Genomic DNA, 115,343 nt, shown 5'->3' on the forward strand with positions numbered 1-115,343 from the left:
AATGACAGGATGGTGATGGTGGCATCCATGCTGGAGGCAGCCGTCGCTGACAAGCGCATCCCGGAGAATCCCGCCTGCGGCGTCCGGATATCCCGGGCGGCTCCGTGCGCGGTGGACGAGGACGAGATTCCCATGCTGGGCGAAGTCGATCTGATCGCGGCGCACATCGCCCCGCAGTACCGTCTCGCGGTCTACCTGCAATCGGGTACCGGCCAGCGCACCAGCGAGGTCCTGGCCTTCTCCGCCGAGTGCCGCCGGTCCGGCTTCGTCAGGATCCGCTGGCAGGTCAGTGCCAAGGCTCACCGCAGCGACTGCCGCACGGTCTTCGTGCCGCTCAAGCACCGGACGGAGGGTGAGTACCGGGACGTCCCGGCCGCCCCGTTCGTCGAGCAGGAGATCGACGCCCACCTGTCGCGATGGGAGCCGGTTCCTGTCACCTTCCCCGGCCGGCGGGGCAAGCGACGCCGGTTGGAGGTCTTCTTCGCCCCGCGCTGGCGCGGCAAGGGCGCGATGCCCACCGCCTCCACCTACGGCTACCACTTCAGGAAGGCATGCGTGTCGGCCGGCCTGGTCGATGCGGACGGCAAGGCCAAGTACACGCCCGGCAGTCTCCGGCACTTCTTCGCCTCGACCGCGTTGGCGAACGGCGTTCCGATCCGCGAGGTCTCACGCTGGCTCGGCCACAAGTCGATCAAGACCACCGTGGACATCTACGGTCACCTCGTCCCCGAGGCATGGGACCGCTGCCGTGACATCATGCAGAAGGCCATGCGCCCGGAGGCACCGGAGGACCCCTCGGGGTACGACGCTGCGGCCTGACGTGCTGGATGTGCTGGATGAACGCCTACCGTGCTGGATCGGTGCTGGATACGATCTTCCAGAGAGACGTTTCCGCAGGTGAGAGCCCTGTGTGTGACATTCCGCTTCAATGTGTGACGTATCGTCAAGAATTGTGCCCGACCCGCCTGTTGGCAGGTCGGGCACAGGCGTCTGTCCGCGTGGAGTCCTTGCCCCGTGGCGTGGGGCGGCAGCGGCAGGTCTGGTCGGCGTCAGGTTGCCTCAGACCTTGACGACTTCCACGGAAGGGCCGCACAGGAGTGTCAGGTCCTCGGGGTCGGACGTGAGGACGGTGACCGGCCGGGGTGCGTTGCGGGCGATGGCAGCGAAGGCGGCATCAATGGCGTACTTGTGGCCGTGGAGGTGATGGGCGCGCAGAAGCGCGGCGGCCTGGTCGGTGATCTCCTTGGTGACGTCGTGAACGTCGACGCGGGAGAGGACCCACTTGATGCGGGCGGGGTGGATGCGCTTGTAGTCGGCCTCGAGGGTGGTCATGGCGCTGGTGGCGACGCGGATACCCTCTTCCGATGCCGCCTGGACCAGAGCCACGACGGTGCGGTCCTTACGGTAGAGCTTCGAGAGTCCTTCGCTGTCGAGCAGGAGCGTGCCGGGCATCAGGCGGCGGCCCCGCCGGCCTGTCGGTGGTCGTGGCGCAGCAGCGCCCGGGCGGCCTCGACCTCTTCGCGGGTGAGGGCTTCGTTGTCGGTCTCGAAGTCGGCGACGATCTCCCGGAGCTTGTCCATGGCGACTCTCTGTTCGAGAGCCTCGGCGACGTAGGCGGAGAAACCGCCAGGCCCGACATGGGCGCGTACGGCCTCGGCGAGATCCTCGGGCAGGCTGATCGAGTACTTCCTGCTACCACTCATGACGCCAATCCTACCGGCGGTGGTAAGTCTTCGCGAGGTGGACGGCCTCACGGACAGACCGGTCGCAGTGGGCCGGCGGGGAGATGCGATCGAGGTTCCACGGGCTGGGCTGGTCCGTGGCGAAGTCCACCCGGCTCAGCAAGAAGCCATCCCCTTCAGGGTCGGAAGAGTCACCAGGGATCGCAGGCGCCGCCGAATCAGGCGGCGCACACTGAGGTGAGTGCGATCCGCTCCGCGAGGTGATCCGATGCGCCGCATCCTGTCTGCCGGTTGCTCCTCTCTCCTGGCGCTGGCGCTCGCAGGGGCGGGTGGCTGTGGCTCCTCCGGTGAGAGGAAGGTGGAAACGGGTCCGACGGTCACGAGGGCCCAGACCGTCACAGCGGAGCCGACGCCCACTCCCACGCCGCCTTCCACCCCGCCGAAGCCGACTGCAGCTCCCACTGCTGACGCGGCCTCCACTGTCGAGGCGTATTTCGCTGCCATCAATGCGCGCGACTACCGACGAGCGTGGGACCTCGGGGGCAAGAACCTTGGCGGCTCCTACGAGTCCTTCCAGGCAGGCTTTGCCGACACCGTTCAGGACACCGTCCGCATCGTCGATGTCCAGGACGGCGCGGTCACGGTCACGCTCGACGCCCTGCAGGCGGATGGGACCGTGCGTTCCTTCGAGGGCACGTACGAGGTCAGGAACGGGGTGATTGTCGACGCCGACGTACGGCTGGTGAGCCCGACGCCGGAGAGCGCAGCACCGACAGTGCCGGAGGACACCATCCGCTCATATCCCCCGGGTCCTCCTGCGGGCGTTCCCGGCGTCGACTGCTCAGACCTTCCTGGTCCCGTTTGGGTAGGCCCCTCAGACCCTCACCGCCTCGACCGCGACGGTGACGGCATCGGCTGCGAACTCGACTGAAGCCCCCGACACCGGCAGCGTCTGGGCGCATGGCATGGGTACGACGCGGCCCAGCATCTCGGGCTACGGAAGTGACCAGCTGTCGGCGAACGCACTGGAGGCCGGTCCAGCGGCGCTTTCTCGCTCTCGGAGCCCCGGCCTCCGCAGCCAGTCCGCAGGACACCCGTAAACGGCCGTCGGGAGCCAACGCATGCCAACCGGGAAAGACAGGTCAGAGCCCTGGAGGGGGCTCCGTTGCAGGTCAGCATCAGACCGCAGACATTCCGCTTCAACGTGTGACGGGCGGAGCACCGCCGGATCGTTGACCTCGCAGAATCGCAGGTCAGAAAGGGTCCGACTCTTCGGGGCCGGGCCCTTGGTTTTTCCGTGCCGGGAGGGTGGTCGGCCTTCGTGGCGGGGGATCGGGTGGGTGGGTCAGGCGGGTCGGGCGGGGGCTTGGAGTTCGATCGTGTAGCCGCCTTGGGGGGTGGGGTGGGCGGTGAGGGTGCCGTGGAGGAGTTCGGCGCGTTCTTTCAGACCGATGAGGCCGTGTCGGGCGCTGGGGAGGGCGACGGACGGGCGGGTGGGGGCGGTGTTGGTGACGGTGACGCCGAAGTGGTGGGCGTCGTGCCAGAGGCGTACGTCGGCGCGGGCTCCGGGGGCGTGTTTGCGTACGTTGGTGAGGGCTTCCTGGACCGTGCGGTAGACGGTGCGCTGGGCGGTGGTGCTGATGTCGGGGGGAAGGTCGCCGGCCAAGGTCGCCTCGATGCCGCTGTTGGCGATCAGCTGTTGGAGATCGGCGAGGGTGGGTTGAGGGGCGAGTTCGGTCTCCTTGCCGCCGGAGGCGCGGAGCAGGGTGACCATGTGGCGGAGTTCGTCGAGGGTGTTCGCGCTCAGGGTGCGGATGGTGCGGGCGGCCTCGCGGGCGTCGGGGTCCTTGGCCGCGACCTGGAGGGCGCCGGCCTGGACGGCGATGAGGCTGACCTGGTGGGAGACGACGTCGTGCATCTCGCGGGCCAGCTGGGCGCGTTCGCGGGCGAGGACGGTCTGGGCGTGCAGGGCGCGTTCGTGTTCCCGGGCCTCCTTGACCTCGACGAGCCGGCGGGCCACGTCGTGCCTGGCCTGGACTAGTTGGCCGAAGAGGATGGGGGCGGTGGCCGTGGCCAGTGTGTAGACGAACTGGACCAGCGTCCAGGTCCGGTCGTCGCCGGTGAACCCGTCGGACAGCGGCCAGGCGAGGGTGCCCGCCGCCGCGTTCAGCAGGGCGCAGCCGGCCAGCAGCGGGCGGTTGCGGGTGGACGCCGCCAGTGTGTACAGGGCGGCGATCGGGGCGACCGCCACGTCCATGAACAGGCTCATGGGCAGGGTCAGCAGGAAGACGGTCAGCGGGAAGCGCCTGCGCAGGAACAGCGCCGCGCTGCCGAGGGCGGCGCAGGCCCACATCAGGGATGTGCCCTCGCCGAAGAGGTTGATCCACGCGTCGAGCGCGGCCAGTACCACGAGACCCGCGTCGACGGCCCAGGGCGGTACCCGCCGCCACAGCGCCCGGCCCCTGCTCATCGTCCGTCGTCCCGTGCCGTGTCGTCGTCGTGGTGGGTGAGCAGCCCGGCCCGCTCGGCGAGGAGCGCGGCCTGGACGCGGCTGCTGACCCGCAGTTTGGTCAGGATCGAGCTGACGTGGTCCTTGACGGTGCCCGCGCTCAGGTGGACGCGGGTGCCGATGTCGGCGTTGGAGAGTCCTTCGGCGACCAGGACGAGGACGTCGCGTTCCCGGTCGCTGAGCAGGCCCACGCGTGCCACGTCCGCGTCCTGGGGCGCTCCCGCCCCCGGGTGACCGCGCAGCAGCGCGCGTGACGCCTTCGGGGACATCACCACCCCGCCCGCGGCCAGGGTGCGGACCAGCTGGGCGAGCTGCTCGGGTTCGGTGTCCTTGAGCAGGAAGCCGGCGGCTCCCGAGCGCAGCGCGGTGAGGACGTACTCGTCGGTGTCGAAGGTGGTCAGCATGGCCACCTGCGGTGGCTCGGGCAGTTCCCGGATCTGCCGCAGCACGGTCAGGCCGTCCACGTCCGGCATGCGGATGTCGAGGAGCACGACGTCCGGCGCCTCGCGCCGGATGACGTCGGCCGCCTGGGCGCCTTCGGCGGTCGCCACGACCTCGATGCCGTCGGAGGCGTTCAGGATCATCCGGAAACCGGACCGCACCAGGGCCTCGTCGTCCACCACCACTACCCGGATCACCGGCGTCCCGCCTCACACTCTCGTCTGCTCTGTCCAGCTGCTCGGCGACCCGCACCCCGCATCGAGGCGGCCACGTTCTTCTCGTTCTTCTCGTACGGTGATCGCCTGCCGCCGACCATACGTCCGGCACGGTACGCGGTGGCGCGACCACCGCGGACTGTGGACACCCGGCGGGTGGGCTCCAGCCGTTCGGGGGGTGCGATCCGGTCCGTCGGCGGACCGGCGGGCGAGGCTCGGAGGACGGTGGCCGGGGTGCTCGTCCGATGGGGGCGGTACGGGGGTCCGCCGGTCGGCGGGGCCGTTCCGGCCGGTCGGCGGGGGTGTCACCGAAGCCTGTCGGATGGTCCGCCCCCTGGCGGCACCGGGAGGTTGTCCGTATGACACAGATACAGTCGCCGCAGGAGACATCGGCCCTACGGTCCACGGCCTCGCCCGGGTCCGCCGGGAAGGTCTCGGGCGGTCCCTCGACGGCACGCCTGGTCGGGGTGGATCTGGCCCGCGCGCTGGCGGTGTTCGGCATGTACATCGTGCACATCGGCCCGGCGCTGTCGGCCACGGACGGCGTCGGCACCTGGGTCCGGTACCTGGCCGACGGCCACTCGTCGGTCCTGTTCGCCACCCTTGCCGGGTTCTCGCTGATGCTGATCGCCGGCCGCCGTGCGCCGAAGACCGGCCTGGCGGGCCGGCAGGCGAAGGCCCGGATCGTGATCCGCGCCGTGGTCCTGCTGGCGCTCGGCACCGTGCTGGCGATGGAGTACGGGGGCGTGATCATCCTCGGCTTCTACGGCGTGTACTTCCTCCTCGCCCTGCCCCTGCTGCGGCTGTCCGCCAAGACGCTGGCGATCGTCGCGGCGGGGCTCGCGCTCGTCACGCCGCAGCTGGCGTTCTTCCTGAACTCGCTGCTGAGCGAGTCCGTCCGGCAGACCATCGACGCCTACGACCCGCTCAAGAAGCTCAGCGAAGTGGGCGTGCTCGATCTGCTGCTCACCGGCTTCTACCCGACGATCACCTGGATGTCGTTCGTGGTCGCCGGGATGGCGCTGGCCCGCCTCGACCTGTCGGCCGTCTCCGTCCAGCGGCGCCTGGCCGCGCTCGGTGCCGCCCTGACGGCGGGCGCGTACGGCCTGTCGCTGCTCCTTGCGGGCCCGAACGCGCTGCGCAGCATGGCGGAGGACGGGAAGTCGTCGTCCGCCGGGTTCGAGAAGGCGTCGTCGTTCGGCGGATCCTTCGAGGCCTCCCAGCGGGCGGCCTCGGAACTGCTGTCCGCCGGGCCGCACAGCGGCACCACGTTCGACATCATCGGCAGCGTCGGCGTCGCCATCCTCGTGATCGTGGGCGCGACGGTGCTCATGGACCGCCTGCCGCGCCTGCGCCGCCTGGCGAAACCCGTCATCGCCGTGGGCACCATGTCCCTGACGGCCTACGTCGGCCACTTCCTCGCCCAGTCCGTGCTCGGCGTATCGGCCGGCGAGAGCACCCAGACGTCCTGGATCCCCGTGCTCACGTTCATCCTCGGGGCGATCGTGTTCGCCGCGGCCTGGTCCCGCTTCTTCCGCCGCGGACCGCTGGAGTCGCTGCTCAACACCGCCACCAGGCCCGCCAAGTACATCCGGTGAGGTCCGGCCGGGACGACTCGGCTTTCCTGCCCCCGGCCTGAATGACCCACCTCAACCCGCCCGGCCCGCAAGGGGATCGCCCTTGCGGGCTTCGGCTGTGGTCCTGGCCGGCTGGACGACGGGGTTCGCGGCGGCCGCGTCGGCGAAGCCCGAGGGCGTCCAGCGGTCGGGGAACGGAACGGGCTGCCGGCCGTTACGGATACGGGCACCGGGACTCCGGGACTCCGGGACTCCGGGGCGAGGCGGCAGGCCGAGTCGGGTGAGCGAACCGCCTGGTGACGCGGGCGCCGTCCTCAGCCCCATGCGCGTGGGGCGCGCCGGTGTCCGCCGGCTGCCCCCCGCCGCACGGCGGGGGGCAGCCGGCGTGGGGGCACCCGTCTCACCCTTCGAGGCGCCCCACAGGAACCGTCAGGAGCTGGGTGGCCGCGAGCTGCGCGTACAGCTCGTCCTCGACCACCAGCTCCTCATGGGTGCCGATCGCGCGGACCGTGCCGGCGTCCATGACGACGATGCGGTCCGCGTCCGTGACCGTCGACAGGCGGTGCGCCACCACCAGGACGGTGGTCTCGCGCGCCGTCTCGGCGATGACGTCCCGCAGCGCCAGCTCGTTGACGGCGTCGAGCTGCGAGGTCGCCTCGTCCAGGAGCAGCAGCCGGGGTTTACGCAGCAGCGCGCGGGCGATCGCGACGCGCTGGCGCTCGCCGCCGGACAGCTTCGAGCCGCGGTGCCCGACCAGGGTGTCCAGGCCGTGCGGGAGGCGCTCGACGAGGGCGTCGAGTCTGGTGCGGGCGAGGACGGCGCGGATGTCGTCGTCCGTCGCGCCGGGTGCCCCGAAGACCAGGTTCTCCCGCAGGGTACCGGCCAGGACCGGCGCGTCCTGCTCGACGTACCCGATGACGGACCGCAGCTCGGACAGCGGCCACCGGCGTACGTCCTTGCCGTCGACCAGGATCCGGCCGGCACTCGTCTCGTGGAACCGCTCGATGAGCGAGAAGACCGTCGACTTGCCCGCGCCCGAAGGCCCGACGAAGGCCGTCATCCCGGCGCCGGGCACCTCGAAGTCCACCTGCTGGTGGATGTACGGCAGACCGGGGCCGTAGCGGAAGGACACGCCCTCGAAGCGGACCGAAGCCGGACGCACCTCGGTCCGCACCGGCTTGTACGTGGCCGGCGGCTCCGCCGCCAGGCGGTCCACCTCCTCGATCCGGGAGATCGCGGCCGCGCCCTCCTGGTACGCGGAGGCGGCCTCGACCAGCTTGTACACCGGCTCCATCAGGTAGAACAGGTACAGCAGGAAGGCGATGAGCGTGGAGACGGGGATGTCCCCGGACGCGACCCGCGCCCCGCCGACCGTGAGCACCGCGAGGAACGCCAGCTCGACGGCGAGGTTGTCCGCCGTTCCCAGCAGGGCCTCCCACTTCGCGCCGCGCACGCCGTGGCGCCATGCCCGCCGGGCCGACGCCTCGACGCGGGCGGCCTCCCGCTCCTCGGCGCCGGCCGCCTTCACCGTGCGGAACGCGCCGAAGACCCGCTCCAGGCCGGTGGACATCTCCCCGACCGCGGCCTGCGCGCGCTCGGCGGCCTGCCCGATCCTCGGCATCACCAGGGCGGCGCCCGCGCCGACGACCACGACCACACCGAGCGTGACGCCGAGCAGGACGGCGTCCAGGAAGGCCATCACCACGACCGCCGCGATCAGCGTCAGCGTCCCGGTCGCGGCGTTGACCACCGCCTGGGTGCTGACGGCCCGCAGCAGCGTGGTGTCGGAGGTCACCCGGGACATCAGATCGCCCGGCTGCATCCGGTCCACCGCCGAGAGCCGCAGCCGCAGCAGCCGGCCGATCAGGCTGCGGCGAGCGGCCAGCACCACCGACTCCGCCGTCCGCTCCAGCACATAGGCGCCGAACGCCTCGGCCACCGTGCTCAGCAGCACCAGCCCGGTCAGCATCAGCAGAACGGTGGTGAGCGTGCCACCGGACGAGAGCCGGTCGACCAGCGCCTTCGTGGCCAGCGGCTGCAGCAGCCCTCCGGCGGCCCCCGCCAGCGCCAGCAGCAGCCCGACGACGACGGCCCACCGGTGCGGGCGGACGTACCCGTACAGCGCCTTGAGCGTCTCACGGACGCGCGGAGACTCGGCACCCGTCGCCTCCGGGGCGGATGCGGTGTTCACAAGATCCCTTCCCAACGTGCTCTGCCGTGCCCCTCATCGGAGGCAGGCGTACGGCACCGTCCCGCACGAGGCCCCGGGGCTCGGCCCGGGGGACCGGCGGTCGGCATCAGGGGCCCGCTCGTGCGCACGGTGTGTCACGCCACCAGACTTGAGCGCCGGACAGCTCTCCGGCCATCCGGCGATCGTCGGGTGCACCCCCGCCATGTGGCTGGAGAAGATCGCCTGTCGGCCGGCCGAGGTGATCCTGAGGGGGGAGACGTTCGGGGGAGCGTGTGGACTTTCCGGCTCCCGCAGCGCGCTACCGCGCCGGGACGGTGCTGGGATGCTTCTCTGTTTCCACGGGCCAGAGGCTTGCAACGGAGTTCCGCTTCCATTCCCGTTGCCCGGGGCTCACCCGCAGGCCGTGTCGGGCGCGGCGGGCCGACCCTTCTTGCGGTGCTTCTGTCCACGCCTCCTCGGGCCCTTGGAGGGCGGGACAGCGGGAACGGTCGGACCGGACCAGGGGCTGGTGGCGCAGGCGCGTGACCGCCGCGCAAGCATCGTCCGGTCGACTCTTCCGGCCGTCTGCCGGGTCAGCCCGCGCCCTCGTGGTCCTCGTCCCCTGCGCGAGGCGCGGACGGGCGGTGCGGGCTGTGCGAGGTGTCCCAGAAGTACGGAGACGCCATGCCGTCCTCGGCCGTCCCCCACCGGCCTTGGTTCTGTTCACCCGTACCGTTCTCCGCAGCCTCCGGCGTGAACGCACCCGTGCCTGTGCCGGTGAACGGCGGGCCCTCAGGGGCGGGGAAGCCCGGTGACCAGGGCCCCGTGGCGTTCCCCTCGTCCGAAGGCCCGCCCTCCGGCCCTCCGCCCTCGCTCTCGTCGGAGGACGGGAAGAAGGTCCTCCTGATCTCCTCGGCGGCCTCGTCCAGCCCCTCCGCTTCCAGGCTTCGCATCACCCGGTGCGCGAGCACCGTGTAGCCGTCCATGTCCGGCTTCAGGCCCGCCGCAGCCAGCAACAGAAGCAGCCGGTCCGAGACCCCTACTTCCTCCTCGGGGGCGAAGGCCCCGCCTCCCTGGCCGTCCCCGCCCCACAGCGGGCCCCCGACGGTCGCCTCGCTCCGCGCGGCCACGGGCGGGACGAGCAGGTGGCGGAAGAGTTCGGGCACCTCCTCGTCCTTGGCCGCCGCCGCGATCCGGGCGAGCGGGCCGATCATGTCGACCGCCTTCTCGATCTCGTTCTCGTGACGGGCCAGCCACCACACCACCGCGCTGCCCGCGCTCTTGAGCACGTCGTCACCGAGGTAGCGCCGCTTGTTGCGCTCGTGCTGACGCTCGTACTCCCAGATCTCCTCGTCCTTGCGAAGGTCGTTCAGCTTCCGCAGACGATCGCGGTCGGCGGGGGCGAGGCTCAGCGTCACATCGGCCGCCATGGCCTCCACCCGTCCGCTCCGGTCCGTCAGCGGGACGCCCAGCTCCCCTTCCAGGAGATACCGCGCGAAGCTCGCCCGGCCGGGATCCTCGTGGCGGACGACCTCCAGGGCCCGGCTGACGACCGAGGACACGGCGAGGGCCGAGGAGGCGCCGTCGGCCCGGTCGGTGTGGCCGGGGGTCGGCCTCCACCACACGGTGGCGGAGAAAAGGAAGTCGTAACCGTCCGTCGCGCTCGACAGCGCTGCGTCGATCACCCGCGTCTCCTGGTACGGCTGCTCCGCCGGCGCGGCGGTCGGCTCGGGCTCCCCGGGCTCGTACGGATCAACCGAGGAACGGCCATTGCTGAGGAGCGCCATCACCAGCAGCAGGGAGCCCGAGGCCGTGACCATGGACATGAAGCCCCACAGCCAGGACGACCAGTGCAGGAGGTTGCCCAGCACGGCCGGTGTGAGGCCGCAGAGAACGACGAACAGCAGGCTGGGAAAACGGTGTTTCATCGTGCCTCTTCCGTGGTCCGTGGTCCGGCGCCCGTACGATCCGCACTCTCCGCGCGGGCGTACTGCGCGTGGTCGATGTGCTGCCAGAAGCGGGCGGCGACGGCCGCCCGGGACGGGTGGCGCGTGGACCCCGCCCAGCCGCAGGCGATGGCGTAGAGGCGGCGAAGAGCAGCCGTGCGGCCGTGCGTCGCCCTGACCATCGCGTCCAGCGCCGTCTCCCGCGTACCGTCGTCCGCCACGGCGTCCAGCCAGCTGCTCACCAGCGGGTTCCAGAGCTCCGTCGGCGGTTGCGAGAAGACCATCTCCCAGCCTCGGAACAGGTTCTGCCACGGGGGTGGGTCCGGTGTTCGGCGGCTCATCAACATCTCGGTGAGCAGCTGGAGTTGAGGTGCCATGCCGTACGGATCCCGGTGGGTCCGGTTCAGTAGCCGGTCGATCAGCAGCCGGTGGAGTCGGTGGTCGCGGCCGACGAGGCCGAGGAGTTCCTCCCGGGCCTCGCCCGCCGCTTCCCCCTTCCGTACGGCGAGGTGGTGGAGCCGTACCACCGCCTGATGCGGGTGCGTGGCGCCGAGGCTCTGGAGGGAGGCGGCGGTCAGGACGCGGACGAGACCGTCCGACAGAGGACTGGATCTCGCGCACTCGTACATGCGCCTGCGGAACCATCCTCCGAACTCCTCGTGGCGGAGGCCGAGTTCGAGAGCCGCCACGGCTCGCCGGTCGCAGGACTTCCCGGTTGCGTCGTCCGCCCAGCGGACCACGAGGTCGAAGAGGTCATCGGGTCGCCCGATGGCCAGGGATCGCTCGCCGAAGCGGGCAATGACGTTCATCCGGTCGCCCGTGGTCAGGCCGCGCAGTCCGGCGGCATGGCCGATCCACTCCTTGAGATCGTCGCGTATGCCGGGGAAGTTCGCCCAGAAGTACGCCCGTACCGCATCGGCGTAGGCCAGCCGTCCGAAGCGGAGCCGACCGTCCGGGGCCCGCTCGATCCCGAGGGCTGCCAATCGCTCCCCGAAGTCCGCCCGCGCGAGTTCGGTCGTCGCCTCTTCCGTGTGCCCCACTGCCCTCATCAAGCCGTGCCATGCCTCGTGGACGGGGTCGGCGTGGGCTTCTTCGAACACCGCCGTCGCGAGCAGCAGGGCCCGTTCGGGCGCGGTGCGGACCGTGGTCACCTGCCGGCCCACCTCGTAGGCACGGTCGGTCACCGCGTGTATCGCCTGGTCGAGCCATCCCGCGAAGTCGACGCCGAACCGGCCGCTGTCGCGTGCGGTCCTCACCAGCCCCGCGAGCCGTGCCAGCTCCCGCATGGGGGAGCGGTCGCACAGGCGCTGGAGGCCGGGACCCCTCAGGTCCGAGGAGCGGAAGGGCATCCGGTCCATGCGGAGGTGCCGGGTGACGACGGCGAGGCCCCGGGGGCGCTCCAGCGTCACCGTGTGCGGTTCGAGGTCCGGCGCCTGGACGTGTTCCATGCCCCACGGCAGGACGACGACCATGTGGGCCCCCGCCTCCTGGACCTGCGACCGGCGCACGGCCAGGCGGCGCTGGGCCGCGGCGTACGCCTCCTCTTCGGCGATCCCGGAGAGATCGAGGAGGAAGCGGTCCCTCTCACCAGGGGCAAGAGGGCCTTCGTCCTTGTCCGTGACGGGAAGCTCCTCGAACCGGACTCCCGCCTCGTCGCCGTCCCCGCTCTCACCGAGCCCGTGCAGCAGCATGACCGCCGCGGCGCGGCGGCCGCTGCCGGGCGGAGCCTTCAGCAGCACCACCGATCCGGGCTTCTCCAGACGGTCGGCGGCGACGCGGTATTTCACCGGCGGAACGAAGCGGTCGGCCAGCCGCACCCGGTCCTCGCGGGCGATGCGGAGGGATTCGACCCCGTTGCGGATCATCCAGTCCGCGCCGACGCCGTAGAAGACGTACTGGGCTCCCGCACCGCTGTTCACCGGGCCGCGCGCATCGCTGACGGTGACGTGATCCTGATCGGTCATCGTCCGTCGTCCGAGCGCCGGTGCTCGCGCTCGAAGCGCTGGTGGACCGTGCCGCTGTTGTCGCCCGCGGTGAACTGGACGCCGGTGTTGTCGCCCTGGAAGTGGGGGGCGTTGTACTGGTGGCCCAGGCCGGTGTTCACGGGACCCTGCGGCTCGTTGACGAAGGTGCCGGACAGGTCGCCGTTGAAATTTCCGATGCCACCGCGCACCCGCTGCTCGACATCGCGCGTCCGCATCCTGGTGTGCTCGGCCTTCTGGGCGGACTTCTCGCGGGACTTCGCCTCGGCCCGCTCCCGCGCCGCACCGGCGTCGCTGTCCGTCTCGCTCAGCTCGGGAAGCAGCCGGGCCAGGGCGTCACCGAGCGCCGTCAGGTCCGATTCGGCGTTGCGGTGGTCGAACCGCCTGTACTGGCAGTCCGCCAGCTCTCGCAGGTCCTCCGGGAGGACGGCGCGGTCGATCCGCGTGGCCTTTCCGACGAGCACGGGGATCACCAGGATCCCGCGCTCGAGTGCGGTCTGGATCTCACGACGGGTCCAGTCCTGTTCGGCTTCGAGCGCGGGGCGGCCGTCGGCCCCCAGCACCTCCGCCCAGCGGGGGCCGATCACGGCGAGGAGCGCCTCGCACTCCTCCACCGCCCTGACCAGTTCCGCCGGGAAGCGGCGTCCGAGCTCGATCGAGCTGCTGGCGAAGAAGATCCGCTCGCCGCCGAAGCGCCGGGCGAGCTCACGGGCGATCATGGTCGCCGCGGATTCCTCGTCGCCTGTGCGGTAGTTGACAAAGACGTCGGGCATGAAGGTTCCCTTCGTGAGAGGAGGACGGGGCGAACGGGTACGAGCGCGGAGCTGCGGTCCGCCTGTGCCGTGAGAGGTCCCGACCGTGTGACGGCATGGCGCATCCCCGGAGGACGTACGGATGGAGGCGCACCGCCCGGCGCGCCACCGGTCGCGGGCAGCCCGAGGAAGCCGGGGCGCGGTGCGACACATCGGGCGGAGACAGAGAGGGCCGCCAGGGCGCCGTAGGGCTGGAAGAAGCGGGCGGTCCGGCGAGCCGGCCGGGCTTGGGCCTGTGCCGGGAGGGAAGGCGGTGTCAGTCGTGCGTAGGAGCGAGCACCCGCGCCAGCGCCGGTTGCAGGTCGCGTACGGCCCGGCTGTTCCGGAACCGGGAGAGTTCCCGCGAGAGACGCCGGATGTCGCTGTTCACCGTCGCCGAGGGCACAGCCGGCATCACCCCCAGGAGCTCCCCCGCGATCGCGCACGCGTGCTCGACCTCTCCGGAGGCGGCGTGGGCCAAGGACCTGCGAAAGCCGTACCGGGCGCGGGTTCGCAGCGCATGCGGCGGAAGGCGGCGGCACTCCCGGTCGAGGACTTCGGCGGCGGCCTTGGGGCGGCCGAGGTCGTACAGACACCAGCCGGTCGTCATCGCCGCCGGATCGTCCACATGGGCGGTGCCGATCACGGGCTCGGCACCGCTGCGGGCGTCGTCGCTGCCGAGCAGCTCCCGTGCCCTGTCGAGACTGCGGAGGCAGTCGCGTTCGTCGCCGACGAGAGCGTGTCCCTGCGCCTCTCGCTGGGCCGCGAGCCCCCGGATGCGTGGCGGAAGCGCGTCGCTCTGGGCCCGCCGTGCCAGGGCGACGGTGCCTGCGGCGTCCCCGTCGTAGAGCGTGACCAGAGCGCGTCGCACAAGTGCGTAGGAACTGAGATGCGCGTCGCCGCCGGCGCGCGCCAGTTCGGCGGCCTCAGCGGTCCAGCCGAGCGCCGCGCCGCTGTCTCCGGCCTCCTGGGCCATCCAGCCGGTGAACTCCGCGAACCGCGACGCGAGCAGAAGTGCGGAGGCCCGAGAGGCGGACGAGGCGTCGGCGGCCAACCCGGCGACCATGCGGGTCTGCGTCTCCAGCAGGGGAAGCAGGACCTTCGGCGCGGTGGACTGACCGAGCTCTCGTAACTGGTCGAACTGCGCGCGCATGGAGGGAAGGAGGGGGTCGGCGACCGAGGGCGCCTGACCACCGAACTTCAGACCGAGGTCGATCAGCGCCCCCGTCCCCGCAGAGAGGACCGCCCGGCGCCCGACGAGCCAGGGGCTCGGGGCGGCGGGGGGTTCGGTGGTGTCTGGGCCGGTCCCCGGGCGGACGGCGAGCCGCTGCAGCGCGCCGTCGGCGCCGAGGAAGGCGTCGCACCGACGGGCCAGCTCGGGGGAGGCGGAACGCTCTCCGCGCTCGACCTTGCTGAGGTGTCCCTTGTCGTAGTTGAGGGCCACGGAGAACTCGGTCAGGGTGAGCCCTGCTTCCTGTCGTAATCGGCGAAGTTCCGGTCCGAGCCGCTGAGTTGCACTCATCGTCAACCTCCCCCTTGAACAGCGACCGTGAGAGTCGGGCACCCCCACGGGGCTTTCGTCCGACGCTCACAGGCCGGCATGAAGAGCCTGGCGAACACTCATCGTGACGAAGTCGTCGCGTTTCGCGCCCGAAAGGGAGTTTGGCACGAGGCACGCTTCAAGAATCGGAGTTCGACAGGGTTGCCCGTTGCCTCTTCTGCGAGTCGGTCGGTCAGCCGACCGTGTCCGGGCCGGGGCGGGATCGACGGTTTTGGCCGAATACCGGGCCGACGGCGGGATCGGTGCAGGTGGCAGGGGGCGCGTATTCTCGGCTGCCGGGGGGAGGTGGGGAAGCGGAGGTACGGGTGGAGTTCCGGCTGCTCGGAGCCGCCGCCGAGCCGGGCTCGCAGCCCTGCTACGCGCTGCCCGCCGACGTCCGCCGACGTCCGCCGACGTCCGCCGGCCCGCCGCGGTCCCCGAGTGCGACGGCCGTACGGCCGCGCTCGACCGGTACGCGGCCGAACGCCCCGCCCTGGAAGGGGCCGTCGCCGCCGCCCTCGGTCTGCGCGACCGGGCCTGGCGGCTCGCCCTCGCTCCGTGGCCCCTGATGCCCATGCGGCCCCAGGACGGCTGGACCCCGTTCCTGGAGGCGGGCCTCGCCTCGGCCGAGGCGGTCGGCGACCCCGACGCGCAGTCCCGGACGCGGGCGCTGCTCGGCCGGATCCTCCACGAGGAGGGGCGGCACGCGGAGGCGCTCGTCCACCTGGAGAAGGCGCCCGGCCTCGCCGCCCTGGCCGGCGACCTGACCAGCGAGGCCATCGCCGTCGTGAACCGCGCCGTCGTCCTCGACGCCACGGGGGAGTGCGCCCGGGCCCGCGCCCTCATGGCGGAGGCGGTCGCGCTCGCCGACCGGACCGGGCATCCGTCCACGCAGGTGCCGACCCTCCAGCACTTGGCCGAGCCTCGCCCGCGACCCCCGATACGGCCGCGCCGCCACCCCGCCCACGACAGCCCCGTCCCCGTGTGACGCTCATGTGAATTCACGGACCGAATTCGCGGGCGCCGCCGAGAGGACCGGTCCGGCGCCCGGGACGCGCCTCCGCAGGTGAGGGGTGCCGCGGGGCGCGATCAAAGCTACCGATCAGTCAGATCGAGTTCACCTGAAGGGAGTTGATGGCTCGCAGGGGCTCTTGTGCGATTCCTATGGATCGGCCAATCTTTCGGTCGACGGCAGGGTGGTCGGGAGTCGCGGGGTTCCGCGTCGAACCGTACGCACTATTGTCATGTCCCTGTCGAGAGTGAAGGTCACTCGGGCTCCATCCCCACTGGAGCACCCCCCCACGAGGAGGACACCTCACATGGCAGTGATGCGCGCATCGCGTCGCCGTATCTCCACCGTCGCGGCCACGGCCGTCGCGGCGCTCGCCCTCGGCTCGTTCGCCGCCCTTCCCGCCACCGCCGCCCCGGCGGCCGCGGAGGGCGTCATCGAGAACGCCGGAGCCGAAGGCACCGTCCCGGGCAGCTACATCGTCACCCTCCACGAGTCCACGCAGGCGGAGACCGCCCGGGGCCGGGCGGTCGCCTCCAAGTTCGGCGCGAAGATCGAGCGGACGTACACCTCGGCGCTCAACGGCTACGCGGTCGAGCTCTCCGAGGCGCAGGCGAAGAAGCTCGCCGCCGACCCCGCCGTGAAGTCCGTCGTGCAGAACCGCGTCTTCCACGTCGACGGCACCCAGCCCTCCCCGCCGTCCTGGGGCCTCGACCGGATCGACCAGAAGGCCCTTCCGCTGAACCAGAGTTACACCTACCCCGACAGCGCGGGCCAGGGCGTCACCGCGTACATCATCGACACCGGCGTACGCATCAGCCACAGCGACTTCGGCGGCCGCGCCTTCAACGGCTACGACGCCATCGACAACGACAACACCGCCCAGGACGGCCACGGCCACGGCACCCACGTCGCCGGTACGGTCGCGGGCTCCTCCTACGGCGTCGCCAAGAAGGCGAAGATCGTCGGCGTCCGCGTCCTCAACAACCAGGGCTCCGGCACCACCGCGCAGGTCGTCGCGGGCATCGACTGGGTGACGCGGAACGCCGTCAAGCCGGCCGTCGCCAACATGAGCCTCGGCGGCGGCATCGACTCCGCCCTCGACCAGGCGGTCCGCAACTCCATCGCCTCCGGCGTCACCTACGCGGTCGCGGCCGGCAACGACAACTCCAACGCCTCCAACTACTCGCCGGCGCGGGTGGGCGAGGCCATCACCGTCGGCTCCACCACCTCCACCGACGCCCGCTCCAGCTTCTCCAACTACGGCAGCGTCCTGGACCTCTTCGCCCCCGGCTCCTCCATCAAGTCGGCCTGGAACAGCAGCGACACCGCCACCAACACCATCTCCGGTACGTCGATGGCGACCCCGCACGTCGCCGGCGCCGCCGCCCTCTACCTGGCGGACAACCCCTCGGCGACCCCGGCGCAGGTCTCCACGGCCCTCGTGAACGCCGCCACCCCGAACGTCGTCACCAGCCCCGGCAGCGGCTCCCCGAACCGGCTGCTGTACGTCGGCGGCGGCTCCACCACCCCGCCGCCCACCGGCCCGAAGTTCGAGAACACCGCCGACTACGCGATCAACGACCACGCGACCGTCGAGTCCCCGGTCACCGTCAGCGGCGTCTCCGGCAACGCCCCCTCGAACCTCCAGGTCCAGGTGAACATCCTCCACACCTACATCGGTGACCTCCAGGTCCAGCTGATCGCCCCCGACGGCACGGCGTACACGCTGAAGGGCTTCGGTACCGGCGGCAGCTCGGACAACATCAACACCACCTACACCGTGGACGCCTCCTCGGAGGTCGCCAACGGCACGTGGAAGCTCCGCGTGACGGACAACGCGAGCTGGGACACCGGGAAGATCGACTCCTGGGCGCTCCAGTTCTGACCCCGTGAGTCACTGAACCCCTGAGGGGCGGCCGTCGGCGGACGGCCGCCCCTCAGCCGTGCCCCCGTTCGCCGCAGGCCCCGCGTCGACGCCGGCCGCGCCCCACCGCGTACGATGCGCGCCCGATCGTCCGTTCGTCCCGCCCCAACAGGAGCACGCACCCGTGGAGCCGACCCAGCCGCCCCAGCCGTCCGAGCCGGGGGCACCCGCCGCGTACCCGAGCCCCGGTCCGTACGCGGCCCCGGGGCCGTACACCTCGCCGGGGATGCCCTACACGGGCGCGCCCGGCCCGTACGGCCCCTACGGGCCGTACGGGCAGCCGCGGAAGACCACCAACGGTCTCGCCGTCGGCTCCCTCGTCAGCGGCATCGTCTGCTGCCTGCCGCCGCTCGGGCTCGTCCTCGGGATCTTCGCGCTGCGGCAGATCAAGAAGCGGCAGCAGGGCGGCAAGGGGATGGCGATCGCCGGCACCGTGCTCTCCACCCTCAGCACCCTGCTCGTCGTCCTGGGGCTGATCACCGGCCAGGTGCAGGAAGGGATACGGGGGTTCAGGGAGGGCGTGCGCGAGGCCGCCGCCACCCGCCTGCCGATGGAGCTGCGCACCGGCGAGTGCTTCCTCGACGACACCGGGCAGGGCGAGTACACCCTCGGCGTCCGGGTCGTCGACTGCGCCGTGCCCCACGACGGCGAGATCACCGGCCGGTTCGAGGTCACCGGCCACGACAAGTGGCCCGGCGAGAAGACGCTCGAGCAGCTCGGGGAAGAACGCTGCGAGACCATGGGCGCCGCCTACGCGCTGGACACCTGGAAGCTGGGTGCCGACGCCGGGAGCGGGCACTACTTCCCGGACCGGCGGTCGTGGCGCGACGGCGAGCACCGCATCGCCTGCTTCGTCGACGCCGGGAAGAAGACCAGGGGTTCGCTGCGCGGCGACCGGACCACGCTCACCGCCGACCAGCTGGCCTTCCTCACGCACGTGAACCCCATCGAGGACGCCGTCTACGGGGAGCCGGAGGACGGTCCCGACGACGACATCGAGGCCAACCAGGTCTGGGCCGCCGACGTGCGCGCCGCGATCGACTCGGCGCGCGTCTCGCTGCGCGGGCGCGTCTGGGAGAAGCCCGCGCAGGCGCCGATGAAGGCGTACCTGGCGCGTCTGGACGCGGCGTCGAAGCAGTGGGGGAAGCTGGCGAAGGCCGCCGACGAGGAGGCCTTCTGGGACGCGTACGACCGCGCCTGGGAGCTGCTGCCGGAGGACGGCGGCAAGGACGTCCGCAAGGCTTTGGGGCTCACGCACACGCCTCCGGAGGCCGACGGCGAGCGCGGTTCCGCCTGAGCGGATCCGCGGGCGGGCGGCCAGGAGGCATTCATCACTTCGAGTGAAACTCTGGCCCATGCTTGCGGCTCGCCACGGTCGGTTGTCAGGCTGTAGCTGTCCGTCAACCTGAGGGGAGTGTCCAGTGACGTTCGGTGAGCAGCCCGCCTATCTGCGCGTGGCGAGCGATCTGCGGGAGAAGATCGCGAACGGCTCGCTCCCGCCGCATACCCGCCTTCCCTCGCAGGCACGCATCCGCGAGGAGTACGGGGTGTCGGACACCGTCGCGCTGGAGGCCCGCAAGGTGCTCATGGCCGAGGGGCTCGTCGAGGGCCGCTCCGGTTCGGGGACGTACGTGCGGGAGCGGCCGGTGCCCCGCCGGGTCGTCCGCTCCGGGTACCGGCCCGGCGCCGGGGCCTCCCCCTTCCGGCAGGAGCAGGCCGCCGAGGGTGCGCGCGGCACCTGGGACGCCGGCAGCGAGCAGGAGGAGGCGAGCGGGGAGGTCGCCGCCCGGCTCGGCATCCTGCCGGGCGCCCGCGTGATGCGTACGCGGTACGTCTACCGGGACGGCGGCGAGGCCATGATGATCGCCACCTCCTGGGAGCCGCTCGCCGTCACCGGCCGCACCCCCGTGATGCTTCCCGAGGAGGGGCCGCTCGGCGGCTGCGGCGTGGTCGAGCGGATGGCGGCGATCGACGTCGTCGTGGACAACGTGGTGGAGGAGGTCGGCGCCCGCCCCGGCCTCGCGGAGGAGCTGCTCGTCCTCGGCGGCGTCCCCGGGCACGTGGTCGTGGTCGTCGAGCGCACCTTCTACGCCTCGGGTCTGGCCGTCGAGACCGCCGACATCGTCGTCCCCGCCGACCGCTACCGCCTCTCGTACCACCTCCCGGTCCGCTGATCCGCCGACCTCCGCCCGGAGCCGACCGGGCGTCAGGAGGGGGTGCGGACGGTCCGGCATGCGGGGTTCGGCCTCTTTCCGTCGGTAACCGGCCGATCCGTATCTCTTGGTGAAAATGCGTATCCGCTGCGTGAAGGTCAGGCGTAAGCTCGGGCATATGCGGATCGCGGTTTCCCGGAGATCCATGGTGACGCCTGGCGCGGCGGAGGGAGAAGCCTGATGACCGACAGCGGCCCCGTCCATCCGTGGCTCGTGATACGGCAGGACGACAACGGCAACCGCTACCGGGTGGGGCGGTACGCGACCCAGGACGAAGCCCAGAGGATCGCGGACACGCTCGACGAGCGCGGCCACAAGCAGCTCTACTGGGTCGAGCGCATCACCCCCACCGCCTGACGGCCCGGATACCCTCGCGGGCATGACCGACAGCACTCTCCACCACGGCACCGGACCCGACCGCGGGACCGGTGCCGTGGTCGTCGTCGCGGCCGCCCTCCTCGACGGCGGCCGGCTGCTCGCCGCCCGCCGCAGCGCCCCCGCCGACCTCGCGGGACGCTGGGAACTCCCCGGCGGCAAGGTCGAACCCGGCGAGCGCCCCGAGGACGCCCTCGTCCGCGAACTGCGCGAGGAGCTCGGCGTCGAGGCCGAGCCCGGCGAGCGGATCCCGGGCGAATGGCCCCTCAAGCCCGGCTACGTCCTGCGGGTGTGGACCGCCCGCCTGCTCTCCGGCGAACCCCGCCCGCTGGAGGACCACGACGAACTGCGCTGGCTCGCCCGCCACGAACTGGACGCCGTGGACTGGCTCGACCAGGACCGCCCCGCCGTCGCGGAGGCGGCGCTCAGACTCCCCGGCGCGCGCCCCTAGGGCGGGCGCACGGCCGGTGCCCTACGCCGTCCGTGCCACCGTGCGCCCGCGGTCGCACCCGAAGGGGTATTTCGCCCTTCTTTTCGGGTATGTCCCCATTGGCCCCTCGGGAGAGGGTGACCCTCTTCCTGCTGAGCCACGGTTGGGGAAGTGATCGCGTGTGATCGACACCGACGGCGCTCGCGCCGAATGGAACTTCCCGGCGGAGGCCGACGCGGTGCGCACCGCACGCCACGCCGTCCGTGAGACGCTCCGCGACTGGAAGGTCGACGCGGCCGTCGGAGACGTGGCCGTGCTGCTGGTCAGCGAGCTGGTCACCAACTCCCTGCGGTACGCCTCCGGGCCCATCGGCGTGCGGATCCTGCGCGCCGAGGGCACCGCCACCGACCCGCCCCGCCACTCCGCGCTCCTGGTGGAGGTCTCCGATCCGCTTCCGGATCCTCCCACCGAGCGGCCCGCGGGACCCGACGACGAAGGGGGCCGCGGGCTCGCTCTCGTGGCCTGCTCCGCCCGCCGCTGGGGGACCCGGCAGGGCGGCACCGGGAAAACCGTATGGTTCGAGCTGGCTCTCCCTGGTGAGTAAAGAGGGAGGGACGACGATCACCGGAGCGGGTCAGGAGCCGACCGAGACCACCCTGTGATCGTGGACGTCGTGCCGCCGGGGCCCGTCGTGCTGAATACTGCGGGCATGGCCGGTCCGGTGCGGTGAGCTGGAGGGGACGGTCGCGTGAGCGAGATATCCGAGACGACGAGCGGCGTCGTGTGGCAGAGCAGCCAGCCCGGTTCGATCTACGACTACATCCGGGTCGCCTCCTTCTCCCTCGGGCCCGACGGGCGCGTCGAGCAGTGGAGCAACCGGGCCGCCGACCTCTTCGGGGTGTCCGCCCAGGAGGCCCGCGGCAAGGACCCCGTCGAGGCGTTCATGCCCGCCGAGCTGCGCGATCGCGGCCACCAGCGGGTCAAGGAGATCCTCGACGGACGCGAGTGGACCGGCCTCGTCCCCTTCCGCCTCCCCGCCCCTCCCGGCTCTCCCGCCCAGGACCGGACGCACGGCGTCGCCGAGATGTACGTCATGCCGAGCGAGACCGAGACGGGCGAGCGGGCCGCGCTCTGCATCGTGGTCGACGTCCGGGCGCTGCGGCGGATCGAGACCGACCTCGCCGCCTCCCAGGCGATTTTCGGCCAATCGCCCTTCGGCTTCCTCCTCTTCGGCACCGACCTCACCGTCAAGCGGGCCAACCAGCGCTTCGCCGCGGTCTTCGGCGGCGACGCCGACGACCACCGCGGCCGCAGCGTCCACGACTACCTCGCCAAGCCCGAGGCCGACCGGATGACCGAGGCGCTCCGCCGCGTCCTGGAGACCGGGGAGGCCGTCACCGACCTCCGGATCACCGGCGCCGCCCCCGGCGCCCGGATCCGCCGCCACTGGTCCATCAACCTCTACCGGGTGCACAGCGGCTCCGGCCGCCCCATCGGCGTCGCCGGCCTCGGCGTCGACGTCACCCGCCGGCAGAACGCCGCCCGCGAGGCCGCCAGCGCCCGCCGCAACCTCGCCCTCCTCAACGAGGCCGGAGCCCGCATAGGGAACTCCCTCGACCTGGAGGCCACCGCCCGCGAACTCCTCGACGTCGCCGTCCCCGGCTTCTGCGACCTCGCCTCCGTCGACCTCTACCAGGGGCTCCTCACCGGCGACGAGGCCCCGCCCGGCCGCTGGGGCAGCTCCCACGACATCGGCTACGGCGCGGGCAGCGCCGAACTGCGCCGGGTCGCCTTCTCCAGCGCCGTCTCCGACACCCCCCTCAGAACCGACGAGGGCCACGGACCGGCCGGCGGCGGACCCGCCCCCATCGAGGTCGGCGCCGTCCACCGCTACCCCTTCAACTCGCCCTGCGCCGGAGCCCTGCGCACCGGCCGCGTCCACACCGTGCCCGGCGGCGACGGCGACCTCGTCCACTCCACCCTCGTCGTCCCGATGGCCGCCCACGACACCGTCGTCGGCCTCGTGCAGTTCTCCCGCACCAAGGGCAGCGAACCCTTCGGCGACCGCGACCGGGCCCTCGCCGTGGAACTCGCCGCCCGCGCCGCCGTCTGCATCGACAACGCCCGCCTCTACCGGCGCGAGCACGAGCGGGCCCTCATCCTCCAGCGCAGCCTGCTCCCGCCCGGCGACCCCGAGGCCGCCGGACTCGACATCGCCTGCCGCTACCTCCCCGGCACCGACGCCACCGAGGTCGGCGGCGACTGGTTCGACGTCATCGAACTCCCCGGACACCGCACCGCCCTCGTCATCGGCGACGTCATGGGCCGCGGCCTGCGCGCCGCCGTCGCCATGGGCGAACTGCGCACCGCCGTCCGCACCCTCGCCCAGCTCGACCTCGAACCCGCCGAGGTCCTCTCCCACCTCGACGAGATCGCCCGCGGCCTCGGCGCCCCCATCGGCGCCCAGCAGTCCCGCGCCCACAAGAACAGAGGCCCCGAACTCTCCGAGGTCTACCTCGCCACCTGCGTCTACGCCGTCTACGACCCGGTGACCCGGCGCTGCACCTTCGCCAACGCGGGCCACCTCCCGCCCGTCCTCGTCGAACCCGGCGAGGAGGCACTCCTCCTCGACGTGCCCCCCGGGATGCCGCTGGGCGTCGGCGGCGAACCCTTCGAGGAGGTCGAGGTCGAAGTCCCCGAGGGCTCCCTCCTCGCCCTCTACACCGACGGACTCGTCGAATCCCGCGACCACCCCCTCGACGAGGGCCTCAGCGCCTTCCGGAGGGCCCTCGCCGACCAGGCCCGCCCCCTGGAGGACGTCTGCGACGGGGTCCTCAGCAGCCTCGACACCGGACACGGCGAGGACGACATCGCCCTCCTGATGGCCCGTATCAGAGGACTGCCCGCCGAGGCCGTGGGGGACTGGCTGCTGCCCCGCGAGCCCCGCTCCGTCGGCCGGGCCCGCGAACTCGCCCGCGACAGGCTCACCGCCTGGGGGCTCGACCCGCTCGTCGACACCGTCGAACTCCTCGTCAGCGAGCTCGTCACCAACGCCCTGCGGTACGGCGAGGGCGAGATACGGCTCCGGCTGCTGCGCGACCGCACCCTCGTCTGCGAGGTCTGGGACGCCGGTCTGGTCCAGCCGCGCCGCCGCCGCGCCAAGGACACCGACGAGGGCGGCCGCGGCCTCCAGCTCGTCGGCCTGCTCTCCGCCTCCTGGGGCTCGCGCCGCACCCCGCGCGGCAAAACGGTCTGGTTCGAACTGGCCCTCCCCGACGGCGGGTCCACGGCGGAACCCACCGTGGACCAGCTCCTCAGCATGTTCTGAGCAGCCAGCTGGTCACGCCGCCCTGAGAGCGGCGAGCCGGGCGGCGGTCTCAGCCCCGTCGCCCCGCGCGTCCGGCTGCCCGAACCGACCTCGTACGGGGTGCGACGGAACCATCACGGGGCAGGGGGGCGGTTCCCCCGCCGGCCGCGCGTGCCCCCGCCGCCGAAGCTGCCGGGCCCGCCGCCGAAACCTCCGCCCCCGTAGCCGCCCGCTTTCCCGGCGATGACGTCCCGGGCCGTCTCGGTGAGCGTCCGGCCCTCGGCGAAGGCGTGCGCCCTGAGCGCGGCCAGCGCGTGCTCGGAGTCGACGCCGAGCCGGACCATGAGCATGCCGGTGGCCTGGTGGACCTCCCCGTGGTCGTTCTCCGCCGTCCCGAGCCACGCCGCGCCTTCGCTCTCGGCGTGCAGGGAGAGCAGGGCCGTCGTGATCGCGTCGGCGGCGAGGAAGGTGAAGGAGCGGTCGCGTTCGGCGAGGGGCCCCGGCTCGTCACGGTGGAGGTCCAGGGTGCCGATGGCCAGGCGGGAGGAGCCGAGAGGGAGGGAGAAGACGGCTCGCACGCCCAGGGCGACGGCCTGCCGGGCGAAGACGGGCCAGCGGCGCGCGTCCGGACCGTCGGCGAGGTCGGCGGCCAGGACGGGGGCGGCCAGGGTCAGGGCGTTCCGGCAGGGCCCCTCGCCCAGGCTGTACTGGATCTCGGCCAGCCGCTCGGCCACCGGGTCGCTGGACCACCACAGGACCTGCGCCTCCGCCTCCCCGGCGAGGGACGCCGAGGCGCCGGTCACGTCCAGCAGGTCGACGCAGGCCCGGCAGAGGGCGGCGGGCAGCTCGGCGGGTTCGGTGCCGGAGGCGGAGGCCGCCAGGTGCTCCGCGACACGGTGGAGCCTGTCCGCGCGGAAGCCGGGGGGTTCCTCGTAGGGCGGGAACGTGCTCACGTACGGTCACCTCCTCGACCGCGCTGTTCCCTCGCCCCTTCTCCTGGCCCCTGGGCGGGCGCGCGGGCAAGGGGACATGGAGGCGGCTGCCCGGGCGGACGGAGCCGTATGCGTCAGGCGCAGGGGGGCTCGCCGGCGCGGGCCCGCCTGATGCCCTCCGCCGTCCCGAGCAGGGCCCGGACGCCCAGCGCGGTGCGGACGGCCCGCAGGGCGCCGGCCCGGTCCTCCGGCAGCCGCCCCGTCACGGCGTGGGCCGTGCGGTGGTACGGCGGGAGGCCGGCCGGGCCGAAGCTGATGACCGTGACGTCGCACAGCTCGCCCCACACGTCGATCGCGGCCAGGACCGTGCCGGAGACCGGGTAGGGCCCGGCGTCCAGGTCCACGACGACGGTCCGCGTCTCGTCGGGGAGCAGGGCCAGGGCGGCGCGCAGCAGGATCAGGGAGGCGGGGCGGGCGGGGTCCGCCGGCCGGTCGTCGGGGCACAGCGTCACCACCGCGACGGTTCCGTACCGCCGCACGTCGACGGTGAACGGTTTCATGGCCCCTTTCCGTGCCGCACGACCACTTTCCGCGCTCCCCGGCCCTCACCCGCGCGAGGAGCGACGGGGGCGGGCGGCGCACATCGGCGTCTTCCCGCTTCCCACCCACACACACGTCGCCCGGGGCGTGGGGAGGTACGCGAGGGGCTGCCGTCACGGGAGGGGCGTTGGGCCGCACGAGTGGGGTTCGCGGGGTCCGCCGTCGTGTCGTCGCGGCGGGGTCCGCCGGGTGCCCTTCAGTGGGATGACCAAGCGATCTGATCATCTCCAAATGGCATAAAAACGGACGAAGGGGTAAAAGCATGTCCCAGGTCGGCGCCCCCCAGGGGAGGACATGGGCCGGTCCGGCCAGGAGTCCCCGCTCCCGGACCCTCCGCTCCGTCGCCACCCTCACCAGCGCGGTCCTCACCGTCACCGTCCTCGCCGGATGCAGCTCCGACGGGGACGAGTCCGCCCCGGTCGCCGCCCAGGACAACGCGCCCACCGCACGCGCCCTGGTCGACGACGGCGGCACCCTCCGCTGGGCGGTGGACGCGCTCCCCGCCACCTTCAACGCCTTCCAGGCCGACGCCGACGCCGCCACCAGCCGGGTCGCGGGCGCCGTCCTGCCCGCCCTGCACACCCTGGACGAGCGCGGCAGACCCCGGCTCAACCCCGACTACCTGGAGTCCGCCGAGGTCGTCGAGACCGAGCCCCGGCAGGTCGTCCTCTACAAGCTCCACCAGCAGGCCGTGTGGAGCGACGGCCGCGAGATCGCCGCCGCCGACTTCGTCGCCCAGTGGCGCGCCCTCAGCGGCCGCGACACCGCCTACTGGACGGCCCGCAACGCCGGCTACGAGCGGATCGAGAAGATCGAGAAGGGCAAGAACGACCTGGAGGTACGGGTCACCTTCGCCAAGCCCTACGCCGACTGGCGGTCCCTCTTCACCCCCCTCTACCCGAAGGAGGTGATGGGGTCCCCGAACTCCTTCAACGACGGGGCGCGCACCACGCTCAAGTCCACCGCAGGACCGTTCCTGCTGAGCAAGGTGGACCGGAAGTCCGGCGACCTCACCCTCGTCCGCAACCCCCGCTGGTGGGGGCAGCCCGCCAAGCTCGACAGCCTCGTCCTGCGCGCCGTCCCCCGCGCCGACCGCGAGGCCGCCCTCGCCGCGGGCCGGCTCGACCTGGCCGAGATCGACCGCTCCACCGCCGAGCGGATCGCCCTCGCCCTCAAGGACGCCGGTGCCGGCCGCAGCGGCGCCCAGGCCGCCGCGCTGCACGGACCCGGCGCCTCGATCACCCCCGGCAAGGCCCTCAAGTCCTGGGCGCTCGCCCACGGCGAGGACGAGGAGCTGGCCGAGGAGGTCAGGGCCGCCCGCGCCGAGAACAAGGCCGCCGTGGCCCGCTACGCCGCGGCCCAGGACACCCTCGCCCGCTACGTCGTCCGCAAGTCCCTGGAGCCCGCCTACACCCAGCTCTCCCTCAACGGCGAGTCCGGGCCGCTCGCCGACGAGCGGGTCCGCCGCGCGGTCGCCCGCGCCATCGACCGCAAGGAGCTGGCCGAGTCCGTGCTGAAGCCGCTCGGCCTCCCCGCCGAGCCGCCCGGCAGCCACCTCGCCCTCGCCGGGCAGGCCGTGTACGCCGACAGCAGCGACGCCCTCGGCGGCCAGGACACCCAGGAGGCCCGCGCGCTCCTCGCCGACGCGGGCTGGGTCCCCGGCGGGGCCCAGAAGAAGCCGGCCGGTACCGAGGCAGGCGCCGAGGCGGAGAAGGCCGAGAAGGCCGAGAAGGCCGAGGCCGGGAAGAAGAAGGAGGAGGAAGCCGACAAGGAGGAGAGCGACTCCAAGAAGAAGAGCGACACCGCCTCCGACGACGGCATGTACATCGTCGGCGACGACAAGCCCGGCGAGCTCCGCGCCGCCCCCCGGATCGGCCCCGGCGGCCCGGAGAACGCCCCCGTCCTCGCCCCGGCCCCCGCCGCCGCCCGTGAGAGCGCCGCCCTCCTTGCCCGCGCCGAGGCCCTCGACACCGGCGCCCGCGCCGCCGTCCTGCCCGGAGACGTCCTGCCCGCCAACGCCAAGCCCGACAAGGGCGTCGCCGGGGCCTACGCCCCGATGGGCAGCGCCGCCCCGGCCGCCCCCGCCGCCGCCTCCCAGGCCCTCGGCAAGGACGGCAAGGCCCTCAGCCTCCGCTTCGTCCTGCCCTCGGGCCCCGGCTCGGAGACGCTGCGCGCGGTCGGCGACCGGATCGTCCGGATGCTCGACGCCGTCGGCATCCGCACCGAGATCACCAAGGTCTCCGACGAGAGCTTCTTCAAGGACCACATCGCCTCCGGCGAGTACGACCTGGCCCTCTACTCCTGGCCCGCCTCCGCCTTCCCCGCGACCGACGCCCGGCCGATCTTCGCCAAGCCCGAGGCCGCCTCGGACGGCTCCCTGCTGGTCGAGCAGAACTACTCGCGCGTCGGGACGGACCGTATCGACCAGCTCTTCGACCAGGCGGCCGGCACCCTCGACGAGGAGGAGGCCGGTGAGCTGATCAGGCAGGCCGACGCCCGCATCTGGGCCGCCGCCGGCTCCATCCCGCTCTACCAGCGCCCCCAGCTGGTGGCCGCCCGGCAGGACGTGGTGAACGCCGGGGCCTGGGGCTTCGCCGCCCCCCAGTACCAGGACATGGGCTTCAAGAAGAGCGAGAAGACCGGGAACAACGGGAACAACGGGAACAGCGGGAACGGCGAGAACAGCGACAAGAAGAGCGAAACGACCAAGAATAGCCCGTCGAAGGACTGAGAACCCACGTCGCAACCTCAGAAGCAGCTCAAGTTCCTTGCCCGCCGGTGACCCCGGCGGGCAGGATCGCGTCGGCCCCTTGACCCGGACCGCATGACTTTCCCCACACCCTGAGACCCGCCCTCAAACGTCCCAGTAGACCCTCTCGGATCCCTCCGGGGAAGCCCCTTACGTGTCAGCCCCGTACCATAGGACGTAGCCGTGGCGCGTCCGCCCGGCGGGCGTAAGAGGAACTGACGCCGATTCCCACGATCCGAGAGAAGCGCAAGCCACCCATGCCCACGCGCCACGACATCCGTAACGTCGCCATCGTCGCCCACGTCGACCACGGCAAGACGACCATCGTCGACGCCATGCTCAAGCAGGCCGGTGCCTTCGCCGCCCACCAGCAGCTCGACGACCGCATGATGGACTCGAACGACCTGGAGCGTGAGAAGGGCATCACGATCCTCGCCAAGAACACGGCGGTGAAGTACCACCCCAAGGACGGCGGGGCCCCGATCACGATCAACATCATCGACACCCCCGGCCACGCCGACTTCGGTGGCGAGGTCGAGCGCGGTCTGTCGATGGTCGACGCCGTCGTCCTCCTGGTGGACGCCTCCGAGGGTCCGCTCCCGCAGACCCGCTTCGTGCTGCGCAAGGCCCTCCAGCAGCGCAAGCCCGTCATCCTCTGCATCAACAAGACGGACCGCCCGGACTCCCGCATCGACGAGGTCGTCAACGAGACCTACGACCTCTTCCTCGACCTGGACGCCGACGAGGACCAGATCGAGTTCCCGATCGTCTACGCCTGCGGCCGCGACGGCATCGCCTCGCTGACCAAGCCGGAGGACGGCACGGTCCCGGCGGACTCCACCAACCTGGAGCCGTTCTTCTCCACGATCCTGGAGCACGTCCCGGCCCCGACGTACGAGGAGGACGCGCCGCTCCAGGCCCACGTCACCAACCTCGACGCCGACAACTTCCTCGGCCGCATCGCGCTGCTCCGCGTCGAGCAGGGCGAGCTGCGCAAGGGCCAGACGGTCGCGTGGATCAAGCGCGACGGCTCGATCCAGAACGTCCGCATCACCGAGCTGATGATGACCGAGGCGCTCACCCGCAAGCCGGCCGAGGTGGCGGGCCCCGGTGACATCTGCGCCGTCGCCGGCATCCCGGACATCATGATCGGCGAGACCCTCGCCGACACCGAGAACCCGGTCGCCCTCCCGCTCATCACGGTCGACGAGCCCGCGATCTCCATGGTGATCGGCACCAACACCTCCCCGCTGGTCGGCCGCGGCGGCACCGGCAAGGGCGCGGACGCCAAGGCCGCGGTCAAGGACCGCAAGGTGACGGCCCGTCAGGTGAAGGACCGTCTGGACCGCGAGCTCATCGGCAACGTCTCGCTCCGCGTCCTCGACACCGAGCGCCCCGACGCCTGGGAGGTGCAGGGCCGCGGCGAGCTGGCGCTGGCCATCCTGGTCGAGCAGATGCGCCGCGAGGGCTTCGAGCTCACCATCGGCAAGCCGCAGGTCGTCACCAAGGAGGTGGACGGCAAGGTCCACGAGCCGGTCGAGCGCATGACGATCGACGTGCCCGAGGAGCACATGGGCGCCGTCACCCAGCTCATGGGCGTCCGCAAGGGCCGCATGGACAACATGTCGAACCACGGCTCCGGCTGGGTCCGCATGGAGTTCGTCGTCCCGTCCCGCGGCCTCATCGGCTTCCGTACGGAGTTCCTGACCCAGACCCGCGGCACCGGCATCGCGCACTCGATCCACGAGGGCCACGAGCCCTGGTTCGGCCCGCTCCAGACCCGCAACAACGGCTCCCTGGTGGCCGACCGGGCCGGCGCGGTCACCGCCTTCGCGATGACCAACCTCCAGGAGCGCGGCGTCCTCTTCGTGGACCCGGGCACCGAGGTGTACGAGGGCATGATCGTCGGCGAGAACTCGCGCTCCGACGACATGGACGTGAACATCACCAAGGAGAAGAAGCTCACCAACATGCGCTCCTCCTCGGCCGATTCGTTCGAGGCGATCGTCCCGCCGCGCAAGCTCTCCCTGGAGCAGTCCCTGGAGTTCTGCCGTGACGACGAGTGCGTCGAGGTGACCCCGGAGGCCGTCCGCATCCGCAAGGTCAACCTGGACCAGCGCGAGCGCGCCCGCGCCGCCTCGCGCGCCAAGAACGGCTGAGCCGACGGCCGGCACGGGGAACGGCCGGCACCGGGAACGCCTGACACCGGGAACGGCTGAGCCGTATCTCACACGAAGGGTCTGGCCACTCGCATCATGTGCGAGTGGCCAGACCTTTTTCGTCAAACCGATTGCCTCGCCCCGGTGTCCGGATAACGGTCATCGCTCTCCGGTACGTGTGTTAACGGTCCGTTTCGGGGGTGTCTGTCTGTGATCAGTTTGTCCGGATTTCGGTCTCTGGGGCCTTGGTGATGTTGTCAAAACGAGACCGCTCAGGTGTGGTTTACGGCCCGGGCGTACTTAATAGTTGGCTCCATTGAGCTCGGGTCAATGGGTCACGCACTGTGGGGAGTGCCGACTCACGAGCACACTCGGGGTACCGGGGGATCAACGCCGTCAGGGGTGTCGGCAGGTCTCGAAGTGCCCCTCTTGTAGTGACAAGTGGACTCATGAGGAGGAAACCCATGCGCGGTGCCAAGAGCGCCAAGTGGGTAACGGGCGCGATCATCGTCGCCCTGGCTGCGACCGCCTGTGGCGGAGGCAAGAGCGAGAACAAGGGCGCCGGTGGCGCCATCGACCCGAACGGCATCTTCTCCGTCGAGCTCGGTGAGCCGGAGAAGCCGCTGCACACCGGCGACACGATGGAGTCCAACGGACACGCCGTCATGAAGGGCCTGTTCTCGAACCTGGTCGACTACAAGGCCGACGGCTCGCTCGAGATGATCAACGCCGAGTCGCTCACCACCACCGACTCGAAGCTGTGGACCGTCAAGCTCAAGCCGGGCTGGACCTTCCACGACGGCACCCCGGTGACCTCGAAGTCCTACGTGGACGCGTGGAACTGGAACGCCAACGTCGACAACGCCATGGGTCTCGCCTCGTGGTTCTCCGACATCAAGGGCTCCGAGGCCCTGCTGCCGGAGAAGGAGGGCGCCAAGCCCACCGCCGACAAGCTCGAGGGTCTGAAGATCGTCGACGACACCACCTTCACCATCGAGCTGAAGGGGTCGGTGCCGGCCTTCGGCCACAAGCTCGCCTACACCCCCTTCGCGCCGCTGCCGGAGTCCTTCTACAAGGACCCCAAGGCCGCGGGTGAGAAGCCGATCGGCAACGGTCCCTACAAGTTCAAGAGCTGGGACCACAAGAAGCAGATCGAGATCGTCCGTTACGACGACTACAAGGGCCCGAACAAGGCGAAGAACGGTGGTGTGATCTTCAAGAACTACACCACCCTCGAGGCCGCGTACGAGGACCTGAAGTCCGGCAACGTCGACGTTCTGCGCCAGATCGGCCCGAAGGACCTCCCGGTCTACCACCAGGACCTCGGCGACCGCGCCGTGGACGCCGACCACTCCGCCATCCAGTCCATCTCGGTCGCGTTCTACGCCGACCAGTGGTCGAAGCCGAAGCCGGTCGACGTCCGCGTCATCCAGGGCCTCTCCATGGCGATCGACCGCGCCACCATCACCAAGACGGTGCTGCAGGGCACGCGTGAGCCCGCGACCGGCTGGGTCGCCAAGGGCGTCCTGGGCTACCAGGAGAACGCGGCGGGCGACGTCACCAAGTTCGACCCGGCCAAGGCCAAGGAGCTCATCAAGGCCGGTGGCGGTGTCCCCGGCAACAAGATCTCCATCCAGTTCAACGCGGACGGCGGCCACAAGGAGTGGGTCGAGGCCGTCTGCAACAGCATCGCCCAGTCCACCGGCGTCGAGTGCACCGGTGACAGCAAGCCGGACTTCCAGGCCGACCTCGCCGCTCGCAAGAGCAAGCAGGTCAAGTCCATGTACCGCTCGGCCTGGTCGCTGGACTACCCGATCAACGGCAACTTCCTGAGCGACCTGTTCAAGACGGGCGCCGCGGGCAACCAGGGTGGCTTCTCCAACAAGGAGCTGGACGCCAAGCTCACCGCCGCCGAGAGCGCCAAGACGCTCGAGGAGTCGGTGAAGCTGTTCCAGGAGGCCGAGAAGGACCTGGTCAAGTACATGCCGTCGATCCCGCTCTGGTACTACAAGGTCAACGCGGGCCACTCGGAGAAGGTCTCGGGCGTGGCGTACGGCCAGGACGGCGACCCGATCCTGACCGGCGTCGAGGTCAAGAAGTAATCACCCGAGCGTAGTCCGCACGCCGTGACGGGGCTGATGGATCGTCAGCCCCGGCGCGGTCTTACGCAGTGGCTGGGGGGCCCTTCCGGGGCATCGCGCTGTCCGAAACCGGGCAGCCGTGCCGGGGAGGGCCCGTCGGCTGCGGCCGTCACATCTCAACGGAGGCATGATGGGGCGCTATGTCGCACGACGACTGCTCCAGATGATCCCGGTTTTCCTCGGGACGACCTTTCTCATCTTCTTCATGGTCTACAGCCTGCCCGGCGATCCCGTTCTCGGGCTGTTCGGTGACAAGGGCGCGGACCCGGCCACCCTGGCGGCGAAGAGGCATGAACTGGGACTGGACCTGCCGATCTGGCAGCAGTACTGGAACTACATGACCGACATCATTCTGCACTTCGACTTCGGGACCCAGATCCGCAATGGGCGCCCGGTCACCGAGGTGCTGGGTGACGCGTTCCCCGTCACGCTCCAACTCGCGGCGCTGGCCTTCGCGTTCGAGCTCGTCTTCGGTATCACCCTCGGCATCGTCGCCGGTCTCCGGGCGGGTCGTCTGGCCGACAACGCCGTCCTGATCTTCACCCTGCTGATCATCTCGATCCCGGTCTTCGTGCTCGGCTTCATCATCAAGATGGTGTTCGCCTTCCAGCTCGGCTGGATCCAGCCGAACGTCAGCAACGAGCAGCTGCTCTCCGAGATGATCGCCCCCGCCATCGTCCTCGGTGGCCTCTCTCTCGCCTATGTGGCGCGGCTCACCCGTACGTCGATGGCCGAGAACCTGCGCGCCGACTACATGCGCACGGCCGTCGCCAAGGGCCTGCCGAAGCGCCGTGTCATCGGCGTCCACCTCATGCGCAACTCGATGATCCCGGTCGTCACCTTCCTCGGTACCGACATCGGCGCCCTCATGGGCGGTGCCGTCGTCACCGAAGGCATCTTCAACGTCAAGGGTGTCGGTGGTCTGATCTACGAGTCGATCACCCGGCGCGAGGGCAGCACGCTCGTCGGCCTCGTCACCGTCCTGGTGATCGTCTACCTCTTCACCAGCCTGCTCATCGACCTGCTGTACGCGGTCCTGGACCCGAGGATCCGGTATGCCTGACGTGACCAAGACCGCCGCCGCGACCGCGGCCGAGGACGCCGTCACCGCCCCCTCGGTGGACGGATCCGCTCCGCAGGCCAAGGAGGAGAAGGCGCGCAGCCTCTGGGGCGACGCCTGGCGGGACCTGCGCCGCAACCCGTACTTCCTCGTGTCGTCGGTGCTGATCTTCTTCCTGCTGCTGATCGCCGCCTTCCCGACCCTGTTCACCAGCGCCTCTCCGACCGCCGGTGACCTCGTCAACCACTACGTGGGCAAGCCCGAGCTGAGCAAGATAGCTTCCGAGGGCTGGCTGGGATACGACATCCAGGGCCGCTCCGTCTACGCCCGCCTCATCTACGGCACCCGCGCCTCGGTGATCGTCGGCATCTGCGTGACCCTCATCGTCACCCTCGTCGGCGGCACCATGGGCATGCTCGCCGGCTACTTCGGCGGCTGGATCGACGCGGTCCTCTCCCGGGTCACCGACATCTTCTTCGGCATCCCGTTCCTGCTCGGCGCCATGGTCGTCCTCCAGGCGTTCACCGACCGCACCATCCTGGTCGTCGTCTTCGCCCTCGCCTTCCTCGGCTGGACGCAGATGGCCCGCGTCATGCGCGGTGCCGTGATCACGGTCAAGCAGGCCGACTACGTCCACGCCGCCAAGGCCCTCGGCGCCGGCACCGGCCGGATCCTCTTCCGGCACATCCTGCCCAACGCCATGGCCCCCGTGATCGTCGTCGCCACCATCGCGCTCGGCGGCTACATCTCGGCCGAGGCGACGCTGTCCTACCTGGGTCTCGGCTTCGCCGCCCCGACCGTCTCGTGGGGCCTCGACATCTCCGCCGGTGTTCAGGCGATCCGCACGTCGCAGCACATCCTGCTGTACCCGTCGATCATGCTGAGCATCACCGTTCTGGCGTTCATCATGCTCGGCGAAGCCGTTCGCAACGCCCTCGACCCCAAGCTGCGCTGAGGAGGGCGTAAAAGTGAGCACCACCGACAAGCTCGACAAGACCGCGACCGTCCCGGCGCCGCGCGAGAGCGGCGACCACAACGGGCCGCTGCTCGAAGTCAAGGACCTGCACGTCGAGTTCCACACCCGTGACGGTGTGGCCAAGGCCGTCAACGGCGTCAACTACTCCGTGGACTCGGGCGAGACCCTCGCCGTCCTCGGCGAGTCCGGCTCCGGCAAGTCCGTCACCGCCCAGGCCATCATGGGCATCCTCGACATGCCTCCCGGCAAGATCCCGCAGGGCGAGATCCTGTTCCGCGGCGAGGACATGCTGAAGATGTCCGACGAGGAGCGCCGGAAGATCCGCGGCCGCAAGATCGCGATGATCTTCCAGGACGCGCTCTCCTCGCTGAACCCGGTCCTCTCCGTCGGCTACCAGCTCGGCGAGATGTTCCGCGTCCACCAGGGCCTGTCCAAGAAGGACGCGAAGCTCAAGGCCATCGAGCTGATGGACAAGGTCAAGATCCCCGCCGCCAAGGCGCGGGTCAGCGACTACCCCCACCAGTTCTCCGGTGGTATGCGCCAGCGCATCATGATCGCCATGGCGCTCGCCCTGGAGCCGGACCTGATCATCGCCGACGAGCCGACCACGGCCCTCGACGTGACGGTCCAGGCCCAGGTCATGGACCTCCTCGCCGAGCTCCAGCGCGAGTACAACATGGGCCTGATCCTGATCACCCACGACCTCGGCGTCGTCGCCGACGTCGCGGACAAGATCGCCGTGATGTACGCGGGCCGGATCGTCGAGCAGGCGCCCGTGCACGAGCTGTACGCGCGCCCGGCCCACCCGTACACCCGGGGTCTGCTCGACTCGATCCCGCGCCTGGACCAGAAGGGCCAGGAGCTGTACGCGATCAAGGGCCTGCCGCCCAACCTGCTCAAGGTGCCCACGGGCTGCGCCTTCAACCCGCGCTGCCCGAAGGCCACCGACCTCTGCCGTACGGAGATCCCGGCCCTGGTGCCGGTGACCGAGCAGGACGGCGCGGATCTGCCGGGCCGCAAGAGCGCCTGCCACTTCTGGAAGGAGACGATCCATGGCTGAGCTCAGCAAGAACGACGAGGCCGTGGCCACCGCTCTCGACGTCCCCGTCCAGCGCGGCGAGCCGATCCTCCAGGTGCGCAACCTGCAGAAGCACTTCCCGCTGACGCAGGGCATCCTCTTCAAGAAGCAGGTCGGCGCGGTCAAGGCCGTGGACGGGGTCTCCTTCGACCTCTACCAGGGCGAGACCCTCGGCATCGTGGGCGAGTCCGGCTGCGGCAAGTCCACGGTCGCCAAGCTCCTGATGAACCTGGAGCGGGCCACCGCGGGTGAGGTCTTCTACAAGGGCCAGGACATCACCAAGCTGTCCGGCCGCGCCCTGAAGGCCGTCCGCCGCAACATCCAGATGGTGTTCCAGGACCCGTACACCTCGCTGAACCCGCGCATGACGGTCGGCGACATCATCGGCGAGACCTTCGAGATCCACCCCGAGGTGGCCCCGAAGGGCGACCGGCGCCGCAAGGTGCAGGAGCTCCTCGACGTCGTCGGTCTGAACCCGGAGTACATCAACCGGTACCCGCACCAGTTCTCCGGCGGTCAGCGCCAGCGCATCGGCATCGCCCGCGGCCTCGCGCTCAACCCGGAGATCATCATCTGCGACGAGCCGGTCTCGGCCCTGGACGTCTCCGTCCAGGCGCAGGTCATCAACCTGATGGAGAAGCTCCAGGACGAGTTCAACCTGTCCTACATCTTCATCGCGCACGACCTGTCGATCGTCCGGCACATCTCGGACCGCGTGGGCGTCATGTACCTCGGCAAGCTCGCCGAGATCGGTACGGACGAGGAGATCTACGAGCACCCCACGCACCCGTACACCCAGGCACTGCTCTCCGCCGTGCCGGTGCCGGACCCCCAGGCCCGCGCCCACCGCGACCGGATCATCCTCACGGGCGACGTGCCCTCGCCGGCGAACCCGCCGTCGGGCTGCCGCTTCCGCACCCGTTGCTGGAAGGCGCAGGACAAGTGCGCCACCGAGATGCCGCTCCTCGCGATCCCGGAGCACTTCCGTGGCCAGGACACCCTCGCGGCCCACGAGTCGGCGTGCCACTTCGCCGAGGAGCGGGACGTCGTCCACGCCAGATGACCTGACGGCCCCGCAGGACCAAGGCCCCTCGCACCCCCGCCGGGTGCGGGGGGCCTTTCCGCGTACGGGGCGGCCGGAGGCGTACGAGACGTACGGAGGTGTACGAGGCTTCCGCCGGTGCCGCGGCCCGCGCGGCCGTGACGGTCCGCCAGACGGCCGCCCCCCGGACAGCGGTCGCCGAGATGCGGCCCCGTCCGGCTTGCGGTGATATGGGGGCCTAAGTCTCGGAAGAACCAACGGGAGGCACTCCATGCGCGGAGCCACGCTCGCCAAGTGGGCCGCACTGGCCACCGCCGTCGCCCTCACGGCGACCGCCTGCGGCGACGGTGACGACAGCGGTGGCGGCGGAGGGGCCGACGGCATCGTGAGCTCCTCCTGGGGCGACCCGCAGAACCCGCTGGAACCGGCGAACACCAACGAGGTCCAGGGCGGCAAGGTCCTGGACATGATCTTCCGCGGCCTCAAGCGGTACAACCCGAAGACCGGCGCGGCCGAGGACATGCTCGCCGAGAAGATCGAGACCACCGACTCGATCAACTTCACCATCACCGTCAAGGACGGCTGGACCTTCTCCAACGGCGAGCAGGTCACCGCCCAGTCCTTCGTCGACGCCTGGAACTACGGCGCCGCCCTGAAGAACAACCAGAAGAACGCCTTCTTCTTCGGCCAGATCGAGGGCTACGACCAGGTCCACCCCGAGGAGGGCGAGCCCACCGCCGAGACCATGTCGGGCCTCAAGGTCACCGGCCCGCAGACCTTCACGGTCAAGCTCACCCAGAAGTTCTCGACCTGGCCCGACACCCTCGGCTACGCGGCCTTCGCCCCGCTCCCGAAGTCCTTCTTCGACGACCGCTCCGGCTGGCTGGCGAAGCCCGTCGGCAACGGCCCGTACACCATCGAGTCGTACGCCAAGGGCTCCCAGATGCAGCTCAAGCGCTGGGACGACTACCCCGGCGAGGACAAGGCCAAGAACGGCGGCATCACCCTCAAGGTCTACACGGACAACAACACCGCCTACACCGACCTGATCGCCGGCAACCTCGACCTCGTCGACGACGTCCCGGCCTCCCAGCTCAAGAACGTCTCCAACGACCTGGGCGACCGGTACATCAACACCCCGGCCGGCATCATCCAGACCCTCTCCTTCCCGTTCTACGACCCCGCGTGGAACAAGCCCGGCCAGGAGAAGCTCCGCCAGGGCCTGTCGATGGCCATCGACCGGAACCAGATCACCGAGACGATCTTCCAGAAGACCCGTACCCCCGCCGTCGACTGGACCTCCCCGGTCCTCGGCGAGGAGGGCGGCTACAAGAACGTCTGCGGCGACTTCTGCACGTACGACGCCGACGAGGCGAAGAAGCTCGTCGCGGAGGGCGGCGGCATCCCCGGCGGCACGATGAGGATCTCGTACAACGCCGACACCGGCTCCCACAAGGAGTGGGTGGACGCCGTCTGCAACTCCATCAACCGCGCCCTCGGCAACAACACGGCCTGCGTCGGCAACCCCATCGGCACCTTCGCCGACTACCGCAACCAGGTCACCACCCAGAAGATGACCGGACCCTTCCGGGCCGGCTGGCAGATGGACTACCCGCTCATCCAGAACTTCCTCCAGCCGCTGTACTACACCAACGCCTCCTCCAACGACGGCAAGTACAGCAGCCCGGAGTTCGACAAGCTCGTCAACGACGCCAACGCCGAGACGGACATCGGCAAGGCCGTCGGCATCTTCCAGCAGGCCGAGGAAGTCCTCCGCGACGACATGGCCGCCATCCCGCTCTGGTACCAGAACGGCAGCGCCGGCTACTCCACCCGGGTCGGGAACGTCTCCCTCAACCCCTTCAGCGTCCCGGTCTACAACGAGATCACGGTCAACTGACCGCTGAGCAGGCCGTAGCACATCGGCGCCGTACGGCCCGGCCCGCGGACCCCCGCCCGCGCCGGGCCGTACGCCTTCCCCAACCCCCGGAGCCCCCTCATGGGTCGATACGTGATCCGGCGGCTGCTGCAGATGATCCCGGTCTTCTTCGGCGCCACGCTGTTGATCTTCCTGATGGTGAACGTGATGGGCGACCCCATCGCCGGACTCTGCGGCGACCGAGCCTGCGACCCGGCGACCGCCGCCCAGCTGAGGAAGGAGTTCGGCCTCGACAAACCGGTCTGGCAGCAATACCTGACCTACATGGGCAACGTCTTCACCGGCGACTTCGGCACCGCCTTCAACGGGCAGCCCGTCACCGAGCTGATGGCCAGCGCCTTCCCGGTCACCATCCGGCTCACCATCGTCGCCATCCTCTTCGAGATCGTCATCGGCATCAGCCTCGGCGTGCTCACCGGCCTCAAGCGCGGCCGGCCCGTCGACACCTCCGTCCTGCTGCTGACCCTGGTCGTCCTCTCCGTCCCGACCTTCGTCACCGGCCTCCTCGTCCAGCTGCTCCTCGGCGTGAAGTGGGGCTGGATCAACCCGGCCGTCTCGCCCGAGGCGCCCTTCGACGAACTGATCGTCCCCGGCCTGGTCCTCGCCTCCGTCTCCCTCGCGTACGTCACCCGGCTCACCCGCACCTCGATCGCCGAGAACAAGCGCGCCGACTACGTCCGCACCGCCATCGCCAAGGGACTCCCGCGCCGCCGGGTCATCAGCCGCCACCTGCTGCGCAACAGCCTCATCCCGGTGGTGACCTTCATCGGCGCCGACATCGGCGCCCTCATGGGCGGAGCCATCGTCACCGAACGGATCTTCAACATCCACGGTGTCGGCTACCAGCTCTACCAGGGCATCGTCCGGCAGAACACCCAGACCGTGGTCGGCTTCGTGACGATCCTCGTCCTGGTCTTCCTGCTGGCCAACCTCCTGGTGGACCTCCTGTACGCCGTTCTCGACCCGAGGATTCGCTATGCCTGAGCCGTCAGAACCCGTCGAGGAGGGCCGCGCCATCGCCGCGACCGGCGCCGGGGGACCGACCGACCTCGCCATGGACGAGGCCGAGACCCTGGAGAAGACCCCGGGTGGCCCCAAGGGCACCGGAGCCGAGAAGAAACCCCGCTCCCTGTGGTCCGACGCCTGGCACGACCTGCGCCGCAACCCGGTCTTCATCATCTCCGGCCTGATCATCCTCTTCCTGGTGATCATCGCCATCTGGCCGTCCCTGATCGCCTCCGGCGACCCCCTCGACTGCGACCTCTCCAAGGCGCAGGAGGGCTCCCAGCCCGGCCACCCCTTCGGCTTCAACGGACAGGGCTGCGACGTCTACACCCGTACGGTCTACGGAGCCAGGGCCTCCATCCAGGTCGGCGTCCTCGCCACCCTCGGCGTCACGCTCCTCGGCTCCCTCCTCGGCGGCCTCGCCGGCTTCTACGGCGGCGGCTGGGACGCGATCCTCTCCCGGACCACGGACATCTTCTTCGCCATCCCCGTCATCCTCGGCGGCCTCGTCCTGCTCTCCGTCATCAGCAACAACACCATCTGGCCCGTGATCGGCTTCATCGTGCTGCTCGGCTGGCCACAGATCTCCCGCATCGCCCGCGGCTCGGTCATCACCGCCAAACAGAACGACTACGTGCAGGCCGCCCGCGCGCTCGGCGCCTCCAACTCCCGGATGCTGCTCCGGCACATCACGCCCAACGCCGTCGCGCCCGTCATCGTCGTCGCCACCATCGCGCTCGGCACCTACATCTCCCTGGAGGCGACGCTCTCCTTCCTCGGCGTCGGCCTGAAGCCCCCCACCGTCTCCTGGGGCATCGACATCTCCTCCGCGTCGCAGTACATCCGCAACGCCCCGCACATGCTGCTCTGGCCGGCCGGCGCGCTCGCGATCACCGTGCTCGCCTTCATCATGCTCGGCGACGCCGTCCGCGACGCCCTCGACCCCAAGCTGAGGTAGGGACCCATGCTGCTCGAAGTGCGCGACCTGCACGTGGAGTTCCACACCCGCGACGGTGTGGCCAAGGCCGTCAACGGCGTCAACTACTCCGTGGAGGCGGGGGAGACCCTCGCCGTCCTCGGCGAGTCCGGCTCCGGCAAGTCCGTCACCGCCCAGGCCGTCATGGGCATCCTCGACATGCCCCCCGGCAGGATCCCGAAGGGCGAGATCCTCTTCAAGGGACAGGACCTCCTCAAGCTGAAGGAGGACGAGCGGCGGCAGATCCGCGGCGCCAAGATGGCGATGATCTTCCAGGACGCGCTGTCCTCCCTCAACCCCGTGCTCAGCGTCGGCGAACAGCTCGGCGAGATGTTCGTCGTCCACCAGGGGATGAGCAAGAAGGACGCCCGCGCCAAGGCCGTCGAGCTGATGGACCGGGTCCGCATCCCCGCCGCCAGGGAACGCGTCGGCCAGTACCCCCACCAGTTCTCCGGCGGCATGCGCCAGCGCATCATGATCGCCATGGCGCTCGCCCTCGAACCCGAGCTGATCATCGCCGACGAGCCGACCACCGCCCTCGACGTCACCGTCCAGGCCCAGGTCATGGACCTCCTCGCCGAGCTCCAGCGCGAGTACAACATGGGTCTGATCCTCATCACCCACGACCTCGGCGTCGTCGCCGACGTCGCCGACAAGATCGCCGTGATGTACGCGGGACGGATCGTCGAGCAGTCCCCCGTCCACGAGATCTACAAGGCGCCCGCCCACCCCTACACCCGCGGCCTCCTCGACTCGATCCCGCGCCTGGACCAGAAGGGCCAGGAGCTGTACGCGATCAAGGGGCTCCCGCCCAACCTGCTCGCCATCCCGCCCGGCTGCGCCTTCCACCCGCGCTGCCCGATGGCCCAGGACGTCTGCCGCACCGACGTGCCCCCGCTGTACGAGGTCACCGAGTCACCCGTCCCGCGCACGAGCGCCTGCCACTTCTGGAAGGAGTGCCTCCATGGCTGAGGCGATTCTCCGGGTCCGGGACCTGCACAAGCACTACCCGCTCACCCAGGGCATCCTCTTCAAGAAGCAGGTCGGCGCGGTCCGGGCGGTCGACGGCGTCGACTTCGACCTCGCCGCCGGCGAGACCCTCGGCATCGTCGGCGAGTCCGGCTGCGGCAAGTCGACCGTCGCGAAGATGCTGGTCAACCTGGAGCGGCCGACCTCCGGCTCCATCCTGTACAAGGGCGAGGACATCGCCAAGCTCTCCCCGCGCGCCCTCAAGGCGGTCCGCCGCAACATCCAGATGGTCTTCCAGGACCCGTACACCTCGCTCAACCCCCGGATGACGGTCGGCGACATCATCGGCGAGCCGTACGAGATCCACCCCGAGGTCGCGCCCAAGGGCGACCGGCGCCGCAAGGTCCAGGACCTCCTCGACGTCGTCGGCCTCAACCCCGAGTACATCAACCGCTACCCGCACCAGTTCTCCGGCGGCCAGCGCCAGCGCATCGGCATCGCCCGCGGCCTCGCCCTCCAGCCCGAGATCATCGTCGCCGACGAGCCGGTCTCCGCCCTCGACGTCTCCGTCCAGGCCCAGGTCGTCAACCTGCTCGACCGCCTCCAGGCCGAGTTCTCCCTCTCGTACGTCTTCATCGCCCACGACCTGTCCATCGTGCGCCACATCTCCGACCGCGTCGGCGTCATGTACCTCGGCCGGATCGTGGAGATCGGCACCGACACCCAGATCTACGACCACCCCACCCACCCCTACACCCAGGCGCTGCTCTCCGCCGTGCCCGTGCCGGACCCCGAGGCCCGCGCCCACCGCGAGCGGATCCTCCTCGCCGGCGACGTGCCCTCCCCGGCCAACATCCCCTCCGGCTGCCGCTTCCGCACCCGCTGCTGGAAGGCGCAGGAGCGGTGCGCGCTGGAGGTCCCGCTGCTCGCCGTCCCGGCCGTCTTCCGTCTCACCGACAGCCCGGCCAAGCACGACTCCGCCTGCCACTTCGCCGAGGAGAAGCGGGTCGTCCCGCCGGAGGAGACCCTTCCCCACCCGGACCCGCTGCCGGAGGGCCCGGCCCCGGAGGCGGCGGCCCGCGAGGCGGAGCGGGAGAGGCGGGAGGAGGGGGGCGAGGGTCCGGAGGGGCCCGAGGACTCGGGGGGCACGAAGTCACTCTGACGGCCCCGGCCGCTTAACGCCCCGGCAACTCCCGGGAATTGGATCCGATATACGAATATTGGATCCGATGCGGCCGCGGGTGCCGTCGGCCGGCGAGGGCCCCTCGGGCCCCCGCCGGCCGTTACCCCCTCCACCCCGGCCCACCCGTTCCGCGGAACCGCTTGTCCCGGTCGCCCCCGACCGTGAGGATCGGGCCCGTGACTGTGACACGACCGGCACGTCTCACCGGCGCCGCGCTCGCCGCCGTACTCGCGCTCGTCCCCTTCGTCTGGATCCTGTGCGACCTCGCCGCCCTCGGCTCGCCCGGGGACCTGCTCCGGTACTGGGCGGGCGACCGGTTCAGGCTCACCCGCGTCCGGGCGTCCACCACCCTGCTCGACCCGCTCCTCTGCCTCGCCGCCGCCGTCACCGCCCTCGCGGCCCTCCGCTCCCGGCACGCCGCCGCCGCGCTCGCCGCCACCGGCGCCGTCACCCTCGCCGTACGCCTCCCCGGCCTCTGGACCCACGGCACAGGACCCCTCGTCACCGCCCTGACCGAACTCGCCCTCGCCGCCGGCCTCCTCGTCACCGCCCTCGCGGGCCGCCGCCCCCCCACCGAGCCGGACGAGCGGACCCCGACCCGGCCGCGCACCGGACCCGCCGTCACCGCAGGGGTCCTGCTGGCCGTCGCCGCCCTCGTCCTGCTCGCCCGGGAGGCGGAGCTGGCCGGCCGGGCCGCCCCCGGGACCGCCGTCGACCGCTTCACCGGCGGCCGGTCCGTGCCCGGCGCCGCGCTCGGCGTGCCGCCCGGCTGGCTCGCCGCCGTCCTCGCCGGCCTCTGCCTGGCCGCCGCCGTCTCCGCCTTCGCCACCGCCCGGCACACCCGCCCCCTCGGCCTCCTCGCCGGCGGCCTCCTGTGTGCCACGGGCCTCGCCGAGACCGTCCGGACGGCCCGTCTCCACCTCCACCACGACGTTTGGTACGTCACCGCCCCGCAGCTGGACCGTCCCGGCCTCGCCGCCGCGCTCTACGGCGTGCTCGCCGGGGCCGCCGTCCTCGCCCTCCTCGCCGGGCGCGGCGCCCCCGACGCCGCGCCCGCCCCCAAGGCCCCGGCGGCGACCCCGCCGCCGCCCTACCCGCGGCCGCCCGGCTGGTGACCGGGGAAGCCGCCGAGCGACCGCTTCAGGAAGTCGACCTGGAGCAGCAGCAGGTTCTCCGCCACCTGTTCCTGCGGGGTCATGTGGGTCACCCCCGACAGCGGCAGCACCTCGTGCGGCCGGCCCGCCGCGAGCAGCGCCGACGACAGCCGCAGCGCGTGCGCCACCACCACGTTGTCGTCCGCGAGCCCGTGCACGACCATCATCGGCCGGGCCGGCTCCTCCGGCGCCGACAGACCGTCGTCGGTGAGCAGCGACTGCGCCGCGTACACCTCGGGCTCCGCCTCCGGGGTGCCGAGGTACCGCTCGGTGTAGTGGGTGTCGTACAGCCGCCAGTCCGTCACCGGCGCCCCCACCACCGCCGCGTGGAAGACGTCCGGCCGCCGCAGCACCGCGAGCCCCGCCAGATAGCCGCCGAACGACCAGCCCCGCACCGCCACCCGGCCCAGGTCGAGCGGGAACCGCTCCGAGAGCGCCCGCACCGCCTCCACCTGGTCCTCCAGCGTCACCGTGAAGTCCCGCAGCACCGCCTTCTCCCAGGCGGGCGAGCGCCACGGCGTCCCCCGGCCGTCCGCCACCACCACCGCGAAGCCCTGCTCGGCGAACCACTGCGAGGTCAGGTGCGCGTTGTGCGCGGCGACCACCCGGGGCCCGTGCGGGCCGCCGTACGGATCCATCAGCACCGGCAGCGGCCCGTGCCCCTCCTCGTACCAGGACGGCAGCAGCACCGCGCAGGGGATCCGCCGCCCGCCCGCCTCCGTGAACACCGGCCGGGCCCGCAGCGGCGGTTCGACCGCGTACGAGCCCACCACCGCCACCCGCTTCCCGTCGCGCAGCACCCGCGCCACCGCGCCCGGCGCGTCCGGCCGCGAGGAGACGAGCACGGTCACCGCCCCCGAACGGACCGCCCCGTGCCAGCCCGCGCCCTCCGAGACCCGCTCCACGCCGCCCGCCGACACCCGGTAGACGTGCGCCTCGCCGGTCTCCGGGGCCTCGGCCGCCTCGCCCGCCGACGCCGACACCAGGACGTCGTCCTCGCCCACGTCGAGCACCGCCCGCACGTGCAGCCGGGCGTCCGTCAGCGTCTCGTCACCGACCGAAAGCGCCCGCGCCCCGGTCCTGTCGCCGATGTGTACGAGGCGCCCCTCCGGCGACCACGCGGGCACCCCCGGCAGCAGCTCCAGCCAGGCGGGGTCCTCCTCGGCCCGCACCGTCTCCGTCGCGCCCGAGGCCGTGTCCACCGCGAGCACCCGCTGGCTCCGCTGGCCCCTGGCCTGCACGAGCAGCAGCGGCGCACCAGCCGACGACCAGTGCACGCGCGCGAGGTAAGGGAATTCCTCCCGGTCCCACACCACTTCGGTACGGGAGCCGTCGAGGTCGTACAGGAACAGCCGCACCTCCGCGTCGGGCGTCCCCGCCGCCGGGTACGCCACCCGCTGCGGCTCGCGCTCCGGATGCGCCGGGTCCGCGATGAACCAGCGGCGCACCGCCCGGTCGTCCACGCGGGCCACCAGGAGCCGGTCCGAGCCGGGGGACCACCAGAAACCGCGGTCCCGGCCCATCTCCTCCGATGCGATGAATTCGGCCAATCCGTAGGTGCTGTGCCCGTCCTCCGGAACCGCCAGTTCCACATCACCGGAACCGTCCGCTCCGACCACCCGGAGCGCGCCCTCCGACACGTACGCCACCCGCCGCCCGTCCGGCGAGGGACGCGGGTCGATCACCGGCCCCGGCACCGGCAGCTCCCGCGCGGTCCCGGCCCGCAGCTCCGCCGTGAACAGCCGCCCGGACAGGGCGAACGCCGCGAGCTCCACCGCCGCGTCCACCGCGTACCCGACGATCCCCGCCGACCCCTCCCGGCTGCGCTCGCGCCGGGCCCGCTCCTCCGGGGACAGCTCCTCCTCGGCCCCCGCGAGCAGCGCCGACGGCTCCGCGACGACCCGCTCCACCGGCTCCCCGCCGTCCGCCGGCAGGTCGAGCACCCACAGCGCGTGCGTCCGGTCCGTGCCCGAACCGGAGCGCACGAAGACGATCCGCTCCCCGTCCGGGGAGACCGAGAAACCGCGCGGCACCCCCAGGCCGAACCGCTGGGTCCGGGCGTGCAGGCGCGGGAAGGAAAGCCCCACGGGTGGGGCGGACGAGTGCTGCTGAGACATGGTCATACGGCTGAAAGTAGCGCTGTACGCCCCCTCTGTGCGCCCGTACGCCGATCGATGCGAGGGCACGGATAGTTATGATCCGTAGCGCTTGGTGGGTGCCCCTCCGTGGGTATGCACGTGGGGATGCACACGTGGGCGACCGCCGGGCACCTGCCCGAGGGCTCGACCGCGCCCGCACCGACCGCACGCACCGCCCGCACGAACAACTGCCCGACCCATGCTCGAAAATCCGACCGAAGGTGGAGGTGAACCGCCGTGGCACTCTCGCTCCAGATCTCCGTGGTGGTGCTGCTGGCGATCGTCGTCTTCCTGCTGATCCGGAAATCCGGACTCAAAGCCGGACACGCCGTGGTCTGCGCGCTCCTGGGCTTCTACCTGGCCAGCTCCTCCCTCGCCGACTCCATCACCACCCTCACCACCAACGTGGCGAGCATGATCGCCGGGCTCAAGTTCTGACCCGGGCGGTCACCGGCGGCCCCGCCTCGTAGGGTGGGGCCATGACCGATCTCCCCGCCCGTCGTCTGCTCCTCGTGCACGCGCACCCCGACGACGAGTCGATCAACAACGGCGCCACCATGGCCCGGTACGCGGCCGAAGGCGCCCTTGTCACCCTGGTCACCTGCACCCTCGGCGAGGAGGGCGAGGTCATCCCGCCCGGCCTCGCCCACCTGGCCCCCGACCGCGAGGACCGCCTCGGCCCCCACCGCGCCGGCGAACTCGCCGCCGCCATGGCCGCCCTCGGCGTCACCGACCACCGCTTCCTCGGCGGTGCGGGCCGCTTCCGTGACTCCGGCATGATGGGCGTCCCCCAGAACGAGCGCGAGAACGCCTTCTGGAACACGGACGTGGACACCGCCGCCGACCACCTCGTCGAGGTCATCCGCGAGACCCGCCCCCAGGTCCTCGTCACCTACGACCCCGACGGCGGCTACGGCCACCCCGACCACATCCAGGCCCACCGCGTCGCCATGCGCGCCGCCGACCTCGCCGCGGACCCCGGCCACCGCCCCGAGCTCGGCCCCGCCCACACCATCGCCAAGATCTACTGGAACCGGGTCCCCCGCCCCGTCGCCGAGGCCGGCTTCGCCCGCCTGGCCGCCGAGGGCTCCGCCTTCCCGAAGGACGCCGTGATCGACGACGTCCCCGGCGTCGTCGACGAGGAGCGCGTCACCGCCGAGATCGACGGCGGCGACCTCGCGGCGGCGGACTCGTACGCGGCCCGCAAGAGCGCCGCCATGGCCGCCCACGCCACCCAGGTCGCCGTCGACGGCCCCTGGTTCGCCCTCTCCAACGACCTCGGCCAGCCCCTCTTCACCACCGAGTACTACGAACTCGTCCGCGGCACCTCCGGCGCCCCCGAAGGCCGGCGCGAGACCGACCTCTTCGCGGGCCTCCCCGACGGCGGGGGGACGACCGGCGCCGGGAAGACGGCCGACGGTGGGAAGACGGCCGACGGTGGAGAGGCGACCGCCGACGGGGAGGCGACCGGCCGATGACCACCTCCGCCGCCCCCCGGTACGCCGCCTACGCCGGCCTTCTCGTCCTCGGCTTCCTCGTCGGCACCGCCGGAGCCCTCGTCCAGGCCGCCTGGTTCCCCCTCGGCCTGCTCCTCGCCCTCCTCGCCACCGCCGCCCTCTTCTACGGCGGCATGCGCGCCACCGGCACCCAGATCGGCCTCGCCGCGGCCGGCGGCGGCTGGCTGCTCGCCGTCGTCCTGCTGAGCTTCGGCCGACCCGAGGGGGACGGGATCTTCGGCGGCGGCCTCGGCGAGCTGCTCTTCCTCTTCGGGGGCATGGCCGCTGCTGTGATCTGCGCCACTGTCGGCAGGCCGCCGCAGAACCTTCCGTAGGGTCCCTTCGAGCGGCCGGACTTCCCACCGGGCGGATAACCGGCGGCGCCGGACAGTATGGTGGTGCGCGCCGCCGAACCGCCCGGGACAGTACGAGCATCAGCAAGAGCGGGCGGCGGAGCCAACCGGGAGATCCTGCTTTGAGTCGTGAAACTGGTCGAGAGACCGACACTTCGTCCTCCGGCGCCCAGGGACGCGGCGGGGCCGCCTACCCGTCGGGCACCCAGCCGTACGGATCCCGCCAGTATCCGTCGCTCCACCCGGCGCAGGACGCGCCGGAGGCCGCCTCCGCCGCGCCCGCGCCGCCGGAGGAGCCGAAGACCGAGACCACCCTGACCACCCGGATCCGCATCAACATTCCGGGTTCGCGGCCGATCCCGCCGGTCGTGGTCCGCAAGCCGGTCGCGGGGGCGTCCGACGACGCCGCCCCGGCCGAGCCGGAGCAGTCCGCCCCGGCCCCCGAGCCCGAGCCGGAACCGGCGGCCCCCGCCCCGGCCGCGCCCGAGCCGCAGGCCGCCGCCGAGGCCCCCAAGGCCAAGGAGACCAGCGACTGGTTCGCGCCGCGCAAGAGCACCGGCGCGACCCCCGCGGGCGGCACCCCCGCCGCCCCGGCGGCCCCTGCTCCCGCGCCCGGCCCCGGTCCCGGTCCCAAGGCTCCCGCCCCCGGCCCCAAGGCCCCCGCACCCAAGGCCCCCGGCGGCCCGCAGACCCCCGGCACCGGCTTCGCGGGCTCCGCGACCGCCGGCGTGCCCACGGTCGGCAGCACGCCCTCCAGCCGCCCCGTCAGCAACCCGCTGTACGACACCGGCACCCTCCCCGGCTACGACGGCACCCCGGCGGCCGGCACGCCGATGTACGACGGCCCTCAGCCCGGCCCCACGCCGCCGTACGACGGCACGCCCCCGGCCGGCACCCCCCGCTACGACGGCCAGCCCACGGGACCCACCACGGGCCCGGCCAGTGGCCTCGCCGACCTCGGCGGCGGCGCGCCCGCACGGCCCGCCGCGCCCCAGCGCCCGGCCGGCCCCGCACAGGGCGCCCCCGCCCCGGGCGCTCCCATGCCGGGCGGCCCCGGACCGTACGGAGCGGCCGGTGCGCCGCGCATGTCCGACGACACCGCGATCCTGACGCCCCAGCAGCCCGCCCCCGCCCCCGCCCCCGTGCCCGGCCCGGGCGCGGGCGTTCCGGGTGCCGGCGGCCCCGGCGGTCAGGTCTCCGGCGACACCCTCACGAGCGGCATCCCGGTCGTGCCCCCGGCGGACGGCCGCCCCGACCCGGCGCCGCGCGTCGACGGGCACCGGAACCCGCCGCCCGGCATGCAGACCCCCGCGCCGAGGCCCGCACCGGCTCCCAAGCCGGCCCCCAGGCCCGCACCGGCCAAGAAGGGCCGCTCCAAACTGGTCCTCGCCGCCGTCGCGGTCGTCGGCATCGCCGGCGTCGCCTACGGCGCCGGACTCCTCCTCAACCACTCCGACGTCCCCAAGGGCACCACCGTCCTCGGCGTCGACATCGGCGGCGGCACGAAGGAGGAGGCCGTCAACAAGCTGGAGAAGACCCTCGGCAAGCGCGCCGCGACCCCGCTCCAGCTCAGCGTCGACGGCAAGAAGATCCAGCTCGCGCCCGACAAGGCCGGACTCTCCCTGGACAGCCAGGAGACCGTCAGGGGCGCCGCGGGCAGCGACTACAACCCGGTCTCGGTGATCGGCTCCCTCTTCGGCGGCGAGCGCGTCGCCAAGCCGGTCTTCCCGGTGGACGACGAGAAGCTCGCCGTCGCCCTGCGGGACCTCGCCGGCACCTCCTCCTCGGCGACCGAGGCGACGATCCTGTTCGCCCCGAACAAGGTCACCGCCGTCGAGGGCAAGCCCGGAAAGGGCCTCGACATCCAGCGCTCGATGATCTCCGTCAAGGACGCCTTCCGCGCCCAGGTCGAGACGGGCGTCAACAAGGTCGTCGAACTCCCCGTCAGCGTCCGGCAGCCCACCGTCAGCAAGGCCGAACTGGACCGGGCGATGAAGGAGTTCGCCCAGCCCGCGATGTCCGGCCTGATCACGATCCAGGCCGGCGGCAAGGCCATCGACTTCGGCCCGGCCCGCTCGCTGCCGCAGATCCTCTCCATGAAGGCCGTCGACGGCCACCTGGTGGAGGTCTACGACAAGAAGGCGATCACCCGCCTCCTCGACGGCGTCTTCGACGGCGTCATGATCACCAAGGGCGACGGCTCGAAGCACGAGGTCTCCGCCGACGACGTCGCCTTCGTCATGCGCGACGCCCTCCGCGGCAAGACCAAGGCCGAGCGCACCGCGACGATCGACCTGACCGGCAACGGCTGATCCGCGGCCCGTCCGCGTCCGCCCGAGCGACCCCCGCCCTCCCCGGAGGCCGGGGGTCGCCGCGTACGCTCGCCCCCGTGATCACTCAGGAGCTCTCCGACGCCGAGGTCGCCGCTGCCGCCGCCCGCGCCGGCGCCGAGGTCGTGCGCCGCCTCCACGGCCAGGACCTCGACCGGGTCGACAAGGGCGGGGGCGACTTCGCGACCGCCGCCGACCTGGCGTCCGAGCGCGCCGCCCTCGACGTCCTGAGGACCGCCCGCCCCGACGACGCCGTCCTCGGCGAGGAGGGCGGGCAGCGGGGGGAGGCGACCAACCCCCGCCAGTGGCTCGTGGATCCCCTCTGCGGCACCCTCAACTACGCCGTCGGGAACAAGCTCGTCGCCGTCAACGTGGCCCTGCGCGGCGGCGCGGCCGCCGTGGCCGACCCCTTCGGCGGCGAGGACGGCGAGGTGTTCCGTACCGACGGCACGCGCGCGTGGGGACCCGACGGGGCGCTCCTGGCGCCCACCGCCGCCACCGGCCTCGTCGACGTGAACCTCGACCCGCCGTTCCCCGGTGCCCCCGGCTTCCGCGCCGTCGACCTCCTCGCCCACCCCGACTTCACGGCCGGTTTCCGCCCCCGCGTGGTCTCCACCTCGCTCGCGCTCGCCTGGGTGGCGGCGGGCAGGCGGGCCGCGTACGTCACCGACGGCGGCGACCTGTCCGACAGCGTCCACTTCGCCGCCGGCATCGCCCTGTGCCGGGCCGCCGGCTGCGTCGTCACCGGCCTCGACGGCACCCCCCTGGGGGAGGGGCCCACGCGCGGTCTCGTGGCGGCCGCCGACGCCACCACCCACGCCCGCCTGATGGCGATGATCCGCGAGCCCCGGCCTAGTTGAGCCGCGCCCGTGCCGCCCGCGCCTTGTGCCGGATCGCGGTGGCGGAGTCCGGGTCCACCGCGTCCATGATCTGGGCGTACGCCTCCATCTCCGCCGCCCCGGCGAGGAAGTCGCCGCGCTGGACGAGGAGTTCCGCCCGCTCGTAGCGGAGGCGGGCCGGGTGGGAGGGGAGCAGCAGGGCGAGCTCCACCGCCCACAGGGCCACGTCGGAGCGCTCGGGCCGGGGGGTCGCCCAGGCGCGGATGTTGTTGAGGATCCGCAGCACGATCGCGCCGGGCTCGGCGGGCCGCAGCATCGAGCGGTCCAGGGCCTCGCCGGTCGCGCTCGCCACCAGGAGCTCCGCGTCCTCGGCGGTCATCGGGCGGCCGCCCGCGAAGGGGTCGGCCAGGTCGAGAGCGGCCGGGTCGCCGAAGCCGACGACGAAGTGGCCGGGCAGCCCGAGCCCGTAGACGGGGGCACCGGCCCGCCGGGCCACCTCCATCCACACCACGGACAGCAGGATCGGCAGCCCCCGGCGCCGGCGCAGCACCTCGTGGAGCAGGGAGGACTCAAGGCGCTGGTAGTCGGCGGGCACGCCCTCGAAGCCCTCGCGCCCACCGAGGAGCGCCGCCAGTGCGTCCTTCCACGCGCCGGTGAGGCGGGTGCCGTAGGGGACGAGCCCGGCGAGCCGGTCGAGCTCCATGTCGGCCTCGACCAGGTCGTGCTCGGTGAGGGTGGGGTCGGCCACGGCGCAGATCAGCAGACAGAGCCGGGCGAGGTCGGGCCGCTCGGCCCGGGCCTCCTCCGCGAACTCCCGCCGCCGGTCGGGGCGGCCGGGTCGCTCGGGTCGCCCGGGGGGATCTTCCGCGCTCACGCCGCGCTCACGCCTCCGCCCGCCCGTGGTGCCGGTAGTGGTGGTAGTGGTGGTGCACCGCGAAGTCCATCCCCTCGTAGAGCGCCCGCGCGCCGTCGTTGTCGGCCTCGACCTGGAGCCAGGCCGCCGACGCGCCCTCGTCGAGGGCCTGCCGGGCGAGGGCGGTCATGACGGCGGTGGCCAGCCCCCGGCGACGGTGGCCGGGGTCGACCTCTATCGCCATGAACCCCGCCCAGCGGCCGTCGACGACACAGCGGCCGATGGCCGCCGGCACCTCTCCCGTGCCCGCCACGGAGGCGAACCACACACTCGGCCCCGAGGAGAGCACCTGCCGCACCACCGGGCTCGCCCCCGTGAACCGCTGGTAGCGGCGCAGCCACGGCTCGTCGAGCGTCCGGCCGATGCGTACGGCTCCGGCGTCCGCGTCCAGGTCGGCGAGGGGCGCGAGGGCGGCGGTCCGCAGTTCGGCGGTGACCTCGCGGCGCCAGCCGAGCCGTTCGAGCTCGGCGCAGAGCAGCTCCTGGGTGCCCTCGGCGCCGGTGGCGGCCTGCACGTACGCGGGCAGCTCCCGGGCCGCGTACCACTCCCGTACGACCTCCAGCGCCTCGGCGACGGGCAGCCCGGGATCGCCCTCCGGGAGCACCGAGTTGGCCCGCCGGGTGAAGCCCACCCGTCGCCCGGCCACCGCCCCTCCCGGACGGGCTTCGCCCGGCCCCTCCTGAATCGCGGCCCGCAGGGTCCACTCGCCGAGCCGCTCGGTCTCGACCGGCTGCCACGCGCGTGCGGCGACCCGCGAGAGCTCCGGGAAGGTGGCGGCGGGGCCCCGGCGGCGGGCGGGTGCGGGAGGCGCGATCTTGCCCGCGACCAGGCGGAGTTCCGGGATGCGGACGGCCTCGCCGCTCTTCCGTGTGATCGTGATCACACCACCGTCCCAGGAAGTGAGAACCCCGACCGCGTCGCTGAACCGTTCACCCGCCGACACGGAGTCCGTCACATACCGAACGGAGACACGTTTTCCCACGTCAGCGCTGGTGACACGGACCTCAAGCCGTCCTCCGCCGGTGATTTCCACAGCTTCTGCGCCCCTCCTGTTCGGATCGCCCTCAAGAACGGAGATACTAGGTGCGGGCATCGACGACACCGCGCTCCCGCGCAGACCAGCCCTACCGAGGAGGAACGACAGCGTGACCTACGTCATCGCGCAGCCTTGTGTCGACGTCAAGGACAAGGCTTGCATCGAGGAGTGCCCCGTCGACTGCATCTACGAGGGCAAGCGATCTCTCTACATCCACCCGGACGAGTGCGTCGACTGTGGAGCCTGTGAGCCGGTCTGCCCGGTCGAGGCGATCTTCTACGAGGACGACACCCCGGAGGAGTGGAAGGACTACTACAAGGCGAACGTCGAGTTCTTCGACGAGCTCGGTTCGCCCGGTGGCGCCTCCAAGCTCGGCGAGATCGAGCGCGACCACCCCTTCATCGCCGCCCTGCCGCCGCAGAACGGCTGATCTTTCGTTGTAAACCGCTCCCGGTCCCGTACGGCTCCGCCGCCGTACGGGACCGACGCGTATCGCGTACGTACGAGGAAGTGAGCCAACCCGTGAGCGCAGTCTCTTCGCGCCTGCCCGCCTTCCCCTGGGACAAGCTGGAGCCGTACAAGAAGACGGCCCTGGCGCACCCGGACGGGATCGTGGACCTGTCGGTCGGCACCCCGGTCGACCCCGTCCCCGCGCTGATCCGGGAGGCTCTGGTGGCCGCGGCGGACTCGCCGGGCTATCCCACGGTCTGGGGCACGCCCGCGCTGCGCGACGCGCTCACCGGCTGGTGCGAGCGGCGCCTCGGCGCGGTCGGCCTCACCCACGAGAACGTGCTGCCGGTGGTCGGCTCCAAGGAGCTCGTCGCCTGGCTGCCGACCCAGCTCGGCCTCGGCGCCGGCGACCGGGCGGCGTACCCGCGGCTCGCCTACCCGACGTACGAGGTCGGCGCGCGGCTCTGCGGCGCGGAGCCCGTCGTCTACGACGACCCTACGGAGCTCGACCCGGCCGGCCTGAAGCTCCTCTGGCTCAACTCCCCCTCCAACCCGACCGGCAAGGTCCTCGCCAAGGAGGAACTGGTCCGGATCGTGGCCTGGGCGCGCGAGCACGGGATCCTCGTCTTCTCCGACGAGTGCTACCTGGAGCTGGGCTGGGAGGCCGACCCGGTGTCGGTGCTGCACCCGGACGTCTGCGGCGGCTCGTACGAGGGGATCGTGGCCGTCCACTCGCTCTCCAAGCGCTCCAACCTGGCCGGCTACCGGGCCGCGTTCATCGCCGGTGACGCGGCCGTCCTCGGCGAGCTGCTCCAGATCCGCAAGCACGGCGGCATGATGACCGCCGCGCCCGTCCAGGCCGCCACGGTCGCCGCCCTCGGCGACGACGCGCACGTCGCGGAGCAGCGCGAGCGGTACGCGGCCCGGCGCGCCGCCCTGAAGGCCGCCCTGGAGTCCCACGGCTTCCGCATCGAGCACTCCGAGGCGAGCCTCTACCTGTGGGCGACCCGTGACGAGCCCTGCTGGGACACGGTGGCGTACCTGGCGGAGAAGGGCGTCCTGGTGGCCCCGGGCGACTTCTACGGCGAGGCGGGCGCCCGCTTCGTCCGGGTGGCCTTCACGGCGACGGACGAGCGGGTCGAGGCGGCGGTCAAGCGCCTCGGCTGACGACGACGGCCGACGACGACGGCTGACGGCGGCCGACGGCGGCCGACGGCCGGACGGTACGGCGAAGGGCCCGGGACGCGCACGCGCCCGGGCCCTTCCGCGTACCGACGGACGCGTACCGGCGGTTCAGCCGACGGTTCAGCCGATGGGCAGGCCGCCGAGCATCTGGCCGGCCGGGACGCCGCCCAGCGCGCCGCCCGCCGGGGTGCTGCCGGTGCTCTGGGCGGCGGCGCCGGCGGTCTGACCGAGGGCCTGGCCCGTGCTGCCCGCGGTCTCGCCCGCGATCTTCTGGGCCGCCGGGGTGGCGGTCTTGCCCGCCGCGCCCACGGCCGAACCGGCGGCCGGGACGGCCGTGCCGACGGCCTCGCTGCCGGTGGCCCCGGCGACCCCGGTCGCGGTCCGCGAGGCACCGTCGACGGCCGAGCCCGCGTCGGCGGCGTCGAGAGCGGTCAGACCACCGAGCGCGCCGGCCGGGGCCAGGCCGGGCTCAAGGGCGCTCGCGGAGCCGGCCGCACCGACCACGGGGGCTGCGCCGGCCGCGACGATCAGGGCGGCACGGGCGATCCGGCGGGTCATGGAGAGGGACATGGTGCTCCTTCGACGGAAGAGACGGTCAGGACGTTTGCGTCTGCGGGCTGCACAACCGAGGCGGGGGCGGGGGAGGTTGCGGGCGTCGAAGGTAAAGGCTGGGTAATGGGTCGTATTGTCAGGTGGGGAGGAAAGCGGACGAACGCCGCGTGCGGCTCTGCCGCGCCGAACCGTCACTCCTCAGGTGCCCCAAGCCCCCCGCAGCCCTCACGCACCCCACGGTCCGGGCGCCCCGGCCCCGCCTCGATCCCCCCGACCCGGGCGACTCCCCGCACACCAGTCCACTCCCTGGGGAACGGATGCCCCCACGGCCCGGTGCGGGCCCGGCGGTGTGGTGTCAGCGGGCCAGACGGAGGCGGACCGAGGAGGCGGCCGGGGAGCCGGCGGCCGAAGAGGAGAGCGACTCCCAGCCGCCGCCCGAGTCGTCCGCGCGCCAGACCCTGCCCCCGTACGAGACCTCCGCGACCCGCAGCGCCTCCGAGCGTGCCACCGCCCACTGCGCCAGCTCCCAGCCGCGCCGCTCAGGGCCCCGGACGGGCACGACGAGGACGGCGGGCTCCGCGGCGGAGCGCCCCGCGCTGGCGCCGCCGGAGACGGAGGTGGGCGCCGCGGTCTCGCCGAAGGCCCGTACCAGCTCCTTACGGACGAGGGCGGGGTCGCCGGGGCGGCCCTCCCTGACGTCCGCCGTGCACGACAGCGCGGCCGGCGTCCGGCCGGTCAGCGCCGCGGACAGCAGCGTCGCGTCCGGCTCGTGCTTCGCGTACGCCTGCGGGAAGCCGCTCTTCTGGACCTTCTGCGCCGCCACCGTCAGCGGCAGCCGCGAGTAGCCCGGGACCTTCTCCAGGCCTTCGTAGAACTTCCCCGCCGAGTACACGGGATCCATGATCTGCTCCGGCGTGCCCCAGCCCATCGACGGACGCTGCTGGAAGAGGCCGAGCGAGTCCCGGTCGCCGTAGTCGATGTTGCGGAGCGCCGACTCCTGGAGCGCGGTCGCGAGCGCGATCGTCACCGCCCGCTCCGGCAGCCCCCGCGAGGTCCCCACCGCCGCGATCGTCGCCGCGTTCGACGCCTGCTCGGGGGTGAACTCGTACCGGTCGGCCCCGCTGCCCACCGCGCAGCGGGGCGCGCCCTTGCTCCCGGTCACCTGGTGGACGGCGATGTACGACGCGAGGCCGCACAGGACGGCGAGAGCGGCGGCCGAACGGGCGAGACGGCCGCGGCGGGCGGGGCGGGGGGAGTCGGACACGGCCCCCACCGTACTGGAGGCCGGGTTAGGGTCGGCATATGGCTGACAACATCCCGCCGGCGACCCCGCTCGACCTCTCCCTGGACGGGGCCGCGCTCACCGCCGCGCTCGTCGACTTCCCCTCCGTCAGCGGGACCGAGAAGCCGCTCGCCGACGCCATCGAGCAGGCACTGCGCGCCCTGCCCCACCTCACCGTCGACCGCCACGGCAACAACGTCGTCGCCCGGACCGCCCTCGGCCGTGCCGAGCGGGTCGTCCTCGCCGGCCACATCGACACCGTGCCGATCGCCGACAACGTGCCGTCCCGGCTCGACGGGGACGGCGTCCTGTGGGGCTGCGGCACCTCCGACATGAAGTCCGGCGTCGCCGTCCAGCTCCGGATCGCCGCCACCGTTCCCGAGCCCAACCGGGACCTCACCTTCGTCTTCTACGACAACGAGGAGGTCGCCGCCCACCTCAACGGCCTCGGGAAGATCGCCGAAGCCCACCCCGAGTGGCTGGAGGGCGACTTCGCCGTCCTCCTGGAGCCCTCCGACGGCCAGGTCGAGGGCGGCTGCCAGGGCACCCTCCGCGTCATCCTGCACACCACCGGCGAGCGCGCCCACTCCGCCCGCTCCTGGATGGGCTCCAACGCCGTCCACGCCGCCGCGCCGATCCTCGCCCGCCTCGCCGCCTACGAGCCGCGCAAGCCGGTCATCGACGGCCTGGAGTACCACGAGGGGCTCAACGCGGTCGCGATCCAGGGCGGCGTCGCCACCAACGTCATCCCCGACGTCTGCACGGTCACGGTCAACTACCGCTACGCGCCCGACCGCTCCCCGGCCGAGGCGCTCGCGCACGTCCGCGAGGTCTTCGCCGACTGCGGCGTCGCCGAGTTCACCGTCGACGACGAGAGCCCGGGTGCCCTGCCCGGCCTCTCCCACCCGGCCGCCCAGGCGTTCATGAAGGCCGTCGGCGGCACCGCCATGCCGAAGTTCGGCTGGACCGACGTCTCCCGCTTCAGCGCGCTCGGCGTGCCCGCCGTCAACTACGGCCCGGGCGACCCGTTCTACGCGCACAAGCGGGACGAGCACGTGCACGTCGACCGGATCCACCACTGCGAGGCGCGGCTCCGCGACTGGCTGACCGCCCGTCTCCCGTAATTTCGCCTTTCGTCACCTCAGGAGTCCTACGCTGGCCCGACAGCAAGAAAGATCGTGGATCGGCGGAGGGAGCAGGCCATGGGCATTCCCGAGGGAATCGCGAAGCCGGAGGAGCAGCGGCTCGGTCCGGTGCTGAGGCGGAGGGACCAGGTCCAGCCGGGCACCACGGACCAGCGGCTGCTCGACACCGAGGGCGACTCGGCCTGGGTGCACACCGACCCCTGGCGGGTCATGCGGATCCAGTCCGAGTTCGTCGAGGGCTTCGGCGCCCTCGCCGAACTGCCGAGCGCGATCAGCGTCTTCGGCTCGGCCCGGACGAAGCCGGACTCGCCCGAGTACGAGGCGGGGGTACGGCTCGGCCGGGCGCTCGTCGAGGCCGGCTTCGCGGTCATCACGGGCGGCGGCCCGGGCGCCATGGAGGCGGCCAACAAGGGCGCCCGGGAGGCGAAGGGCATCTCGGTCGGCCTCGGCATCGAGCTCCCCTTCGAGCAGGGGATCAACCAGCACGTCGACATCGGCGTGAACTTCCGGTACTTCTTCGTCCGCAAGACGATGTTCGTGAAGTACGCGCAGGGCTTCGTCGTCCTGCCCGGCGGCCTCGGCACCCTCGACGAGCTCTTCGAGGCGCTGACCCTGGTGCAGACCCGCAAGGTGACCCGCTTCCCGATCGTGCTCTTCGGCAGCGCGTACTGGAAGGGTCTCGTCGACTGGCTGAAGGACTCGGTCGTCGCCGGCGGCAAGGCGTCCGAGCACGACCTGCTCCTCTTCCACGTCACGGACGACGTGGAGGAGGCGGTGTCGCTGGTCAGCAAGGAGGTCGGCCGCTAGGCCCCGTCCGGCGGCGGTCGCGGCGGCGGGGCCGGAGTGTCAGGCCAGGCCCCGCCGGGCCACCGCGGGCTCGCGGTGGCCCGCGATGGACGCCACCATGTCCAGGACCTGCCTCGTCTCCGCGACCTCGTGGACGCGGTACACCCGCGCCCCCAGCCACGCGGAGACGGCGGTCGTCGCCAGCGTCCCGAGGACCCGCTCCTTCACCGGCCGGTCCAGCGTCTCGCCGACGAAGTCCTTGTTGGAGAGCGACACGAGTACCGGCCAGCCGGTCGCGGCCATCTCGCCGAGGCGGCGGGTCGCCTCCAGGCTGTGCCGGGTGTTCTTCCCGAAGTCGTGGCCCGGGTCGATCATGATGCCGTCCCGCCGCACCCCCAGCGCGACCGCCCGTTCGGCCAGGCCCACGGTCACCCGCAGGATGTCGGCCATGACGTCCTCGTACTCGACCCGGTGCGGCCGGGTGCGCGGCTCGGCACCGCCCGCGTGGGTGCAGACGAGCCCGGCGCCGTACTTCGCGGCGACCTCCGCGAGCCGCGGGTCGACCCCGCCCCAGGCGTCGTTCAGGAGGTCCGCGCCGGCCTCGCAGACCGCCTCGCCGACGTCCGCCCGCCAGGTGTCGACGCTGATCACCACGTCGGGGTGGCGGCGGCGGACCTCGGCGACGAAGCCGACCGTGCGGCGGGCCTCCTCCTCGGCCGTGACCTCCTCGCCGGGGCCGGCCTTGACGCCGCCGATGTCGATGATCGCGGCGCCCTCGGCCACCGCCTGCTCGACCCGGGCGAGCGCCGGCTCGTCGCGGAAGGTGGCGCCCCGGTCGTAGAAGGAGTCCGGGGTCCGGTTCACGATCGCCATGATCACCGGCTCGTGCGGCCCGAATTCACGCCGTCCCAAGCGCAGCATCCCTTTTGTTCTCCCTCGTGACCCGTCGGCGGCGTTCCTGTGAAGCCGTCTGCGACCCTAACCGTCGGTGGCGCATGGCACGATCGGCACGGGACGTTTTCCACTCCGGGGAGAGGCGCGCTGGTGTTCTGGTTCCTGCTCATCACGATGGTCGTGGTCGTCGCGGCCGTGACCCTCGCCGTGGTCGGCGGCGGCGACAGCGAGGTGCTGCCCGACGCGGCCCCCGAGCAGCTGGTGGACCCGCTGCCGCTGAGCCGCCCGGTCGACCGGGCGGACGTCGAGGCGCTGCGGCTGCCGGTGGCCGCCCGCGGCTACCGCATGGAGGACGTCGACGACGTCCTGGACCGGCTCGCCGCGGAGCTCGCCGAGCGCGACGCCCGGATCGCCGACCTCGAGTCGGCCCTCGCGGGCAGAGCGGCCGGCGAGCCGGACGAGGGCGGGGAGCGATGAGCGGCGGGGCGATCCCCGGCCCCGACGGGCTGCCGCGCTGCCCCTGGGGCCTGTCCACCGAGGACTACGTGGCCTACCACGACGAGGAGTGGGGCCGCCCGGTCCACGGCGACGACGCCCTCTTCGAGCGGCTCTGCCTGGAGGCCTTCCAGTCGGGCCTGTCCTGGATCACGATCCTGCGCCGCCGGGAGGGCTTCCGCCGCGCCTTCGCGGACTTCCGCATCGAGAAGGTCGCCGGCTTCGGCGACGCCGACCGCGAGCGGCTCCTCGCCGACGAGGGCATCATCCGCAACCGCGCCAAGATCGACGCGACCCTCGCCAACGCGCGCCTGCTAGCCGACTGGTCCCCGGGCGAACTGGACGCCCTGATCTGGTCGTACGCCCCCGATCCCGCGGCCCGCCCGGCCCCCCGCACCCTCGCGGACGTCCCGGCCGTCACCGACGAGTCCACGGCCCTGTCGAAGGCCCTGAAGAAGCGCGGCGTCCGCTTCGTCGGCCCGACGACGGCCTACGCCCTCATGCAGGCGTGCGGCCTGGTCGACGACCACCTGGCGGACTGCGCGGCCCGGGGCGGACGCTAGTCCGCCCCCGGGTCGGCGCGGGCTAGCGGCCCAGGTACTTCGGCTTCTCCTTGGAGAGGAAGGCGCGGACCGCGATGGTGTGGTCCTCCGAGGCGCCGGCGAGGGTCTGGAGCTCGTCCTCCTTGTCGAGGGCCTCGGAGAGGGAGTGGCTCGCGCCGTAGGCGACGGACTCCTTCAGGGCCGCGTAGGCGAGCGTGGGGCCCTCGGCGAGGGTGCGGGCGAGCTTCTCCGCCTCGGCGGCCAGCTCGGCGGCCGGCACGAGACGGTTCACGACGCCCAGGTCGTACGCCTCCTGGGCGGTGACCGTGCGCGGGAAGAGCAGCAGGTCGGAGGCGCGGCTCTGCCCGATCAGGCGGGGGAGCGTCCAGGACATGCCGGAGTCGGCGGTGAGCGCCACGCCCGCGAAGGAGGTGTTGAAGGTGGCGGTGTCGGCGGCGATCCGGAAGTCGGCGGCGAGCGCGAAGCCGAAGCCGGCCCCGGCGGCGACGCCGTTCACCGCGGCGACCACGGGCTTCTTCATGCCGGTGAGGGCGCGGACGATCGGGTTGTAGTGGTCCCGGACCGTGTCCATGACCGAGTTCGCGCCCGACTCCTGGGCCTGGAGCAGCAGGCCGACGTGCTCCTTCAGGTCCTGGCCGACGCAGAACGCCCGGTCGCCCGCCGCCGTCAGCAGCACCGCCCGGACGGCGGGATCGGCGCCGGCCGCCTCGGCCGCGTCCTGCAGCGCGACCTTCGCGGCGACGTTCAGCGCGTTCATGGCCTCGGGCCGGTTGAGCGTGATGGTGGCGAGCCCGTCGCTCACCTCGTACAGGACCGTATCCGCCATCGGGACCCCTTTGTCTCGTGTCTCGTGCCGTCCCGTGCGCCTCGCGCATGGGCTGATCCCGCCCAGCATGACGGAGATCACCCGTACCGCCCATGTGAGCTGCGTCAAAGAATCGGGGTCCGCGGAGCGACCCGCGGCGGCGGAGTATCGCAGGCCGGACGCCGAAATGTGGGGTTTTGCGAGAGCGCGTTGCCCAAGCGATGCGGATCGAGGTTGGTCATCGGGTCCTGCGATGCGGGATAATGACCTGGAAGCAATGTGTTCGAAGCCGGTGACGCGTGCTCCGTGGTACGGAGCTGCCCGGCTGACGATGAGCTGGTTTCAGGAAGGGGAACGAGCATGGCGGCCATGAAGCCGCGGACGGGTGACGGCCCGCTCGAGGTGACCAAGGAGGGGCGGGGCATCGTCATGCGCGTTCCGCTCGAAGGCGGCGGTCGGCTCGTGGTCGAGCTGACCCCGGACGAGGCCGAGGCGCTCGGTGACGCCCTGAAGAAGGTCGTCGGCTGACCCTCCCCGTTTTCCTGCCCCGCTGCCCCGGTACGGCCCCGCCGCCCGGGGCAGCGGCGTATCCGGGGCCGGAAACCGGCCACGGTCCGAGGGCCTGGCCGTACCGCGCACACGGACACGGTCCGACGGTCTAGCCGCGCCGCACCGCGCACAGCAGGCCGTCGCCCACCGGCAGCAGGGTCGGCAGCAGCTGGGAGCTCTCCCGGACCGTGCGCAGCAGCTCGCGGACCCGCTGTACCTCGGCCGGCTGGGCGCCCGAGTCCACCGTGCGGCCCTCCGCGAAGACGCCCTCGAAGCAGACCAGACCCCCAGGTCGGAGCAGGCGCAACGATTCAGCGAGATAGTCCGGGTACTCCGCGCGGTCGCCGTCGCAGAAGACGAGGTCGTACCCGCCGTCCGCGAGCCTCGGCAGCACGTCGAGGGCCCGGCCCGGGATGAACCGCGCCCGGTTGCCCGCGAAACCGGCCGCCCGGAACGCCGTCCTCGCGAACTGCTGGTGCTCCGGCTGCACGTCCACCGTGGTCAGGGTGCCGTCCTGTCGCATCCCGAGCAGCAGGTAGATGCCCGACACGCCCGTCCCGGTACCGATCTCGGCCACCGCCTTGGCGTCCGCCGACGCGGCCAGCAGACGCAGCGCCGCACCGGTGCCCGGCGACACCGAGGCCAGCCCTGCCTCCCGGGCGCGCTCACGCGCCCAGCGCAGGGCGTCGTCCTCGGCGACAAAGGCGTCGGCGAGCGCCCAGTCCGTCTGCCGGTTGGCGGTAATGGCCCTCTCCTGTCCCCTTAGTTGGCGCAACGGTGACTGTATCCGCTGTCAGCGGGAACCCGCAGATGGGACCGGGCGTTCACCAGGGGTGAGGACACGCAGAGGACCGGCGGACGACGCCGGTTCAAATGCGGGTAAAGATTCTTATCCGGAGCTAACGGGCGAGGTGGCTATGGTAGGGGCTCCACTGGACACCACCAGAGCCGATAGGGGAGGTGCGGCTGCGCCTGTGGATCGGAGAGGGGCGCTGCGGCGTCTTCTCAGGTCGGCGGGTGAGCCGAAATCCGTGACCGACACCGCTGACAGCATCCACACCACCACCGCACCCACCACCGCGACCTTCGCATCGGATGCGGAATCGCAGGCGTGGACTCCGCCCACCTGGGAGGAGATCGTCAGCACGCACAGCGGTCGCGTCTACCGCCTGGCCTACCGTCTGACCGGCAATCAGCACGACGCCGAGGACCTCACCCAGGAGGTCTTCGTCCGCGTCTTCCGCTCGCTGTCGACGTACACCCCCGGCACCTTCGAGGGCTGGCTGCACCGCATCACCACCAACCTCTTCCTCGACATGGTCCGCCGCAAGCAGCGCATCCGCTTCGACGCGCTCGCCGACGACGCCGCCGAGCGGCTCCCCAGCCGGGAGCCCTCCCCCCAGCAGGTGTTCAACGACACCCACTTCGACGCCGACGTCCAGCAGGCCCTCGACACCCTGGCGCCCGAGTTCCGCGCCGCCGTCGTCCTCTGCGACATCGAGGGGCTCTCGTACGAGGAGATCGCCGCGACCCTCGGCGTGAAGCTCGGCACCGTCCGCAGCCGCATCCACCGGGGCCGCTCGCACCTGCGCAAGGCGCTCAACCACCGCTCGCCCGAGGCCCGCGCCGAGCGGGCCCTGGTCACCGTCGGATGGGAGGCCGGGACAGCGTGAGCGGCACCCGCCCCCCGTCCCCCGCGGAGCACCACCTCGGGGACCGGCTCGCCGCGCTCGTCGACGGCGAGCTCGGCCACGACACCCGCGAGCGGGTCCTGGCCCACCTCGCCACCTGCGCCCGCTGCAAGGCCGAGGCCGACGCCCAGCGCGCCCTGAAGAGCGCCTTCGCCTCCAGCGGCGCCCCGCAGCCCTCCGAGGGCTTCCTCGCCCGCCTCCAGGGACTTCCCGGCGGCCCCGGCGGGCCGGGGCGCTCCCCGCTGGAGCAGCTCCTCGAAGCGGGCGGCGTGAAGAGCGACGGCTTCGCCACCGCGCCCCCCGCCGCGCCCGACACCGGCACCGGCTTCCGGGTCCACGCCGTCGCCCCCTCCGGCCGCGGCCGGCGCTTCGCCGTCGCCGCCGCCGGCGCGGTCTCCTTCGCGGCCATCGCCCTCGGCGGCACCCTGCCCGCCGACAGCTCCCTCACCACCGCCGCCCGCGGCGGACAGGGCACCGGCAGCGCCGTCACCCCGCTGCGCGCGGGCGCCTCCACGGGCCCCGGCTCCGCCACCGGCTCGGCGGCCGGCCGCCCGGACCGCTCCGGGCGCTTCGCCGGCGGCGCCCAGTCGGCCGACGGCGCGCCCCTCGTCCCCGGCGGAACCGTCCCCTCGGGCGCCGTCCCGATGGACCTGGACCGCTCGGGGCCGCTCACGGCGGTACGGCTCAGGGCCACGCAGGCGCAGCCGTTCTTCGCCCTCTCGCCGTTCATACGCCCGACGGTCCCCGCCTCCCTCCGGACGGCCTTCGGCCCGGCGCCGAGCCCGGCCCCCAGCCCGTCCGGCATCCCGCCGGGCTCCCACCGCTGAGCCCCGACCTGGTTGAATCCTCGGTCAGGGCGCCCGACAGCAGGAGCGCCCACGGGTCAGTGGTAGCGGGGAGAGCATGAACGACGGGAAGCCGAACTGGTGGAGCCGGCCCTCGACGCCCCCGGAGGCGGCGCGGATACCCACGCCGCCCCCGGCGGAGGAGGACGACTTTCCCCTCCAGGCCCCGGGCCCGGCCGCGCCCGCGGCGGCGGAACCGACCCCGGAGGCGCCCGCCGCCCCCAAGGTCGACATGACGAAGGAACAGCCCGCCCCCGAGGCACCTGCCGTGCCCGAGCAGGCCGCCCCCGCCACCCCCGAGGCACCTGCCGTGCCCGAGCAGGCCGCCCCCGCCACCGCCGAGGCGCCCGCCGCGACGGATCCCGCCCCGGCCGTCGCGGCCGGCGTGCCCGAACCGGTGCAGGCCGCCGTGCCCGAGCCGGCACAGGCCGCCCCGCAGCCGCTCCACGAGCCCGACGAGTACCGGACGCCGCCCTACGGCGAGCCGGGGCCCTGGGCGCCCGCGCCGCCGGTGCAGCGGCCCGCCGCGCCCGTACCGCCGCCGCAGACGGCCGTGCCCCCGCAGGCGGCGCACGGAGCCGTACCGCCCCCGCAGGGACCCGTGCCCCCGCAGGGGGCGCCGGCCTGGGGCCAGTACGACCCCTGGGGCGCCGCCGCCGGAGCCGTACCGCCGCCCGCCCGGAAGAAGTCCCGGCGCGGTCTCGCGCTCGCCGGGGCCCTCGCCTTCGCCCTGCTCACCGGTGTGATCGGCGGCGGCATCGGCGCCTACGTCGAGCGCAACGGCGGCATCGGCACCGTCGAGCTGCCGCAGGCCGAGGCCGGGACCGTCGACCGCGCGCCCGACAGCGTCGCCGGGATCGCCGCCCGCGCCCTGCCCGGCGTCGTCACCCTCCACGTCCGCGGCGGCGGCTCCTCCGGCACCGGCACCGGCTTCGTCCTGGACAACCGCGGCCACATCCTCACCAACAACCACGTCGTGGACGCCGCCGAGTCCTCCGGCGACATCACCGTCACCTTCTCCAGCGGCGAGACCGCCTCCGCCAAGCTCATCGGCAAGGACACCGGCTACGACCTCGCCGTCGTCCGGGTCACCGGCGTCACCGGCCTCAAGCCGCTCCCGCTCGGCAACTCCGACGACGTCCGCGTCGGCGACCCCGCCGTCGCCATCGGCGCCCCCTTCGACCTCTCCAACACCGTCACCTCCGGCATCATCAGCGCCAAGGAGCGCCCGATCACCGCCGGCGGCGAGAAGGGCGACGGCAGCGACATCTCCTACGTCGACGCCCTCCAGACCGACGCCCCCATCAACCCCGGCAACTCCGGCGGCCCCCTCCTCGACGGCAAGGGCCGCGTCATCGGCATCAACAGCGCCATCCGCGCCGCCGGCGGCTCCGGCGACCGGGAGGGCGGCGGCCAGGCCGGCTCCATCGGCCTCGGCTTCGCCATCCCGATCAACCAGGGCAAGCGGGTCGCCGAGGAGCTCATCAACACCGGCAAGGCCACCCACCCCGTCATCGGCGTCAGCCTCGACATGCAGTTCAACGGCGACGGCGCCCGCGTCGGCGACAAGGGCAAGGACGGCGCCCCCTCCGTCACCCCCGGCGGCCCCGCCGCCAAGGCGGGCCTGCGCCCCGGCGACGTCATCACCAAGGTCGACGGCCAGCGGGTCCACAACGGCGAGGAGCTGATCGTGAAGATCCGCGCCCACCGCCCCGGCGACGAGCTCACCCTCACCCTGACCCGCGGCGGCAGGGAACTGACCAGGACCGTCACGCTCGGCTCCGCCCAGGGAACCTGACGAACCCCGGGCTGCACACGAGCGACATGTGGCGGACATCGCGATGTACCCGTCCGGCAGTCCGGGCGGGTACCGTGGACCGGGCCGCCCTGGTCCGGCGTGAAGGAGCTTCTAGGTGTTCAGCGACATAGGCGCACTCGAGCTGGTGACGCTCATCGTGCTCGCCGTGCTCATTTTCGGCCCGGACAAGCTGCCGAAGGTCGTCCAGGACGTCTCGGGCTTCATCCGGAAGATCCGCGAGTTCTCCGACAGCGCCAAGCAGGACATCCGCAGCGAGCTCGGCCCCGAGTTCAAGGACTTCGAGTTCGAGGACCTCAACCCGAAGACCTTCATCCGCAAGCAGCTGGACAACAACGAGGACCTCAGCGACCTCAAGGAGCTCCGCTCCACCTTCGACCTCCGCAAGGAGATGAACGAGGTCGCCGACGCGGTGAACGGCCGCGACACCGCCCCCGCCGCCGCGCCCGCGACCGCCCCCGCGGCGGCCCCCACCGCGGTCAACGGGTCGGCCCCCGACCTGCTGAAGAAGCAGGACAAGCCCGCCGCGCCCGAGCGGCCGCCGTACGACTCCGACGCGACCTGACACGGGCGGTCACCGTCCGGTCGCTATCCTCCTTTAGTTGACAGAACGAGGAGGCGGCCGAGATGAAGACGACGAGTCGGGTGGAAGCCGACGGCTTTCTGCGCGCACCCTTCGCCTGGTACGGGCTCGACGAGGCGTTCACCGGGCCCCGTCGGCTGATGCAGATCGGCACGGCGGCGGACGGCACCGTCCAGTACGGCTCGGTGGGTCACGGTGACGAGCCGTCGATAAAGTCCGAGGCCGCCGGCGCGGAGAAGGAGCGGTTCGCCGTCGTGGTGACGGTCGCCGCGAACCCCGTGCGGCGCACCGGTGACGGCACCGGCGTCCTCGATGCCACCACCGTCTCCTCCGCGGCCTGGCTGGCCGGCTCCGGGCTCCTCGCCCACACCTGGCCCGCCACGCTCGACCACGGCCTGCGGGACCACTGGCTCGACCAGCAGACCGAGACGGCCTTCGAACTCGCCGACGACCTCGAAGGCCCCGCCTGGACCGCGCTGTCCCTGCCGGTCGACGGCGTCCCGGTCCCGTTCCACTACCGCGAGTCCGAGTTCGGCTGGGTGCTGGCCGGGTCCGCGGGGGACGTGCACATCGGGGCGTACGGGCGGGGGATGAGCGCGTACGGGCTCGGCTTCGCGCAGATCAAGGACCTCGGGCTGTACGCCTGACGGTCCCGGGTACGCCTGACGGTCCCGGGCACGACGAAGGGCGCCCCGCAGTGGGGCGCCCTTCCTCGTACGACGAGAACGTACGGCTAGAACTTGTTCTTCGGCGTGATGCCCAGGCTCAGACCCGAGAGGCCGCGCTGACGCCCGCCGAGCTTGCCGGCGATGGCGCGGAGGGCCGCGCCGGCGGGGGAGTCGGGGTCGGAGAGGACGATTGGCCTGCCCTCGTCGCCGCCCTCGCGGAGGCGGACGTCGATCGGGATCTGGCCGAGGACCGGGACCGTCGTGCCGGTGGTCTTCGTCAGGCCGTCCGCGACCAGCTGGCCGCCGCCCGTGCCGAAGACGTCCACCATCTCGTCGCAGTGCGGGCAGGGCAGGCCCGACATGTTCTCCACCACGCCGACGATCTTCTGGTGGGTCTGCACCGCGATCGAACCGGCCCGCTCGGCGACCTCGGCCGCCGCCTGCTGCGGGGTCGTCACGACCAGGATCTCCGCGTTCGGCACGAGCTGGGCGACGGAGATCGCGATGTCGCCGGTGCCCGGCGGCAGGTCGAGGAGGAGGACGTCCAGGTCGCCCCAGTACACGTCCGCGAGGAACTGCTGGAGCGCGCGGTGCAGCATCGGGCCGCGCCACACCACCGGCGCGTTGCCCGGGGTGAACATGCCGATCGAGATGACCTTCACGCCGTTCGCCGACGGCGGCATGATCATGTTCTCGACCTGGGTCGGACTCCCGTCCGCGCCCAGCATGCGGGGCACGCTGTGGCCGTAGATGTCGGCGTCGACGACACCGACCTTCAGACCGTCGGCGGCCATCGCCGCGGCCAGGTTCACGGTCACGGAGGACTTGCCGACGCCGCCCTTGCCGGAGGCGACCGCGTACACCCGGGTCAGCGAGCCCGGCTTCGCGAACGGCACCTCGCGCTCGGCGGTCGTGCCGCGCAGCGCCGCCGCCAGCTCCTTGCGCTGCTCGTCGCTCATCACGTCCAGAGTGACGTCGACACCGGTGACGCCCTCGACGCGGGAGACGGCCTCGGTGACGCGTTGCGTGATGGTGTCGCGCATCGGGCAGCCGGAGACCGTCAGGTACACCGTCACCGCGACCGCGCCGTCAGGTCCGATCTCCACCGACTTGACCATGCCGAGTTCCGTGATCGGACGATTGATCTCGGGGTCGTTCACCGTCGCCAGTGCTTCGAGCACCGCGTCTTCCGTAGCCATAGGTCCGATGGTACGGGGACGACCACCGGGCTATGAAAGGGCTGTCAACGGTCGGGTACGTCACTCCGCCGTTCGCCGTCCGGCGGGAATAGATCGCGTTCCCGCCCGAGCTCCTCCAGTTCCTTCACCAGGTCCTGGAGTTCCGAGCGGATCCAGTCGCGGGTGGCGACCTCGCCCAGGCCCATCCGCAGCGCCGCGATCTCCCGGGTCAGGTACTCGGTGTCGGCGATCGAGCGCTCGTTCTGCTTGCGGTCCTGCTCCAGGTTGACCCGGTCCCGGTCGTCCTGCCGGTTCTGCGCGAGCAGGATCAGCGGGGCCGCGTACGAGGCCTGGAGGGAGAGCATCAGGGTCAGGAAGATGAACGGGTACGGGTCCCAGCGCAGCGCGTCCGGCGCGAGGATGTTCCACGCCAGCCACGTCACGATGAACACCGTCATCCAGACGATGAACCGGCCCGTGCCGAGGAAGCGGGCGATCCGCTCCGACATCCGTCCGAAGGCCTCGGGGTCGTACTCGGGCAGCAGCCGGGCGCGCCGGATCCGCGGCTGGTCGAGGCGGATGCGGAGTGTCCGCTCCCGGTCCCTCTCCCGTTCCCGCTCCCGGTCCCGTTCCTGTGCGCGCTCAGCCACCGCGCACCCCCTCCTCGTGGAACTCCGTCTCCCGCCAGTCGTCCGGCAGCAGGTGGTCGAGCACGTCGTCGACGGTGACCGCGCCGAGCAGCGAACCGCTCTCGTCCACGACCGGCGCCGCCACCAGGTTGTACGCGGCGAAGTAGCTGGTCACGGCGGGCAGCGGGGTGTCCGGGCCGAGCGGCGGAAGATCGCTGTCGACGAGCGAGCTGACCAGGGTGAACGGCGGGTCGCGCAGCAGCCGCTGGAAGTGGACCGTGCCCAGGTACTTGCCGGTCGGCGTCTCGTCCGGCGGCCGGCACACGTACACCTGTGCGGCGAGCGCCGGCGACAGGTCCTGCTGCCGGACCCGGGCGAGCGCGTCGGCGACGGTGGCGTCCGGGCGCAGCACGATCGGTTCGGTGGTCATCAGGCCGCCCGCCGTCCGCTCCTCGTACGACATCAGCCGGCGCACGTCGGCGGCGTCGTCCGGCCGCATCAGCGTGAGCAGCCGTTCCTTCTCCTCCTCCGGCAGCTCGTTGAGGAGATCGGCGGCGTCGTCCGGGTCCATCGCCTCCAGGACGTCGGCGGCCCGCTCCTCCTTCAGCTTGCCGAGGATCTCCACCTGGTCGTCCTCGGGCAGCTCCTCCAGGACGTCGGCGAGCCGGTCGTCGTCGAGGGCGGCGGCGACCTCGGCGCGCCGCTTGGGGGAGAGGTGGTGGAGCACGTTGGCGAGGTCGGCGGGGCGGAGCTTCTCGAAGGTGGCGACCAGGCTCTCGGCGCCCTGCCCGTGCTCCTCCAGGGAGAAACCGGTGACGGCCGACCACTCGACGGTCAGCGTCTCCCCCTTGCGCCGCAGGGCGCCGCCCTTGCCGCGCCGGACGAAGACCTTGTCGATCTCCCAGTCGCGGCGGGCGGGGAGCTGCTGGATGGCGATGTCGAGGACGGTGACCTCCTCGCCGGTCTCGACGAGGGTCACCCGCCGGTCGAGGAGCTCGCCGAGGACGAGCCGCTCGGTCGGCCGCTGCTCGAAGCGGCGCATGTTGACCACGCCGGTGGTGATGACCTGGCCGGACTCGACGCCGGTGATCCGGGTCATCGGGACGAAGACCCGGCGCCGGCTGAGCACCTCCACCACCATGCCGAGCAGCCGGGGCGGGCGGCGGCCGACCCGCAGCATCGCCACCAGGTCGCTGACCCGCCCCACCTGGTCGCCGACGGGGTCGAAGACGGCCACGCCGGCGAGGTGGGAGACGAAGATCCGGGGGGCGCCTGCCGCCATGCCTCGCGCCTCCTCGGTGCCGCACGATTCGGGTCCCGCGCCGCCCCTGCGGGCCTCGCGGTCGGTACGCCGCCCTGCCGGGTTCCGCGGGACCCGCGTGACGCCCGGCGGGTTTCGCGGTGCCGTGCGGGGCCCGTGCCGGGCTTCGCATGGTTCAGGCTAGCCCGTGGTGTTCCACCCCGCTCCGGCAGCGCCGCCGTCCGGCTGCCTGCGGGGACGCCGGCCCCGCCCGGGTACGCTGCGGTCTGCCGCCCCCCACCGGCACCCGGCCGGCCCTCCCGCCGTGCGCACGGCCGGGGCCGCGCTTTCCCCCCACCGCACAACGAGAGGCAGCGCAGGTGACCGTCCGCACCCCGTCATCGCGTATCCCGTCCGCGCCGTCCGCGCCGGCGGCGCGTGCCCGTACCGCCCGCTTCCGCAGGGCGGCCGTGCCCCTGGCGCTGTGCGCGGGCCTCGCGGTGGGGCTGACGGCCTGCGGGGCCGACCCGGACGAGGGGACCAACGGGGTCGGGAAGCTGTCCGCGCCGGAGATCGAGCGGGAGGCCCGCTCGGCGGCGGACGGGGCGAAGGCGGTCCGGCTGGCCGGCACCCTGGTCAGCAAGAACGGCACCTTCAAGCTGAACATGCGGCTCAAGAAGAACGGCGCGACCGGCTCGGTCACCACGAAGAACAGCACCTTCGAGCTGCTGCGGGTCGGCGACGCCCTCTTCCTCAAGGCCGACGCGGGCTTCTGGACCCACGACAAGGGCGACGGCAAGAAGCCCACCGAGTCCGACACCGAGGCCGCCGACAAGCTGGACGACAAGTACGTGAAGGTGCCGCAGGACGACCCCTCGTACAAGCAGCTCCGCGGCTTCACCGAGATGCGCCCCCTGCTGCACGGCCTGATCGGCCTGCACGGCGAGGTCGTCAAGGGCGACCGGGACCAGATCGGCGGCGTCCGCACGGTCAAGGTGAAGGGCGGCGCCGACGGCGAGGGCGGCACCCTCGACGTGGCCCTGGAGGGCTCCCCGTACCCCCTCCGGTTCACCCGCGGCGGCGGCGCCGGCCTGGTGGTCCTCTCCGAATGGGACAAGGACTTCCCCCTGACCGAACCGGCCCGCGAGGAGACCCTCGACTACGGCAGCCGGCTGCCCCGGACCTGACTAGCGCTTCTTCTTCCGGCGGAAGAGCAGCTTCGGCAGGGCGGCCGGGGCGGGGCGGCGGGTGGTCGCGGGGGACGGGAGCGGGGCGGCGGCGAGCGAGCCGTCAGGCAGGGCGGTGGTCGCGGTGCGGGGGTCGAGGCGCAGGACGCGGCACTCGCGGGCCCAGCGGTCGGGCACGGCCTCGCCGTCGGGGGCGTTGAGCCGCTTGCCCTTCAGTTCGGCGACGGCCGCGTCCCACTCCTCGGTGCCGGGGGTCAGCTGACGGACGACGGCGGTCCAGGAGACGATCCGGCCGCCCTTGTCCTTGCTGCGGACGGTGACCTCGGCGGCGGCGCCGTCGACGAGGCCGGGCAGCGGCTGCTCGCCGGGGCCGTCGCCGACGACATGGGCGGCGCCGTCGTGCCAGACGTGCCAGAGCGCCCGGGCGGGCCCGGTGCCCCGGACCCAGACGAGGCCGGACTTCTTGGTGGCCTCCTCGACGAGGGCGTCGGTGAGCAGCGTGTCGGTCATGGCCGCAGCCTATCTACAGCCAGCCGTTGCGCTTCAGGGTGCGGTGGATGGTGAAGCAGACGACGGCGATGCCGCCGAGGACCATCGGGTAGCCGAACTTCCACTCCAGTTCGGGCATGTACGTGAAGTTCATGCCGTAGATGCCGCAGACCGCCGTCGGGACGGCGACGATCGCCGCCCACGAGGTGATCTTGCGCATGTCCTCGTTCTGCGCGACGGTCGCCTGCGCCAGGTTGGCCTGGAGGATCGAGTTCAGCAGCTCGTCGAAGCCGACGACCTGCTCCTGGACGCGGGCGAGGTGGTCGGCGACGTCCCGGAAGTACTTCTGGATGTCCGGATCGACCAGGCGCATCGGCCGCTCGCTGAGCAGCTGCATCGGACGCTGCAGCGGTGTGACGGCCCGCTTGAACTCCAGGACCTCGCGCTTGAGCTGGTAGATCCGGCCCGTGTCCGTACCCCGCTTGGAGCCCTTCGCGGACGGCGAGAAGACGTCGATCTCCAGCTGGTCGATGTCGAGTTCGACGGCGTCGGCGACCGCGATGTAGCCGTCGACGACGTGGTCGGCGAGGGCGTGCAGGACGGCGGAGGGGCCCTTGGCGAGGAGTTCGGGCTCGCCCTGGAGGCGGTGGCGGAGGTTGCGCAGGGAGCCCTGGCCGCCGTGCCGGACGGTGATGACGAAGTCGGGGCCGGTGAAGCACATCACCTCGCCGGTCTCCACCACCTCGCTGGTGGCGGTGAGTTCGGCGTGCTCCACGTAGTGGATCGTCTTGAAGACGGTGAAGAGGGTGTCGTCGTACCGCTCCAGCTTGGGCCGCTGGTGGGCGTGGACGGCGTCCTCGACGGCGAGCGGGTGCAGCCCGAACTCGGCGGCGATACCGGCGAATTCGGCCTCGGTCGGCTCGTGGAGTCCGATCCAGGCGAAGCCGCCGGACTTCCGCACCTGCGCCATGGCGCCGCGCGGCGTCAGACAGGCGCGGTCGTCGATCCGGTGCCCGTCGCGGTAGACCGCGCAGTCGACGACGGCGCTGGAGGCGGAGTGGTCGCGCGTCGGGTCGTAGTTCGTGTACGTGGTCGGGGTCTTGCGCAGGCTCTGACGCAGGCTCGGCCGAACGGCGGCGCGCAGGTCACGGATCATCGACATGGCGTGCTCCTTCACGGACAGGCCGTCGGCGAGCGTGGCGCAACCCGGAATGGGGACGGGGGAGGGAGCTTCGTCCACAAAGCGGGCGGCACCGGCGGGATCGCGGCGACGGCGTTCGCAACACAGACAGGCAAAGAGAGGAGTGCTCTTCCGTCGTACGCGATGCCGGAGAGGAGAGGTCCCGTACGTCTCTGCGCAGGGGACCCCGGGTCACCGGAGGGAGGAACGCACCGGGCTCGGGTGCGGTGCGGCGGAAGAGCGGCTGGTACTGCCCGATCGACTTCGATCCATCGCAGTCCCACCTCCTCCGGCCGGTCCCCCGTGAGGGATGACGTGTGACGAGCAGTCGGGAAACCCGACCACTGGCCAACACTATCAGCCGATCGAGGGTCAATCCCTTACTTTGCCCGTTCCATACGCGATCTATGCTCGCCGCATGGGAGAAGTTCTTGCACTCGTCGAGGCCCGGCTGCGTACGGCCCTGGGCGAACCCGACGCACGGGCCGCGGTGACCTTCCTCGGCACCGACCGGATCGAGGTGCTGCGCTTCGTCGACGCCGGCGCCGGCCTCGTGCGCTACGCCACGCTCGGCATGTCGGCCGCCCCGATGGCCGACCCCACCGCCGCCCTCGCCGACCCGGTGAAGGGTCCGCGCGCCGAACTGGTCCTGACCGTACGCCTCGGGCGCGCCGACACCGACAAGGTGCTCCGCCCGCTCGCGGTCCTCGCGGCCACCCCGCAGGTGGAGGGCGTGGTCGTGGCCCCCGGTGCCTCGCTCGACGTCGGCGAGCCGCTGTGGCCCGGCGCCCCCTTCAGCTCGGTCCTGGTCGCCGAGCCGGGCGGCCTGGTGGAGGACCTGGATTTGAACGAGGCCGTGTCGCGGAGCGACTCCTTGAGGGGCGGTGGTCGGGAGACGGGCGGGGCGATGGACCCGGTCCGTTTCCTGCCGCTGCTGCCGATGACCCCGAACGAGGCCGCCTGGAAGCGGGTCCACGGCGCGCAGGCCCTGGAGGAGCGCTGGCTCGCGAAGGGCACCGACCTGCGCGACCCCCTGCGCGGCTCCGTCGCCCTGGACTGAGGCGCCTGAGGGGCCGGGGGCGTACGGGGTGAAGGCTTCCGGCCGTACGGGTGATCGAGCGCGGTCGTTCTTGACGGGAGCCGGAAGCGGTAGGACCGTTGAGCCCTATGAGGGGCGAACCCAGTTGTCCGAAGTGCGGTGGGCGGGTCAGGGCGCCCGGACTCTTCGCCGACTCCTGGCAGTGCGATGTGCACGGGACCGTGTACCCGCTCCAGCCCGTGATCCCGCCCAGTGTCGAAGCCCTCGGCGTCGTCGTGCACCGCTCGCACGTGCCCGTCTGGATGCCGTGGCCGCTCCCCGTCGGCTGGCTCTTCACCGGCGTCGCCTACGCCGGTGACGACCGCAGCGGCGGGCGCGCCACCGCCGTCGCCTGTTCGGGGCCCGGCCCCCTCGGCGGCATGGGCGAGCTGCTGCTCGTCGCCGAGGAGCTCGGCGTCGGCCTCGGCGCCCGGTACGCCGGCATCGACGGCCCCGACCCCGGCTCCGGCATGGCCATCGACAAGCCGCCGCAGGCCAAGGTCCTCGCCGCCGGCCGCCCCACCCCCCTCTGGCACGTCACCGACGCCCCCCACGACCGGGCCGTCTTCGCCGGGGAGGCCCGGGGCCTCTGGCTCTGGGCCATCGTCTGGCCCGAACAGTCCGGCCTGCTGATGTACGACGAACTCGTCCTCACCGACCTGCGCGACGCGGGCGCCGAGGTCGAGCTGCTGCCCTGCGGGGCGCTCACCCCGCGCCTGCTCGGCTGACCCGGGTGCGTAAGGGGCGCCTGCTCCTCCGGATCCGTACAGGCGCGCGTGAATCGCCCGTTATCCTTGAGTGTCCCTCGTCCGTGCCGAGCCCCTGGAGAACCGCGTCGTGCGCATCGATCTGCACACCCACTCCACGGCCTCCGACGGCACCGACACCCCCGCCGAACTGGTGCGCAAGGCCGCCGCGGCCGGGCTCGACGTCGTGGCGCTCACCGACCACGACACCACCCGCGGCCACGCCGAGGCGATCGCCGCCGCGCCCGAGGGGCTGACCGTCGTCCCCGGCGCCGAGCTCTCCTGCCGCCTCGACGGCATCGGCCTGCACATGCTCGCCTACCTCTTCGACCCCGAGGAGCCGGCCCTGCTCGCCGAGCGCGAGCTGGTCCGCGACGACCGGGTGCCGCGCGCGCGGGCCATGGTCGCCAAGCTCCAGCTGCTCGGCGTGCCCGTCACCTGGGAGCAGGTCGCCCGGATCGCGGGCGACGGCTCCGTGGGCCGTCCGCACATCGCCGAGGCGCTGGTCGAGCTCGGGGTCGTCCCCGACGTCTCCGGTGCCTTCACCGCCGAGTGGATCGCCGACGGCGGCCGCGCCCACGTCGACAAGCACGAGTTGGACCCGGCAGACGCGATCCGCCTCGTGAAGGCGGCCGGCGGCGTCACCGTCTTCGCCCACCCGGCCGCCGTCAAGCGCGGCCAGGTCGTGCCCGAGTCCGCGATCGCCGCCCTCGCCGAGGCCGGGCTCGACGGCATCGAGGTCGACCACATGGACCACGACGAGCCCACCCGCGCGCGGCTGCGCGGGCTCGCGAAGGAGCTGGGCCTGCTGGTCACCGGCTCCAGTGACTACCACGGCAGCCGCAAGACCTGCCGGCTCGGCGAGTACACCACCGACCCCGAGATCTACGGCGAGATCACCCGCCGTGCCACCGGCGCCTTCCCCGTTCCCGGCGCCGGCGGAGCGCTCACCGGCCGAGGCTGATCCGGGCCGGACGCGGTCGAGGGCTTCCGCCCGGGGTCTTTCCCGCCGCCTCCGCCGTTCTCTTCCCCACGTACCGTCCCCGGTTCCGTGCGCCCGTCGTGCGGGGCGGGGCACCCCTGTCCCTGTTCCGGAATGTCATGTTCCGGTTCGGGCCCCACCCCTCGTTCGACCCTCACCCCGCAAGGCACCCCACCGTGTTCGACGTCGCCGTCTTCGGCTCGCTCTTCCTCACCCTGTTCGTGATCATGGACCCGCCCGGCATCACGCCGATCTTCCTCGCGCTGACCTCCGGCCGTGCCGCCAAGGTCCAGCGCCGGATGGCCTGGCAGGCCGTCGCCGTCGCCTTCGGCGTCATCACCGTCTTCGGCATCCTCGGCCAGCAGATCCTGGCCTACCTGCACGTCTCCGTCCCCGCCCTGATGATCGCGGGCGGCCTCCTGCTGCTGCTCATCGCGCTCGACCTGCTCACCGGCAAGACCGACGAGCCGAAGCAGACCAAGGACGTCAACGTCGCCCTCGTACCGCTCGGCATGCCGCTGCTCGCCGGGCCCGGCGCCATCGTCTCGGTCATCCTCGCCGTCCAGCACGCCGACAGCGTCTCCGCGCAGATCTCCGTCTGGACCGCCATCGCCGCCATGCACGTCGTGCTCTGGCTGACCATGCGCTACTCGCTGCTGATCATCCGGGTCATCAAGGACGGCGGTGTCGTGCTCGTGACCCGGCTCGCGGGCATGATGCTCTCCGCGATCGCCGTGCAGCAGATCATCAACGGCGTCACCCAGGTCATCCAGGGGAGCTGACCCCGCGTACCGCTGCGCCCCCGTGCCGACTCCGATCTCGTGCGGAGTCCGCGCGGGGGCGCGGTGCGTCGGTGTGGACCGGCCGGTGCTACAGGGCGGAGGGCTCTGCGGGGCGGATCCAGATGCGCTGGCCGATCGCGGCGGCCTGCTGCACGATCCGGTTGACGGAGGCGGCGTCCACGACGGTCGAGTCGACGGGCGTGCCGTCGATGTCGTCGAGTCGCAGGATTTCGAAGCGCATGGGCTTCTCCCTTCGTCCGAGGTGATCCTCCAAGAGGAGAACGTGTGTACGTACCTGTTCAACGGCGGGGCCGGCCAGAAAATTCCCTACGCTAAAGAAAATTTTCGCTTGGCTAACTACTAGAGGGTAGGGGAAGGTCACGACCCCTCCGCTCACGCCATCCTCGCCGACGCCGGTTACGTCCGTGCTTCGGCCGGGTTGCCGGTCCTCGGTTCCCCGCCCGGCTGCTCCTCGCGGGCGGCCGTGTCCACCCGCTGCCAGAAGGCGGCGAGCCGCGCGGCCAGTTCGCGCGGGTGCGAGACGTTGGGGGAGTGGCCCGCGCCCTCGATCACCGTGTGGTGCGCGCCGGTCCGGGCGGCGACCGCCGCCAGCTCGGCCGGCGGCCAGACCATCTCGTCGGAGCCGTACGCCAGGTGCACGGGCAGCGTCAGGCCGGCCAGCTCCGCCGGGCCGTCCGGGTCGCGCAGCAGCAGCCGCCCCGCGCCGGACAGCTGGGCGACCTTCGTCAGCATCCAGCGGCGCCGCAGGAAACCCGTCAGCTCGGCGGTGTCGGCCACCGCGTCCGGTGCCTCGCCGCGGCTGTCCAGCCACCGCGTGGTCCGCCACACCCGCTCCTTCGCGAGGAGCGCGTGCCCGGCCCGCAGCGCCCGGATCCGGACCCGCTGCGGGCGGGCGACCCTGCCGGGCCCCGAGGAGAGCAGGGTCAGCGAGCGGAAGGCGCGGGGGGCGAGCACCGCGGCCGAGCGGGCCACGAGCCCGCCGAAGGAGTGCCCGAGCAGGTGCACAGGACCATCGCGCAGCGCCACCGCCTGCGCCACCACGTCGAGCGCGAGCGCCCGGCGGCGGTAGGCGGCCCGGCCCCGGGGGCCGAACGACTCGTTCTGCCCGCGCCCGTCGACGGCGACGACCCGGTACCCGGCCCCGCTCAGCGGGCCGAGCAGCTCCAGGAAGTCCTCCTTGCTGCCGGTGTACCCGGGCAGCATCAGGACGGTCCCGCGCCGCTCGCCGACCGGCGCGGTGTCGAGCACCGCGAATCCGCCGCGCACGGTCTCCAGGCGGTGGGCCCGGGCGCGGTCGGGCAGCGTCAGGGAGCGGGGCTTGCTCATGCAAGGACTGTAACCGGAGGGCGGGCTCCGGTCGCCGGGGGTGACGACGGCGGCCCGGCCCCAGGGAAGGGGCCGGGCCGCCGTCATGCCCGGTCGTCCGGGCCCGGTGTCACGCCTCCGGCTGCGCGGGGGCGGCCTTCTTGGCGACGCGCTTGCGCGGGGCCTTGGGCGCCGCCTCCTCGGCCGGGGCCTCGGCGACGGCCTTCTTCACCGTGCGCCGACGGGTCGTCGTCGCCTTCTGCGGCTCCGACGCGTCCGGCGCCACGGCGGCGGCCGTCTTCTTGGCGGCGGCCCGCTTGCGCGGAGCCTTGGGGGCCTCCTCGGCGGGGGCCTCCGTCGTCTCGGCGGCGGCTGCCGTCTTGGCGGTGGTCCGCTTGCGCGGGGTCTTCGGGGCTTCCGTCGTCGTCTCGGCGGTGGCCGTCTTCTTGGCGGCGGCGCGCTTACGGGGAGCCTTGGGGGCCTCCTCGGCGGGCGCTTCCGTCGTCTCGGGAGCCGCCGTCTTCTTGGCGGCGGCCCGCTTACGAGGAGCCTTGGGGGCCTCCGTCGTCTCGGCGGTGGCCGTCTTCTTGGCGGCGGCCCGCTTGCGCGGGGCCTTCGGGGCCTCCTCGACCGGCGTCTCGACGACCGGGGCCTCGGCGGCCGGGGTCGGGATCACCACGACGGCCTCGGCGGCGGCGGTGGTGGTCACCGGGCTCGACGCCTTGCGGACCACACGGCGGCGCGGACGGGCGGCCGGCTCCTCGACGGCCGGGGCCACGGGGGCCTCGACGACGACCGGAGCGGCCTCGACGACCGCACCCGGGCTGCTGGCCGGGCGGGTCGCCCGGCGCCGGGCACGCGGCGCCGGGGCGGCCACGGCCTGCGCCGGAACGGCGGCCGGAGCCTGCGCCGGAGCGGCCTTGACCGTCTCGACGGTCTCGGCCGGGCGGGACGCCGGGCGCTCCTCCGCAGCCTGGGCGGGGACGGACCGCTTGCGGGCGGCGGCCAGCTCGGCGGCGGCCGTCTCCACCGTCTGGAAGGTCACCGTCTCCTCGGCCTGCGGCCGGACCCGCCGCTTGCGCGGTGCGCGCACCGGGGCGGGAGCGGCGGCCGGGGCGACGGGCGCCTCGGCGACGCCCTCCGCACGACCACCACGACCGCGGCGGCGGCGCGGAGCCGTCTCCTCGGCGGGGGCCTGGACGGGCGCGGCGGCCTTGACGACCGGGGCCTCGACGGGCGCGGCGGCCTTGACGACCGGAGCCTCGACGGGCGCGGGGGCCTCGACGGGCGCGGGGGCCTCGGCGGCCGGGGCCTTGACGGCCGGCGCCTCGACCGTCTCGACGACGGCCGCCACCGGCTCCGTACGACCGCCATGGCCACGGCGGCGGCGCGGGGCCGTCTCCTCGACCGGGGCCTCGACGGGCGCGGGGGTCTCCACCGCTTCCTGCGCCTCCTGCGCGGGAGCCGGGGCGGCGCCGGCGACCGGGATGCCGCCGGACTGGCCGCGGGTGCGGCGGCGGCGCGGACGGCGCGGGCCCTCGACGGCCTCGGCCGGCGCGGGGGCCTCGGCGGTCTCGGCGGTCTCCGGAGCGGCGACGTCCTGCGGGGCGTCGGCGACCGTGGAACCGCCGCGGGTACGGCGGCGCTGGCGCGGGGTGCGCGTACGGGCGGGGCGCTCCTCGGCGGCCGGGGGCTCGGCGCGGCCGCCACGGCCACGACGGCCGCCCGGCTCGCCCAGGTCCTCCAGCTCCTCCGCCGCGAGACCCGCGCGGGTCCGCTCGGAGCGCGGCAGGATGCCCTTGGTGCCCTCGGGGATGTCCAGGTCGGCGTAGAGGTGCGGCGAGCTGGAGTAGGTCTCCACCGGGTCGGCGAAGTCCAGTTCGAGGGCCTTGTTGATCAGCTGCCAGCGCGGGATGTCGTCCCAGTCGACCAGCGTGATCGCCGTACCCGTGTTGCCCGCGCGGCCGGTGCGGCCGGTGCGGTGCAGGTAGGTCTTCTCGTCCTCGGGGATCTGGTAGTTGATGACGTGGGTGACGCCCTCGACGTCGATGCCGCGCGCGGCGACGTCGGTGCAGACGAGGACGTCCACCTTGCCGTTGCGGAAGGCGCGCAGCGCCTGCTCGCGAGCGCCCTGGCCGAGGTCGCCGTGGACCGCGCCGGAGGCGAAGCCGCGCCGCTGGAGCTGCTCGGCGATGTCGGCCGCCGTCCGCTTCGTACGGCAGAAGATCATCGCGAGGCCGCGGCCGCGGGCCTGGAGGATGCGCGCGACCATCTCCGGCTTGTCCATGTTGTGCGCGCGGTAGACGCGCTGCGTGATGTTGGCGTGGGTCACGCCCTCACCGTCCGGCGAGGTCGCGCGGATGTGGGTGGGCTGCGACATGTAGCGGCGGGCCAGGCCGATGACCGCGCCCGGCATGGTGGCCGAGAACAGCATGGTCTGGCGCTTGGCCGGAAGCATGTTGATGATCTTCTCGACGTCGGGCAGGAAGCCCAGGTCGAGCATCTCGTCGGCCTCGTCGAGGACGAGGGTCCTGACGTGCGACAGGTCGAGCTTGCGCTGTCCCGCCAGGTCGAGCAGGCGGCCGGGGGTGCCGACGACCACGTCGACGCCCTTCTGGAGCGCCTCGACCTGCGGCTCGTACGCCCGGCCGCCGTAGATGGCGAGGACGCGCACGTTGCGCACCTTGCCGGCGGTCAGGAGGTCGTTGGTGACCTGCTGGCACAGCTCGCGGGTCGGGACGACGACGAGGGCCTGCGGGGCCTCCGTCAGCTGCTCGGGCTTGGCGCGGCCGGCCTCGACGTCGGCGGGGACGGTGACGCGCTCCAGGATCGGCAGACCGAAGCCGAGGGTCTTGCCCGTGCCGGTCTTGGCCTGGCCGATGACGTCGGTGCCGGTGAGGGCGACCGGAAGGGTCATCTCCTGGATGGGGAAGGGATTCACGATGCCGACGGCTTCGAGCGCCTCGGCGGTCTCGGGAAGGATTCCGAGCTCTCGGAACGTAGTCAGGGTGCTGCCTCTTCTGTGAGACGCGGCGCGAGGCGAACGAAGGGGGTCTCATCGTGCCGGGCTCTTCCCGCGGGATCCTGGGGAAGATCACCGCCGGGTGGCACGGGACCACTGCCGCCGCTCGAGCGTCGTACCGCTTGAGGGACCCTTCGGCAGGCCGCCGGAAGGGCTGTCGGGCCGGAGCCGATCGGGCCACCGACCGGGCATCCTCATTCATGCGTCGGCCCACCGGATACGTCCGTACATGCGAAAGCATGTCCGCATACTCGGCAGGCGCATTACCACTGTACCCCGGATTCGCGCATGTGTGTTGGGCGAAATGGGGATGAGGGCACGGTCACACCGCCCGAGGGGAACCTTCGGGGGCCTCGGGAGCGCGTTATTGTGCGCTGCATGGAGACGCCTGACAACGCCACACCCGCCGGTGACCCCGAGGACGCCGACACGCCCACCGGCATCGCCGCCCAGGACTGGGCCACCGCTTCCGCGGAGCCGCAGTACCGCGCCGCCGTGATCGACCTGCTCGGCGCGCTGGCCTACGGCGAGCTCGCGGCCTTCGAGCGGCTCGCCGAGGACGCCAAGCTCGCGCCGTCCCTGGAGGACAAGGCGGAGCTGGCGAAGATGGCCTCCGCCGAGTTCCACCACTTCGAGCGGCTGCGGGACCGGCTGGCCGCCGTGGACGCCGAGCCGACCGTGGCGATGGAGCCCTTCGCGAAGGCGCTCGACGACTTCCACCGCCAGACCGCTCCGTCGGACTGGCTGGAGGGCCTGGTCAAGGCGTACGTGGGCGACTCGATCGCCAGCGACTTCTACCGCGAGGTCGCGACCCGGCTCGACTCCGACACCCGTGCCCTGGTGCTGGCGGTGCTCGACGACACCGGGCACGGCAACTTCGCCGTGGAGAAGGTCCGCGCCGCGATCGAGGCCGACCCGCGGGTCGGCGGCCGGCTCGCGCTGTGGGCCCGCCGCCTGATGGGCGAGGCGCTGTCGCAGGCGCAGCGGGTGGTGGCGGAGCGGGACGCGCTCTCCACGATGCTCGTCGGCGGGGTCGCGGACGGCTTCGACCTCGCGGAGGTGGGCCGGATGTTCTCCCGGATCACCGAGGCGCACACCAAGCGGATGGCGGCGCTGGGCCTCGCCGCCTGAGCGGGCCCTACGCGTACGAGTCGGCCGCGTGCCCGGACCCCTGGTCCCGGCCACGCGGCCGTCGTGCGTGGGGCGGTCGGTCAGTACGCCGCGGGCGATGAGCGGCGCAGTCCGCGGGCGGCCGGGCGGACGAGGAGCGAGAGCAGCACCGCCGCCACCGCGACGGCGCCGACGAGGGTGGCGAGGAAGTGACCGGGGCCGAGCGCCCCGTGGGTGACGAGCGCGCCGAAGACGGCACCGAGCGCACCGGTGACGAGGACGGTCCCGCGGGCGGGGAGGCGGTCGGGCAGGCGGTGCACGGCGGCCCAGGCCAGGGCGAGTCCGAGCAGGGCGGAGCCGAGGGCTTCCAGGAACACGGTGGATCACCTCGCGAGGGGTGCGGGGCGGGTGGTGCGGTCAAGTCCCCTCCTACCCCGGGCCACCGGAACGCAACCCTCCCTCCGTCCCGGCGGAGCGCCCCGTACACCCCGCGGGCGCGGCCGGGGGGCGGGTGCGGGGGCGTGCGGGACGACACCCGGACGGCCGTACGCGAGGAGGCCCGGAGGGACGGGTGTCCCTCCGGGCCTCCTGCACAGGATCCGGGGCTCAGAGCGCGCCGAAGCCCACCCGGCGCACCGCGGACTCGCCGAGCTCCACGTACGCGATCTTGTCCGACGGAACGAGGACCCGGCGGCCCTTCTCGTCCTCCAGGCTGAGCAACGGCGCCTTGCCGGACAGCGCGTCCGCGACGGCGCGCTCCACGTCCTCGGCGGACTGCCCGCTCTCCAGAACGATCTCCCGGGGCGCGTGCTGCACGCCGATCTTGACCTCCACGGCTATGTCCCTCCGAACGGTCAGCGTTGCGCGATGAACCCGCGCCGTACGCTGCACACATTAGCCCGGTGAGGGGACGCGCACGGTCCTGTCGGCACACGCCAGGAGCGAACAGTCACGGGGAACAGGCGCGGGCAACAGGCCCGGGGAACGAGACCGGCCACGCGCGCGTGGGGAGGGGGTCAGTGGCCCTCGGCGCTCAGCTGGCCGTCGGCCGGGTGCAGCGGGAAGCCGGCGATGCCGCGCCAGGCGAGCGAGGTGAGCAGGGAGACCGCCGTGTCGCGGGGGATCGGGGACTCGCTGGAGAGCCAGTAGCGGGCGACGACCTGCGACACGCCGCCGAGGCCCACCGCGAGCAGCATCGACTCGTCCTTGGACAGGCCGGTGTCCTCGGCGATGACCTCGGAGATCGCCTCGGCGCACTGGAGGCTCACCCGGTCGACGCGCTCGCGCACGGCCGGCTCGTTGGTGAGGTCGGACTCGAAGACGAGCCGGAAGGCGCCGCCCTCGTCCTCGACGTAGGCGAAGTAGGCGTCCATGGTGGCCGCCACGCGCAGCTTGTTGTCCGTGGTGGAGGCGAGGGCCGTGCGGACCGACTGGAGCAGGGCCTCGCAGTGCTGGTCGAGCAGGGCCAGGTAGAGCTCCAGCTTCCCGGGGAAGTGCTGGTACAGGACCGGCTTGCTGACGCCGGCCCGCTCGGCGATGTCGTCCATGGCCGCGGAGTGGTAGCCCTGGGCGACGAAGACCTCCTGGGCCGCACCGAGCAGTTGGTTCCGCCGGGCGCGGCGCGGCAGCCGCGTACCGCGAGGGCGTGCTGCCTCTGTCTGCTCGATGGCGCTCACGCGGCCTCCCAAGAATCGATCCATATGCGCTGTCGCGCCGCGCGGCCATCGTACTTTTGGGTAACCCGGGTGTGCGCGGTGCGGACGCAGAATTTCACGGACCGGACGCCGCGGTCGACAGGCACTTCAAGATTAAACCGAACGAATCAGCGGTAGTCGTCTTCGTCGAGGGCGATGACACGCGCCTGTTCGGAGGCATCCCCCTCGTCCGCGGTGTCGTGGGAGATGGCGTCCAGCGGCTCGTCCTCGTCGGGACGCAGCTCGGTGTGCTGTTCGGCGGCGTCGGCCTCCGGGACTTCCTCGTCGAGCACGGCTTCCTCTTCCTCGGGGAACGTGTCCGGCTCGGACGGATCGACAGTCATGCGCTTCCTTCCCGTCCTCCCCGCGCGCGAGCGGCCGCCCGCGCCGATGCCTCTTCCTACGAGCCTAGGAGTCCCGGCGCGGCACCGCACCCGAGCCGCGTCCACCGGTGCTCCGGCCGGACGCCACGCGGCTTGTGACCGCACCCACACCCGAGGCCGCGTGATCGTCTCGTAATATTGCGGCCATGTCCTCGACCGAGCTGCCGGAAACCCGGACCGCCGACGCCGCTCCGGCGACGCCGCGACCGCGCGCCGTCCGGGTCGCCGACGGCGAGGAGCTCCGCTCCGTCGCGCTCCCCGGACTCTCCCTCACCGTGCGCTCCCGGCCCGGCGGCCGCCCCGGCCTGCCGCCCGCGCTGTACGTGCACGGCCTCGGCGGTTCCTCGCAGAACTGGTCCGCCCTGATGCCGCTCCTCGCCGACCTCGTCGACGGCGAGGCCGTCGACCTGCCCGGCTTCGGCGACTCCCCGCCGCCCGACGACGGCAACTACTCGGTCACCGGACACGCCCGGGCGGTCATCCGGCTGCTCGACTCCGCGGGCCGCGGCCCCGTCCACCTCTTCGGCAACTCGATGGGCGGCGCCGTCGCCACCCGGGTCGCCGCCGTCCGGCCCGACCTGGTCCGCACCCTGACCCTGGTCTCGCCGGCCCTGCCCGAGCTGCGCGCCCAGCGCACCGCCTGGCCGACGGCGCTGCTCGCCGTGCCCGGCGTCGCCGGGCTCTTCGCCCGCCTCTCCCGGGACTGGACGGCCGAGCAGCGCGTCCAGGGCGTCCTCTCGCTCTGTTACGGGGACCCCGCCCGGGTCACCGAGGAGGGCTTCCGGCACGCCGTCGAGGAGATGGAGCGCCGGCTCGAACTCCCCTACTTCTGGGACGCCATGGCCCGCTCCTCGCGCGGCATCGTCGACGCCTACACGCTCGGCGGCCAGCACGGGCTCTGGCGCCAGGCCGAGCGGGTGCTGGCGCCGACCCTCCTCGTCTACGGCGGCCGCGACCGGCTCGTCTCGTACCGGATGGCCCGCCGGGCCGCCGCCGCCTTCCGCGGCTCGCGGCTGCTGGGCCTGCCCGACGCCGGTCACGTCGCGATGATGGAGTACCCCGAGACGGTCGCCGCGGCCGCGCGGGAGCTGATCGCGGACCACGACGCGCGGCACGACGGGAGCTGAGCCCGGGGTGGGACGCCATAGCCGAAAAGGGCCCGCGCCCTCGGTGACCGACACCGGGCGCACACCGGTGGTGGACACGGAGCGCACGCGGGCGGAGGACACCGGGCGCACGCCGGTCGTGGACACCGGCGCGGGCACGGGCCGACGCCGCCGGCCCTCCGGCGGCCCGGACGAGTACGGCACGACCCGGGGACACGGCACCTTCCACGGCTACGGGACACCCGCGCACGGGACGCCGGTCCACGGGACCCCCGCGCACGGCACCCCGGTGTACGGGACCCCTGCGCACGGCACCCCGGTCTACGGGACGCCCGCGCACGGCGCCCCCGCCTCCGGCGGCGGGGGCGCGTACGACACGCCCGCGCACGGGGTTCCGCACACCCCCGCCCACGGCATCCCGGTCCGTGGCGGGCATCCCGCGCACGAGGAGGGCGTACGTCCGGGGCCCGAGCGGTACGGGCCCGCCACCGGCACCGCCTCGCCCGTCCCCGGGCCGCGCCGGCACGTCGGGGCCCCGGCCGCCGAACCGGTCGACGCGCCCGCGCCCGAGGGCGAGGCCGCGGGGAAAGCGGGCAAGGGACGGGCGCTCACCGGGATCGCGGCCGCCGCCGTCACCACCTGTCTCGCGATCGTCGTCGCGGGGCAGGTCACCGACCGCGAGGCCGACGCCCCGGCCGTCCGGGCCGCGCAGAAGCCCACCGAGCGCCCCTCCGAGGACTCCGCCTCCCGCACCGGCGAGCGGCCCGCCCCGGCGAGCCCGACGCCCGCGAAGAGCGCCCCGGCGCCCACGTACGAGCAGTTGATGACCCGTCAGTTCCCGATCGACCCGAAGCTGACCGGCTCCGGCGAGTTCGAGGCCGTGCCCGGGCTCGACAAGGCGCCCGGCAGGGGGCAGAAGTACCGCTACAGGGTGGACGTCGAGAAGGGCATCGGCCTGGACGCCGGGCTCTTCGCGCGGGCCGTCCAGGAGACCCTCAACGACAAGCGCGGCTGGGCCGGTCAGGGGGCCATGACCTTCGAGCGGATCTCCAGCGGGCAGCCCGACTTCGTCATCACCCTCGCGAGCCCCGGCACCACCGGCAAGTGGTGCGCCAAGTCCGGCCTCGACACCACCGTCGACAACGTCTCCTGCGACTCGGCCTCCACCGAACGCGTGATGATCAACGCTTTCCGATGGGCGCAGGGCGCGGAGACCTTCGGACCGAAGGCGATGCTCGCCTACCGGCAGATGCTCATCAACCACGAGATCGGCCACCGGCTCGGCCACAACCACGTCTCGTGCCGTACGCCGGGCGCCCTGGCGCCGGTGATGCAGCAGCAGACGAAGACCCTGGAGGTCGACGGCATCCGATGCCGCCCCAACCCCTGGGTGCATCCCGGGAGTTGACCCTCCCCTGACGTGACGGACCGGCGCCGGCGTTTTCCGCCCCGGCGCCGCTTGAGCCGGGTGCGGGCCGACGGCTTTCCCTTTTCCGGATTTCCTTTCCGGACGCGCCCGCTTTCCCCGCGCATTCCCCGCCTCCGCGGAATTCCCTTCCCCGCGGCCCCGCCGCCGCGTACCCCGACCGAACGCGAGGGGCTTGGGAAAGTTACGTGCATTCACCCCTTCCGGTGGTGCGACGGACAACCGTCCGTCGCACCACCGGTCCCTGCGCTTACGTTCTTCCCGCTGTGGGATTCCCGCAGAGGGAGAACAGCCGCGCGCCGCGGACCAGAACGGCGGGCGCCGTCAAGGGAGAGACCGGGGGTGTGTGCTCGTGCGGATCGGACTGCTCACGGAGGGTGGCGTCCCGTGCGCCACCGGTGACAGCGGTGACGCCGGAGCCTGGTGGCAGCGGCTCGTCCACGGCCTCGCCTCCCACGACTTCGACCTCTACGCCGTCGGCGCCCCCCTCATCGGCGTCCCGCTGCCCCCCAACGCCCGGCCCGCCCCCGCCACCGGCGAAGGCGCCCTCCCCGCCGGGCCGCCCGAGCGCGCGGGCCGCCGCGCCTACGGCCGCCGCGACCGCCGCCGCTTCGCCGAGGGCTTCCACGCCCTCGCCACCGGCCTCACCGCCGAGGACGACGCCGCGGACGCCTTCGGCACCGGCCTCGGCGCCCTCGCCGACCTCGCCCGCGACAGCGGCGGACTGCCCGGCGCCCTCCGCTCCGACGAGGCCGTCCGCCTCCTGGAGGACGCCTGCCGTGCGCCCGGCGCCCGCCGCGCCGTCGCCGCGGCCGGACTCCGCGACCACCTCGTCTTCGCCGACCACCTGGAGCGGGCCCTGCGCCCCCTCTCCCTCGACTGGTACGACGAGACCGCCCTCGGCGCCGCCGACCTCTGCCACGCCACCGCCGGCGGGCCCGTCGCCCTCCCCGGGCTCCTGGCCAAACGCTTCTTCGGCACCCCGCTCCTCGTCACCGAGTACGGCGTCGGGCTGCGCGCCCACTACCTCTCCGCCGCCCCCGCCGGCCGCTCCGCCGCCCTGCGCACCCTGCTCGCCGCCCTCCACGGCCGCCTCGCGGGCGAGACGTACCGCCGGGCCGACCTCCTCACCCCCGGCAACGCCCACACCCGCCGCTGGCAGGAGAAGCTCGGCGCCGACCGGGACCGCGTCCGCACCGTCCACCCCGGCATGCCCGCCGAACGCTTCGCCGAGGTCGGCGAGGACGAGGAGAGCGGCGAGCCCGGCACCCTCGTCTGGATCGGCCGCGTCGAACCCGCCAAGGACCTCGTCTCCCTCCTCCACGCCTTCGCCGACCTCCGCGCCCGGCAGCCCGGCACCCGGCTGCGGATCGTCTCCGTCCCCGCCGCCGACGGCGGGGCGGAGCCGGACACCGCCTCCTGCGCCTACCTCACGCAGTGCGCCGCGCTCGCCGCCCAGCTCTTCCCCGACGAGGCCGCGGGCGCCCACGCCGTCGGCGAGAACCCCGTCTCCTTCGAGGAACTCGGCGGGCCCGAGGCCCCCACCCTGGAGGGCGTCTACGCCTCCGCCGCCGTCGTCGTCCTCTCCAGCACCGTCGAGGGCTTCCCCGCCAGCCTCGTCGAGGCCATGCTCTGCGCCCGCGCCACCGTCTCCACCGACGTCGGCGCGGTCGTCGAGATCATCGGCGGCACCGGACTCGTCGTGCCCCCGCGCAACCCCCGGGCGCTCGCCGACGCCTGCCTCGCGCTGCTGCGCGACCCCGAGCGCCGCCACCGGCTCGGCGCGGCCGCCCGCGCCCGCGCGCTCGAACTCTTCACCGTCGACCAGAACCTCGCCGCGTTCCGCTCCATCTACCTGGAACTCCTCTCCCACGCGCCGGTACGCCACCGCGCCGGGTCCGACGTGCCCTTCGCCCACCCCGCCGAGGCGCACCTCCCCGGCGGCTGGGCGCCGAAGGCCGTCCCCGCGGGCACAGGAGCCCCCGATGCCTGAAGGAGGCACACCCATGCGCGGCCCCGCCGCCCCGACGAGCCCCGGAGCCTGGGACGCCCGCTCCGAGGCCCTCCTCGGCACCCCCGCCGTGGACGCGGAACCCGCGCCCTCCTCCCCGATAGCCCCGGGGCCCGCGGGCCCCGGGGAGACCGCCCTGGACGACCTCCTCTCCGCCTTCGGCCCGCCCCGCCCGACACCGGCCGACGAGCCCGCACCCGAGCCGACGGCCCCCGAGCCGACCGCGCCCGAGGCGGAGCCCGTACCGGAAGAGGCGGAGCCCGTACGGGAGAAGACGGAGGACGAGGCCGGGAAGCCGGAGGACGGACCCGCGCCCGAGACGCCCGCCCCCGACGGTCCCGTCGCCCCCGCGCCCGGTGCCGCCTGGGGCGAGCCGCCCGCGCCCGTCACCAAGACGCCCGCCACCACCCCCGTCCCCTCGAAGGCGCGGCGCGGCGGCGACCCCGTCAAGGTGCTGATGCACCGGCACCGGGAGCTGTGCGCCCGCGCCGTCGACCCGCTGGAGATCGCCGCCGGGCTCGAAGCGCGCGGCTTCACCGACCGGACCGCCGCCCGCTACCGGCACCGGGACGTCTTCTCGCTCGCCGAGGAGCTGTACGCGCGCGTGCCCCGCGCCCACCCGGAGCCCGCGCCCGCCGAGGAGCCCCCGGGACCCCGGGCGCCGTGGGCACTCGCCGCGCTCGCGCCCGGGGCCGCCGCCGCCCTTCTCGTACCCGCCCTCCTCCACCTCGACGGGGCCGCCCGGCTCGCCGCCGGGACCGCCGGGGCGCTCGGGCTCGCCGCCGCGCTCGTCCTCGCCGTCCGGCGCGGGCCCCTCCACGCGCCCGCCACCGCGCCCGCCGCCCGGCTGTGGACCCTGTGGCTCCTCGCGTACGCCGTCGCCGGCGACGGCCTGTTGGCGCAGGTGCTCGCCGGCGGGCCCGACGGCGGCTGGGACCTCGACCCCGGCCCGCTCCTCGGGCTCGCGCTCGCCGTCGCGCCCGCCGCCTGGTGCGCCCACCTCTTCGCGGGGCGGGCCCGCCGCCGCATCGCCACAGGGCGCGGCCTCGCCGACTTCGCCGCCGGCACCCGGGCGTGGCTCCTCGCCGCCGTCCTCCTCCACCTCGCCGCCCTCACCGCGCTGCTCGCGCTCACCGGCCTCACCGCCGGTGCCCTCGCCCTCGGCGCCCTGCTCCTCCTCGCCCGGCTGCTCACCGTCCACGGACACCCCGGGACCGCGGCCGCCGCCCTCGCCGCCGCCTGCGCCGCCGAAGTCCTCGGCCTCGCGAGCGTGCTGGCCGCCCGGCTCCCGCTCCCCGGCTTCGACGCGCTCGCCGTCCCCGTACGGACCGCCGTCGACGCCTGGGGACCCGGCGCCCTCCCCGCGCTGGTCTGCGGCGCCGCCGCGCTCGGCCTGCTCGCCCACGCGACCGGTGCCCTCACCCGGGCCTCGGCCCACACCACCCCCTGACCCGGAGCACCCGCGGAGCCGACGCCGCGGGCGCGCCGCCCCCCTCTCTCTCATCACCCTCAAGGAGAACCCAGACCATGACCCCTCTCTCCCCAGCACCGGCCGGTCGGCACGAAGGGGCCGCACGATGAGGGTGCTACTGCTCGGAGCCAACGGCTTCATCGGCCGCTTCGTCGCCGACCGGCTGCTCGCCGACCCGGCGGTCCACCTCACCGCCCTCGGCCGCGGCGACGACGCCGACGTCCGCTTCGACCTCGCCACCGGCAGCCCCGGCGCGCTCACCCGCTTCCTCGACGCCGTCCACCCCGGGGTGGTCGTCAACTGCGCGGGCGCCACCCGCGGCGGGGCCCGCGACCTGACCCGGCACAACACCGTGGCCGTCGCCACCGTCTGCGAGGCCCTGCGCCGCAGCGGCTGCGGGGCCAGGCTCGTCCAGGTCGGCTGCGCCTCCGAGTACGGGCCCAGCCAGCCCGGCTCCTCCACCGCCGAGGACGCGGTGCCGCGCCCGGGAGGCCCGTACGGAGTCTCCAAGCTCGCCGCCACCGAACTCGTCCTCGGCTCCGGGCTCGACGCCGTCGTGCTCCGGGTCTTCTCGCCCGTCGGCCCCGGCACCCCCGCCGGCTCCCCGCTCGGCCGGCTCGCCGAGGCGATGCGCCGGGCCATGCAGGCCGGAGACGGCGAGCTCAAGCTCAGCGGCCTCGGCGTGCAGCGGGACTTCGTGGACGTCCGGGACGTGGCCAGGGCCGTGCACGCCGCCTCCCTCTCCGCCGCCCAGGGCGTCGTCAACATCGGTACGGGGCGGGCCGTCCGGCTCCGGGACGCCGCCGCCGTCCTCGCCCGGGTCGCCGGCTACACGGGCAACCTGCACGAGGTCGACGGCCCGCACGGCATCCCGCAGCGGCCCGTCATTGGCGCCCCGCGCACCGAGGCGACCATCGCCGAACAGCTGGCCGCCACCCCGTCCCCGTACCCCGACGGCTGCGGACCCTGGCAGCAGGCCGACGTCCGCACCGCCCGCGACCGGCTCGGCTGGCGCCCCCGGATCAACCTGGAGGAGTCGCTCGCCGACATCTGGATGGAGGCGGCGTGCCGCATCTGACGCGCACCGGCACGGCGGCCGGTACGGTCCGCACGCTCGGCGTGGGCGCCCCCGGCTACGCCCACCCGCTGCTCGCCCCCGTCGAGTGGGCCGAACTGGCCCGTCCCGGGGCGCCCGTGCACTGGGCGGTGCTCAACGTCTCCGACGGCCCGGGCAGCCGCCCCGACCCGCACTGCCTGGAGGCCGCGGGACGGCTGCGGCACGCGTTTGAGGGGGCCGCGCACAGCGCGTCGTCGAGGGGCGGTGGTCGGGCGACGGGCGGGCGGGTGCTCGGGCACCTGGACCTGGCGCACGGCTCCCGGCCCTTCGGCGAGCTGGTCTCGCAGGCCCAGCGGTTCGTCGACTGGTACCGGGTGGGCGGCTTCTATCTGGACCGCTGTCCCACGGACCGGACAGACCTGTCCGGAGTGAGAAGGGTCACGACCACCCTCTCGGCCCTCCTCGGCGGCGACGCCCACCTCGTCCTCGGCCACGGCACCCACCCCCACCCCGGCTACGCGGAGGCGGCGGACCAGCTGGTCACCTTCTCCGGCGCCTGGGTGGACTACCGCTGGTCCCAAGTGGCCGAGTGGACGGCGGACTACCCGGAGGGGAAGTTCGCGCACCTCGTCCACGGGGTGCCGCGCACCCACCTCGACGAGGCGCTGCGGATCGCCCGCTGGCAGGGCGCGGGGACGATCTTCTTCACCGACCGCACCGGCGGCCCCGAGGCCCGGGGACAGAACGCGCCATTCCACTCGCTGCCCGGCTACTGGGACGAAATCGTCTCGCGTATCGGACCGGGTGTCTCGGAATGAGAAGGGGCGTGGCAGTGTTACGGGAAGAACAACCGTACTGACATACCGACCAACGGAGTCCCCGTGTCGCTGCCACCCCTGGTCGAGCCGGCTGCCGAGCTCACCGTAGACGAGGTCCGCAGGTACTCCCGCCACCTGATCATCCCCGACGTGGGGATGGACGGGCAGAAGCGGCTGAAGAACGCCAAGGTGCTCTGCGTGGGCGCCGGCGGCCTCGGCTCGCCGGCCCTCATGTACCTGGCCGCGGCCGGTGTCGGCACGCTCGGCATCGTGGAGTTCGACGAGGTCGACGAGTCGAACCTGCAGCGCCAGATCATCCACAGCCAGTCCGACATCGGCCGCTCCAAGGCCGAGTCGGCGCGCGACAGCGTGCTCGGCATCAACCCGTACGTGAACGTGATCCTTCACGAGGAGCGGCTGGAAGCCGACAACGTGATGGACATCTTCGGCCAGTACGACCTGATCGTCGACGGCACCGACAACTTCGCCACCCGCTACCTGGTGAACGACGCCTGCGTGCTGCTGAACAAGCCGTACGTGTGGGGCTCGATCTACCGCTTCGACGGCCAGGCGTCGGTCTTCTGGTCCGAGTACGGCCCCTGCTACCGCTGCCTCTACCCGGAGCCCCCGCCGCCGGGCATGGTCCCCTCCTGCGCCGAGGGCGGCGTCCTGGGCGTGCTCTGCGCGTCCATCGGCTCCATCCAGGTCACCGAGGCCATCAAGGTCCTCGCCGGCGTCGGCGAGCCGCTGGTCGGCCGCCTGATGATCTACGACGCCCTGGAGATGCAGTACCGCCAGGTCAAGGTCCGCAAGGACCCGAACTGCGCGGTCTGCGGCGAGAACCCGACCGTCACCGAGCTCATCGACTACGAGGCCTTCTGCGGCGTCGTGTCCGAGGAGGCCCAGGAGGCGGCGCTCGGCTCCACGATCACTCCGAAGCAGCTCAAGGAGTGGATCGACGACGGCGAGAACATCGACATCATCGACGTCCGCGAGCCGAACGAGTACGAGATCGTCTCCATCCCCGGCGCCCGCCTGATCCCGAAGAACGAGTTCCTGATGGGCAACGCCCTCCAGGACCTCCCGCAGGACAAGAAGATCGTCCTGCACTGCAAGACGGGTGTCCGCAGTGCGGAAGTCCTCGCCGTGCTCAAGTCCGCGGGCTTCGCGGACGCGGTGCACGTCGGCGGCGGCGTGATCGGCTGGGTCCACCAGATCGAGCCCGAGAAGCCGGTGTACTAGAAGCTGCGACGAAGGCCCCGGACCCGTGCGGTCCGGGGCCTTCGCGCGTCTCCGTCACCCGCAGGTCGTGCCGTACGAGGGCACCTTCCCGTCGAGCAGGTACGCGTCGACCGTCCGCGTCACGCACGCCGAGGTGCCGTACGCGCCGTGCCCCTCGCCCTTGTTGGTGACCAGGATCCCGACGCCCTCGCCGAGCTCCTCCGCCATCCGCTCCGCGCCCTCGTACGGGGTCGCCGGGTCGCCCGTCGTGCCCACGACGAGGACCGGGGCCGCGCCCGGCGCGGACGCCGCCGGGGTCCTCGCCTCGCCCTCCACCGGCCAGTCGGCGCACCAGCCGGCCGTGTCCCAGGCGAGGAAGGCGCCGAAGACGGGGGAGAGCCTCCGGAACTCCGGCAGCAGCGCCTTCGCCTGCTCGGCGGTCGGGCGCTCGCTGGAGTCGGCGCAGGAGATCGCCCGCTGGGAGTGCGACTGGGTGGCGTAACGTCCCTGCTCGTCCCGGTCGTTGTAGGCGTCCGCGAGTCGCAGGAGCGGGCCGCCGTCACCGGACTCGGCCGCGGCAAGCGCCTCGGTGAGCAGCGGCCAGCCGGACTCCGCGTAGAGGGTCACCGCGATGCCGGTGAGCGCGAGGCCCTCGGTGAGCTTCCGCCCGCCGGTCTCCAGGGGCTCGCGGTCGAGCTCCGCGAGCAGCCGGGTGATCCTCGCGCTGCCGGCCGCCGGGTCCTGGCCGGTGCTCCGCAGGTAGTTGTCCAGGGCCCGCTGGAAGCCGACCGTCTGGTGCCGGGCGTGGCCCGCGGTGTCGGCGGTCGGGTCGACGACCGCGTCAAGGACCAGCCGGCCGACCCTGTCGGGGAAGAGGTGGGCGTAGGCGCCGCCGAGCTGGGTCCCGTACGAGATCCCGAAGTAGTGCAGCTTCTCGTCGCCGAGGACCTGCCGGATCAGGTCCAGGTCGCGGGCGGTCGCCGAGGTGGTCGTGTACGGGAGCACGGTGCCGGAGCGGCGGGCGCAGCCGGCGCCGAAGTCCGCCGCGTCCTTCAGGAAGGCGGCCTCCTCGGCGGGCGTGTCCGGGGTGAGGTCGACGCGGGCCTCGGCGGCGGCCTGCTCGGCGTCGGTGCGGCAGACCACGCCGGAGCTGCGGCCCACCCCGCGCGGATCGAAGGAGACCAGGTCGTAGCGGTCGCCCAGGGTCCGGTACTCCTCCGCCAGCTGCGGCAGCGTGTCCACCCCGGAGGCGCCGGGCCCGCCGAAGTTGAAGAGCAGCGAACCGATCCGGCCCTTCCGGTCGGTCGCCTCCTTGCGGATCAGGGCGACCGGCAGCGTGGCGCCCGCCGGCTTCGCGTGGTCCAGCGGCACCCGCACGGTGGCGCAGCGCCACTCGGCACCGGCCCCGTCGCACGGCTTCCAGTCGGGCCGCTGGCCGGTGAGGGAGGCGGGGAGGGCCGGGGACGGGGACGGGGGCGGCTTGGCGTCGGAGGAGGACGCGGCGGACCCGGAAGGCGTGGGAGCCGGCGCGCCCGTGCTCGTACAACCGGTGACCAGCAGTCCGCCGACGGCGAGGGCCGTCAGACACCGGCGTATGGACATGGGAACCCCCCGGGGACGAGACAGGCCAGCCATCCTATGAGGGCCGGAGGCGATTACTTGCAGACGGTCCCCGAGGCGGGGACCACACCTTTCAGGAGGTAGCCGTCGACGGCCTTCTGCACGCAGGCGTTGCCGCCGTTGTAGGCGCCGTGGCCCTCGCCCTCGTACGTCAGCTCCACGCCGACGCCCTTGCCGAGCGCCTTCACCATCGCGTGGGCGCCCTCGTACGGGGTCGCCGGGTCGCCGGTGTTGCCGATCACCAGGATCGGTGCCGAGCCGGGCGCGGAGACGTCCAGGTGCTGCCAGACGCCGGGCACCGGCCACTGCGAGCAGCTCGACAGGGCCCAGCCCATGTAGTCGCCGAAGACGGGGGACGCCTCGCGGAACCGGGGCAGCCGCTCCCTGGCCTGGCCGAGGGTGTAGCGCTCCTCGAAGTCCACGCAGTTGATGGCGGCGTTGGCGGCCTGGATGTTGCTGTAACTGCCGTTCTCATTGCGCCCGTTCATGGAGTCGGAGAGAGCGAGGAGAAGGGCCCCGTCACCGCCGTCCGCGGCCTCGAGCCCCTGCTCCAGATAGGGCCAGAAGTCCTTCGAGTACAGCGCCTGCGCGATGCCGTTGGTGGCCTGGGTCTGGGTCAGCTTCCGGCTGCCGATGCCGGGGATCGGCTCCTCGTCGAGCGCGGCGAGCAGGTCGGTGACGCCCTGCTCGATCTCGGCGACCGTCGCGCCCGGCAGCGCGCACTCGTCGCCCCGGTCCACACAGTCCTGCGCGAAGTTGTCCAGGGCCAGCTGGAAGCCCTTCGCCTGTCCGAGCGCGCCCTCCTCGACGCCCGCGTCCGGGTCCACGACGGCGTCGAAGACGGCCCGGCCCACCCGCTCGGGGAAGAGGTGGGCGTAGACGCCGCCGAGCTGGGTGCCGTACGAGATCCCGAAGTAGTGCAGCCTGTCGTCGCCGAGGACCTGGCGCAGGAGGTCCATGTCCCGGGCCGCGTTCTCCGTGCCGACGTACGGGAGGAGCTTGCCGGCGTCCTTCTCGCAGCCCGCCGCGTACGTCTTCTGCGCGTCGGACAGCGTCCGCTCCTCCGCCCGGTCGTCGGGGGTGAAGTCCAGCGCGTAGTACGCGTCCAGCTCCTTGTCCGTCGCGCACTCCACGGGCTCGCTGCGGCCGATGCCGCGCGGGTCGAAGGAGACCAGGTCGTAGCGGGAGCGCAGGGTCTCGTAGTCGGAGGCGAAGCCGGGCAGGGTGGAGACGCCGGAGACACCGGGGCCGCCGAAGTTGAAGACCAGGGAGCCGATGCGGCGGGCGTTGTCCCTGGCCCGCGCCCGGATCAGGGCCAGCTCGATCGTCTCGCCCTCCGGCTTGGCCCAGTCGAGCGGGGTCTGGAGGAAGGAGCACTCCCACTCGGTGCCGCCGGGCAGCGGCGACGGCGGCTCGCCGCCGCCCTCCGCCGGGGACGGCGCCGGGCAGGTGTCCCACTCCGGCTGCTGCTCCGTCAGCGCCGTCAGACCGGCGGTGCCGGTGGGCCGGGTGGCGGCGGCGGTCCCGTCGCCGCCCGGGTCGTCCGTGCAGCCGGTCAGGCACAGGACGGCGGAGGCGGTGAGGAGGGCGGCGGCGCGCTGGACGGCGGAGATCGGCATGCCCCCATGCTCCGCCGCCCCGCCCGGCCGCGCCCGTGGCACACCCCCAAGCGGGTGTCGGGCCGCCGGTACACGACGAAGGGGCGGAAGAGGTCCCGCACCGGCACAGCGAGCACGTGCACCGGGCGTGGGTACGGGACCAGCGCGAAGAACGCGAGGCCGAAGAGGAGGACGCGCGGCCTGAACGCGAGCGGCGCGCCGGCCATCAGCCCCGGCCGGGGCCTCCGGGCGCCGGTGGGCGCGGTCGAGGCCGGCTGCTCGCTGCTGCTGCTCGGTTTTCCGGCAGGGGTGTATGGCTGCTGGAGGTCTACAGCGCCTCCCGCTTCGTCAGCCAGTTGAAGCAGAGCCAGCCGGGCAGGACCGGCAGCCACAGGGTCAGCAGACGGTAGAGGAGGACCGCCGGGGTGGCGACCTCGATGGGCAGGCCGACCGTGACCAGACCGAGGGTGAGCGCGCCCTCGACCGCGCCGATGCCGCCGGGCGTCGGGGCCGCGGAGCCGAGCGCGTTGCCCGCGAGGAAGACCACCGCCACGCTCGCGTAGCTGATCGACGCGCTCCCGTGCCCGAAGGCGCGGATCGACGCGTCCAGGCAGAGGACGAACGCGCCGGTGAGCAGCAGCATCCCGCCGATGCCGGTGGCCAGCTTCACCGGCCGCTGGAGCACGTCCAGCATGCGCGGCACCACGCCCGCGAAGAGCGACCGCAGCCGGGTCGAGACGAACTTCCGCATGAACGGGATCGCCGTCACCACCAGGACGAGCACCGCGACCGTCAGCAGACCCGCGATGACCGTCCTCGACGGGGTGAACGACTGCGACTTCTCGGTGCCCGTCAGATAGCCGAACAAGAGCAGCAGCAGGATGTGCGCCCCGAGCCCGAAGAGCTGCGAGGCGCCGACGCTCGCCACCGCGAGCCCCGGGCGCACGCCCGAGCGCTGGAGGAACCGGGTGTTCAGGGCGACCCCGCCGACCGCCGCAGGGGCGACGATCTTCACGAACGAGCCGGCGACCTGCGCGGCCACCGTCCGCCCGAACCCCACCCGCTCCGGCACGAAACCGAGCAGGCTCATCGCCGCCGCCACATAGCTGAGCGCGGAGAACAGCACCGCCGCGGCCACCCACCGCCAGTCCGCCTCGCTGATCGTGGACAGCGGCGTCCGGGCGATCTGCGACAGCAGGAAGTACGCGGCGACCGCGCCCGCGATGATCGAGATCAGCGTGCGCGGCTTGATCCGTTCGAGCCGTACGGGCTCCACCGGAGCCTGCGGCCGGATCAGCAGCACCTGACGGCGGATCTGCGCGAGCAGGTCCTCCTCGCGGGCCTCGTCCAGAGCCTCGTCGAGCGCCCGCTTCTCCGCCTTCTTGTCCGCCTTCTTCTCGGCCTTCTCGGCCCTGGGGTCGGCGCCGGGCGCCGGGAGACCCGCGTGCGCGGCCTCCTTCGCCCGCTCCCGCTCCTTCTTCGCCGCCTCCGAGGCGGCCAGGGCCACCTCCCGCTCCCGCTGCGAGCGCGCCCGGGCCAGCTTCCGCAGGGTGGCGCGGGTCGAGCGGCTCAGCGCGATCGGCTGGAGCAGCGGCAGACAGTCGGCCACCGCGTCGGGGCCGAGCACCTCCACGGCCGCCGCCACCGCCCGCTCCGCCCCGACCCGCAGACCCAGGGTCGTCAGGAACTGGGCGATGTCCATCCGCAGCACCAGATCACCGGCCGCGATCTCGCCGCCGCGCAGATCCGTCAGGAACACCCTGCCGGAACGATCCACCAGGATGGCGTCCCCCGACAGCCTGCGGTGCGCGATCCGGCGCGACTGCAGCGCCTTCACCTGCCGCCACGCGCTCCGCACCAGCTCGTCGGTGATCTCGGAGTCGTCCAGCGAGTCCAGGCTCCGCCCGCCGATGTGCTCGTACACGAGCATCACCGCGTCGGGGCCCAGCTCCGAGGTGGCGATCAGCTTCGGCGCGTTCGCCCCGGCCGCGATCGCCGCGTACGCGAGGAGCGCCTCCTGCTCCAGCGCCTGCCGGAGGGAGACGATCGACCGGCGGGTGGTCACCGTCCGCAGGGTGATCCGCCGCCACAGCCGGTAGAAGAAGCCGTGCGCCTGCTGCTCCCGGTCGACGACGGTGACGTCGAGCGGCGGCCCCGACTCCAGGGTCACCAGGTACCGGCGGCCCCGGTCCCCGCTCTCCGCCGTCTCCGGCACCTCCTCCGCGCGCAGCGCCGTCACCGGCCGGAAGCCGACCCGGCGAAGGCCGGCGAGGAGGGTCTGCCCCGTCGGCCGCACGTTCGGGGAGCCGACCGCGTACAGCGTGCCGTACGCCACCGTCCAGCCGATCAGGACGGTGAGGATGATCGAGAAGGCCGTGGTGTAGCCGGCCACCAGCATGGTGAAGGCGTCGAGGAGCAGCACCGCCCAGAGCGAGAACCGCCAGCGCGGTCTTCGGGCCATGCCGACGGCCGTCATGTACGCGATCACCGGCGCCAGGTAGTTGTGCACCGGGTCGGTCAGCCCGCCGCCGCTCGCCGGCTGGGTCAGCGCGTCCTGGATCGTGTCCGGCGCGGCCTTCGCCACCCACAGGTCGACCGCGAGGGTGACCCCGTGGGCGAGGACCGCCGCGAGCACGCCGTCGGCGATCCGCAGTCCGTCCCGTTTCACCAGCCGTTCGATGGCGAAGGCGACCGGCAGGACCAGGATCGCGATCGACGAGACCAGACCGGCGATCTTGACGAAGACGTCGGGGGCGCCGACGGCCCCCTTGTTGATGTCCTCCTCCAGACCGGACGTGGTGCCGTGGGCGAAGGCGGCGATGGCGAGGACGACGGCGATGACGAGCACCCCGGCCAGCAGACGCATGAGGTCGGAGGGCCGGTGGACACGGGCGGCGAGCAGCGGCTCGTCGCCGGAGACCCCTTCGGGCACGTCGGGTCCGGCCCCCCCGGGAGGCTGCGTGTCCTGACCCATCACCATGTCCGTCTCTGCGTGTACCACTGCTTGCGTCTGCCGCTGTCGATCTCGTATCACCAGTCACCGCCCGGACGATGGTGGCACGAAGAGCCACCCGGCGGAGGCAGCAGGGCCATGTCGGTGGGGTGAGGCAGGATGGGCCGGACGAGCCTGGAGGGACCTGTGGGACAGACCGGAGCGAGCGGAGCGGAAGGCTCCGGACCGGCGGGCGAGCTGCCCCCGTACGCGGAGGCGGTGCTCGACGTCGCCGACCGCATCCCGTCGGGCCGGGTGATGACCTACGGCGACGTCGCCGAGTGGCTCGGCGAGGGCGGCCCCCGCCAGGTCGGCCGGGTCATGGCCCTCTACGGCGGCTCCGCCCCGTGGTGGCGGGTCGTCCGCGCCGACGGCACCCTGCTGCCCGGCCACGAACTGCGCGCCCTCGGCCACTACCGCGACGAGGGCACCCCGCTGCGCGAACGCGGCCCGGCCGCCGAGGGACACCTGCCGAGGATCGACATGCGCAGGGCCCGGTGGGACGGGGGTGCCGGGGGCGGCTTCGGTGGAAGTGGAAGTGGAAGTGGCAGCGGCGGGGGCGGCGGAGCGGGATGAGCCGCGCGGCGTGCGGGATCTCACACCGGCCGGTGCCGTCGCCGGTCCGGCCGGGCGCCCGGCCGTCCGGTCCCGGCGAGCGGGGCCCGCGGCCGCCCGGTTTCGCGTAACGTCGGCGGGCGTGCCGCACCCGGCGCCCGTGACGGCGGAGGCAGGGACGGCGGTACGGACCCGGGCACGGGCGCGGACACCGGTACGCGCGCGTGCCGGGACCCGTACCCCTCTCCGTACCCCCGCCGTCACCGGCACCACCCGCGGCACCGGCACCACATCACCACCGACCAGGACCGGCCAACCACGTGAGCTCCTCCTCCACCACCCGGCCGACGCCGCCGCACCAGGGACAGCCGTACCCGGGCGCGGGACGGCAGCGGACCCCCGGCGCGTACCGGCTGGTGCGCACGGCCCCGGTCCCGGTGGATCCCCCTCAGCTGGACGCAGCGCAGCGGGCGGTGGTTGAGCACGACCGGGGACCGCTCCTCGTCCTCGCCGGGCCCGGCACCGGCAAGACGACGACGCTGGTGGAGGCGGTCGCCGCCCGCGTGGAACGCGGCGCCGACCCCGAGCGGATCCTCGTCCTCACCTTCAGCCGCAAGGCCGCCGTCGAACTCCGCGACCGGATGGCCGGCCGGCTCGGCGGCCGCCGCCCGCCCCAGGCCACCACCTTCCACTCGTACTGCTACGCCCTCGTCCGGGCCCACCAGGACGCCGGACTCTTCGCCGAACCCCTCCGGCTGCTCTCCGGCCCCGAGCAGGACCTCGCCGTCCGCGAGCTCCTCGCCGGCCAGATCGACCTGGAACGGACCGGGGTCGGCGGCGTCCGCTGGCCCGACGAGCTGCGCGCCTGCCTCACCACCCGCGGCTTCGCCGACGAGGTGCGCGCCGTGCTCGCCCGCTCCCGCGAGCTCGGCCTCGGCCCCGACGAGCTCCGCCGCTTCGCCGAACGCGTCGGCCGCCCCGACTGGAAGGCCGCCGCCGGCTTCCTCGCCGAGTACCTCGACGTCCTCGACCTCCAGGGCGTCCTCGACTACACCGAGCTGGTGCACCGGGCCGTCCTCCTCGCCGAACGGATCACCCTCCCCACGTACGACGCGGTCTACGTCGACGAGTACCAGGACACCGACCCGGCCCAGGTCCGGCTGCTCACCGCGCTCACCGGCGGCGGCCGGACCACGGTCGTCGCCTTCGGCGACCCCGACCAGTCGATCTACGCCTTCCGCGGCGCCGACGTGAACGGCATCCTCGGCTTCCCCGCCGCCTTCGGCGGGGCCCCCGTCCGCGTCCTCCGCACCTCCCGCCGTGCCGGCGCGGGCCTGCTCGCCGCCACCCGGCAGCTCACCCAGCGGATGCCGCTGACCCGGCTGCCCGCCGAAGCGGTCCGCGCCCACCGCGAGCTCGCACCGGTACGGGACGGAGGCCGGGCCGAGGCGTACACCTACCCCACCGCCTCCGCCGAGGCCGAGAACATCGCGGACCTGCTGCGCCGCGCCCACCTGGAGGACGGCCTCCCCTGGGCCTCCATGGCCGTCCTCACCCGCGCCGCCACCCCCCTCCCCGCCCTCCGCCGAGCCCTCACCTCGGCCGGCGTCCCGGTGGAGACGGACGCGGCGGACACCCCTCTGCGCCACGAACCGGCGGTGGCGCCACTGCTGCTGGCGCTCCGCGTGGCCGCGACGGCGACCCCGCCCCTGGCCCCGGGCCCGACCCCGACCTCCGGCCCCGCACCGGACGGGACGCCTGTGCCGGAGGCCCCCGCACCGGACGGGACGCCTGTGCCGGAGGCCCCCGCGCCGGACGACGCGCCCGTGCAGGGGGCCCCCGCGCCGGGCGGGACGCCCGCACCGGAGACTTCCGCGCCGGACGAGACGCCCGCCTGGCTGGACGTACCGACCGCGCTCGAACTCCTCGCCTCGCCCCTCGCCGGCGTCGACCCCGCCGACCTCCGCCGGCTCGGCCGCGCCCTCCGGGACGAGGTGCGTGCCGCGGGGGACAGGACGCCGCCCCCCTCCGACGTCCTCCTCGCCCGCGCCCTCGCCGAGCCCGAGCGGCTCGCCGCGCACGACCCCTCCTACGCCCGCGGCGCCCAGCGCCTCGGGAAGCTCCTCCAGGAGGCCCGCGCGCTGCTCGCCGCCGGCGGCACCGCGGAGGAGGCCCTGTGGACGCTGTGGAGCGGCACGCCGTGGCCCGGCCGCCTGGAGCGCGCCGCGCTGCGCGGCGGGCCCGCCGGGCGCAACGCCGACCGGGACCTCGACGCCGTCTGCGCCCTCTTCGAGACCGCCGCCCGCGCCGAGGAACGGCTCGGCGGCCGTGGCGTGCTCAACTTCCTGGAGGAGCTCGACGCCCAGGACATCGCCGCCGACACCCTCACCCGCCGGCACACCCGCCCCGACGCGGTCCGGCTGATGACGGCTCACCGCTCCAAGGGCCTGGAGTGGAGCCTCGTCGTCGTGGCGGGCGTCCAGGAGGGCCTGTGGCCTGACCTGCGCCGCCGCGGCTCCCTCCTCGAAGCCGACCGCATCGGCCGCGACGGCCTCGCCGAACCGCTCACCCCCGGCGCCCTCCTCGCCGAGGAGCGCCGCCTCTTCTACGTGGCCGCCACTCGTGCCCGCGACCGGCTCGTCGTCACCGCCGTGAAGGCCCCCGCCGAGGACGGCGACCAGCCCTCCCGCTTCCTCACCGAGCTCGGCACCGAACCGAAGGAGGTGCCGGGCCGCCCCCGCCGTCCGCTCGCCGTCTCCGCGCTCGTCGCCGAGCTGCGCGCCACCACCGTCGACCCGGACGCCTCGCCGGGCCTCAGGGACGCCGCCGCCCGCCGCCTCGCCGAACTGGCGGCCCTCACCGACGAGGACGGGCAGCCGCTGGTGCCGGCCGCCCACCCGGACCGCTGGTGGGGCCTGCACGAGCCGACCCGCTCCACCGTGCCGCTGCGCGACCGCGACCGGCCCGTGGCGCTCTCCCCGAGCGCCCTGGAGAACCTGGCCTCCACCTGTTCCCTCCAGTGGTTCCTGGGCCGAGAGGTCAGGGCCGCCGAACCCGCCTCCGCCGCCCAGGGCTTCGGCAACGTCGTCCACGTCCTCGCCGACGAGGTCGCCTCCGGCCGCACCCCCGCCGACCTGGACGTCCTCATGGCCCGGCTCGACACGGTCTGGGACGCCCTCGCCTTCGACGCCCCCTGGAAGTCCGAGCAGGAGAAGGGGCACGCGCGCGTGGCCCTGGAACGGTTCCTGCGCTGGCACGTCATGGACCGCGGCGGCCGCACCCCCGCCGCCTCCGAGCACGGCTTCGACGTCACCCTGGACGCGGGGGAGTACCAGGTCCGCGTCCGCGGCTCCATGGACCGCGTGGAGACCGACGAACAGGGCCGCGCCTACGTCGTCGACTTCAAGACCGGCAAGTCCGCCCCCACGCGGGACGAGGTCGACCGCCACCCGCAGCTCGCCGTCTACCAGCTCGCCGTCCGCGAAGGCGCCCTGGACGAGGTCTTCGACGGCCGCCGCCCCGAGCCCGGCGGCGCCGAACTCGTACAGCTGCGCCAGGCCGCGCCCCAGAAGGAGGGCGGCGAGGCCCTGCCCAAGGTGCAGGCCCAGCGGCCGCCGGAGGGCGAGTGGATCGGCGAGCTGCTCGCCACCGCCGCAGGCCGGGTCCTCGACGAGCGCTTCGCCCCGACGACCGGCCGGCACTGCGAGACGTGCTCCTTCCGCGCCGCGTGCAGTGCCCGCCCCGAGGGCCGCCAGGTCGTCGACTGAGCGATACGTGACGGGAGTCACGTTCCCGGTCGCGCATCCTTTCGCCGCCTCGGCGTGTCAGTAATTCGCGCGGCATCGCATAAGAGCGCCGTGAAGAGAACCTGTGAACGTTCGCGTTCGAACACGCTGAGGAGTACGTGCATGAGGGCCAACCGGAAGCTCTGGGCCGCCGCGGCGATCTGCCTGACCGTCGTCGCCGGCGCCACCGGCTGCGGCACGGGCGACGACAAGCCCGCCGACCCCTTCGCGGGCCTCTCGGCCGACGACATCGCGAAGAAGGCCGTCGAGACGACCAAGGCCGCGACCTCCGTCCACCTGCAGGGCACGGGCGAGGAGGACGGCAAGGAGACCACCATCGACGTCACCGTGGACGACAAGGGCTCCTGCAAGGGCTCCATGTCCACGGCCGGCGAGGGCAAGGCCGAGATGGTCGGGGTCGACGGCGCCGTCTACCTGAAGGGCGACGACGCCTTCTGGTCCTCCTCGACGGGCGGCGAGGACGCCGACGCGGAGGGCGAGGAGGGCCCCGACTTCGGCGAGCTGCTCCAGGGCCGCTGGATGAAGACCCCCGCGGACGCCGCCGGGTCCGACGACTCCGACAACCTCTGCAACCTGAAGTCGCTCTTCGCCGACATGGAGAAGGAGACCCAGACCACCGGTCTCACCCGCGGCGACGACGCCGACGTGGACGGCGCCCAGGCCGTCGTCCTCACCGGCAAGGACGACAAGAAGGGCGAGTCCACCACGCTGTACGTGGCCAAGGACTCCGCCAAGCCGTACATCCTCCGCGTCGTGACCACCGGCGGCGACGAGCCCGGCACGGTCACCCTGAACGAGTACGACAAGCCGGTCACCGTCACCGCTCCGCCGTCCGACCAGGTCGCGGACATGGAGCAGATCATGAAGGACGCCCTCCAGGGCTGACCCCCGGCCGCTGAGTAGCGGCCACGCGTGCGTGGGGCGACCCTGGTGAAAGGGTCCGGGGGGCGAGGAGGCTCGTATGAGGTCCCAGTCCACGAGGTCCCGGGCCGGCCGCCGGAAGCTCCGCGCCGCCGCCGTCGTCTGCGCCGCCGTCGCCGTCGCGGGCCCCGCCCCGGCGGCGGCCTGGGCGGCGGCGGACGGCCCCGGCGGCGGCCTCCTGGCGCCGTCCCCGGACCCCTTCGACGGGCTCACCCCCGCACAGATCGCCGACCGGGCCGTCGACGCCACCCGCTCCGCCGACTCCCTGCGCATGACAGGCCGGATGGTCGCCGAGGGCCAGCGGCTCGACATCGACTTCTCCGTCGACGACCAGGGCTCCTGCACGGGCCGCGTCGGGATCGACGACGGCACCGCCGAGCTCCGCCGGCTCGACGAGACCACTTATCTGAAGGGCGACGAGGCGTTCTGGCGGCTCTCCATGGCCTCCCAGGGCGTGCCCGAGAACCAGATAGGGCCCGTGATCGAGCTCGTCGAGGGCCGCTGGCTCAAGATCGCCCCCGGTCAGACCGGCAGCGCCGACCTCGGAGAGATCTGCGACCTCAACTCCCTCCTCGGCGACCTCGGCCAGGACCAGGGCGACCGCGAGAACCTCAGGCGCGGCCCCGACCGCGAGGTCGACGGCACCCCCGTGGCGACCCTCGTCGAGAAGGAACCCGCCCAGGAGACGGACCCCGAGGCGGAGAAGGAATCCGAGGCGGAGAAGGAATCCGAGGCGGAGAAGGAATCCGAGGTGACCACCACCGTCTCCGTCGCCCAGGAGGGCAAGCCCTACATCCGGCAGGTCGTCAGGACCGGCGGCGACGAACCCGGCGAAGTGACCCTTTCCGACTACAACCGCCCGGTGAAGGTCACCGCCCCGCCCGCCGACGAGACCCTCGACCTCTCCCGGCTCGACCCCGGCACCCCGGCCTGAAACCTCATCACCTCACCGGCCGTCAGAGAGAAAGCGCAGGTGGGAGCGGGCGGAAGAGGGGGCCCGCCGGGAATGTCCGACCGCCCCGCTAGCCTCTTCCGGTGACCGCGCACCTCACCGACCCCGAGCAGCTCAAGGAGCTTCTCGGCATCCCCTTCACCCCGGAACAGACGGCCTGCATCACCGCCCCGCCCGCCCCCCAGGTCATCGTGGCCGGAGCCGGCTCCGGCAAGACCACGGTGATGGCGGCCCGGGTCGTGTGGCTGGTCGGCACCGGGCAGGTCGCCCCCGAGCAGGTCCTCGGTCTCACCTTCACCAACAAGGCCGCCGGCGAACTCGCCGAACGCGTCCGCACCGCCCTCGTCCGCGCCGGCGTCACCGACCCCGACGTCATCGACCCTGACAACCCGCCCGGCGAGCCCCGCATCTCCACGTACCACGCCTTCGCCGGCCGGCTTCTCACCGACCACGGCCTGCGCATCGGCCTCGAACCGACCTCCCGGCTCCTCGCCGACGCCACCCGCTTCCAGCTCGCCGCGCGCGTGCTGCGCGAGGCCCCCGGCCCGTACCCGGCGCTCACCGGCTCCTTCCCGACCCTCGTCGAACAGCTGCTCGCCCTCGACGCCGAGCTGGCCGAACACCTCGTCGAGCCCGCCGAGCTCCTCGCGTACGACGACGGCCTCCTCACCGAGCTCGCCGCGGCCAAGCTCACCAACGCCGACCTGCGCAAGCTCCCCACGACGGCCGCCGCCCGCCGCGAACTGACCGGACTCGTCACCCGCTACCGGGCCGCCAAGCGCTCCCGCGACCTCCTCGACTTCGGCGACCAGATCGCCCTCTCCGCGCGGCTCGCCACCACCCGCCCCGAGGTCGGCACGATCCTCCGCGACGAGTTCCGGGTCGTCCTCCTCGACGAGTACCAGGACACCTCCGTCGCCCAGCGGCTCCTCCTCTCCGGCCTCTTCGGCCAGGGCACCGGCCACCCCGTCACCGCCGTCGGCGACCCCTGCCAGGCCATCTACGGCTGGCGCGGCGCCTCCGTCGCCAACCTGGACGACTTCCCGGACCACTTCCCGTACGCCGACGGCACCCCCGCGAGCCGCTTCTCCCTCTCCGAGAACCGCCGCAGCGGCGGCCGCCTCCTCGACCTCGCCAACGGCCTCGCCGCCCCCCTGCGCGCGATGCACGCGGGCGTGGAGGCGCTGCGCCCCGCGCCGGGCGCCGAGGCCGACGGCACCGTCCGGATCGCCCTCCTCCCCACCCACGCGGAGGAGATCGACTGGCTCGCCGACTCCCTCGCCCACCTCGTCCGCACCGGCCGCGAACCCGGCTCCATGGCCGTCCTGTGCCGCACCGCCACCGACTTCCCCGCCCTCCACGCGGCCCTCGTCGCCCGGGACGTCCCCGTCGAGGTCGTCGGCCTCTCCGGCCTGCTCCACCTCCCCGAGGTCGCCGACCTCGTCGCCGTCTGCGAGGTCCTCCAGGACCCCGGGGCCAACGCCCCCCTGGTCCGCCTCCTCACCGGCCCCCGCTGGCGCATCGGCCCCCGCGACCTCGCCCTCCTCGGCCGCCGCGCCCGCCTCCTCGTCCACCGCGGCGGCACCGACACCGACGCCGACCCCGGACAGCGGCTCGCCGCGGCCGTCGAAGGCGTCGACCCCGCCGAGGTGATCTCCCTCGCCGACGCCCTCGACACCTTCCTCGACTCCGCCGGCCACCCCGACGACGGCCTGCCCTTCTCCGCCGAGGCCCGGGTCCGCTTCGCCCGCCTCGCCGCCGAACTCCGCTCGCTGCGCACCTCCCTCGCCGACCCCCTCATGGACGTCCTCCACCGGGTCCTCGCCGTCACCGGCCTGGAGGTCGAACTCTCCGCCTCCCCGCACGCCCTGGCCGCCCGCCGCCGCGAGACCCTCGGCAACTTCCTGGACGTCGCCGCCGGCTTCGCCTCCCTCGACGGCGAGGCGAGCCTCCTCGCCTTCCTCGGCTTCCTGCGCACCGCCGTCCAGTTCGAGAAGGGCCTCGACAACGCCCTCCCGGGCGGCGAGAACACCGTGAAGGTCCTCACCGCGCACAAGTCCAAGGGCCTGGAGTGGGACGTCGTCGCCGTCCCCGGCCTCGTCGCCGGCCAGTTCCCGTCCGCCCGCGCGCGTGAGGCCTGGACCTCACAGCCCCAGGTCCTCCCGCACGCCCTGCGCGGCGACGCGGCCACCCTCCCCGGCCTCGCCGCCTGGGACGCCAAGTCCCTGACGGCCTTCAAGGCCGCCATGAAGGACCACCAGCACACCGAGGAACTCCGCCTCGGCTACGTCACCTTCACCCGCCCCCGCACCCTCCTCCTCGCCTCCGCCCACTGGTGGGGCCCCTCCCAGAAGAAGCCCCGGGGCCCCTCCGCCTTCATGACGGCCCTGTACGAGCACTGCGCGAAGGGCCACGGCGACATCGAGGCCTGGGCCGAAGAACCGGAGAAGGACGCGGAGAACCCCCTCCTCGCCGAAGCCACCGCCGACCTCCCCTGGCCGCTGCCCCTGGACGAGGAGGCGCTGAAGCGCCGCAGGGAAGCGGCGGACGCCGTCCGGGCCCGGCTCCGGGCCTACGCACCGGAGGAGCCGTCGGACCCGCACCCCGAGGACCTCTGGCTCCCGGACGACCCGGAACAGGCCCCCGGAACCGTCCCGCACCCCCGCGACCACGAACTCACTCCGGAAGAGCTCCGGACCATCGCCTCCTGGGACCGCGACCTCACCGCCCTCACCGCCGAGCTCCGCCGCTCCCGCGCCACCACGCGGGACGTCGTCCTCCCCGCGTACCTCTCCGCCTCCCAGGTCCTCCGCCTCGCCGAGGACCCCGACGGCTTCGCGCGGGAGCTGGCACGCCCCATGCCGAAGCCGCCGCAGCCCGCGGCCCGCCGCGGCACCCGCTTCCACGCGTGGGTGGAGTCCCGCTTCGAGGAGCTGCCGCTGCCGTTCCTCGGCCCGGACGAGCTGCCCGGCGGCGAGGACTTCGCCGGCGAGCCGGAGATCGCCGACGAGCGGGACCTGGACGCCCTCAAGGAGGCCTTCGCGCGCACGCCGTACGCCCACCGCACCCCGTACCGAGTGGAGGTCCCCGTCCACCTCGCCCTCGCGGGCCGGGTCGTCCGGGGCAGGATCGACGCCGTCTACCGGGACCCGGAATCGGGCGCGTACGAGATCGTCGACTGGAAGACCAGCCACCAGCGGACCGCCGACCCCCTCCAGCTGGCGCTGTACCGGCTCGCCTGGGCCGAGCAGCACGGCCTGGAGCCGGAGGAGGTGGCCGCCGCGTTCGTGTACGTGCGGACCGGCGAGGTGGCCCGGCCGGCCCGGCTGCCCGGCCGGGCGGAGCTTGAGGCGATCCTGCTGGGCGGGGCACCCTCCGGTGCCGGATAGGCTCGTGAGCATGAGCGAGACCCCGGACAGCGCCGTCCAGCCCGTACGCGCGTACATCGAACAGCACCGCGCCGCCTTCCTCGACGACCTCGCCGACTGGCTGCGCATCCCGTCCGTCTCCGCGCAGCCGGAGCGGGCCGGGGACGTGCGGCGCAGCGCCGAGTGGCTCGCCACCGCCCTGAAGGAGACCGGCTTCCCCACGGCGGAGGTCTGGGAGACGGACGGCGCCCCCGCGGTCTTCGCCGAGTGGCCGTCCGACGACCCGGACGCGCCGACGGTCTTGGTCTACGGCCACCACGACGTGCAGCCCGCGGCCCGCGAGGACGGCTGGCACACCGACCCCTTCGAGCCGACGATCGTCGACGGGCGGATGTACGCGCGCGGGGCGGCCGACGACAAGGGCCAGGTGTTCTTCCACACCCTCGGGGTCCGCGCCCACCTCGCCGCGACCGGCCGCACCGCCCCCGCCGTCCACCTGAAACTGCTCGTGGAGGGCGAGGAGGAGTCGGGATCGACGCACTTCCGCGCGCTCGTCGAGGAGCGCGCGGGACGGCTCGCCACCGACGTGGTGATCGTCTCCGACACCGGCATGTGGTCCGAGACCACCCCGACCGTCTGCACCGGCCTGCGCGGGGTCGCCGACTGCGAGATCGACCTGTACGGCCCCGACCAGGACATCCACTCCGGTGCCTTCGGCGGCGCCGTCCCCAACCCGGCCACCGTCGCGGGCCGGATCGTCGCCGCCCTCCACGACGCCGACGAGCGGGTCGCGATCCCCGGCTTCTACGACGGCGTGACCGATCTCACCGACGAGGAGCGGCGGCTCCTCGCCGAGCTCCCCTTCGACGAGGCGGCGTGGCTGCGCACCGCCAAGTCCCACGGCACCCTCGGCGAGGCCGGCCACTCCACCCTGGAGCGGGTCTGGGCCCGCCCGACCGCCGAGGTCAACGGCATCGGCGGCGGCTACCAGGGCCCCGGCGGCAAGACGATCGTGCCCGCCTCCGCCCACCTCAAGCTGTCGTTCCGGCTGGTCGCGGGCCAGGACCCGGACCGGATCGAGACGGTGGTACGGGAGTGGCTGGCCGGCCTCGTGCCCGCCGGGATCCGGTACGAGATCGTCTTCGGCGCCCCGACCCGCCCCTGCCTCACCCCGCTCGGCCACCCGGCCCTCACCGCGGTGGCCGGGGCGATGAGCCGGGCCTTCGACGGGACCACCGTCCGCTACACGCGCGAGGGCGGCTCGGGACCGGCCGCCGACCTCCAGGACGTCCTGGACGCGCCGGTGCTCTTCCTGGGCATCTCGGTCCCGTCCGACGGCTGGCACGCCCCGAACGAGAAGGTCGAACTGGACCTCCTCATGAAGGGCGTGGAGACGACCGCGTACCTGTGGGGCGACCTGCCGGCCGCCCTGCGGGCGGCCGGGCGCTGACGCCGGGGCCGTACGCCGTGACCACTGACACCGATCCGGGGGAGTTGGAAGCACCTGTGAGCAGCACCATGAACAACGCGTTCGCGGACCGCCCGATCTCGCTCACCGCTCCGAGCGGGATCGACCGCGCCGCCCACCACCGCCTCGACGAGGCCTGGCTCGCGGCGGCCTGGAGCCACCCGACCACCCGCGTCTTCGTGGTCTCCGGCGGCCAGGTGCTGATCGACGACCGGCCCGACGGCACCACCGAGCTCGTCATGACCCCGGCGTTCGAGGCGCCGATGACCGAGACCCACCGGTACTTCCTCGGCACCGACGCCGAAGGCGTCTCCTACTTCGCGCTCCAGAAGGACTCGCTGCCCGGCCGCATGGACCAGTCGGCCCGTCCGGCGGGCCTGCGCGAGGCCGGTCTGCTCCTGTCGCCGCGCGACGCGGGTCTGATGACCCACGCGGTCGCCCTGGAGAACTGGCAGCGCCTCCACCGCTTCTGCTCCCGCTGCGGCGAGCGCACGGTGATCGCGGCCGCCGGGCACATCCGCCGCTGCCCGGTCTGCGGCGCCGAGCACTACCCGCGCACCGACCCGGCGGTGATCATGCTGGTCACCGACGATCAGGACCGGGCGCTGCTCGGCCGCCAGGTGCACTGGCCGGAGGGCCGCTTCTCGACGCTGGCCGGCTTCGTGGAGCCGGGCGAGTCGATCGAGCAGGCGGTGGTCCGCGAGGTCTTCGAGGAGGCGGGCGTCACCGTCGGCGAGGTCGAGTACCTGGCCAGCCAGCCGTGGCCCTTCCCGTCCAGCCTGATGCTCGGCTTCTTCGCGCGGGCCACCTCTCCCGAGATCGAGGTGGACGGCGAGGAGATCCACGAGGCCCGCTGGTTCTCCCGCGGGGACCTGGAGGCCGGCTTCGCCTCGGGCGAGGTGCTGCCGCCCTACGGCATCTCGATCGCCTCCCGCCTGATCGAGCTCTGGTACGGCAAGCCGCTGCCGAAGCCCGGCGACGTCGTCTGACGGTCCCGCACCGACGAAGGGCCCCGGCCGGTGCGGCCGGGGCCCTTCGTACAGGGGCGGGACGGGCTCAGACGCCGAGCGCCTGCTTGACCTGCGCCAGGCTCGGGTTCGTCATGACGACCTCGTCGGCGCCGGAGACCGGCACCACGCGGACGGTCGGAACGGTCTGGTTGCCGCCGTTGGCCTGCTCGACGAAGGCGGCCGACGCGGGGTCCTGCTCGATGTTGATCTCCGTGTACGCGATGCCCTCGCGGTCCAGCTGGCCCTTCAGACGGCGGCAGTAGCCGCACCACTCGGTGCTGTACATCGTCACAGTGCCCTGCATGACCAGGCGCTCCTCTTGGGTCGGGGTCGGTGCCGAAGGAAGAACGTACGCCACCGCCCCGCCCATTCCCCCGCCCCACGTGACCTGCGCCGCCCCGGACTCGCCGGGTGTGACCGTACGACCACGGGGGGTGCGGCCGTACGGGCCGTGACCGGTGCAACCGGGCGAGGCCGTGACCTGTACGGCCGTGCGGGCCGTGACCAGTGCGACCGTACGACCGCGACCGGTGTGTTCGTACGACCGCGACCCCCGGCCTGTGGACAACGCGCCGCACCGGTCCCGCCCGACCTGGCAGCATGGCGGAGTGACAGCAGCAACCCATTCCCCTCTCTTCCCGCGGGTCCCGGAGACCGCCGACGCGGTGCTCGACGGGCTCGACCCGGAGCAGCGCGAGGTCGCCCTGGCCCTGCACGGTCCCGTCTGCGTCCTCGCGGGCGCCGGCACGGGCAAGACCCGGGCGATCACCCACCGGATCGCCTACGGGGTGCGGGCCGGTGTGCTGCCGCCCGCGAGCGTGCTCGCCGTCACCTTCACCAACCGTGCCGCGGGCGAGATGCGCGGGCGGCTGCGCCAGCTCGGCGCGGGCGGGGTACAGGCCCGTACCTTCCACTCGGCGGCCCTCCGGCAGCTCCAGTTCTTCTGGCCGAAAGCGATCGGTGGCCCGCTGCCCCGGCTCCTGGAGCGCAAGGCCCCGCTGGTGGCCGACGCCGCGGCCCGCTGCCGGCTCCGGCTCGACCGGAACGAGCTGCGGGACGTCACGGCGGAGATCGAGTGGGCCAAGGTCACCCAGACCGTGCCCGCCGACTACCCCGCGGCCGTCGTCCGCTCAGGGCGCGAGGCCCCCCGGGACCCGGCCGAGACCGGCCAGCTCTACGCGATGTACGAGCGGCTCAAGGGCGAGCGCTCGGTCATCGACTTCGAGGACGTGCTGCTGCTCACCGTCGGCATCCTCCAGGACCGGCACGACATCGCCGAGCAGATCCGCCGCCAGTACCAGCACTTCGTCGTCGACGAGTACCAGGACGTCTCCCCGCTCCAGCAGCGCCTCCTGGAGCTCTGGCTGGGGGAGCGGGACAGCCTCTGCGTGGTCGGCGACGCCAGCCAGACCATCTACTCCTTCACCGGCGCCACCCCCGACCACCTGCTCGACTTCCGCGTCCGCCACCCGCACGCGACCGTGGTCAAGCTGGTCCGCGACTACCGCTCCACTCCCCAGGTCGTCCACCTCGCCAACGGGCTCCTGAACCAGGCCCGCGGCCGGGCCGCCGACCACCGCCTGGAGCTGGTCTCGCAGCGCGAGCGCGGCCCCGAGCCCGTCTACACCGAGTACGCGGACGAGCCCGCGGAGGCCGAGGGCACCGCCCGCCGGGTCCGCGACCTGATCGCCGCCGGCGTCCCGGCCGGCGAGATCGCCGTCCTCTACCGGATCAACGCCCAGTCGGAGGTCTACGAACAGGCCCTCGCCGACGCCGGCATCCCCTACCAGCTGCGCGGCGCCGAGCGCTTCTTCGAGCGCCAGGAGGTGAAGGCGGCGATCGCGGCCCTGCGCGGCTCGGCCCGCTTCACCGCGAACAATCCGCTCCTCGACGACGTCGAGGACCTGCCCTCCCAGGTACGAGCGCTGCTTTCCGGCCAAGGCTGGACCAGTGAGCCGCCGGCCGGTTCCGGCGCCGTCCGGGACCGCTGGGAGTCGCTGGCCGCGCTCGCCCGGCTCGCCGACGACTTCGCCGCCGCCCACCCCGGCGCCACCCTCTCCGACCTGATCGCCGAGCTCGACGAGCGGACCGCCGCCCAGCACGCCCCCACCGTCCAGGGCGTCACCCTCGCCTCGCTGCACGCCGCCAAGGGCCTGGAGTGGGACGCCGTCTTCCTGGTCGGCCTCACCGACGGCATGCTGCCGATCACCTACGCCAAGACCGACGAGCAGATCGAGGAGGAGCGCCGCCTGCTCTACGTGGGCGTCACCCGCGCCCGCGTCCACCTCACGCTCTCCTGGGCGCTCTCCCGCTCCCCGGGCGGCCGCCCGAGCCGGGTCCCCAGCCGTTTCCTCAAGGGCCCGCGCCCCGGCTCCGGCAGCCGCGCCGGCGGCCACGGCGCCTCGGCCGGCGGCATCGAGCGCGGCGGCACCGGCCCCCTCGCCGGCGCCGGCCGCCGCAGGCCCCGCGGCCCCGTCCGCTGCCGGGTCTGCGGCGCCACCCTCACCGAGGCCGGCGCCATGAAACTGCTCCGCTGCGAGGACTGCCCCTCCGACATGGACGAGGGCCTGTACGAGCGGCTGCACGCGTGGCGCGAGGAGCGGGCCCGGGCGCTCGGCCAGCCCGCCTACTGCGTCTTCACCGAGAAGACCCTCATGGCCATCGCCGAGCGGGTCCCCGCCACCCGGGGCGAGCTGGCCATGATCGCCGGGGTCGTCGCCCGCAAGCTCGACCGCTTCGGAGCCGACGTCCTCGCCATCTGCGCAGGTGAAGACAGGCGCGAAGAAGGCGTGACGGACACGGAGGGCACCTGATCGAAACTCGTGGGAAAAATAGTTTGCGCCCGCCCCGTCAAGCCCCATAGGTTCTTAACCACGACACAGCGGCTTCTTTGAAGCCCTGTCCTCGTGCTGTACTTGTCCAAATGAAAACCTGAGGGTCCGGCTCGCACCCGAGCCCTCCGAGACGCCGAGAGGAGGCGATTCCAGTGATCAGCAACATCAACATCAGCACCACCACCGTCAGCCCGGCCATTGCCATGGCCAAAATGACCGATCGCCCGGTCGCCTCCGCCTGCTCGCTCGGCCTCTCCGCTTCCGCGCTCCTTGGCAGCGGTCTGCCCGTCACCGGTCTCCCCGTCCTGGGTCTCGCCGGCCGCGGCATGTCCGTCATCGAGCGCGATGAGCGACCGACCAAGGCACGGGTGGCTGAAGAGGGCAAGGCCGGATTCACGGCCTATGGCTTCGCGGCGGCCGGTGCCGGCAAGCAGCAGACGACGCAGCACCACACGATGTGGGCCTTCCGTGGGCTCGAACCCTGGAGTGATCCAGCCTGATCCGATCAGGCCGGCGCCTTCAGGGCCGCGGAACCCCACCCGGGATCCGCGGCCCTTCTGTTTGTCCCCGAACGGGGACGACGGAGCGAAGG

General features: G+C 73.0%; 99 protein-coding genes. 63 read left to right on the forward strand and 36 right to left on the reverse strand.

All coding sequences use genetic code 11. The annotated features are described in order from the left end of the window. Window positions 1–27: 27 nt before the first annotated feature. Complete coding sequence (locus tag QK442_RS13305; RefSeq protein ID WP_282694124.1) at window positions 28–819, forward strand: site-specific integrase; 792 nt, start codon at window positions 28–30, stop codon at window positions 817–819. A gap of 240 nt (window positions 820–1,059) precedes the next feature. Here the strand turns inward: QK442_RS13305 and QK442_RS13310 are convergent, their stop codons facing one another. Both QK442_RS13310 and QK442_RS13315 read right to left on the reverse strand, forming a co-directional pair. Continuing rightward, window positions 1,060–1,452: a DNA-binding protein gene (locus QK442_RS13310; protein WP_282694125.1), complete on the reverse strand. Its 393-nt coding sequence runs from the start codon at window positions 1,450–1,452 to the stop codon at window positions 1,060–1,062. Continuing rightward, window positions 1,452–1,703 carry a hypothetical protein gene (locus QK442_RS13315; RefSeq protein ID WP_018845686.1) on the reverse strand — a complete coding sequence of 84 codons (252 nt, stop codon included), beginning with the start codon at window positions 1,701–1,703 and terminating at the stop codon, window positions 1,452–1,454. The genes QK442_RS13310 and QK442_RS13315 overlap by 1 nt, the downstream gene beginning before the upstream one ends. A gap of 247 nt (window positions 1,704–1,950) precedes the next feature. Between QK442_RS13315 and QK442_RS13320 the strand changes: the two genes are divergently transcribed. Continuing rightward, a complete protein-coding gene (locus QK442_RS13320) occupies window positions 1,951–2,613 on the forward strand; it encodes an excalibur calcium-binding domain-containing protein (RefSeq protein ID WP_282694126.1) in 663 nt (220 codons plus the stop codon). Between the two features lie 414 nt (window positions 2,614–3,027). Here the strand turns inward: QK442_RS13320 and QK442_RS13325 are convergent, their stop codons facing one another. Both QK442_RS13325 and QK442_RS13330 read right to left on the reverse strand, forming a co-directional pair. Continuing rightward, the gene (locus QK442_RS13325) at window positions 3,028–4,152 is read right to left on the reverse strand and encodes a histidine kinase (protein ID WP_282694127.1); all 1,125 of its coding nucleotides are present in this window, start codon (window positions 4,150–4,152) and stop codon (window positions 3,028–3,030) included. Beyond that, window positions 4,149–4,829, reverse strand: a complete 681-nt coding sequence (locus QK442_RS13330) for a response regulator transcription factor (protein ID WP_282694128.1) — start codon at window positions 4,827–4,829, stop codon at window positions 4,149–4,151. Before QK442_RS13330 ends, QK442_RS13325 begins: the two co-directional genes overlap by 4 nt. Before the next feature lie 377 nt (window positions 4,830–5,206). On the opposite strand from QK442_RS13330, the gene QK442_RS13335 reads away from it, so the two are divergent. Next, window positions 5,207–6,445 carry a DUF418 domain-containing protein gene (locus tag QK442_RS13335; RefSeq protein ID WP_282694129.1) on the forward strand — a complete coding sequence of 413 codons (1,239 nt, stop codon included), beginning with the start codon at window positions 5,207–5,209 and terminating at the stop codon, window positions 6,443–6,445. Window positions 6,446–6,824: 379 nt separating this feature from the next. Here QK442_RS13335 and QK442_RS13340 read toward each other — a convergent pair whose 3' ends face one another. The 5 genes from QK442_RS13340 to QK442_RS13360 all read right to left on the reverse strand — a co-directional run bounded on the left by QK442_RS13340 (window position 6,825) and on the right by QK442_RS13360 (window position 14,835). Next, the gene (locus QK442_RS13340; RefSeq protein WP_282694130.1) at window positions 6,825–8,615 is read right to left on the reverse strand and encodes an ABC transporter ATP-binding protein; all 1,791 of its coding nucleotides are present in this window, start codon (window positions 8,613–8,615) and stop codon (window positions 6,825–6,827) included. Window positions 8,616–9,187: 572 nt separating this feature from the next. Beyond that, window positions 9,188–10,522, reverse strand: coding sequence for a hypothetical protein (locus tag QK442_RS13345; RefSeq protein ID WP_282694131.1), 1,335 nt, complete (start codon window positions 10,520–10,522; stop codon window positions 9,188–9,190). Beyond that, the gene (locus QK442_RS13350) at window positions 10,519–12,504 is read right to left on the reverse strand and encodes a hypothetical protein (RefSeq protein WP_282694132.1); all 1,986 of its coding nucleotides are present in this window, start codon (window positions 12,502–12,504) and stop codon (window positions 10,519–10,521) included. Before QK442_RS13350 ends, QK442_RS13345 begins: the two co-directional genes overlap by 4 nt. Continuing rightward, window positions 12,501–13,295, reverse strand: coding sequence for a toll/interleukin-1 receptor domain-containing protein (locus QK442_RS13355; protein ID WP_282694133.1), 795 nt, complete (start codon window positions 13,293–13,295; stop codon window positions 12,501–12,503). Before QK442_RS13355 ends, QK442_RS13350 begins: the two co-directional genes overlap by 4 nt. Before the next feature lie 295 nt (window positions 13,296–13,590). After that, a complete protein-coding gene (locus tag QK442_RS13360) occupies window positions 13,591–14,835 on the reverse strand; it encodes a helix-turn-helix transcriptional regulator (RefSeq protein ID WP_282694134.1) in 1,245 nt (414 codons plus the stop codon). A gap of 592 nt (window positions 14,836–15,427) precedes the next feature. On the opposite strand from QK442_RS13360, the gene QK442_RS13365 reads away from it, so the two are divergent. The 8 genes from QK442_RS13365 to QK442_RS13400 all read left to right on the forward strand — a co-directional run bounded on the left by QK442_RS13365 (window position 15,428) and on the right by QK442_RS13400 (window position 24,135). Next, a complete protein-coding gene (locus tag QK442_RS13365; protein WP_282694135.1) occupies window positions 15,428–15,841 on the forward strand; it encodes a tetratricopeptide repeat protein in 414 nt (137 codons plus the stop codon). Window positions 15,842–16,172: 331 nt separating this feature from the next. Further along, window positions 16,173–17,750, forward strand: a complete 1,578-nt coding sequence (locus tag QK442_RS13370; RefSeq protein ID WP_282694136.1) for a S8 family peptidase — start codon at window positions 16,173–16,175, stop codon at window positions 17,748–17,750. 163 nt (window positions 17,751–17,913) lie between these two features. After that, entirely contained in the window at window positions 17,914–19,086 is a 1,173-nt protein-coding gene (locus QK442_RS13375; RefSeq protein WP_282694137.1) for a DUF4190 domain-containing protein, read from the forward strand. Between the two features lie 124 nt (window positions 19,087–19,210). Beyond that, window positions 19,211–19,963, forward strand: a complete 753-nt coding sequence (locus QK442_RS13380; protein ID WP_282694138.1) for a GntR family transcriptional regulator — start codon at window positions 19,211–19,213, stop codon at window positions 19,961–19,963. A gap of 219 nt (window positions 19,964–20,182) precedes the next feature. Then, window positions 20,183–20,359 carry an SPOR domain-containing protein gene (locus QK442_RS13385; RefSeq protein ID WP_282694139.1) on the forward strand — a complete coding sequence of 59 codons (177 nt, stop codon included), beginning with the start codon at window positions 20,183–20,185 and terminating at the stop codon, window positions 20,357–20,359. Between the two features lie 22 nt (window positions 20,360–20,381). Continuing rightward, window positions 20,382–20,828 (forward strand): (deoxy)nucleoside triphosphate pyrophosphohydrolase, encoded by a 447-nt coding sequence (locus QK442_RS13390; protein WP_282694140.1) that lies wholly within the window; start codon window positions 20,382–20,384, stop codon window positions 20,826–20,828. 160 nt (window positions 20,829–20,988) lie between these two features. Continuing rightward, window positions 20,989–21,411, forward strand: a complete 423-nt coding sequence (locus QK442_RS13395; RefSeq protein WP_282694141.1) for an ATP-binding protein — start codon at window positions 20,989–20,991, stop codon at window positions 21,409–21,411. 144 nt (window positions 21,412–21,555) lie between these two features. Further along, window positions 21,556–24,135: a SpoIIE family protein phosphatase gene (locus QK442_RS13400; RefSeq protein ID WP_282694142.1), complete on the forward strand. Its 2,580-nt coding sequence runs from the start codon at window positions 21,556–21,558 to the stop codon at window positions 24,133–24,135. Between the two features lie 113 nt (window positions 24,136–24,248). On the opposite strand, the gene QK442_RS13405 is transcribed toward QK442_RS13400, so the two are convergent. Beyond that, complete coding sequence (locus QK442_RS13405; RefSeq protein ID WP_282694143.1) at window positions 24,249–25,067, reverse strand: GAF domain-containing protein; 819 nt, start codon at window positions 25,065–25,067, stop codon at window positions 24,249–24,251. A 113-nt stretch (window positions 25,068–25,180) separates the two neighbouring features. Next, window positions 25,181–25,606 carry a hypothetical protein gene (locus tag QK442_RS13410; RefSeq protein ID WP_282694144.1) on the reverse strand — a complete coding sequence of 142 codons (426 nt, stop codon included), beginning with the start codon at window positions 25,604–25,606 and terminating at the stop codon, window positions 25,181–25,183. 302 nt (window positions 25,607–25,908) lie between these two features. Between QK442_RS13410 and QK442_RS13415 the strand changes: the two genes are divergently transcribed. From QK442_RS13415 to QK442_RS13475, 13 genes are all read left to right on the forward strand, one after another. After that, complete coding sequence (locus QK442_RS13415) at window positions 25,909–28,377, forward strand: ABC transporter family substrate-binding protein (protein WP_282694145.1); 2,469 nt, start codon at window positions 25,909–25,911, stop codon at window positions 28,375–28,377. A 275-nt stretch (window positions 28,378–28,652) separates the two neighbouring features. Next, window positions 28,653–30,554 (forward strand): translational GTPase TypA, encoded by a 1,902-nt coding sequence (gene typA, locus QK442_RS13420; RefSeq protein WP_282694146.1) that lies wholly within the window; start codon window positions 28,653–28,655, stop codon window positions 30,552–30,554. Between the two features lie 464 nt (window positions 30,555–31,018). After that, window positions 31,019–32,656: an ABC transporter substrate-binding protein gene (locus tag QK442_RS13425; RefSeq protein ID WP_282694147.1), complete on the forward strand. Its 1,638-nt coding sequence runs from the start codon at window positions 31,019–31,021 to the stop codon at window positions 32,654–32,656. Window positions 32,657–32,825: 169 nt separating this feature from the next. Then, the gene (locus QK442_RS13430; protein WP_282694281.1) at window positions 32,826–33,758 is read left to right on the forward strand and encodes an ABC transporter permease; all 933 of its coding nucleotides are present in this window, start codon (window positions 32,826–32,828) and stop codon (window positions 33,756–33,758) included. Further along, complete coding sequence (locus tag QK442_RS13435; RefSeq protein WP_282694148.1) at window positions 33,751–34,710, forward strand: ABC transporter permease; 960 nt, start codon at window positions 33,751–33,753, stop codon at window positions 34,708–34,710. The genes QK442_RS13430 and QK442_RS13435 overlap by 8 nt, the downstream gene beginning before the upstream one ends. 13 nt (window positions 34,711–34,723) lie before the next feature. Further along, the gene (locus QK442_RS13440; protein ID WP_282694149.1) at window positions 34,724–35,791 is read left to right on the forward strand and encodes an ABC transporter ATP-binding protein; all 1,068 of its coding nucleotides are present in this window, start codon (window positions 34,724–34,726) and stop codon (window positions 35,789–35,791) included. Beyond that, window positions 35,784–36,872 carry a dipeptide ABC transporter ATP-binding protein gene (locus tag QK442_RS13445; protein WP_282694150.1) on the forward strand — a complete coding sequence of 363 codons (1,089 nt, stop codon included), beginning with the start codon at window positions 35,784–35,786 and terminating at the stop codon, window positions 36,870–36,872. The genes QK442_RS13440 and QK442_RS13445 overlap by 8 nt, the downstream gene beginning before the upstream one ends. A 250-nt stretch (window positions 36,873–37,122) precedes the next feature. Beyond that, entirely contained in the window at window positions 37,123–38,751 is a 1,629-nt protein-coding gene (locus tag QK442_RS13450) for an ABC transporter substrate-binding protein (RefSeq protein ID WP_282694151.1), read from the forward strand. Between the two features lie 99 nt (window positions 38,752–38,850). Then, on the forward strand, window positions 38,851–39,774 hold the full coding sequence (locus QK442_RS13455; protein WP_282694152.1) for an ABC transporter permease: 924 nt from the start codon (window positions 38,851–38,853) through the stop codon (window positions 39,772–39,774). Then, window positions 39,767–40,753 (forward strand): ABC transporter permease, encoded by a 987-nt coding sequence (locus QK442_RS13460; protein ID WP_282694153.1) that lies wholly within the window; start codon window positions 39,767–39,769, stop codon window positions 40,751–40,753. Before QK442_RS13455 ends, QK442_RS13460 begins: the two co-directional genes overlap by 8 nt. 6 nt (window positions 40,754–40,759) lie before the next feature. Further along, window positions 40,760–41,743, forward strand: coding sequence for an ABC transporter ATP-binding protein (locus QK442_RS13465; protein ID WP_282694154.1), 984 nt, complete (start codon window positions 40,760–40,762; stop codon window positions 41,741–41,743). Continuing rightward, the gene (locus tag QK442_RS13470) at window positions 41,736–42,902 is read left to right on the forward strand and encodes a dipeptide ABC transporter ATP-binding protein (RefSeq protein WP_282694155.1); all 1,167 of its coding nucleotides are present in this window, start codon (window positions 41,736–41,738) and stop codon (window positions 42,900–42,902) included. The genes QK442_RS13465 and QK442_RS13470 overlap by 8 nt, the downstream gene beginning before the upstream one ends. 197 nt (window positions 42,903–43,099) lie before the next feature. After that, the gene (locus tag QK442_RS13475; protein WP_282694156.1) at window positions 43,100–44,038 is read left to right on the forward strand and encodes a hypothetical protein; all 939 of its coding nucleotides are present in this window, start codon (window positions 43,100–43,102) and stop codon (window positions 44,036–44,038) included. Here QK442_RS13475 and QK442_RS13480 read toward each other — a convergent pair. Beyond that, a complete protein-coding gene (locus QK442_RS13480) occupies window positions 44,014–46,200 on the reverse strand; it encodes a prolyl oligopeptidase family serine peptidase (protein ID WP_282694157.1) in 2,187 nt (728 codons plus the stop codon). The genes QK442_RS13475 and QK442_RS13480 overlap by 25 nt on opposite strands. A gap of 252 nt (window positions 46,201–46,452) precedes the next feature. Between QK442_RS13480 and QK442_RS13485 the strand changes: the two genes are divergently transcribed. The 5 genes from QK442_RS13485 to QK442_RS13505 all read left to right on the forward strand — a co-directional run bounded on the left by QK442_RS13485 (window position 46,453) and on the right by QK442_RS13505 (window position 51,254). Further along, complete coding sequence (locus QK442_RS13485; protein WP_282694158.1) at window positions 46,453–46,653, forward strand: hypothetical protein; 201 nt, start codon at window positions 46,453–46,455, stop codon at window positions 46,651–46,653. A gap of 41 nt (window positions 46,654–46,694) precedes the next feature. Then, a complete protein-coding gene (gene mshB / locus QK442_RS13490; protein ID WP_282694159.1) occupies window positions 46,695–47,693 on the forward strand; it encodes an N-acetyl-1-D-myo-inositol-2-amino-2-deoxy-alpha-D-glucopyranoside deacetylase in 999 nt (332 codons plus the stop codon). Next, on the forward strand, window positions 47,690–48,046 hold the full coding sequence (locus tag QK442_RS13495) for a DUF6113 family protein (protein ID WP_282694160.1): 357 nt from the start codon (window positions 47,690–47,692) through the stop codon (window positions 48,044–48,046). Before mshB ends, QK442_RS13495 begins: the two co-directional genes overlap by 4 nt. A gap of 851 nt (window positions 48,047–48,897) precedes the next feature. After that, window positions 48,898–50,376, forward strand: coding sequence for a hypothetical protein (locus QK442_RS13500; protein WP_282694282.1), 1,479 nt, complete (start codon window positions 48,898–48,900; stop codon window positions 50,374–50,376). Between the two features lie 77 nt (window positions 50,377–50,453). Next, on the forward strand, window positions 50,454–51,254 hold the full coding sequence (locus QK442_RS13505) for an inositol monophosphatase family protein (protein ID WP_282694161.1): 801 nt from the start codon (window positions 50,454–50,456) through the stop codon (window positions 51,252–51,254). On the opposite strand, the gene QK442_RS13510 is transcribed toward QK442_RS13505, so the two are convergent. Together QK442_RS13510 and QK442_RS13515 are read right to left on the reverse strand one after the other, a co-directional pair. Next, complete coding sequence (locus QK442_RS13510) at window positions 51,247–52,107, reverse strand: transglutaminase-like domain-containing protein (RefSeq protein ID WP_282694162.1); 861 nt, start codon at window positions 52,105–52,107, stop codon at window positions 51,247–51,249. The genes QK442_RS13505 and QK442_RS13510 overlap by 8 nt on opposite strands. 7 nt (window positions 52,108–52,114) lie before the next feature. Further along, a complete protein-coding gene (locus tag QK442_RS13515; RefSeq protein WP_282694163.1) occupies window positions 52,115–53,179 on the reverse strand; it encodes a GNAT family N-acetyltransferase in 1,065 nt (354 codons plus the stop codon). A 112-nt stretch (window positions 53,180–53,291) separates the two neighbouring features. Between QK442_RS13515 and fdxA the strand changes: the two genes are divergently transcribed. Continuing rightward, a complete protein-coding gene (fdxA, locus tag QK442_RS13520; RefSeq protein WP_015035968.1) occupies window positions 53,292–53,612 on the forward strand; it encodes a ferredoxin in 321 nt (106 codons plus the stop codon). A gap of 92 nt (window positions 53,613–53,704) precedes the next feature. After that, the gene (locus QK442_RS13525) at window positions 53,705–54,799 is read left to right on the forward strand and encodes a bifunctional succinyldiaminopimelate transaminase/glutamate-prephenate aminotransferase (protein ID WP_282694164.1); all 1,095 of its coding nucleotides are present in this window, start codon (window positions 53,705–53,707) and stop codon (window positions 54,797–54,799) included. 138 nt (window positions 54,800–54,937) lie between these two features. Here the strand turns inward: QK442_RS13525 and QK442_RS13530 are convergent, their stop codons facing one another. After that, window positions 54,938–55,387, reverse strand: coding sequence for an ATP-binding protein (locus QK442_RS13530; protein ID WP_282694165.1), 450 nt, complete (start codon window positions 55,385–55,387; stop codon window positions 54,938–54,940). A 337-nt stretch (window positions 55,388–55,724) separates the two neighbouring features. Continuing rightward, entirely contained in the window at window positions 55,725–56,642 is a 918-nt protein-coding gene (locus tag QK442_RS13535) for a hypothetical protein (protein WP_282694166.1), read from the reverse strand. 29 nt (window positions 56,643–56,671) lie between these two features. Between QK442_RS13535 and dapE the strand changes: the two genes are divergently transcribed. Continuing rightward, a complete protein-coding gene (gene dapE, locus QK442_RS13540) occupies window positions 56,672–57,775 on the forward strand; it encodes a succinyl-diaminopimelate desuccinylase (RefSeq protein ID WP_282694167.1) in 1,104 nt (367 codons plus the stop codon). Between the two features lie 78 nt (window positions 57,776–57,853). Further along, window positions 57,854–58,603, forward strand: a complete 750-nt coding sequence (locus tag QK442_RS13545; RefSeq protein WP_282694168.1) for a TIGR00730 family Rossman fold protein — start codon at window positions 57,854–57,856, stop codon at window positions 58,601–58,603. 39 nt (window positions 58,604–58,642) lie between these two features. On the opposite strand, the gene folP is transcribed toward QK442_RS13545, so the two are convergent. Then, window positions 58,643–59,503: a dihydropteroate synthase gene (gene folP, locus QK442_RS13550; protein WP_282694169.1), complete on the reverse strand. Its 861-nt coding sequence runs from the start codon at window positions 59,501–59,503 to the stop codon at window positions 58,643–58,645. Window positions 59,504–59,626: 123 nt separating this feature from the next. Here folP and QK442_RS13555 point away from each other — a divergent pair, with 123 nt between their 5' ends. Continuing rightward, a complete protein-coding gene (locus tag QK442_RS13555) occupies window positions 59,627–59,953 on the forward strand; it encodes a DivIVA domain-containing protein (RefSeq protein WP_282694170.1) in 327 nt (108 codons plus the stop codon). After that, on the forward strand, window positions 59,950–60,534 hold the full coding sequence (locus tag QK442_RS13560) for a DNA-3-methyladenine glycosylase I (protein ID WP_282694171.1): 585 nt from the start codon (window positions 59,950–59,952) through the stop codon (window positions 60,532–60,534). Before QK442_RS13555 ends, QK442_RS13560 begins: the two co-directional genes overlap by 4 nt. A gap of 22 nt (window positions 60,535–60,556) precedes the next feature. Here QK442_RS13560 and QK442_RS13565 read toward each other — a convergent pair whose 3' ends face one another. Beyond that, window positions 60,557–61,360, reverse strand: a complete 804-nt coding sequence (locus QK442_RS13565) for an enoyl-CoA hydratase-related protein (RefSeq protein WP_282694172.1) — start codon at window positions 61,358–61,360, stop codon at window positions 60,557–60,559. Between the two features lie 339 nt (window positions 61,361–61,699). Here QK442_RS13565 and QK442_RS13570 point away from each other — a divergent pair, with 339 nt between their 5' ends. Next, window positions 61,700–61,867 (forward strand): DUF3117 domain-containing protein, encoded by a 168-nt coding sequence (locus QK442_RS13570; RefSeq protein WP_009997451.1) that lies wholly within the window; start codon window positions 61,700–61,702, stop codon window positions 61,865–61,867. 130 nt (window positions 61,868–61,997) lie between these two features. On the opposite strand, the gene QK442_RS13575 is transcribed toward QK442_RS13570, so the two are convergent. Then, a complete protein-coding gene (locus QK442_RS13575; protein ID WP_282694173.1) occupies window positions 61,998–62,663 on the reverse strand; it encodes an O-methyltransferase in 666 nt (221 codons plus the stop codon). A gap of 142 nt (window positions 62,664–62,805) precedes the next feature. Between QK442_RS13575 and sigE the strand changes: the two genes are divergently transcribed. From sigE to QK442_RS13600, 5 genes are all read left to right on the forward strand, one after another. Next, the gene (gene sigE, locus QK442_RS13580) at window positions 62,806–63,561 is read left to right on the forward strand and encodes an RNA polymerase sigma factor SigE (RefSeq protein WP_282694174.1); all 756 of its coding nucleotides are present in this window, start codon (window positions 62,806–62,808) and stop codon (window positions 63,559–63,561) included. After that, window positions 63,558–64,406 carry a zf-HC2 domain-containing protein gene (locus QK442_RS13585; RefSeq protein WP_282694175.1) on the forward strand — a complete coding sequence of 283 codons (849 nt, stop codon included), beginning with the start codon at window positions 63,558–63,560 and terminating at the stop codon, window positions 64,404–64,406. The genes sigE and QK442_RS13585 overlap by 4 nt, the downstream gene beginning before the upstream one ends. A gap of 76 nt (window positions 64,407–64,482) precedes the next feature. Next, a complete protein-coding gene (locus tag QK442_RS13590; RefSeq protein WP_282694176.1) occupies window positions 64,483–66,222 on the forward strand; it encodes a trypsin-like peptidase domain-containing protein in 1,740 nt (579 codons plus the stop codon). 115 nt (window positions 66,223–66,337) lie between these two features. After that, window positions 66,338–66,805 (forward strand): sec-independent translocase, encoded by a 468-nt coding sequence (locus QK442_RS13595; RefSeq protein ID WP_282694177.1) that lies wholly within the window; start codon window positions 66,338–66,340, stop codon window positions 66,803–66,805. Between the two features lie 62 nt (window positions 66,806–66,867). Next, window positions 66,868–67,470 (forward strand): hypothetical protein, encoded by a 603-nt coding sequence (locus QK442_RS13600; protein WP_282694178.1) that lies wholly within the window; start codon window positions 66,868–66,870, stop codon window positions 67,468–67,470. 86 nt (window positions 67,471–67,556) lie between these two features. On the opposite strand, the gene QK442_RS13605 is transcribed toward QK442_RS13600, so the two are convergent. The 3 genes from QK442_RS13605 to QK442_RS13615 all read right to left on the reverse strand — a co-directional run bounded on the left by QK442_RS13605 (window position 67,557) and on the right by QK442_RS13615 (window position 70,580). Continuing rightward, window positions 67,557–68,690 (reverse strand): Mrp/NBP35 family ATP-binding protein, encoded by a 1,134-nt coding sequence (locus tag QK442_RS13605; RefSeq protein ID WP_282694179.1) that lies wholly within the window; start codon window positions 68,688–68,690, stop codon window positions 67,557–67,559. Window positions 68,691–68,734: 44 nt separating this feature from the next. Next, on the reverse strand, window positions 68,735–69,250 hold the full coding sequence (locus QK442_RS13610; protein WP_282694283.1) for a DUF1003 domain-containing protein: 516 nt from the start codon (window positions 69,248–69,250) through the stop codon (window positions 68,735–68,737). 61 nt (window positions 69,251–69,311) lie between these two features. Continuing rightward, a complete protein-coding gene (locus QK442_RS13615) occupies window positions 69,312–70,580 on the reverse strand; it encodes a CBS domain-containing protein (RefSeq protein ID WP_282694180.1) in 1,269 nt (422 codons plus the stop codon). A 428-nt stretch (window positions 70,581–71,008) separates the two neighbouring features. On the opposite strand from QK442_RS13615, the gene QK442_RS13620 reads away from it, so the two are divergent. Then, window positions 71,009–71,725 carry a hypothetical protein gene (locus tag QK442_RS13620; RefSeq protein ID WP_282694284.1) on the forward strand — a complete coding sequence of 239 codons (717 nt, stop codon included), beginning with the start codon at window positions 71,009–71,011 and terminating at the stop codon, window positions 71,723–71,725. On the opposite strand, the gene QK442_RS13625 is transcribed toward QK442_RS13620, so the two are convergent. Further along, window positions 71,726–72,235 carry a hypothetical protein gene (locus tag QK442_RS13625; RefSeq protein WP_282694181.1) on the reverse strand — a complete coding sequence of 170 codons (510 nt, stop codon included), beginning with the start codon at window positions 72,233–72,235 and terminating at the stop codon, window positions 71,726–71,728. It lies immediately after the preceding gene. 13 nt (window positions 72,236–72,248) lie between these two features. Then, the gene (locus QK442_RS13630) at window positions 72,249–73,376 is read right to left on the reverse strand and encodes a magnesium and cobalt transport protein CorA (protein ID WP_282694182.1); all 1,128 of its coding nucleotides are present in this window, start codon (window positions 73,374–73,376) and stop codon (window positions 72,249–72,251) included. A gap of 436 nt (window positions 73,377–73,812) precedes the next feature. On the opposite strand from QK442_RS13630, the gene QK442_RS13635 reads away from it, so the two are divergent. From QK442_RS13635 to QK442_RS13650, 4 genes are all read left to right on the forward strand, one after another. Beyond that, on the forward strand, window positions 73,813–74,454 hold the full coding sequence (locus QK442_RS13635) for a suppressor of fused domain protein (protein WP_282694183.1): 642 nt from the start codon (window positions 73,813–73,815) through the stop codon (window positions 74,452–74,454). Between the two features lie 107 nt (window positions 74,455–74,561). Further along, window positions 74,562–75,200, forward strand: coding sequence for a DUF6758 family protein (locus QK442_RS13640; protein WP_282694184.1), 639 nt, complete (start codon window positions 74,562–74,564; stop codon window positions 75,198–75,200). Window positions 75,201–75,309: 109 nt separating this feature from the next. Continuing rightward, on the forward strand, window positions 75,310–76,182 hold the full coding sequence (locus tag QK442_RS13645) for a PHP domain-containing protein (RefSeq protein WP_282694285.1): 873 nt from the start codon (window positions 75,310–75,312) through the stop codon (window positions 76,180–76,182). 194 nt (window positions 76,183–76,376) lie between these two features. Further along, on the forward strand, window positions 76,377–76,982 hold the full coding sequence (locus QK442_RS13650; RefSeq protein ID WP_282694185.1) for a MarC family protein: 606 nt from the start codon (window positions 76,377–76,379) through the stop codon (window positions 76,980–76,982). An 88-nt stretch (window positions 76,983–77,070) separates the two neighbouring features. On the opposite strand, the gene QK442_RS13655 is transcribed toward QK442_RS13650, so the two are convergent. From QK442_RS13655 to QK442_RS13665, 3 genes are all read right to left on the reverse strand, one after another. Continuing rightward, window positions 77,071–77,223, reverse strand: a complete 153-nt coding sequence (locus QK442_RS13655; RefSeq protein ID WP_282694186.1) for a hypothetical protein — start codon at window positions 77,221–77,223, stop codon at window positions 77,071–77,073. A 176-nt stretch (window positions 77,224–77,399) separates the two neighbouring features. Beyond that, window positions 77,400–78,329, reverse strand: a complete 930-nt coding sequence (locus tag QK442_RS13660) for an alpha/beta hydrolase (protein ID WP_282694187.1) — start codon at window positions 78,327–78,329, stop codon at window positions 77,400–77,402. A 109-nt stretch (window positions 78,330–78,438) separates the two neighbouring features. Beyond that, complete coding sequence (locus QK442_RS13665; RefSeq protein ID WP_282694188.1) at window positions 78,439–81,225, reverse strand: DEAD/DEAH box helicase; 2,787 nt, start codon at window positions 81,223–81,225, stop codon at window positions 78,439–78,441. Between the two features lie 483 nt (window positions 81,226–81,708). Between QK442_RS13665 and QK442_RS13670 the strand changes: the two genes are divergently transcribed. Then, complete coding sequence (locus QK442_RS13670; RefSeq protein ID WP_282694189.1) at window positions 81,709–82,461, forward strand: ferritin-like fold-containing protein; 753 nt, start codon at window positions 81,709–81,711, stop codon at window positions 82,459–82,461. Window positions 82,462–82,541: 80 nt separating this feature from the next. Here the strand turns inward: QK442_RS13670 and QK442_RS13675 are convergent, their stop codons facing one another. The 4 genes from QK442_RS13675 to QK442_RS13690 form a co-directional block, all read right to left on the reverse strand. After that, entirely contained in the window at window positions 82,542–82,817 is a 276-nt protein-coding gene (locus QK442_RS13675; RefSeq protein WP_282694190.1) for a hypothetical protein, read from the reverse strand. Window positions 82,818–83,046: 229 nt separating this feature from the next. Next, window positions 83,047–83,274, reverse strand: a complete 228-nt coding sequence (locus QK442_RS13680) for a DUF3107 domain-containing protein (protein ID WP_282694191.1) — start codon at window positions 83,272–83,274, stop codon at window positions 83,047–83,049. A 182-nt stretch (window positions 83,275–83,456) separates the two neighbouring features. Beyond that, entirely contained in the window at window positions 83,457–84,116 is a 660-nt protein-coding gene (locus tag QK442_RS13685; RefSeq protein WP_282694192.1) for a TetR/AcrR family transcriptional regulator, read from the reverse strand. 146 nt (window positions 84,117–84,262) lie between these two features. Further along, window positions 84,263–84,478, reverse strand: coding sequence for a hypothetical protein (locus QK442_RS13690; protein ID WP_282694193.1), 216 nt, complete (start codon window positions 84,476–84,478; stop codon window positions 84,263–84,265). Window positions 84,479–84,663: 185 nt separating this feature from the next. Between QK442_RS13690 and QK442_RS13695 the strand changes: the two genes are divergently transcribed. From QK442_RS13695 to moeZ, 7 genes are all read left to right on the forward strand, one after another. Beyond that, window positions 84,664–85,644 (forward strand): alpha/beta hydrolase, encoded by a 981-nt coding sequence (locus QK442_RS13695; protein ID WP_282694194.1) that lies wholly within the window; start codon window positions 84,664–84,666, stop codon window positions 85,642–85,644. 43 nt (window positions 85,645–85,687) lie between these two features. Further along, window positions 85,688–87,031, forward strand: a complete 1,344-nt coding sequence (locus QK442_RS13700; RefSeq protein ID WP_282694195.1) for a DUF3152 domain-containing protein — start codon at window positions 85,688–85,690, stop codon at window positions 87,029–87,031. Window positions 87,032–87,401: 370 nt separating this feature from the next. Then, the gene (locus QK442_RS13705) at window positions 87,402–89,042 is read left to right on the forward strand and encodes a glycosyltransferase (protein WP_282694196.1); all 1,641 of its coding nucleotides are present in this window, start codon (window positions 87,402–87,404) and stop codon (window positions 89,040–89,042) included. A gap of 13 nt (window positions 89,043–89,055) precedes the next feature. Then, on the forward strand, window positions 89,056–90,510 hold the full coding sequence (locus QK442_RS13710; protein WP_282694197.1) for a hypothetical protein: 1,455 nt from the start codon (window positions 89,056–89,058) through the stop codon (window positions 90,508–90,510). A gap of 127 nt (window positions 90,511–90,637) precedes the next feature. Next, a complete protein-coding gene (locus QK442_RS13715) occupies window positions 90,638–91,609 on the forward strand; it encodes an NAD-dependent epimerase/dehydratase family protein (protein ID WP_282694198.1) in 972 nt (323 codons plus the stop codon). Beyond that, the gene (locus tag QK442_RS13720; protein WP_282694199.1) at window positions 91,597–92,406 is read left to right on the forward strand and encodes a spherulation-specific family 4 protein; all 810 of its coding nucleotides are present in this window, start codon (window positions 91,597–91,599) and stop codon (window positions 92,404–92,406) included. Before QK442_RS13715 ends, QK442_RS13720 begins: the two co-directional genes overlap by 13 nt. Window positions 92,407–92,469: 63 nt before the next feature. Next, window positions 92,470–93,648, forward strand: a complete 1,179-nt coding sequence (gene moeZ, locus QK442_RS13725) for an adenylyltransferase/sulfurtransferase MoeZ (protein WP_282694200.1) — start codon at window positions 92,470–92,472, stop codon at window positions 93,646–93,648. A gap of 54 nt (window positions 93,649–93,702) precedes the next feature. Here moeZ and QK442_RS13730 read toward each other — a convergent pair whose 3' ends face one another. The 4 genes from QK442_RS13730 to QK442_RS13745 are packed head-to-tail and all read right to left on the reverse strand — an operon-like array spanning window position 93,703 to window position 99,819. Next, on the reverse strand, window positions 93,703–95,229 hold the full coding sequence (locus QK442_RS13730) for an alpha/beta hydrolase (protein ID WP_282694201.1): 1,527 nt from the start codon (window positions 95,227–95,229) through the stop codon (window positions 93,703–93,705). Between the two features lie 53 nt (window positions 95,230–95,282). Then, on the reverse strand, window positions 95,283–96,866 hold the full coding sequence (locus QK442_RS13735) for an alpha/beta hydrolase (RefSeq protein ID WP_282694202.1): 1,584 nt from the start codon (window positions 96,864–96,866) through the stop codon (window positions 95,283–95,285). Next, window positions 96,803–97,237 carry a respiratory nitrate reductase subunit gamma gene (locus tag QK442_RS13740; RefSeq protein WP_282694203.1) on the reverse strand — a complete coding sequence of 145 codons (435 nt, stop codon included), beginning with the start codon at window positions 97,235–97,237 and terminating at the stop codon, window positions 96,803–96,805. The genes QK442_RS13735 and QK442_RS13740 overlap by 64 nt, the downstream gene beginning before the upstream one ends. Continuing rightward, window positions 97,174–99,819: a lysylphosphatidylglycerol synthase transmembrane domain-containing protein gene (locus QK442_RS13745; RefSeq protein ID WP_282694204.1), complete on the reverse strand. Its 2,646-nt coding sequence runs from the start codon at window positions 99,817–99,819 to the stop codon at window positions 97,174–97,176. Before QK442_RS13745 ends, QK442_RS13740 begins: the two co-directional genes overlap by 64 nt. 138 nt (window positions 99,820–99,957) lie before the next feature. Here QK442_RS13745 and QK442_RS13750 point away from each other — a divergent pair, with 138 nt between their 5' ends. From QK442_RS13750 to nudC, 7 genes are all read left to right on the forward strand, one after another. Beyond that, the gene (locus tag QK442_RS13750; RefSeq protein WP_282694205.1) at window positions 99,958–100,413 is read left to right on the forward strand and encodes an MGMT family protein; all 456 of its coding nucleotides are present in this window, start codon (window positions 99,958–99,960) and stop codon (window positions 100,411–100,413) included. 299 nt (window positions 100,414–100,712) lie between these two features. After that, window positions 100,713–104,159, forward strand: a complete 3,447-nt coding sequence (locus tag QK442_RS13755) for an ATP-dependent DNA helicase (protein ID WP_282694206.1) — start codon at window positions 100,713–100,715, stop codon at window positions 104,157–104,159. 141 nt (window positions 104,160–104,300) lie between these two features. Further along, window positions 104,301–105,083, forward strand: a complete 783-nt coding sequence (locus QK442_RS13760; RefSeq protein WP_282694207.1) for a hypothetical protein — start codon at window positions 104,301–104,303, stop codon at window positions 105,081–105,083. Between the two features lie 76 nt (window positions 105,084–105,159). Continuing rightward, a complete protein-coding gene (locus QK442_RS13765; RefSeq protein ID WP_282694208.1) occupies window positions 105,160–106,053 on the forward strand; it encodes a hypothetical protein in 894 nt (297 codons plus the stop codon). A gap of 101 nt (window positions 106,054–106,154) precedes the next feature. Next, window positions 106,155–109,460 (forward strand): UvrD-helicase domain-containing protein, encoded by a 3,306-nt coding sequence (locus QK442_RS13770; RefSeq protein WP_282694209.1) that lies wholly within the window; start codon window positions 106,155–106,157, stop codon window positions 109,458–109,460. A gap of 10 nt (window positions 109,461–109,470) precedes the next feature. Beyond that, window positions 109,471–110,889 (forward strand): dipeptidase, encoded by a 1,419-nt coding sequence (locus QK442_RS13775; protein ID WP_282694210.1) that lies wholly within the window; start codon window positions 109,471–109,473, stop codon window positions 110,887–110,889. Window positions 110,890–110,957: 68 nt separating this feature from the next. Beyond that, window positions 110,958–111,896: an NAD(+) diphosphatase gene (gene nudC / locus QK442_RS13780; RefSeq protein WP_282694286.1), complete on the forward strand. Its 939-nt coding sequence runs from the start codon at window positions 110,958–110,960 to the stop codon at window positions 111,894–111,896. A 67-nt stretch (window positions 111,897–111,963) separates the two neighbouring features. On the opposite strand, the gene QK442_RS13785 is transcribed toward nudC, so the two are convergent. Then, entirely contained in the window at window positions 111,964–112,221 is a 258-nt protein-coding gene (locus tag QK442_RS13785) for a mycoredoxin (RefSeq protein ID WP_282694211.1), read from the reverse strand. Window positions 112,222–112,525: 304 nt separating this feature from the next. Here QK442_RS13785 and QK442_RS13790 point away from each other — a divergent pair, with 304 nt between their 5' ends. Both QK442_RS13790 and QK442_RS13795 read left to right on the forward strand, forming a co-directional pair. Further along, window positions 112,526–114,730, forward strand: a complete 2,205-nt coding sequence (locus tag QK442_RS13790; protein WP_282694212.1) for an ATP-dependent DNA helicase UvrD2 — start codon at window positions 112,526–112,528, stop codon at window positions 114,728–114,730. Window positions 114,731–114,954: 224 nt separating this feature from the next. Next, window positions 114,955–115,251, forward strand: coding sequence for a hypothetical protein (locus QK442_RS13795; protein WP_282694287.1), 297 nt, complete (start codon window positions 114,955–114,957; stop codon window positions 115,249–115,251). Window positions 115,252–115,343 lie beyond the last annotated feature (92 nt).

The sequence above is a fragment of the Streptomyces sp. CC208A genome (assembly GCF_030010625.1).
Classification (GTDB): domain Bacteria; phylum Actinomycetota; class Actinomycetes; order Streptomycetales; family Streptomycetaceae; genus Streptomyces.

Excerpts from the sequence above, each read along its gene's own strand:
- QK442_RS13460 (WP_282694153.1), top strand. The coding sequence starts at position 39,767 with ATGCCTGAGCCGTCAGAACCCGTCGAGGAGGGCCGCGCCATCGCCGCG.
- QK442_RS13765 (WP_282694208.1), top strand. The coding sequence starts at position 105,160 with ATGAGGTCCCAGTCCACGAGGTCCCGGGCCGGCCGCCGGAAGCTCCGC.
- QK442_RS13785 (WP_282694211.1), bottom strand. The coding sequence starts at position 112,221 with ATGCAGGGCACTGTGACGATGTACAGCACCGAGTGGTGCGGCTACTGC.
- QK442_RS13500 (WP_282694282.1), top strand. The coding sequence starts at position 48,898 with ATGTACGACGGCCCTCAGCCCGGCCCCACGCCGCCGTACGACGGCACG.
- QK442_RS13365 (WP_282694135.1), top strand. The coding sequence starts at position 15,428 with ATGCGGCCCCAGGACGGCTGGACCCCGTTCCTGGAGGCGGGCCTCGCC.
- QK442_RS13410 (WP_282694144.1), bottom strand. The coding sequence starts at position 25,606 with ATGAAACCGTTCACCGTCGACGTGCGGCGGTACGGAACCGTCGCGGTG.
- QK442_RS13660 (WP_282694187.1), bottom strand. The coding sequence starts at position 78,329 with ATGAGCAAGCCCCGCTCCCTGACGCTGCCCGACCGCGCCCGGGCCCAC.
- QK442_RS13570 (WP_009997451.1), top strand. The coding sequence starts at position 61,700 with ATGGCGGCCATGAAGCCGCGGACGGGTGACGGCCCGCTCGAGGTGACC.
- QK442_RS13745 (WP_282694204.1), bottom strand. The coding sequence starts at position 99,819 with ATGGGTCAGGACACGCAGCCTCCCGGGGGGGCCGGACCCGACGTGCCC.
- QK442_RS13435 (WP_282694148.1), top strand. The coding sequence starts at position 33,751 with ATGCCTGACGTGACCAAGACCGCCGCCGCGACCGCGGCCGAGGACGCC.
- QK442_RS13795 (WP_282694287.1), top strand. The coding sequence starts at position 114,955 with ATGGCCAAAATGACCGATCGCCCGGTCGCCTCCGCCTGCTCGCTCGGC.
- QK442_RS13430 (WP_282694281.1), top strand. The coding sequence starts at position 32,826 with ATGGGGCGCTATGTCGCACGACGACTGCTCCAGATGATCCCGGTTTTC.
- QK442_RS13415 (WP_282694145.1), top strand. The coding sequence starts at position 25,909 with ATGTCCCAGGTCGGCGCCCCCCAGGGGAGGACATGGGCCGGTCCGGCC.
- QK442_RS13605 (WP_282694179.1), bottom strand. The coding sequence starts at position 68,690 with ATGGCTACGGAAGACGCGGTGCTCGAAGCACTGGCGACGGTGAACGAC.
- QK442_RS13315 (WP_018845686.1), bottom strand. The coding sequence starts at position 1,703 with ATGAGTGGTAGCAGGAAGTACTCGATCAGCCTGCCCGAGGATCTCGCC.
- QK442_RS13495 (WP_282694160.1), top strand. The coding sequence starts at position 47,690 with ATGACCACCTCCGCCGCCCCCCGGTACGCCGCCTACGCCGGCCTTCTC.
- QK442_RS13470 (WP_282694155.1), top strand. The coding sequence starts at position 41,736 with ATGGCTGAGGCGATTCTCCGGGTCCGGGACCTGCACAAGCACTACCCG.
- QK442_RS13450 (WP_282694151.1), top strand. The coding sequence starts at position 37,123 with ATGCGCGGAGCCACGCTCGCCAAGTGGGCCGCACTGGCCACCGCCGTC.
- QK442_RS13480 (WP_282694157.1), bottom strand. The coding sequence starts at position 46,200 with ATGACCATGTCTCAGCAGCACTCGTCCGCCCCACCCGTGGGGCTTTCC.
- QK442_RS13350 (WP_282694132.1), bottom strand. The coding sequence starts at position 12,504 with ATGACCGATCAGGATCACGTCACCGTCAGCGATGCGCGCGGCCCGGTG.
- QK442_RS13735 (WP_282694202.1), bottom strand. The coding sequence starts at position 96,866 with ATGCCGATCTCCGCCGTCCAGCGCGCCGCCGCCCTCCTCACCGCCTCC.
- QK442_RS13760 (WP_282694207.1), top strand. The coding sequence starts at position 104,301 with ATGAGGGCCAACCGGAAGCTCTGGGCCGCCGCGGCGATCTGCCTGACC.
- QK442_RS13425 (WP_282694147.1), top strand. The coding sequence starts at position 31,019 with ATGCGCGGTGCCAAGAGCGCCAAGTGGGTAACGGGCGCGATCATCGTC.
- folP (WP_282694169.1), bottom strand. The coding sequence starts at position 59,503 with ATGCTGCGCTTGGGACGGCGTGAATTCGGGCCGCACGAGCCGGTGATC.
- QK442_RS13335 (WP_282694129.1), top strand. The coding sequence starts at position 5,207 with ATGACACAGATACAGTCGCCGCAGGAGACATCGGCCCTACGGTCCACG.
- QK442_RS13355 (WP_282694133.1), bottom strand. The coding sequence starts at position 13,295 with ATGCCCGACGTCTTTGTCAACTACCGCACAGGCGACGAGGAATCCGCG.
- QK442_RS13455 (WP_282694152.1), top strand. The coding sequence starts at position 38,851 with ATGGGTCGATACGTGATCCGGCGGCTGCTGCAGATGATCCCGGTCTTC.
- mshB (WP_282694159.1), top strand. The coding sequence starts at position 46,695 with ATGACCGATCTCCCCGCCCGTCGTCTGCTCCTCGTGCACGCGCACCCC.
- QK442_RS13465 (WP_282694154.1), top strand. The coding sequence starts at position 40,760 with ATGCTGCTCGAAGTGCGCGACCTGCACGTGGAGTTCCACACCCGCGAC.
- QK442_RS13560 (WP_282694171.1), top strand. The coding sequence starts at position 59,950 with ATGAGCGGCGGGGCGATCCCCGGCCCCGACGGGCTGCCGCGCTGCCCC.
- QK442_RS13640 (WP_282694184.1), top strand. The coding sequence starts at position 74,562 with ATGAGGGGCGAACCCAGTTGTCCGAAGTGCGGTGGGCGGGTCAGGGCG.
- QK442_RS13630 (WP_282694182.1), bottom strand. The coding sequence starts at position 73,376 with ATGTCGATGATCCGTGACCTGCGCGCCGCCGTTCGGCCGAGCCTGCGT.
- QK442_RS13655 (WP_282694186.1), bottom strand. The coding sequence starts at position 77,223 with ATGCGCTTCGAAATCCTGCGACTCGACGACATCGACGGCACGCCCGTC.
- QK442_RS13310 (WP_282694125.1), bottom strand. The coding sequence starts at position 1,452 with ATGCCCGGCACGCTCCTGCTCGACAGCGAAGGACTCTCGAAGCTCTAC.
- QK442_RS13385 (WP_282694139.1), top strand. The coding sequence starts at position 20,183 with ATGACCGACAGCGGCCCCGTCCATCCGTGGCTCGTGATACGGCAGGAC.
- QK442_RS13635 (WP_282694183.1), top strand. The coding sequence starts at position 73,813 with ATGGGAGAAGTTCTTGCACTCGTCGAGGCCCGGCTGCGTACGGCCCTG.
- QK442_RS13715 (WP_282694198.1), top strand. The coding sequence starts at position 90,638 with ATGAGGGTGCTACTGCTCGGAGCCAACGGCTTCATCGGCCGCTTCGTC.
- QK442_RS13775 (WP_282694210.1), top strand. The coding sequence starts at position 109,471 with ATGAGCGAGACCCCGGACAGCGCCGTCCAGCCCGTACGCGCGTACATC.
- QK442_RS13530 (WP_282694165.1), bottom strand. The coding sequence starts at position 55,387 with ATGTCCCTCTCCATGACCCGCCGGATCGCCCGTGCCGCCCTGATCGTC.
- QK442_RS13445 (WP_282694150.1), top strand. The coding sequence starts at position 35,784 with ATGGCTGAGCTCAGCAAGAACGACGAGGCCGTGGCCACCGCTCTCGAC.
- QK442_RS13625 (WP_282694181.1), bottom strand. The coding sequence starts at position 72,235 with ATGACCGACACGCTGCTCACCGACGCCCTCGTCGAGGAGGCCACCAAG.
- QK442_RS13750 (WP_282694205.1), top strand. The coding sequence starts at position 99,958 with ATGGGCCGGACGAGCCTGGAGGGACCTGTGGGACAGACCGGAGCGAGC.
- QK442_RS13710 (WP_282694197.1), top strand. The coding sequence starts at position 89,056 with ATGCGCGGCCCCGCCGCCCCGACGAGCCCCGGAGCCTGGGACGCCCGC.
- typA (WP_282694146.1), top strand. The coding sequence starts at position 28,653 with ATGCCCACGCGCCACGACATCCGTAACGTCGCCATCGTCGCCCACGTC.
- QK442_RS13345 (WP_282694131.1), bottom strand. The coding sequence starts at position 10,522 with ATGAAACACCGTTTTCCCAGCCTGCTGTTCGTCGTTCTCTGCGGCCTC.
- QK442_RS13320 (WP_282694126.1), top strand. The coding sequence starts at position 1,951 with ATGCGCCGCATCCTGTCTGCCGGTTGCTCCTCTCTCCTGGCGCTGGCG.
- QK442_RS13665 (WP_282694188.1), bottom strand. The coding sequence starts at position 81,225 with ATGACCCTTCCGGTCGCCCTCACCGGCACCGACGTCATCGGCCAGGCC.
- QK442_RS13695 (WP_282694194.1), top strand. The coding sequence starts at position 84,664 with ATGTCCTCGACCGAGCTGCCGGAAACCCGGACCGCCGACGCCGCTCCG.
- sigE (WP_282694174.1), top strand. The coding sequence starts at position 62,806 with ATGGTAGGGGCTCCACTGGACACCACCAGAGCCGATAGGGGAGGTGCG.
- QK442_RS13615 (WP_282694180.1), bottom strand. The coding sequence starts at position 70,580 with ATGGCGGCAGGCGCCCCCCGGATCTTCGTCTCCCACCTCGCCGGCGTG.
- QK442_RS13690 (WP_282694193.1), bottom strand. The coding sequence starts at position 84,478 with ATGACTGTCGATCCGTCCGAGCCGGACACGTTCCCCGAGGAAGAGGAA.
- QK442_RS13390 (WP_282694140.1), top strand. The coding sequence starts at position 20,382 with ATGACCGACAGCACTCTCCACCACGGCACCGGACCCGACCGCGGGACC.
- QK442_RS13565 (WP_282694172.1), bottom strand. The coding sequence starts at position 61,360 with ATGGCGGATACGGTCCTGTACGAGGTGAGCGACGGGCTCGCCACCATC.
- QK442_RS13360 (WP_282694134.1), bottom strand. The coding sequence starts at position 14,835 with ATGAGTGCAACTCAGCGGCTCGGACCGGAACTTCGCCGATTACGACAG.
- QK442_RS13325 (WP_282694127.1), bottom strand. The coding sequence starts at position 4,152 with ATGAGCAGGGGCCGGGCGCTGTGGCGGCGGGTACCGCCCTGGGCCGTC.
- QK442_RS13370 (WP_282694136.1), top strand. The coding sequence starts at position 16,173 with ATGGCAGTGATGCGCGCATCGCGTCGCCGTATCTCCACCGTCGCGGCC.
- dapE (WP_282694167.1), top strand. The coding sequence starts at position 56,672 with ATGGCTGACAACATCCCGCCGGCGACCCCGCTCGACCTCTCCCTGGAC.
- QK442_RS13670 (WP_282694189.1), top strand. The coding sequence starts at position 81,709 with ATGGAGACGCCTGACAACGCCACACCCGCCGGTGACCCCGAGGACGCC.
- QK442_RS13730 (WP_282694201.1), bottom strand. The coding sequence starts at position 95,229 with ATGTCCATACGCCGGTGTCTGACGGCCCTCGCCGTCGGCGGACTGCTG.
- QK442_RS13590 (WP_282694176.1), top strand. The coding sequence starts at position 64,483 with ATGAACGACGGGAAGCCGAACTGGTGGAGCCGGCCCTCGACGCCCCCG.
- QK442_RS13305 (WP_282694124.1), top strand. The coding sequence starts at position 28 with ATGCTGGAGGCAGCCGTCGCTGACAAGCGCATCCCGGAGAATCCCGCC.
- QK442_RS13600 (WP_282694178.1), top strand. The coding sequence starts at position 66,868 with ATGAAGACGACGAGTCGGGTGGAAGCCGACGGCTTTCTGCGCGCACCC.
- nudC (WP_282694286.1), top strand. The coding sequence starts at position 110,958 with ATGAACAACGCGTTCGCGGACCGCCCGATCTCGCTCACCGCTCCGAGC.
- QK442_RS13545 (WP_282694168.1), top strand. The coding sequence starts at position 57,854 with ATGGGCATTCCCGAGGGAATCGCGAAGCCGGAGGAGCAGCGGCTCGGT.